The organism is Pseudoduganella sp. GW821-FHT05F09 (genome assembly GCF_059419605.1).
In genome coordinates, this window is the sequence record NZ_JBWKSD010000002.1 from 447,729 (window position 1) to 563,071 (window position 115,343).

Below are 115,343 nucleotides of genomic sequence, written 5' to 3' on the forward strand. Positions count from 1 at the left end.
ACACAAGATCATTAGGACAACACCAACGAAAAACAAAAATGCAAGAGCGATGCCGCAATATTGGGTATTCAGCATGTGTTGGACGCTTGACTGAATTCCCAGCTGCCCTACGTAGTAGTTAATTGAAAATAAAGAGAGGCACTGGAACGAGGCATTACCGGTTTTCTCTATCGACTCGATGTTCCGCGCCACACTAGATTCTTTCTCCTTAACCTTAGCGAGCAAATATGCGCTTTGCTCTCGATCGGCTTTTTCCTTGAGCTTTTCAATATTTACGTAGTTTGGAGCTCCTTCGTCACGATCATATACTACCAATGTTCGAACGAAGAACACGCCGTATGAGATTGCACCTTCAATGACGGGTAGGATGACAGAAACCAGAAATCCCAAGGCAACGGTGGCGAGCAGTAGATTTCCTGTGTCGGCAGCCCAGATTTCGCGCTCCCAGTCAAATGAATAGAAGCTCTCCCCCTTCACCAACATCAATGCAGTCTCCGCAAACAATGCTGCTGCGCAGACTCTTGCGACCCATTTCAGTTCAAATAACTTGTCAAACGCTAGAAAGGCACCACTTTGTTTCGAACCACTGTCTTCTTTGCTACCGGATGATTCCGCCATTGCTCTCCCCTGTTAAGGCTCCCCGGATTGGCGGGGCACAAAAAAAGCTTGTTTGACTGGTTGTTGCCCAGAGCGCGTTGAGTTCCTTGATCCTACGAATTCTGCGCCAAGACGGCTATGCTTGCAGCCTTAGCTGCCGAGCGTTCTCGTTCCTCGTTCGCATCTGTATTCCAGACAGGTCTTGGATCTCGCGTCGGAACGAATGGAGGCTGCAATTGAATTCTATATGGCCCGTGAGCCGGCCTTCGAGCCGGCCGCCATTCAGGTCCTGCTGCCGCGCGATCTGGTTCGCGACGCCGTCAGTGATCGTATCCGACAGGTGAATCGTCTGGATTTGGCCCGGTGCCATGCTTTGTTTTCTCAGCACCGCCGTCTTAAAGGTTGTCCCTCCATACCAGACCACGAACTCAGCCCGGTCCAGCTCGACTTCGAAGGGCGACAGATTAATGAGCTGAAGCCAAATCCCGAACGACGCGGCCTCCCCGAGATCGATCATAGCCGACTCGTTGCGCGGCGTGAGGTCAACATACTGCAGCGCGGCAAGGCGCTCCTTCGGAAAAAACCTCCGCAGGAGAGCCGCTGGCAGCCAGCGGACCGCCGTCCAAACGCTTCCTATCGGGATCCCGTGAAAATCCATCTGCTCGCTCCTGTCGTCAGTTCGATAAAGTCAGTGGCTCAGCTTGGGACGAACCGAATCCCATTGGGATCCGGCACGTCTTGCAACTCAGCAAGGACTCATTTTCACCGCTTACTTGGGCGGAATTCCTCCGGCGAAGGAAATATCTGGCGGCAACGGCCTCTTCCGTTGCGTAAAGATGACCACCAATTGTAACCAAGGCAAATTCGTACTGCCCCTTGGAAAGGGACCAAATGCCCGATGAGGCCGCTTGTCCCCGCGTCCCTCCCCTGCTAAGCCCGGAAAAATCTCTAAGTGTCGGGATAGGTGGCGCATTTCGCGCGGCAGCCCGCTGACTACCTCACGTCGGACTTTCGCTGGCGGCAAGCTCGACGGGAAAGAATTTTGCAGTAACATCAATGTCAATTAGGAAATATCCCATAAGGAACTCCCCATGGCCCTGTTGCACGACATCCTCGGCTGGTCGCAGGCCAGTCTTAAGCCTTGGCAGCAGGACGCGGTCCGCCGCCTGTTCCAGCAGGGCATGACCGCTGACGCCATCGACGACCTGTACGCGATGCTCAAAGCAGGTGCCGGCCTTCCCGATCCGCAGGACCGCAAGCCCGAGCCGCTCGCGGCGGAGCACCTGCCGACAGTCGCGGCCAAAGGCGACGCGGCGATTCTGCTTTCCATGGGCAACGTACAGCACGTGAACCGCCTCGCGCCTCAGCAGTCGCTCACGTTCGCCCCGAAGGGCCTGACCGTCATCTACGGCGTGAACGGGGCAGGCAAATCCGGCTACGCGCGGGTGCTGAAGCGAGCATGCCGCGCCAGGGACGTCAGCGAGGACGTCCGGGCGAACGCCTTCGAAAAACCTGTCGCCGGCCAAGTGCCCCAGGCCGAATTCGAGATACGGATAGGAGGAAATGCCGCATCTGTATCGTGGGCCAAGAACAAGCCGGCGCCGGCCGAGCTCGCGACTATTGCCGTCTTCGACACGCACTGCGCGCGCGCTTACCTGGACCAGAACCAGGAAATCGCCTACCTGCCCGCCGGGCTCGACGTGGTGGAGAACTTGGCGCAGTTCGTAATGCCGAAGCTGGCCGAGAAGCTGACCGCCGAAATCCTCGCGACAGACACATCGGCGGACGTATTCAAGCACCTGCTGGGCGCTACCAAGGTCGGCAAGCTCGTCGGCTCGCTGAGCGAGAAGACCGTGCCTGCCGAAATAGAATCGCTGGGGACAATGACCGGGGACGAGACCGCGAGGACGGAGGCGCTCGGCAAGACGCTTGCGGAAGCCGACCCGAAAGCAAGAGCGACTCAGTGCAGGCTCGCCGCCGGGCGCATGACGGGCCTTAAGAGGAAGATCGACTTGGCGGCAGCATGGGTCAAGGACGAGGCGATTGAAAAGCTGCACAAGCTCGACGCGGAAACCCTCGCCGCGCTCGCTGCGGACACCAAGGCTGCCGGCGAGTTCCGGGCCGACGAGGAACTGCTGCCAGGCACGGGGGACGTCGTATGGAAAGCGCTGTTCGAAGCCGCGAGGGAGTTCTCGACGGCGGCAGCGTATCCGGGCCAAGCGTTCCCGCACGTGCACGGCGGCGCGAAATGCGTCCTATGCCAGCAGGACGTCGGCGAGGACGCGGGAGCGCGCCTGGCACGCTTCGAGAAATACGTGCAGGAAAGCGTCGCGAAGACGGCGGAGGAAAAGCGGACCCTGCGCGACGCAGCGATCGCGAAGATACAAGGCGCCGCCCTCGCCCTGGAACTCGAGGACGCCCTCGTGCAGGAAGTCGCCGGGCTCGCGCCGGAGCTGCCCGCAGAGATCGCCTCCTTCGACATGGCCGTGCGGAACCGGCAGGCATGGCTCCTCCTGGTGCAGGCTGCCCACGCGTGGGACGAGGCCCCGCCGGCGTTCCCGGACGATCCCCGCACGAAGCTCGACGCCATCGCTGCCGGTTTCATCTCACAGGCGGAAGAGTTTGAAAAGGCGACGGACGACAAGCAAAAGGCGCTGCTGAAGGCCGAGCACGACGAACTGAAAGCCCGCGCGGCGCTCGCCCCTTCCAAGCAGGCCATGCTGGACCTGGTGGGGCGCATGCGGCTTAAAGCGCTCCTCGCGAAGTGCAAGGACGACCTGAAGACAAAACCTGTTTCCGACAAGGCGAAAGAGTTCGCGAGCAACGCCGTAACCGCGCCGCTGCGCAAGGCGCTGCAAGAGGAGTTCGAGGCCCTTGGCGTCGCCCACGCCATGCCGTACCTCAACGAAAGCGTCGAGCGCGGCAAGATGAAGCACAAGCTCCAGCTCGACCTCGCGGTTCCCGCGCAGATCCGCGACATCCTCAGCGAGGGCGAACAGCGGGCAATCGCGGTAGGTTCGTTCCTGGCGGAGCTGAGGACGGGCGGCCACGGCGGCGGGATAGTCTTCGACGACCCCGTGTCGTCGCTCGACCATATCAGGCGGCAGCACGTAGCGCGCAGGCTGGTGGAAGAAGCGGCGTCGCGGCAGGTCATCGTCTTCACCCACGACACGACGTTCCTCGGCGAGCTTGGCGACCTGATCGAGCGGCACGGCACCGAGCACGCGATCCACAACCTGTCGTGGGACGGCGCCCACTCCGGCAAGGTCAACTCCGGGCTGCCTTGGCAGCACCAGTCCGTCAAGGACCGCATGGACAAGCTCGAGCAAGCCCAGAAGAAGCTCGAAAAGGGATGGCCCCCATATCCAGACGAAGAGCAATCCGCCGCCATGCGCCGGCAGTACAGCCTGTTGCGCGCGACCATCGAGCGGCTGATCCAGGACGTCGTCTTCAACGGCGTGGTTGTGCGGTACCGCGACTGGATCAAGGTAGGCAACCTCGGCGAAGTGGTCGGCTTCGAAGACGCCGACTGCAAGGAGATAGAACGCCTGCACAAGGCATGCTGCGACGTCACGGAGGCGCACGATCCGTCGTCCGGCAAGAACGCGCCCGTCCCCACGGCGCTGCAGCTCGGCCTGGACCTCGCGGCGCTCGGCACCGTGGCGAAATCGATCAAGACCAAGCGCGACGATAAGAAGAAGGCCGCGAAGGTCGGGACGCTCTAAGTAAATGAAATTGCCCCCAACCGTTGTTTTACACAGGGAGATCCGCCATTCTGTAGGGTGTCAAGCAACTGCGCGGCAATGTGGACGGCAACGACGCTCCGGCAGCCGCCCAGCACAGACACCAGAACGCATTTAACCGAATCGAAGACCGGCCGCCAAGCATCGCTGAGGCAGCATCGTCGCTCGCCGCGGTAGCCGCATTCAAAAAGCCGCCTGTCGGCGGCCTATGACATCATGCCCGAAACAGTGCCTTCAGCCGTTCGACGCTGCGGTTGCCCAACCCGGCACCAACTGCGGTATCCACATCAACCAGGCCGGCACGTGCCAATTCCGCGAACCGCTCCTCGATGCGCATCAAGCGGTTGAGGGCGATATATTCGATCCCTTTGTCCTGATCACCCAGTTGGACCTCGCCCCGGCCTACATAAAGATCCGCTAGGACCGCCACGCCTGCCTTGGTAGGGATGGAAACCACGGCAATAGCCGCAATCAAATAAGGCAGCAAGGACACGGTCTGATAACGATAGCCAGTACAGAGGAACCCAAGATCGTCGGCGCACGTCTCCCAAGTGCAGGCGATAAACAACGAGTCATCGACAAAACGCGGTACGGTGTCGCCGCCGGTGTAGCGCGGATCGATCACGAAACGGCGGTAGCCCTGGGCATACGCGCTTTCGACGGATGGCAGGAAAGGCAGCTGGCGCAATGCAGGAGGCACCCGGTCAAATTTTTCCATTGTGCTGCGATGGCGCGGCATGATACGCGCCGCGGGCCCCAAATGGTCGGTCAGGGCCAGCGCGGCCTCGACCACATCAGCCCCCGGATTCTCCAAGTCCGAACCAGAGCCGACCGCAAGAATCCCCGTGGAGCGTGCAGCCAACGCGGCCTTCAAGTGTTCGACTACCTGGTCCGGTAGCGCCGTCGTACGCGCAATGGCAGGCAGCACAATCGGCGCGGGATACGCGCGCGCCAAGCCAGCCACCAACTCCCCCTGCTCCGACACCATGCCCTTCAGCTGCCCATCCAAACCACTGGCATCACGGTCCACGATCAGCAGTGTCGCGTCCGCCGCAAGCTGGTCCGGCACAGGAGTGTCGACTAGAACAACCAAGCGGTGCCCCGCATTGTAGGCCTGCAAGCAGGCCATCTCAAGACGTGCACCCGCATCCTCCCACGACTGCTGGTCCAGCTCCACCGGTCCCAATACGATCAGCGTCCCGCTGGGCACACGCTCCAGCCCTTTAGACCACAAGCCATTGTCGCCAAGGTCGATAGCCGCGTCGTGGCCGGAAGCGGCGCGTTCGGCAAAGAACACCGCGCCGTCGGTAGCTTCCTGGTAGGCCTCGATCAGCGCTGCTACTGCAGCAGCCGACGTGGCCAGGTAGACACCGGGTGGAGGTCCGCTCGGCCACACCTGCGCGACGTTCGCGTGCGCCAGTTCAGCCGGCGGCAGCAGGAACTGCAGCAGGTCGGGCGCCGCGACTGAATAGCAATGCTTATGTTGGAGCCGGTATGCCAAGCGAGCAGCCGCCTGCAAATCGAGTTCGGCTGCCTGCACCTTCGCTGAAAAAACCTGCACTTCAGGCCAGCTGCGCAGGCCCGCCAGCGCGGCACTCAGATCCAGCGCCTGGCTGTGGCCGACGTTGATGGAAGCGCTTTCAAGAAGCGCGCGAACGCGCCCTGCCAGCTGTTTAAGCTGTTGGATATTCATGGTTTCCCCATGGGCGGCATTACCCGGCGCACGCTTTGCGGACCGCCCAATGGTAAAAACCACATGATGGGAAGGTTCACGGAATTCCCCGTCTTCGTCGTACCCCTTAGGGCGCGTGCGGCAGGCGACGGTAGCCAGCGCCGATTGTACGACTTCCTGATAAGGCCGGCAACAAGCAAAGCGCACTGACGTCAACAGGGCAGCATGCCGCAAAGAACAGCCGCCCTAGCCGCTGTTGCAAGACGGCGCGCAGTTCATTTCGCAATCGCAACTTCACGTGTAAGATCCGACCTTATGATAGACATCACGAACGACGACATCCTGCATCTCGACGACACAAGCCTGCGCGAGTTGGTGGCCATGCTGGCCAAAGCCGAACTCCAGCAGCGGGGCCATTCGGGACTGTACGTGACCTGGGGCGGTGCCCAGACAAGCAAGGACGGAGGGATCGATGTCCGTGTTGACCAGCCTACCGCTTCAATTGGCAGCGGGCCAGGCGTTCCCCGCGCCAAAGTGGGATTCCAGGTCAAGAAGCCGGACATGGCGCGAGCGGAGATCAAGAAAGAGATGCGCCCCGGCGACATACTTCGGCCGTCGATCGCAAAACTCGCTGCAGACGGTGGCGCATACATCATCGTAAGTTCATCGGGTTCAACCTCCTATACCTTCTTGGAGGAGCGCCGCCAAGCCATGCGCGACATGCTGCATGACTGCCCGGATGCGGCAAAACTGCATACCGATTTCTTTGACCGCACCCGGATGGCGGACTGGGTCCGTGAGCATCCAGGTGCGATGCTCTGGCTCCGCGCAAAGGTGGGACGCGCGCTTGACGGCTGGCACCAGTACGGTGCATGGAGCCATCGCAGCGAGGCTGCAACCTCGCCGTATCTGCTCGACGAGCGCGTGCGCATCCGTATCGTTGGCCCAGGCAAGCAAGGCATTGATGCCACCACCGCTATCGGCCAGCTGCGGGAAAAGCTTGGACAACCTGGTAAATCCGTGCGTCTGGTTGGCTTGTCAGGCGTAGGAAAGACCCGTTTTGTGCAAGCGCTGTTCGACCAAGACACAGGCAAAGACCCGCTGCCAGAAGCCCAAGCGATCTACACCGACCTCAATCACGCTCCATCACCTCAGCCGGTAAGCATGGCAACAAACCTGGTGGCGCTGCAGCAGCGCGCCGTGCTGATTGTCGACAATTGCGGCACAGAGCTGCACCAGGAACTGACCAAGGTTTGCACACAAGCCGGCAGTCGTCTGAGCCTGATCACCGTGGAGTACGATGTCCACGAAGATTTGCCGGAACAAACCCAAGTGGTGACCATCGATACCGCCTCCCCCGCATTGATCGCGCAACTGATCATGCGTAGGCATTCTGACGTTTCCCCTGTGGATGCGACGACCATTGCGAATGCAGCAGAAGGCAATGCCAGAATTGCGCTCGCGATCGCGCAGACCGTCGGCGCCACCGACGATCTGGCCAGCATGAGCCAAAAGGAACTGTTCGACCGCTTGTTCTGGCAACGGCAGCAGAAAGATCCCGCCTTGCTGCGCGCAGCGCAAGCATGCGCCCTCGTCTACTCCTTCCATGGAGAGCGATTTGACGGCCCCGACGCTGAGTTGCCAGTACTGGCCGTGCTAGCTGGACAAAGCGCGGACGATGTTTACATGCACGTGCGTGAGCTAATGAGGCGCGACCTAGTGCAAAGCCGCGCGGACTGGCGCGCAGTGCTCCCGCACGCGCTAGCCAACCACCTTGCGGGACAGGCTTTGGACAGCATCGCACCGTACCGGATTCAGGCCAATCTTATCGACGGCAGCAACATCCGGCTGCTTCGCTCATTTGCCCACCGCCTGTCCTACCTGCATGCGAACCCAGCCGCCGTCAAAGTCTGCGCATCATGGCTCGAGCCTGGTGCCAGACTCGCCGATATTGGCGCACTCGACGACGTCGGACACGAAGTGCTGGCACGCGTTGCACCGGTTGTCCCTGACGCCGTCCTCGCCGCTTTCGAACGAATCGCCGACACGCATCCAAAAACGGCTCTGAAACAGTGGCGGCGGCATGCCGCGCTGCTGCGGTCCATCGCTTACGAGCCTGAGCTTTTTGGCCGTTGTGTCAAGCTGCTGCTCAACATCGTCACTGGGGAATCGGCCGAAGCCCCAGCAGGCGACGTGCGAGCCATCCTGGCCTCGTTTTTCCAGATCGTGTATTCGGGTACGCGCGCGCCCGTTGCTAGCAGGATGCAGATGATCGAGGCGTGGTTAAACGATGGATCCTTGGCGGTTCAGTCCATTGGCCGTGCAGCGCTGCAGCGAGCGCTGCAGACGCAACTGAGCTCGAACTACTCATTCGCATTCGGCGCACGGCCTCGCGACTTTGGTCTTGCGCCGGCATCCAACACCGAAGCCGACGATTGGTATCGGAGCGCACTGGCCATCCTTGGCCGGCAAGTAGCCGATGACGGAGCGCATACAGGCTTTGCCAAAACCTTGCTGGCAAAGTCGTTCGAGCATCTGTGGCAATCCCCAGCACTACGCGATGACGTGGCAGCGCTGATGCGGCAATGCGCCAAGGGGGAATTCTGGCAAGACGGATGGGAAGCCATCCGCGCAGCATCACGCCTCCACTCGCTGGATCGTGTTACGGCAAGCGCCATGCAGGACCTGGAGGCGGACTTGGCGCCCGTAGATCTTGTCGGCGAAGTCATCTCTGTCGTTCTAATCAGCAAACAGGTCGCAAACCGCCGTCCCGCCGGTGAAACCTACCAGCAATACACAGCGCGCATGGAAAAGGCAAGCGAACAAGTCGGAGAGCGTGTCGCCGCCAGGATGGACGTGCTTGCGCAACTCGCGCCCAGGCTGCTGCAAGTGCGTGATCGCACAGAGGTGTTCGGGCAAGGCCTCGGGCGAGCGGTCAGCAGCATAGCTGAAGCATGGGCAGTGCTGGTGGCAGCACTAGCGGCAACGCCAGTGGAAAAGCAAAATCCATCGTTACTGCGCGGGTTCCTATCTGAAGGCGCGAAGAAGGACAGGGCGGGAGTGCAGCACATTTTGGATGAATGCCTGGCCGGCAGCGCTGCCGCTCCATCACTGCCAGCACTGCAGCAAGCCCTTGGATGGGATCTGGCCGGGGTTGCACGCCTGCGCGCAGCGCTAAACAAGGGATTGGTACCCATTTCGGAGTATCGCTACCTAGCTGGCGCAGGATCCGCGCCACTGGAAGTGCAAGCGCTGGCCATTGACCTTCTGCTCGAAGTATTGCTGCAGCCAGGCGGCTTCACAGCCGCGCTCGATGTGGTTTCGTTCTGGCCTAGCGTGGTCGATCAAAACCCCATTTCCGATGCGCCCAGCATTCTGCCGCTGTGCAGGGCCATCTTGCAGCATGCCGATTTCGGCGCAGCGGACGAGCATGCCGACTACAATTTGGCGCGGCTGGCGAACGTATCACTGGTCGAGAGCGATGGCGAATCGCTCGCACAAGGCATGGCGCGGGCATTGTGCGCATCGGTAAGCACAGACCCATTCCGAACGCGAGACCTGCCGGAACTGTTAACCACGATGTTCCGTCACCAGACGGCGGGGACATTGTCCGGTCTGTACGGTTCAAGCGAAGACGAAGCGAATGCCGGGAAACGGTTGCTGCGCGAATTGCATGATCATGGCCTTCACCCTGACACATCCTTGGATACCGATCAAATGCTGGCTTGGTGCAGCGGCGAACGGCCGCAACGTGAGGCCTTCGTTCTGGATCTCCTGCCTGTGCTGAGTCAAACCCCGGTTGCCGGCCGCCAGACCCTGACTGACCATGCGCGCGCGTTGCTGGAGACATCGAGCAGCCCCAAGGACACCCTGGACCTCATCGTCGAGCGGCTCTCCCCACGGTCATGGAGCGGATCCCGCGCCGAACTCATGGCGCACAATCTGGCCGTGATCGACGACGTGACTGGCTTGTTCGATGCAGCCTACCAGGCTCACGCACGCGACACCAAGGCGCGTTTGTTGTCGATTGTGGAGGTCGAACGACACCGAGAGGCGACAAGCCATCGCTCCCGAGACGAACGATTTGAGTAGCATGTCACGGCTAGCAAAGCCCAGCAATTGCGAGCGGTCATAGTTATCTCCCCCCCAGTGGGCCGTGCAGGCAACGCTGCGCTACGAGTTCTGATGAGAGAGGGCTGCGGTGTATGCCCCCCGTTCATTCTGATGGGATGTCAGGCGCGCATCATTGCGGTGTCGCAGCCGGTTCCCCTGGCGCCGGATGACTGAGCGATGGCGTACCATGCATCCGGCGCGGGATTTGCCCACGCACGCGGTAAGCTCAAAGTGCGGTCGATATTGCGGCTTTCGTGGCCGCAATGACATCCATCATGAATACCGGGGCCGCTTGCACCGGCGTCCGTTCGTGCGCTGGCCAACTCCGCCTTCAGCAACGTGCTGGAAACGAAGCGCGCCTCGCTCGGGCGTGGCGACCTGGTGACGCTGTCGTTGAGCGAGCCCATCACCAAGGGCCTGGGCTGGTCGGTGTCCTACACCGTCACCAAGGCAACCGACGTGTCGGCCCTGAGCGACGCGATTTCGACGTCGAGCTGGTCGTCGCGCGCCGCGCTCAATCCGAACGAACAGGTCGCGTCGAACTCGAGCTACCTGGTCAAGAATCGGGTCAATGCCCAGTTGAACTGGCAAAAGCGCTTCTTCGGCAATTACAAGATCTGAGCTGTTATTTGTCCAGCGCACCACGTGGCGGGCTTTTGAAATCGCACGCCAGCAGTTCTAAGCTACGGCACTGTTCCACCCGACCGCCGTTTGTACTCGCAAGGCTCGCCTTGTCAGTCGAGTATCCCTGCTGATACTGTGCGCTGTGCGGCGGGGCGGTACCTAGTCCATCACGCCATTGCGCAAACTCCGCCGACCCTAAGTGACATTTCATAGACATGTAAAGGCTGTCGCGGTAGAGGGGCGCCTTTACTGGGAACGCCTCGGCGCACGCCTGGGCGGCGCCTTCTAATGCACCGATATAGCTGGCAGTGGAAAATTCCTGCGTGTTGATATCGCCAAGACAGAAGAACGCAATGCAGCCTGTGGCGGTGAGGATAAGGGTCTTCTATTGCCACTCCAAAAAATCGTCTGTAGAGCAATGTTTCGACTGACGATAGCGGGCAAAAGACGAGGCGGCATTCATAATCCTGGCCAACGTGAGACAGGCCCATTGAACGGCGGTCAGGGACTACGCGCGGTTTTTCTGAGCCAAGCGAATGCGGCCTCGACTTGGGCGGCATACGCCTCGGCCTGCTGCAGCGTTTCCTCGCTGGCGCGCTTGCGGATGTAGCCGACAAGGCCGCGTATCACCGGATCGGCTTTCATTTCGAGGGTGTCGACATTATCGGCGGTTTTCACGTAATTGAAGCAGCACGGCCCGCCGAGGAAGTGGGGATCGTCGAAGTTGCTCTGATACGCCGCCTCGATCAGTACCGCGTCAATGTCATCGGGACCTACTCCCTGGTCGACGTCAATGCCGGCCAGCCGGCCCAGCGCGGCTATGGCCTTGCAGACCTGGCTTTCGGCATCGTCGCGGTTGCGGAACGTAGCGGCCTTAACGGCCTGTGGATCGTCGGTTCTCTTCACTACTCATCCTTTTTTGATAGTTGCATAAACAATACCGTCATTCGTCCTTTGCTCGTTCGCGGTCGATGGGTGTGGTGACACCTCCTACAACTTTCGCGCGCGAAAGTTTCTGAGCGAGCAAATCAGTCTTATCCACATTTTCTGTGCGTCAAGGTGTGGATAACCGGACCGAAGCTAGGCTTTCCCATAGAGGAGCGAACCGGTTGCTGAAATGGCAGGCAGAGCGCTAAGGAAGGACGGTCTCCGAAGAGGGGACGCCCCGCTTTCAAGCGTCGCGCCAGCAACCACCCGCTGGCACGCCGCTTGAGCCGCCGCTTGCGCTGTGAAGCCGGCCGCGGGCCCGTCCCAGAGTCCCCAGGTGCCCGTCAAGGTCAGTGTTAGCACACCCCGCTGTCACGGACCTTGAGCCGCCGCTTCGCTGTAAACCCGGCGCACCTGGCGCCTAACTGCGACGTGGACAGCACGGGCCGCGGACACCCGTTCCTCAAATCCTACCTGTTTCCTCTACCTGTTTGCTAATTGATCCTTCGAGGCTTTGGGGTAGCCAACCTCGAAAGTCCTTTGCCGTCGCTGCGTCTCGCTCAAGAAGTGCTCATTCCAGAAGCTTCGCTCTGCAGCATGAGTGTGATACGTAATGTGGTTCGGAATTTCTAAGCCAAGGATCGCGAGGTTTCCAGTTTTCGGATCAATGACACGAACCGCGCAATCGCCCGCCCGGTGATATCCAAACCCTACGCACTCGACTTGGTACTGACCAAGAAATTTCAACCAGCTTTCCGTTGATGAGAAAGTTTCAAAGAGCCGCACATACGCCCTATTTGTCGCTTTGATTGTTGGCTTCTTAAAACGGTCAGGTTGGCTCATGCCGTTTTCCTTGAATTTGTTTCATCCTATGCTACTGTGTAGCAGCAACAATTCGTTATTAATACTTTAATTTTAGGAGCTACTATCCCTGAGCGAAACGGCCCTGACCCAAACAGCCCGGACCGAGGAGATCACTCCGACCGTGGTCCTGGCCGCGATCCTCGCGATCCACCTGGTGCCGAACGCAATCCCAAGGATGGCGACCATCAAGACCGGGTTGGTCATACTGACAACGGACCTAGTCGTGACCCTCGTCCTCCGGGTTGACCCGTAAGCCGCCGAGTGCGACTCGTCGTTCCCTCGTGCGCATGAGTTTCCTTTAAGCTTTCGGGTGTCCGAGGTAGCCGTACAGAATATCGTTCATGCGGATTTGACACTCTGTGAACTCATCGCTTGCTGCATTCAGGCTTTCGACCGTCCAAGCCACGCCATCCCGAAACAGGCGTTGGCCGCCTCCAGGAGCGGTCCCTGGCTTACCATGCGCAATCGCGTTGCGGGTGCCAACAAGACGCTGAAAATCATTTGCGGCGGCGACAAACGGGTCTGATTGAAGTAGTCCACGCGCGGCGACGAGCTTAACGAGTTCTTTCGCGATGCCGCCAGCTGTGCGGTCAGGCATGGTCGATATCGAACCGAAATTCATCTTTTCAATACACCAGATTGCATCCCATTCCAGGCGCGCGAACGTGAACATGGCGAGGCCGATGGCGGCTACATATTCAGGTTCAAACGAGACACGCAGTCGATCATTTTGCATTACTTTCCCTTGTAAATCGTTTATACGGTTTCCGGCACTATTTTCCTTGATCTCAGTGACCCAGTCCAAGCCTATTGAATGCCTCCATCGCGACGACATCGGCCGCCGAGCGCATGGCATATTCGATACGCGCAACCACCTGCAATCCCGGCTCCGGTGCTCCATGCAAAGCAACCAAGGCTTTGCCGACGTCTGCGGTTCGGACGACGCAGACCTTACCCCCATCGCCGCCATCAATCGTCACAAACGCTACCAAAACGCTTCCCATGATTTTCCTCGGTGTTTGCAGCGCTGCTAACTACCCAATACTCTTCACCTCGTAGCCGCAGGCTTGCAGCTCTTTTGTTACTTCGATTTTCCAACCACCGTATCCATCGAATGATACGTAAACGACGCCGCTGATGTCGTTTGGAGTTTCGATTTCTCCTTTAACAAGCGCGCAGACGTTTTCACGGCCGAGTTTGGCCATCAAATAGCCGTGTTCGAACACGACGTTCTGGCGCGCGCGATTACGTGCAGGGACCTTAGTTTCGTGTACCCCACGCCCGTGGTCACACGGTGTATATAGCACTAGAGCGAAATCTGCATCATTTGCATATCGTTCAATTTTTTCGATGATCGTCATCCCTGCGCTTGCTTGTTCATGCAAGATAATGGGCTCTAACCCCAACCCGGATAGAAAGCGAGCCACTTCCTGCTTGGCCTCGTTGTCGCGGCCATGCACGATAAATACCTTTCGCTTGTTTCGAGCAATAGGCACGCTGACGGCAGCACTACCCACACCAAGCGGTGCTGGCGTACGTGGCATAGCTGGAGGCTTAGGTGACACGTCGCGATCTCGCTGACCGAACTCTAGAAAATCTAACAAAGGAGTGAACTGTGCCGAGATAAAGGTACGCCGCTCCGCGTATGTCTTGAATTTTGGTTGTATGAAGTGCCAGAAAGAGGTGAGGTCTCTGTTTAACCGAACAAACGACGGCACCAACCCTTCGATGTCCGGCATGGACAACAGTTCCTGACGAAGTGCGCTGTACTCGTTATCATCAGCTGATCCACCGCTCGCGTGCGATGACAGTGCCGAAGCTAAATAGTTGGCTTTTTCGAAAGGTGTGCGGAGGAATTCAAGACTCATGATTTTTGATTTTTGGATCTCTTGGGTTATCGTGCAAATTTCGTTACCTACGGCCTGAGATAAGCCATTTTCTTCCAGCGCCTGCCTTCCTGGAGGCGTAAGCTGCAGCTTACCTTTTGGGTCTGGATGGATGAATCCGAATTGCTGCATACGGTACAGCGCCTCATTACTTACAACTTCCCCATCGACCCATTTGGCAAGCGCTAGTATCACTGGTGAAGGTCCATCTTGATCGATAGTCATCATCTAATCCGTCCTTTAGCGGCCTTTCAAAATCCCAGCATCCGGCCGGCCAGGCACCTTTTGGCTCCGGGCTAGTTTACTCGATCAAATCAATCCCGGAGTTTGCGGCCTGCGGCCAACAACTTCCACTTACCTTCATTTGTCACTGAGAGGTCCGCCGCTCCGTTCTTTGCAACCTGGCCTGCCACCGAAACAATTCCAGATTCTATAAATGGTTTTGCGGCCTCAACGACGTTGGAGGGACTGGGAAAGTTGAGCGATGCCGACTTGTGTATCGTCTGAAGCAGGTTGAAGTCTTCGTCAGTAAATTTCATTATTTTCCGATCAGGCCGATTGTCCGGCCACTGCGCAGCGCGAGGCGAGGAAGTGGTTCAGGACGTTCACTGCACGATCATCGACCACGAATCCGCACGCGCCCCACGCATAAACTGACATCGAGAATTTCCTCACTTCGCCAATGCCGACTGGATCGCCGCGTATCCCTCAAATGGATAGCACGGCCAGCCGGAAGGCATACAAAAACCATCGCGTGGGCCTAAGTGCTCAAACTCTGTGTGCCACCCATTTCCTCGCGCAAAAATCCAACCTGACAGTCCAGTACCCTTGAACTGATCGTGGGTGATGTCGATGATGTACTCCCCGACCTCATACCATGCATGTGTTTGGTTAGGGTCCAATCTTGGATGCCCAACCCCGCATACGTACACGCCGTCGAATCCCGCTTCTTCCTTCAAAATCCGTCCGACCAACTCGGCCGCAGGGCCGCACGCACCTACGGGAAAATCGATGAACATCGAGCCGGATTTATTCACCAAGCTCAGAAGCCCTTGGCGACACCTGTCTCCAAGCTGATGAAGCAAGTCAATATCGATCATCGTTTTCCTTAGTCGAGACCGCGCTTGCGCATCTCGATCGCTTCGGTAATCTCTTCATATGACGCCGCATCGCGCCGATCCCGCAATGCGACACGAATGTTCGCGTGGATTTGGTTGTCACGCTCTACGGCGATCGGATCACGTTCCTTTGCCTCCACATCGGTAGCAACACGCGTAGTCGCAACGAGCAATACGTGCTGGCCAGTCAGATCGAAGACGCTAGTTTTCGTAATACGCACGTTGGGTTCGAAAGTTGTATCAATTTCCAGCTTACCAACGGCGTCTGGATTCAAGCAGGTGTTACCAAAAACGCGAACTACCATGGCTATCCTCATAGATTCATCGGCTTCCGGCCGTTGCGGGCGCCGCAGGCGCGATTAATATATAAAGCGTTTATACGGTATTTTTCTAGATCAGCTGGATGTTCAGATCAGGACCTGCGACATGCAGCTCTTCAGACATGTACGCGATGAATTTTGGTCGTTCGAATTGAAGATCGTTCTCCACGATCCAAGAATTTACAGCGGTCTGAAGTCGGTTCATCAGGTCCAGCTGCAATTTAAATTCCTGGCGTTCATTTCCTTCGAGTCCGATCTCGGCAGTAGATAGCAGACCATTCACCACGATTACGGCAATCAGAAATTTATAAATTCGGTTCATGCATTTTCCGGGTTAGGTTGTTGACTTCAATTTCTCATCGGCGCGGCGGCAATCAACCCCTGCCGCCCACGCTGCCCGCGCTGGGCTTCCCGCCAGTCCGCAGCGCGGCGACGTTGGCCTCTCGGCCGGGTTCTCGTACCCGTAGAAAAACGCCTGCCCTGTGGCGTGCTCTTTCTGCGTCGGGCGCGTGGCCATACAACTGTCGTAGGTTTGCTGGACGCGAGGGTCTTTGAAGGTGCGGCGCATGATTCCCTATTCGTCTACATCTCGAAATGGCAGAACGGCACGCAGCGGCCGGCTTGACCAACTTCCCGTGGACAAGCGCAATCAGGGTAGGTGCAATCATCGTGGCACTGGCATCTGGCGTAGCTGTCGGTCATCGCGCAAAATCCCTTTAAGGTTCGTACCCAGGTTGATGGATCGGATCGTCAGGGTGGCCGCCACACACGGAACACCAAAACACTCCATCGGCTGGCCGGTCCATCGGAACCACCTGGTGGCCGATCATCACGCGGTCCTCGTTGTAATGCAACGGGCTCAGCGGCTCCAATGGTGTCGAGGTCGTGCGCTTCTTCATACCCTCGAAATTCCTTGATCAATCAAGGGGAATTGCTGGTGCCAGCCCAAAATTGGCACGGCGGCGATTGGCATCGTCAAGGATTGCTTGGAACTGGTTCGGCTGGTCGGCGCTGACCGATATGCCGCCGTCCACGCGCTTCAACCTAACCGCCTTGCCGCGCGAAAGAAACCCGCGCGCGTCACTCAGAACGCTGACGAGCGGTCCAGTACTCTGCTCTCCGCACAAGCGACTCCACTCCGTCGCGCTCACATAAAGGTTCCCGTCCTCGACGTAGACCGGGGACGTGTTTTCATCTGGAAAATTCTCAAATTGGCTGTCTTGCGAATGGATAGTCATATAATTTTTTCTTTCCGGCCTATGCCGACGGTTCCTAACTGGCCAAGCACTGCGCTAGGTCGTCTCATTCCTTCCCGACCTCAACCGCAGCTAGCGCTTTGCGTAACTGGGGACTATGATAGCGATCATGTCACCTCCCTCCGGGCCGGCACCAAACCGACGCTTTCATTGAACATACCGACTCGTGGTCGGCATGGGTGGTGCATGGGATTTTGTTTGCCTTACAATCGGCCATTAATTTTTACGGGAAATTCATAAATACCACACGTGCCTTTCTGATTGTGCGTCACAGCACGGCACCAATGTGTTTCCGTGTTTTTGTCATAGGAACACATTTGGGGCTTGGGTTCCCCCTTTTTCCCAAAGCACGATTTAATGCATCTGTTTCGCTTCAATGCATCGCCATCAGCATTACTATGAGCTGTCCTGCATGCATCAACGCGATCAATCTTCGAACTTCCCCAGTGAACCTTTCCGGCAAATGCCGGGGAACTAAACAGCATAGCGCCTACGAACAGCATCATCAGATTCATAATGAACTCCCATCCTATCCAGCTGCCGGCTGGGTGCGGGCACCGCCAGGGCGCGTTTCCAACGTAAGCAAGTTCCGAATATCGTGGTTTGGCCATAGGGCGGCAGTGTAGACCGCGTTTTCGTCATCACGCGGCACCGGTACCCAGCCCCGATCCGCGTCGTGCTGGATCGCTGGCATTTCATCACCTCATGGTACACCTGGTCCTGGTGCATCAGAGCGCTCTGCCATGATTTCCTTGAATTAATGGCTGATTGAGGCCAAGTGTGCATCTATGGTCGCGAGCCAAGCTTTAAGAGCTGGCCGAACTTCTGCACCGGTTGCTTGCTCCAGTACCGAGAATGCATGGCGCGCCTTTTCTTTAAGCGCCGCTTGCTCCGGGGTACTGGCTGCTTCCGCTTCCGCGATCTTCCTTTGCAGGTATAAGCCTGCCTTCAGCGAATAGTCGTCCATCTGATTTTTCCGATAAATGGTTTATACCGTTTTTCCTGTTATTTCAAGACAGCTTTCGCGGCCTGGCGGATGCGGCCGGCGGCGCGTGCCGGCGAGTCGTTAAACTGCGCCCACTCGTATTCGGACTTCCACCAGGCGATGATCGCAGCAGCTGCTGTCCTCGTCGGCGCCGCGATCACCGCCTCGATCTCGGCTTGCACTTCGCGCCACCACTCCGGGCCTTCTGCGTCCGTTGCGGCCTGATCGACCGCACTGCGGTAGATCGTCATCACCTGGTTCAAATTCATGGCGACCACTTTCCGCTACAAGGCGGCCTTTCAAGTCGCTGGCTGCCGGCCAGCACGGTGCGCCTGATGGCGCTAAATTTCCTCGATCAGATATTGCTTGCCGCAAGCTGAGCGTAATGTTCGACCTTCAGCCGGTAGCGCTCTTGCGCATCAGGGTAGCGATGGATGCATTTGGCAGCTTCATCCCAAAGGCGAGATTCCGTCGTGGCCTTCACTTCAAACACCTCATGGATACCGTCCAACCACCAGCCCGCACCAGTCGGTGAAGATTTGGCCTGCGCTGTGGGGAAAGTAGCGAGCACCGTGACTTTGCTGTTATTCATGCGAATTTCCTTGCGCCGGCACCGGCCGGTTGTCGGGCGCCCAGGGCGCGGAATATCCCATAACTACTTTAGTGCGAAGAGTTGACAACCGAAGCCGACAGCTATTAGAGCCAGACCCAAGCGAGAAATCCAACTGTACCGCTTCATCCTTGGTGTAACTTCAATCGCAACGTAGCTTCCTTCGTTAAGTGCGCTAACGGAAGGCATACCGAAGAAAAATACAACGACGGTTCCAACGAAGCCTAATACCAGGCCAATTGTGTTCAAGTCGCCCTGCAGAAGCATTTGCGGCCACATATATTTTCCTCTTTCAATCGCGTTTGATGCCTGTTGCTTGCAGCAGACCATCGGCGGCGAAGGATATGTCCAGCACTTTGCCTTCACTATTTGCCCGGACCACCATTTCGCACAAAACAGTTTTGCGTTCTGGCTTGTCTGCGACTTCCCGCGCAGCGCGGTTGGAAATCTCGTAGTCTCCACAAGTCGCGCTGGTACAAGCGACGTAGGTTCGGTTACCGTGGTCGGTTCTGGTCGCATTCGCAGCCTGATCGCAAAGAACGCAGATTGCGCTGGTCGTGTTCATAAGTTCCTCCATCCCTGGCCCGGCACCGCGCCCGACCCTCTCAGCGCACCAGGCCCGTCATGCGGGCCGGGGGTGCTGCTGTGGGCGAACTTCCTACAGTTCATTTGGAGCTGGCCCATACTTGGCGAGCAGTTCTTCAATCAGGGCAGCGTCCGCAGAGCGCCACTGTTCTTGTTGAGAGCCATACACCGGGCCATATCCGTTGCACATCTCTTTGTAGACAACACTCAGCACTCTGTTTTCTGGCGCTGGCTGCCGGATCAGTGGACCAAAGTCCCGTTGCTTATCTCCCTCAACCCATCCTTCCGGTGTGAGGTGATAGGCCGTCCACTCATTACTTGCAGCCACGTGCGTTCCTTGTAAAACGATTTATATGGTTTTCATTACTTCTCAAACAACCCGTTTTCCTTGCCTGGCTAGACGGCGATGATTTGGGCGATTTCCTTGGGTCAGATGTTCCACTTGCCGCGCAGCTGCACGATGCGCTGGCCCTTTCGTGCACGCTCCGCAACGGCGTCCGCGCCGGCAGGGATGGGCGAGCCGGCCAGTGCGGCGGCAGTCATGGTGGCATCATAGTTTTCGACCGCACGCACCAGGTCAATCAATTCGCGCAGGTCTGGTTGCAGTTCATTCAGCATGCTCGGTTTCCTAGTCGTCTTTGCGCGTGCCATTGAGAGCCTGCAAAGCCTGCTCAACCTGTTCGCCATCCAATTTTTCTGACAGTCGTTGTGCAACGACATGTGCGATATTGTTGCCGGCGATATCGGACGGAGAGAGAGATTGCGTCTGGTAAAAAGACTGCACGCATCCCTCGTCCAATGCCTCCTGATTGGCGAGATAGTGATCTGCTAGCTTGCACGCCAGCTCACCGTCCGTCATGTCCAGGGCAGCAGCGATTCCTTTGCGGATCTCGCCAGCATCACCACGATTCAGCTTCGTGCCCGCGCTCGTCGTGGCCGGCAGGCCGCGCAGGAAGTCGCAGGAGTAGGTGTACGGGTAGTTTGTATCAGTGGTGCCCATGTTCGGTTTCCTTGCCGCTGGCTTCAGCGCATGTCCCGTTTAGCGCGGATCTCGTCCAGCGTCATATAGAGCGCAGCGAACTTGATTGCTTCGAGTGCTGACCAAATCGAAACGACGGCCTGGCTGCGTTTGCCATCTGAGTCCACGAAGTACCCGACATAGTGATCTCCGTCGATCCAGACGAAGTCAAAGTCGGCAGCGAAATGCCGGCGATGGCGAACCCGGATAACGGTACATTCATCATTTTCTTCAACCTCAACGTCGTCCATTTCATCGAGCGACATCAAGCGATTTCGGATTTTCCCTTTTTGGCCCATACAATTCCTTTCTGGTCAGGCACCGCGCCCAACCCTCTCAGCGTAAATGCCGGCTCGTGGCCGGCGTGTTTGTCGCTGTAGGCGAATTTCCTATTGTAGTGGTAGTTCGTTTGGTGATCGTGCCAGGGTTGCCGCCCACCGCTTGTTTCGAGCGATCTCCTCGTTCTCCAGCTGCTCGTGGCGTTCTTGAAGCAATTCTTCACGCGGCCGCATACCCGCCGCCGGCACTGGCTGTGGCACAGCGATGAGTTGGCGAAGGCGGCGCGCCAGCCGCGCTGCTCGCAACCCCTGCTCGGCATAGCCCAACTGGCGCGTCTGAAAATATGCGGGAAAATCCGGTGGATCATGGAATCCTGGATCTTCGAGCGTGCGGATCATTTCAGCGGCGCGCGATGGGAGGTCTAGGATGGAGTACATCAAATCTGCCGGTAGCACCGTTAGGTCGACTTGTTGAGCAAGGGGATCGAAAGTAGGCTGCGGGACTGTGGTTTGATGGTAGAGCCCATCCTCGCCAGCGGGGCGTCCCTCGGCGGTACCATCGTCGTATGCCGCATCCAGACAGCACGCAGCATACCGATCAAGCTCGGCCCCGAGGGTCGCCACCGCCACATGGCGAGCCTGGTTCAGACGGTGCTGCTCTTTGGCGCCGTCACGCCGGCGGTTGAGCCAGTTTGTCACCGCGGTGACCACATGCGAGAGTATACCTTCGGCCATCTCTATTCCTTACGCCGGCGGCCGGCCGGTTGCGGGCGCCACCAGGGCGCACTTTCCAACGTTGGAAATTTCCTCGATCAGATATTGCTTGGCGCAAGCTGAGCGTAATGTTCGACCTTCAGCCGGTAGCGCTCTTGCGCATCAGGGTAGCGATGGATGCATTTGGCGGCTTCATCCCAAAGGCGAGATTCCGTCGTGGCCTTCACTTCAAACACCTCATGGATACCGTCCAGCCACCAGCCCGCACCAGTCGGTGAAGACTTGGCCTGCGCTGTGGGGAAAGTAGCGAGCACCGTGGCTTTGCTGTTATTCATGCGAATTTCCTCGGCGGTTAGAGAGTCAACCAGTCTGTCGCCTCGATCTCGGCGCCGGACGGCCCCATCCAACCTGACGTGATCTGCTGGCCATCACGGATCACTGCGATCTGCTCGCCCTGCTTGCGGAGGCACATCCCGGCCGGCCAGCTGGCCCGACGAACATCCTTCCCACTTTCGACCGCTGCCAGCGCTGCGCTGAACTCTGGACTACAGGCCATTTGATTGATAGCGATCATGTTATCTTCCTCCTGGCCCGGCACCGCGCCTGCCCCTCTCAACGCCAAAACCGCGTCTAGCGCGGCTTTGGTAGTGCTGTAGGCTTTTTCCTTTTAAACTGTTTATACCGTTTTAACAGGCACAGTTACAGCCATCGGGTCTACTGCCTGACGTGCCAGTAACGCCCTTGCTTCTTCAACGTACGCCCAAGGCAAATAGTCCTCGCGTTCAACAACCCAGCGTGCGCGCTCAAGTGTCATCGCCTGCTTTCTATTTCGGAGGCAGTGAACACCGCCAATGAAATAATTGCATATCCCCAGCAGGGATATTGAAAGCTGTATTTAGGCCTTCTTCGCTATTTTTTCGACCCTAGCTTTCAGCTTTTCGTGCGCCAGTATCTCGTGAATGAGATTTCGCACGGTTTCCGGCATTGGGCGATAGTCGTTCGACGAGACAGGCAGCAACCATTTATCGAGTGTTCGACGAGCGCAGCCCAAGCGAATCGCAAAGGCGTCACGGGTCATGCCGAGTTCGGTCATCGCGAACTGTAAAATATCATTTTGAGTCATTGATCTTCCAAGCAGTGTATCCCTTGTGGGGATATTACACCATTACAAGACGTCAGCAAACATCTGCTGTAGCTTTACCTGCGAAACGTCCAGATATGACATGACGTAATTCAATTCCGCATGGCCTAGCAGCAGTTGTAATGTCTCAACGCTATGCCCTGCGCCAACAAACGAGAAGCCATGGTCCGCCTGCCGCTGTGGCTGCTGCCACCTCTGATCCCTGCGTCTCGGTGCCACTTGGTAATGTAGGACTGTAGGCTATCGCAGGCCAAGTAGTCGATCCGCTCCCGGGCGAAGAAGAAGAAGAAGAAGAAGAAGAAGAAGAAGAAGAAGAAGAAGAAGAAGAACGTTATTACTAAGCATCAGTCGAAAAGTTCCATATCAAACCATGAGCCAGATCAAGCCACGTATGCATGAAGGGCTTATTCTTATTCTTATCGAACCTGATAGGGGGCGCTATGGAAACCACGTCGACTGCTCGGGAACGGATCTTCGCCGCTGCAGACCTCCTGTATCGGGAGTCCGGCCACCAAACCATGCCCACGGTCGATGCCGTGCGCAAGCTGGCCAAAGTCAACATGAACGACGCGAGCACCGGCATGCGTGAGTGGCGCCGCGCGCAAGCAACACAGGTGCCGCCCATGTCGTCGCAGGCACCGGATACCTTGCAGCGGTCAAATGCAGCAGCCCTCGCAGCGCTTTGGTCGGAAGCGGTAAGCCTAGCCAACGAAACGCTGCGCGCAGCTGAACAATCATGGGCCGCAGAACGCGCCGAAGCCGAAACGCTGAGGGAGCAAATGGCAAAAGCCTACGAAGCCCAATGCTGTGAGCTTGAAGCAGCACAAAGCGAATTGGCCCAGCTCCGTATCGAACAGAAAACTGCCGTCAGCGACGCAGCGAGCCTCGGTGTTCAAATGGAAACCATGAGGCACGATCTGGAGGCCACAACAGCATCCGCCAAGCAGGCCGACGCCAGAGCCACCGAAATCGAACGGCGCGCGAATGACTTGCGCGCCGAACTCGATCATGCGCACCGCTTGCTGGACGAATCGGCTAGTGCATTGTCCCGGCTGCATACGACGCATGCAGACGCGGTCGCCACTTTGCAGGCTGAGCTTGCGCAGCAACGCCAGAACGCTGCGCGCGAGGCGGATGCTATGCGATCAGATCTCGCGCAAGCACGCGAAACGGCAGCAAGCCTGCGCGGCAAGCTGGACGCGCTCGCCGAGCCACTAAGGTTCACCGAGAAAAAAGCGCGCCGAAGCAAGAGCCTTGATGGCGATGCCGCGGAATAGCCCGGCCCGGGATCCGCAGCGCGGCAGACCTTGATTTTTCGCACATTCACCTACCCCAATAAATGCTACCGTTACGCAACAATCAGTAGTCCAAACGCTGAATTGGGAGGACTCTGCCATGGCATTGGAAAAAGTCGCACTGCATCTCGAATGGATGCTGCTCCCCCTGTTCTGCACGTGCACTGGGTATACCCCGAAAGCCGTACAGCGTAAGATCGAGGACGGAAAGTGGATCGAGGGGCGAATGTACAAACGCGCGCCAGACGGGCACATCACCATCAATCTGCAGGAGTACTACCGGTGGGTCAGCGGCACCGGTGGGCACGCAGTGCAGCACGATCGCCGCACGCGCGGCGTGGAGCGGCGCCGCGCTATTTGAGGCCCATCGGGCGGCGGCCACCACAAGCGATGGCATGGCGGGGCAAGACGCGTGTTAAATGAACCGCCGAGATCGGCAGAGGCGATGAGCAGGACACCTGGCGTCGAAATCAGAGAAGGCAGCATCCGCATCGTGTTTCGCTTCCAAGGGAAACAGCGGCACGAGCGCCTGTGCCTGGACAACGAAGCACTCCCACCGACGCCGGCCAATATCAAATACGCTGCGCGGGTCGCCGCCGAAGTAAAGGACAAGGTCCGCCTCGGCACGTTCAAATATGCAGACTACTTCCCCCATTCCCCACACGCAAAGGCGGAACTAGCAGCCGCATCGGCGCCGCTGCTCTTCGACGTTTTCGACAAGTGGCTGCGCGTACACGATCTGAAAACATCAACCCGCAAACAGTACACCATCAGGATGAACGCCTATTGGAAACTCAAGCTCAAAAACGTCCCTGCAGATCAGGTAACCTATTCCGACATCATGGACGCCCTCGCCGCCGGTACTTGGAAGAGCGCTAAGAGCAGGAACAACGAGCTGAGCATGATCCGCGGGCCCTTTGACCTGCTAGTCCGGGACGGCATCTTGACACAGAATCCATGCGACGCCATCGAACCCAGAAAAGTTCAGCGCAGGAAACCCGATCCCTTTGCCCTGCACGAATCGGAGGAAATCATCGCTCACCTGAGGGCTCACCGACCAGCGCAGATCGCCAATTTCGTCCAGTTCATGTTCTTCACTGGCCTGAGGACAAATGAGGGCATCGCACTGCAGTGGAAGGATGTCGATCTCCGTTCGAAAGAGATCCTAATCGAGCGTGGCGCCGTCTACGACGAACACACAGAGTCAACCAAGACATCCGAAGCACGCACAGTTCTGCTGAGCGCACCTGCATATGAGGCGCTTCTGCGCCAAAAGGCACACACTTTTCTCGATGGCGCATATGTGTTTCACGATCCCAAAACAGACAACGCCTGGAAATACCGCACCATTACCGACGTGCGTAGCTTCTGGACAACTACGCTCAAAAGGCTCGGCATTCGATACAGGCGGCCATACAACATGCGCCACACATATGCCACGGTTGGCCTGATGAGCGGAGCCCGGCCAGCGTTCCTGGCCGGCCAGCTTGGCCATAGCCTGCGTATGTTTTTTGAGGTATACGCTAAATGGATTAGCAGCGGGGATGACAAACTTGAGCTAGAAAAAGTTAACGCAGCAGTGCTTAGCATAAGGTCGCAGAAGTATGACATTTAGGGCTAATAACCTCAGCCCGTACGACGCATCCGGCGCCGACTCGCGGTTCAGATCGATGCCAAAAAGGAGCGAAAGGCCTGCCTGTCGATCGCGTCCTCGATACCCTTATCGGGCGAGCCAAAGCATTGCTGGGCCACACAACTTCGCCGCCTGACGCGCTGTCGAGCCAGAGGCAATAATTTTATGATGGATTATGGCGCTGTCGGGCGTGCGGATGGATGCGTACGTTACTGTCTGACGCTCAGGTGGCTGTTGCGGCAGAAGTGGGAAAGCTTAGGAAGACCAGCTACCAACTCGGCAGGCACGGTCGCGGGGAAGAGCAGAAAGCTAGCAACGACGAGGAATATGACCGCGGAAAGCTGGAAGCCCGGTGAATGTTCCTTACCGCAGAATTTTCACTTAGACAGCTCCCGACCAATCTCGTGGCGAAAGTCAACCGTTATGTTTTTGTGCAGATGATGGGCGAGAGGACAAGCCAACTTATTCATCCTTCCCATCTCGCAACCCTCTGATTAATAAAGAAAAGCGAACCAGAAAACGTATTTTTCGCTTTATTTTAAGTGAGGGAAAAACGCGCCATCCACCTGGCGCATAAACTAGCGGTGATATTTGGTGACTATTTATAACACTCTTGACGAAAAATTCCAAACAGATTAAATTCTACTTGCATTATTTTTTAAATAACTTCAACCATGAAAGCAACACCAATGTTTACGCGAGATAAACAAAACTGCGCCACAGGTTGATCGCCAACGAACAGAAATTAATCTCGCAGGCATTCGCTTCATGACGAATGAAGAGAAATTTTACATGCCTTTTCTTCCCTTTTTCTCGAAAGAGGTTTATATGCGTCGTTTAGTATTGCTTTGTACTCTCATTCTCGCCCCCATGCTTTCCCACGGAAAAGATAGACTATATGCAGGGGAAAGTCTTACCTACAATGTTTATCTTATGTCGCCCAATGGCCAGTATTATATGACGCACACTCCCGCCGGACTTCTTGCGATATATCGAGCGGATGGGAGCAAGCGATATCAAATGTCTGTGTATGGTGATATCTCCATCATGCAGCATGACGGGAACTATGTTCAATATTACAGTGGCACAGAAGTTACTGGCCAAGCCGTTTGGGCTACTAACACCGGTGGCCGTTGTCCGTGCGCCAGCCCCCATTACTTGCGACTCTGGGATAATGGGAATTTATCAATCGAGTTTGGTGAAGTCCCTATGGCCCCCCCCTACTATGGCAACATCTGGGTACTTGGCCCCGACCCTACGCCATTAACTACGAAGACTGGCATGGAGGAATACGACAATCCTGGTTCGCGTCCTGCCTCAGTTCCGGATCCTTATCTTCCATCTTCGTATGCTTACTAAGCCATATATGAAAAATTCTCTATCCGCAATACTAATTGCCATCATGGGCGCCAGCGTTATGCAACCAGCCGACGCTTTCGTCGGCAAATTTAGCCGGTCGTGCCGCTTCGACACATTGCCCACTGGATCGAAGACCGTTCTCAACAGCTTTTTCGTAGTACAGGGCGCGCCGGCAGAGTTAAGCAACTTGGCATCAAGGGCAACTTCAGAACAAGCATTATATTGGATACATGAATCCCTTACGACGGATTATTTCCAGGTTAGATATTACCTTTTTGCCAAATCCAATGTTTACGTCAAAGGAAGGCCAGATCTAGGAGATGCAAACAGTTTCAACCTCGTCCAGTCGTTTCGCAGCAACTGGACTGTAGCGCAGGTAAAGCGGGCAATCCGAGAAGAATTTCTTTTCAAACCGTACTACGTAAATCGTGGCCCCACACCGCTGTATAATGCTCGAGCCGGCGATCCGCGCATTCTGATGGGTTGGCATATGTACGGAGCTCCGACGACGACTCCCGTACCGGCTGACTATTTTAAAGTGGTAGGACGTCACTTCTACTACGACCCTCAGGCAGGAATGACCGTCGATTTTGGACAGAGCGAAGCGACAACTTGCAACCCCTCGGTCTTTGGCTTGGGCCTATTTGATTGGTAAAATATATGAAAAATTTCCTCATTGCAATGTCGTTTTACCTCCTCGCCCCTTGGGCCTCGGCGGGGCAGCCGCTGAACGGGAGCGCAACGCCAACCATACCAATAAAATCTGTGCCCGACGGTCCGCGCATTGATCGCATTCTTAAGCCAAGCGAAATGAATGCAGAGCATCGTAAAATGATTTGGCAAGACAAAACCTTAGATAAAGATGGCTACTTACGTGTCAAAAGCTCGATAGAGTATCTGGATTTGCCAAGCGCCTTTTTGAAGCACCCAAAATTCGCCAAAGCATCGGATGCAAGCAGATTGGCCACCGCTCGGGGTGACGTCGAGACTATAGGAAAACTAAATGAAGATCAGAACAGAGTGAGCTGGGCTTTCACTCACGGGAACACAAATTTACTTTTTACCGTCTGGGATTACAAAAATGCCGGCGCAGTATTCAGCGTTCCAGAGGAACTTATAAATCAAAAGGTAAATGGAAGACCGGCAATTCTCAGCCTTTCTTATGCGGACAAAAGTGATAAAGCACTTTGGAAATTGGTTTGGTGGAACAACGGCACGATGTATGAGCTCTATGCAAGTGACTATCTTGATCGTGGCCGCGCACCGCAAAATAAACCGCAGAATATTCTGCACATTGCAGATTTAGCGATAAATCGCATTGGAAAACAATGACATTTAAACATACCCAGACCATTGCTGGAGCCCTCATCGGCATAGGGTTAATGATTTTTGTGACCGCTGCTGCTTTGGCTGGGTACGTGTATGCAACTTCAAGCACAGCAGGAAACTCCGGTGCGCCGATGGTAGCCGTGATGATGTTGCTCGGTGCTTACTATGTTCTTACGTTTTGCAATGTGATTGGCGGCGTAGCGATACTTGTTTCTCAAAAGAGCAATGCTGGACCCGTTCCACCTTGGGCAAGGCTAACCACAATTGCCTCACTTATTGTGCAAATCATTCCTGCCATATACTGGACAGTTACCAACTAGAATTTAATAGTAGGAAAGACATTATCCACACTGGCCGACCCGTAAGCGTCTACAAAATGCAACACAGTCCTAAAGCCAGGCGCGCGAGCGTTGAACTCGCCGCGAAGCTGGATGCACGCGTCTTTAGCCTTTAGCTTTCACGGTAACAATATGGCTTAGCGGCTGTGAGAGCGCATCGCTGAAGTTGGGTCGCGTCGGCTGCAAATTGCGCTGTCTAGAACAGCGATAAACATCGCTTGTCTTTAATTAAATAAAAACAGCTTACGCCGGAACGCATTTATCTTGTGGGTGACGGCAACCGCCGAACTGTGAGGGGTCAGAAGCCATGGGTGTAGGATCCAGTAGCGACAACAAGCCGAAGTCGAGAAGCGCCGTTGAAAAGCAGGCTCGTCAAGAAGTAAAAATAGGTTGGGTTGCCTCGCGTGTCGCCCTCGTAGGGGACAAAGTTTCGGATAAGCCAGGTGCACGAGAAAGAACAAAGGACCGCCCCGCATTCTTTATACACGCTTCAGATCTTTCAGTTGAAATTGCGCTGCATTCGGGTTTAGATCCAGCATACAGTGCCGTAGATCGAATTGAAGCATTTGGCTCTCGAACCGAAGCAATCGAGCGAAAACTCCTATACGCCGTTCGATGTGATCTTTCCGACAAAACCTTCCCAAAGCTCATACACGTTGCGGCGATGAAGCAGGTTGAAGACGGTAAAAAAATGATAGATTATTTGCCCCAACGCGCTTATGTGTTCATCGGAGATGGTAGGGAATTCTTTGCGTCGGGCGCAGCTGCAAACAGCGATCCCAAAGGCGCTAGCGAAATAGCTTTTTTCGCAAAAGTTTATCCCAAAGATTTTGTTACTTTCAGCCGAAAGCAGATCGGAGAAGGAAAGTACGCTCTCGAGCTAGATAATGACATTGCCAATTTAGAGAAATATGACAAAATGCTCGCGGCATCTGCGTCAGTTACCCCTACAGAGTCGACTCTTAAGATTGAAGAGCGTCACAAGCCATACGTTCCGCCTGTTACAAGTGTTCCGCCTGTTCCAAATGCTGCACCTCAGCGGCGTAAGCCTGCAGACGGTCGCAATCCATACGTTGCACCGGTGGCGCCTGACTCGGAGTCTTAACGTAAGTCCGCGATCAACTCGTCCAGCATAGTCTTAGCACGTAACAAAGGCCAGCTACGACAACGAGTAGGATCGCACGGAACTAGACACTTACCTTACACAAAAAGAAATATTACTTCGTGCAAGTGCCACCTTTGACTGGCTGAAACTTAACGCATTCGCACGTACCTCGCATATTAGGGGCTTCGCATGCCACCTTTAGCTTGGCGTTATAAGCTATGCTGTCGGCTTTGAGCTTATTGTATATTGCCTTCATCTTTGCCTCCTCAGCTGCGGTCCGTGCCGCAGAATCTCGCGCGTCCTTTTCTTTCCTACTTGCCAACTGTTCTGGAGTGAGATCAGTCGGCGGTTGCCTCTTAAGTACAATATTCGCTGAATTGCCGCCACCGCTCGATTCAGATTTCCCAATCTCTTTAGCTGCTACAGGCAAAATTGGCTGCGCTTTATCAGAGGGAGGAGCATCCCGCAAAACCGGACCTGGTACCGCAGTGCCAAACCACACGCCGCTGAGTTCATCTACGCGAAAATATCTAGTATCTTTTTCTATTTGATAAGCTCGACATTTTTTTACCGACTCCAAGTCCGTCTCTTCGTACTCGGCGCAGAAATCAGCTCGATCCGGTATGATATACGTCTTAATACGTCCATATGCTGAAAATTCGGGCAACTTATCACGGTTACTATCTATTAGCTTGGCCGCCTCCCACAAATATGTGTAGCGCGTCATATGCGAAGGGAAATCAGTCATCGGCTGAGTCTTCCCAGTGCTATCACGCAACAATGTCCGGTCCAACTCGTGCCTGGCAATCGGAAGTTCATTTGGTAATACAACAATGTCTGTGTAGACGATTGAAAGGTCTTTTTTACCGCCTTCTACGATGATCTTAGCAAAGCCGTATCTCGGCTTATTTGGCGTCTCTGCGCTCACTGCAGGTAACAAACAGTAAAACGCTGCGATGAATGCATATATTCTTTTCATTGCTTGGCCGCCTTTTTGCTACGTCACGTTAATGGTTTTTTGTAAATGTGGCAATGCAATAGACCCTAGCACTCCGAGGAGGTACGCGTCAAGACCTGGCAGATTCTTCACCCGTTCGACGAAGAGTTCCGGGCGACTCCGCCATTTGCCAGTTTTTGTAGCTTTGAACTCTCGCCGACATTGAGGCGGCTATCCTCTCGGACAACGGTACGTCCGCCCTTCTCGGCGGTTCTCCCAAGGCCGTCACGCACGTGTAAGTTCACAAGGAGTTGCAGCACTGGTGGCTCCTTAGGAGCGAGAGATCGGCCGAAGGCGTCGACAATCTCATCGGCAGCAACAAGCACGTGGTACAGTCCCCAATTGCGCCAGATTTGGCCCCCTGATCGGTCGTGTCGCTAACGCCGAGTCAATTCAGTTCTAGCCCGGCTGACACAGCGTCAAGCAGTGTTGACCGTGCTGCACGCCATTGATCGGCCACAGGGTCGAAGCAGCCCACTGGTAAGCGCTGGTCGTCAGCCAATGCCTTAAGCAAGGCGAGTGCCTTATGGCGAGCATCTGGATTGAACCGACCTGCAGCCGCCAAGTAGCGTGCAAAACTACAACTAATATTTGGATCAGTGTCCGGCCCAATCCTGATACTCATCAGGTTTTCCAACTCTGAATCCCTCTGCAGTCGTTCTTCTACCGCCAGATTGATGATCTGCTGTGCATCGAACTGCGAGCGCCGCTTTCGAGTGACCATCGCCTCAAGAAACATGCAAAATCCTGCGCTGTCGGCACGGTGAGCGGCCACTTGAACTGCCACCGCCCAATCCCCCAGTTCAACACCCAATGATTCGGCGTCAACCGGGAATTCAAGTTCAGCGGCGTCTGGCGCGAAGGTCGCCAGCACCAGCGCAGTTGCAGAGCCAGGAGCCAGCATGAAGTGCTCGACGAGTATCTGCCGCACAGTGGCGTTTGCCGGGAAGTGGTCACGCAAAATCAGTCCCACCTCACCGCCAACCATCACATCATTATTAGTTTGTCTACCCTGCGCGAGCGTGTCCATACAACGTGTAAGCAAAAGCTCGCTACTCGGGCGCTCCGCCGCCAGTGAGCGCAACGCGCTCGGTGAGCGCGGCATGTCGCCACGTTCAGCCTGTATCAGGAATGCCCTCCGTGCTGCCGGCGAAGCATTTGGCGCGATTGCGATAATGTCGGCCAGGTGCCTGCGCGACATAATTGAATTGAAACGCTCCGGCAACGTTAGACCAAAGGCCGATTCGAACTCACTGAACCGTTCACACACTAAGCGCTCGACCGAAGCAATGCCTTCCGCGACGCTCATGGTTTCCAAACCGAGGGGCTTCCCACCTTCTTCAAGCGCAGCCAAGGCGCCGAGCTCTCCGATAGTTGCCAACCCAGCGAGCGCAGCGGCGCGCGCCGATTCCAAGTCCGGTCCGACTGCAAGCGCCTGGTCGAGCAGCGTTTGCCGCACTGTAGAAAGTGCTTCCCGAGGCAGCGCGCTGCAATAGGCGATGACCATACGTGCACGAAGGTCTGCGTCCGCTTCGACCATGGCGCATCCCAGAACGGCCTCTAGTGCAGTCCCCGCACCACCGATCGCCGCGACCTCAACAACTTGCGCGCGAAGGTCTACGGGCAATGGCACAGCAGCATCAAACAAAGCAACGCTGAACTCCGGATCTCCGGGATAAGCCTCAGCGATTGCAAAGAGTGGACAGCTTGCCTCTTTAAACCGCTCAGTTGCAAATTGGCGGACTTTCGCATGCGCGCCGAACGCTCGGAACAGAACAGCCGAGCCATGAAAAGTACCACGCAGCTTTTCTGGGAAGGCAAGAATCGCAGTCACGGCGTCGTCGTCGGAAGCATCACAACCGCAACTTGCCAACCCTTCCGCGAGCAAGTCAAGCCGCAGCTGCGCACGCGCGCTCATTCTAAGTAAGCGCTCACGCGCCGCTACCGAATCCTGCATAATCACTGGCAAATACGATGCCAGATCGTCCAAGGCTTCATCGGGGAAATTTGCAAGCGCATCAATAGCCGGCTTCACGTCCGGATGCTCCCGTCCCCACCCATCCAACAGCGCCTTGAGCGCCCAGTAGCGGTCGAAATTGGAAGCCGAGTCATGCAGCACCTCGACCAGTGCTACGGCAACCGGCGCATCCGCAACCCATGCGACGTAATCTGGCAAACGGTGCATGCTGATCAGCCGCCTCTTCGAATCACACCAGTAATGATTCGCTGCCGCACGGATGACGGGGTCTGCCGCAGCAAAGCGTCCCACATGTTTCCAAATGCCGCCGTCGCCGTGCGCGTTAAAGGGAAACGGGCTGTTAAATTCAGCGAGCATCCAAGCCCGCACGCTAGAGCATTCGACAGGCGCCCTTAGGAGAAAGGCTTGTGCACTGCGGTATTCCCAAAGAGAGTGATGGTCATACGCCATGCGTGCCAACGCGCTTTTGATCAGCGCATTGTCACCTGCCCAGTGTTTCAGCAACATCGCCAACGCAAGTTCTCTGTGCTCATATGAAAGATTGGACCAGAAATTCTGCCCAAGTAACAAGACATCCCTGGCCTCCTCAGATACAACACCTGCTTCCGCGAGCCCAAGAATTCCGACGAGGCGCAGCTCGGCACGGTGAGATCGCCAGGCTTGATCGAATAGCGATGCGGCCTCCGGCAAAAGCGGCCAGCCAAGCGCCAAACATTCAAGCAGCGCCGCCGCAGCGAACAGATCTTGCGTATGCGTTAGTCCGTCCAGCAGTCGCTGGCTGGCTTCCTTCGAGTGGGAAAAGGCCGTGCTGTATGCGGCAGCCGCCGCACGCTGAACGCCACGATCTTCATCGAACATTGCGTGGAATAACAAATTTTGCAGTTGAGGAGTCGCCTCCCATGCACCCAACGCTCGGATCAACGCAGCACGACCAAACGCCGTCCTCGCGGGTAACCAGCGAGCAAGCCGTCGCTCCAACTCCGATTTGACCGTGGGGTCAGCTAGCCCTCGTAGCACTGAAGCCAACGCCTCGCGTCGGGCGGGTCTCCATTCCTCCGTCTCAACCCAGTTCATTGTGGCGAGCGCTAAGCGTCGCGCCGTTGCTGCCCACCGCGTGGCGGAACTGAAAGCAATATCACCCAAGAGGAATTGGCGTTGGTATCGCGCGAAACTGTCAGTGCCTGGCTCTTCGATGATGGCAATCAGTTGATCGAATTCATCGCGGCGCTCGATGCGGTTGAGGATATGGACAATCACGTTGCGCCAGCGGCCGCCTCCGGCGTGTTCGCTCACAAAGGCCAAGATTTGGGCGAACGGCCAGCCGCAGATATACTCAGCTCCGAGAAATTCCTCAAAACTTGCGTGAAGAAACCCCACTTCACCTGGCGCCTTTTCGACTAATAACCCTTGGGTCTCTGCGTTAACGGAAAGGATTTCGTTTGCAGCAGCTGCGGCTTCCGCTTTTGGAAGTTCGAATCCATCCGATGATGTGAGATAGGTGCGCAGTACCTCGCACGCGACACTATGCGAGACTCCCGCACCTCCAGATTGTTCACGCACTGCAAACGCCAACCGAGCGATCGCCGCCCGCCGCTGACTAGCGTCGGCTGTATAACTGAAACGTGCCGTCGTTTCCCCAGACGCGGTCGCGCGCCGCTCAGGGTGAACTTCGAGCAGGATACGCACCAGTTGGTCATAGACGTCATTCCTGGTGCGAGGAAGGATCTGACCGCGCAACGCCAGCGTGATCAACCCAACAAGTAACAGCGGTACGACAGCGAGCGCCCCTAAATGGGCATCCCGTGCCAGCTCTGCTATGAAGCGCCCCGTACGCAGACTGGCCTCGGTGGGCATGCCACCGCTTGATACCGTCGTCGCATAGCGGTCAAACCAACGCCCAGCAATTGCTGCCTGCTGCCGAGCCGACAAGGGCGCGACCATCCCGCGTTTCCAGTTGTTAGGCAGCGCGCCAATGTTGCTGAGTCCTCGCGGACGACCGGAGACGATAACCGGAATACGATAGGCCTCGACCGCGGTGACTAGCGCACGCAACGTCGTCCTAGCCGCCTGTATGTTCCCCCACTCGTCGAGGCCATCAACGAGCAATAGGACTCGCTGGTCCATAATCGCGCGGTCAAGCAAATCTAGCATCGACGTTCCATGGAGTAGCTGTTCAACGGAACGCCGGACAATCTCATTGATTCCGATAGCACTGCCCTCGCGCGCGGCATGCGCCGACCAGAGGGCGAATGGGATATAGATAGGAAGGTGCTGGGCCCAGCGCTCGGCAAGCTCGGGCAAGTGTTCCTGATTCTGCAACAAGTCGAGCGCTATTACACGCAACAGGGTGCTTTTCCCGCATCCAGCATCACCAAGCAGCACCAGACGCTGGGCCTCACCGAACCATTCTGCCAATGGCAATCGCCGGGAACGTGTTGTCGCAGGCGCGTCGCTAGTTCGGCCGCCGCGTGACGCCGCGGGATCCAATGCGTCTTGGGTTCCGCCGGCAACTGCCCCACCCACTTCTGCTCCCTCGAGCAGTTGCACCGTTTCGCGCACCAATATGTCGGGTCTCGTAAACCTTTCAAGTAAAGACAGCGCGGGCCGACTCTCATTCTCATTGACAGAACCAAAGCTTCCAGGATCGACATGATGAAAATCTGCCTGATAAACTTGGGCGAGTTGGGCACGTAAACGCGCGAACTCCCCTCCGTCAAGGCGCGCACCCAGATGATCCGCAATTTCCTGTCCAAGGATAGCTGCGACCCAATGGCGGCCGAAAAAATCGTCCACGAGTGTAGGATGCATGCGCACACGCTCGGTCAACGCTTCTCCATCGAGTACTTCAAATACGATGCCACGTTCCGAAAGGACATGAGCCTGAACTTCGATCGCCTCCTGAACGGTGGTTGATCGCAGCGATGCTTGGACCGCGATAGTGAAGCGCGTCGTACGTCCGGCCCAACTTCCCGCAAGGAACAAACCTACTGCAACCGCCAATTTGCTCGCGTCGAACTGACTATGACGTTTGGCCTGGAGGCAATGGTAACGCCCTTCAGCGAGACGCGCGAAGATATCAATCCCTTCCTGTGCTTCACCCGGTTTTCCATATCGCGCGCAATGCTCCACGTTCCCTTCGAGCGAGCACAGACGGTGGCAGAGTCGCTCAAAATTTTCCCAAGTCAGCGCACCAAACGGAAGGACTTGGTCCCTGGTGCTGACCGGCAGATCGCGCGGCACTTCGTCTGGTGGACCAAGTGCACTCAAGAAATCAACGCGAGGCAAGATGGATGTCATCTAAGATATGCTGGCCAGATTGGAAATTCCAATTCTTCTGGATCCAACTGTAGTGGATTCGGATGTTGGTGCCAGACCGTAGTCGCGCCAACCAGTGCCACCTCAACCTCAACGCCGGCGGAGCGCAATACCCTGGCACATGCGCGAAGATGAGAGCCGGTGGTCTTAACGTCATCGACAAGCACGGCTTTACTGCCGGCCACGCAGTCACCAACTACCAGAGCGCTCACCAGGACATCCTCGTTGCGCGTGCCACCTGCGGCTGATGCCGAAGCCATAACCGTCGAGAAACGCAGCCATTTCCCGACAGAGGTCTGTTGCTTCCTCGATAGCGCCTGGAGATACATGCACATTCGGGCGGGAGCAGTGTCCATGTCAAACGTCACGCACACGCTTGATGGAACCGGCACCAGGGCAACAGGACCTAACTCCAAATCCCGGAGGCGCGCTGCTCCCCATTCCGCAAATGAAATTGAGGCATTGATAGGACTCGCTTGCGTAAACTGTCTACGTCCGCCGCCAGCTTTCGGCAGACTACCATGGCCAGCGAAAGGTTTCCGCTTCAACGCCTTGATGAATTTATTGACGTTGTAGTCATCGTTACGCCATGGGATATCGTCCCTGCTATAGCTGGCATACGCACCCAATGCAAGGACGGTCAGTGGCATTATCGCAAATTAATGTGGGTCAACATCATCGAAAGGATTGGCTATGACACGGCGCGCCATAAAAATTCCCACAACGCGCGTAGCAGGATAATGACTCAAAATCACTTCTCGCGCAGCAACAAAATGTGCGCCTGTAGTCAACACGTCGTCCACCAATATCACCGTCTGGCGTGGCGGTGGCGGGAACATCGCATAATTGGCGACCAGTTCGTGGGGTTTCTTGCGCCCGCCGCTGGCCTGTGTGTGCGACGCGGCATAGCTGGTGGTCTGAACTATTAGATCGCGTGCCTCGGCCGCGGTATTCGCGCAAGCCAATGCAATTACCCGATGCATGCGGTCGTCGTACTCCGGGTCGGTGCTCACTTTCGACGGGGGGATCGACGAGACAGTGGCAACAGGCAGGACAGCAGGCGAGGCGAGCAGCACTGGGCGCAGCAGCTGGCTGCCGCGCACGATGGCCTGCTCTTTGTACTGATATTCTTGCTGGTCACGGCGCAACACCGACTTCTTCAAGTTGGAGATGAACTGGTTACCTTGGCTGTAACCGAAACCTTTGCCCGACGTATACTCGTAGAAGAAGAAGCATTCATGCTCATCCTTTAAATAGTAATGGTCGCCGATGTTGCTCGGATCAATTTTGAGTAGGCTGGGCGGCATTCAGGTTATCGATGATGTCACTGAAATCGCGAACCCGAATCGCGCCCTTTTCCTCGTAACGATGCGGCCAGGTCAGGCCCTTGACTCCGAAATTGCTATTCAGTATAAACAGTTTACGTCCTTGCTTGAGCGCCGCCCGCGCCTGGATCAAAGTCCCGGACGTCTCCCCTGCCTCCACGATCACGGTCGCCTGCGTCAACGCGGACATGGTGATGTTTCGCTCCGGGAAAAACAGGCGATTGACCGTCGGCGGACGACGAGCATAGACCAGCACAGGCACTTGGCTGATCAATAGGTGCTCGCGCGCAATATACTGTTGCAGTTCTTGGTTTTGCTTGGGATAAACCTGATCCAGCGGAGTACCTATAACAGCAACGGTTTCGCCGCCGCACTTGATCGCGGTTTCATGCGCAATGGTGTCGATGCCCGCAGCCAAACCGGAGACGATTGTGTAACCTTCGTGCACGAGCGTGGCGACCAGCTTGGCGGCGCGGCGCGCACCTTCCGCCGACGGGTTGCGCGTGCCAACGATGGCAATCCGTTTCGGTGCATAGACCAGATCCCAGTTTCCCTGATAGTACAGAAACTGCAAAGGATGATCGGCGTCCTGAAGGGCAGTCGGGTAATCCCCCGAACCTTGCATCCGCACGCTGAATCGGCCGACTCCACGCTTCTGAAAGCGCTGCAGCACCATTTCAGCGCAAGCGCGGGCATCTGCTTCATTAACTAGCTGGGATGGGCCTTGGCCTGGATTGGCGCGAAACAGCTCTGCCAGTACCTTGAAAGAAGGCTTCTGCGCGCCGCCGTCCTGTTGCCACAGCCATTCATAGGCGCCCATCTCCAGCATCGGCGAGATGGCACCAAATTCTGATCGATTTTGAGTATGAGTAACCATAGCAGTCAAATAATAGCATGGCTAATAACTGGATGAACACACAGTAGTATGAATTCTTCCAGCTGGTTTTGCGCAGCGTCAGCACCGCTGCGAATATTTCTGAATCCAGAGGAGCACGATGCCGCAATCCCAAAACGATCCCAAGCAACCCGAGCAATCGTTCCGCTCCGGAAAAGTGTGCGGAACAGTCGAAAAAAAAGCCCTTGAAAATCAAGGGCTTTTTCTTTACTACGTATCCTGGCGGAGAGAGGGGGATTCGAACCCCCGATAGGCTATGAACCTATACACGCTTTCCAGGCGTGCGACTTCAACCACTCATCCACCTCTCCAGTTCTCTCGCATCGCTGCAAGAGGCGCACATTGTAGCAAAGATTCTTGAAAGTACCAATGTTTTTTGCGCGCCCCCTCCAGCCCGCTTAGGAGGCCTCTTTGAGTTGCTCCAGTATCGCTGGATTTTCCAGCGTGGAGACGTCCTGGGTAATCGTCTCGCCTTTGGCCAGCACGCGCAGCAGGCGGCGCATGATCTTGCCACTGCGCGTCTTGGGCAGGTTGTCGCCGAAGCGGATTTCCTTGGGCTTGGCGATCGGACCAATCTCTTTCGCGACCCAGTTGCGCAGCTCCAGCGCCAGCCGCTTGGCTTCTTCGCCGGTCGGACGCGCTTGCTTGAGCACCACGAAGGCGCAGATCGATTCGCCCGTGGTCTCGTCCGGCTTGCCGACCACCGCCGCTTCGGCCACCAGCGGGTTGGCGACCAGCGCCGATTCGATTTCCATCGTGCCCATGCGGTGGCCCGATACGTTGAGCACATCGTCGATGCGGCCGGTGATGGTGAAGTAGCCGGTGTCCTTGTTGCGGATGGCGCCGTCGCCTGCCAGGTAGTATTTGCCGCCCAGCTCTTCGGGGAAGTAGCTGCTCTTGAAGCGTTCCGGGTTGTTCCAGATGGTGCGTATCATCGACGGCCACGGACGCTTGACCACCAGGATGCCGCCCTGCCCGTTCGGCACGTCGTGGCCCGCTTCGTCTACGATGGCGGTCATGATGCCCGGCAGCGGCAAGGTGCAGGAGCCCGGCACCATGGGCGTGGCGCCCGGCAGCGGCGTGATCATGTGGCCGCCGGTTTCGGTCTGCCAGAAGGTGTCCACGATGGGGCACTTCTCGCCGCCCACGTTTTTGTAGTACCACATCCACGCTTCCGGATTGATCGGCTCGCCCACCGTGCCGAGCAGGCGCAGCGAGCTCAGGTCGTAATTCTTCGGATGCACTTTCGGGTCCACGTCGGCGGCCTTGATCAGCGAGCGGATCGCGGTCGGCGCGGTGTAGAAGATGCTGACCTTGTGCTTGGCCACGGTCTCCCAGAAACGGCCGGCGTTCGGGAAGGTGGGGATGCCTTCGAAGATAATCTGCGTGGCGCCCACCGCCGTCGGGCCGTAGGCGATGTAGCTGTGGCCCGTTACCCAGCCGATGTCGGCGGTGCACCAGTACACGTCGGACGGCTTGATGTCGAAGGTCCATTTCATCGTCAGCGCGGCCCACAGCAGGTAGCCGCCGGACGAGTGCTGCACGCCTTTCGGGGTGCCGGTGGAGCCGGAGGTGTACAGGATGAACAGCGGGTGCTCCGCTTCCACCCATTCCGGTTCGCATTCGGCCGCCTGGCCTTCTACCAGGTCGTGCAGCCAGATGTCGCGGCCGGCCACCTGGGCCACGTCGCCGCCGGTGCGCTTGTAGACGATGACGTCCTTGATGGTGTCGCAGCCGCCCATGGCCAGCGCTTCGTCGACGATGGATTTCAGCGGCAGGCGCTTGCCGCCGCGCTGCTGCTCGTCGGCGGTGATCACGGCCACCGCGCCGGCGTCGATGATGCGCTCCTGCAGCGACTTGGCGGAGAAGCCGCCGAACACCACCGAGTGCGTCGCGCCGATGCGCGCGCAGGCCTGCATGGCGGCCACGCCTTCGACCGACATGCTCATGTAGATGATGACGCGGTCGCCCTTCTTGATGCCGCGCGACTTCAGGCCGTTGGCGAACTTGCACACTTTTTCATGCAGCTCTTTGTAGGTGACGTTGGTGACGGCGCCGTCGTCGGCTTCGAAGATGATGGCGGTCTTGCCGCCGTTGCCGTTTTCAAGGTTGCGGTCCAGGCAGTTGTAGGACACGTTCAGCTTGCCGTCCTCGAACCATTTGTAGAAGGGGGCGTCGTCTTCGTTCAGGGTGCGCGTGAACGGTACTTTCCAGTCCAGGTTCTCGCGCGCCAGGCGCGCCCAGAAACCTTCGTAGTCTTGCGATGCTTCGGTCCACAGGGCCTTGTAGGCGTCCATGCCGGACACGGTGGCCTGGGCTGCAAACGCCGCCGATGGCGCGAATACGCGCGATTCCTGCGGGCCTTGATGTTCTGTGGTCTGGGTGGTCATGCTAGGTCTCCATTGTGGTCATTGTTTGCAAACACCATAAGCGCTGCCGCTTACGGATGCCTTACATTGCCTGTGCAGAGCCAAACTGGGCGGACTGACAACTTGGCTTTTTCACCAATTCTACGGCAGTTCTGACCGTGCCGGTGCCGGCGGCGTTGAGCGAGTGTAAAATGTCGGCAATTCAAACGCAGCCTACCGGAGCAAGCATTAATGTTGAAAGACCCGATGGAACAACCGCGCAATTCGCATTCGGCCAAACTGTCGCCGCTGCCCGCTTTTATTTTCATGTCGCGCTGGCTGCAGCTGCCGCTGTACCTGGGCCTGATCCTGGCGCAGTGCGTCTATGTGTTCCACTTCTGGGTGGAGCTCAAGGACCTGATCGGCGCGGCGCTGGGCAACGAGACCGCGCTGCAGCACATCTTCCAGGCCGTGGCCGTGGGCACCACGGTGCCGACCAAGCTCAATGAAACCACCATCATGCTGGTGGTGCTGGGCCTGATCGACGTGGTGATGATTTCCAACCTGCTGATCATGGTGATCGTGGGCGGCTACGAGACCTTCGTGTCGCGCATGCACCTGGAAGGCCATCCGGACCAGCCAGAGTGGCTGTCGCACGTGAACGCGTCGGTGCTGAAGACCAAGCTGGCCATGGCCATCGTCGGCATCTCGTCCATCCACCTGCTGAAAACCTTTATCAACGCCAAAGAGTATGACGAGAAGGTGCTGGTCGCGCAGACCGTCATCCATATCGTGTTCCTGCTGTCCACCATCGCTATCGCCTACACCGATAACCTGATGACGCGTACCCAGCACCTGACCAAGTCCCACTAAAGTCCCACTCAGTTTTCCATCCTCCCGCGAGAACATCATGACCATCATAAAGCAAGAAGACCTGATCGAATCCGTTGCCGCCGCGCTGCAATACATCAGCTACTACCATCCGGCTGACTACATCCAGCACCTGGCGCGCGCTTATGAAGCCGAGCAAAGCCCGGCCGCGAAAGATGCGATCGCGCAGATCCTGACCAACTCGCGCATGTGCGCCGAAGGCAAGCGCCCGATCTGCCAGGACACCGGCATCGTCAACGTGTTCCTGAAGATCGGCATGGGCGTGCGCTTCGAAGGCTTCTCCGGCACCGTCACCGACGCCGTCAACGAAGGCGTGCGCCGCGCGTACAACTTCGCCGACAACAAACTGCGCGCCTCCATCGTGGCCGACCCGCACTTCGAGCGCAAGAACACCAAGGACAACACGCCGGCCGTGGTGCACATGGAACTGGTCGAAGGCAACACCGTCGACGTGAGCGTTGCTGCCAAAGGCGGCGGCTCCGAGAACAAGACCAAGTTCGTGATGCTGAACCCTTCCGATTCGCTGATCGACTGGGTGCTGAAGACCGTGCCGCTGATGGGCGCCGGCTGGTGCCCTCCGGGCATGCTGGGCATCGGCATCGGCGGCTCCGCCGAGAAGGCGATGCTGATGGCGAAAGAGTCGCTGATGGAAGACATCGACATGTATGAGCTGAAGCAGCGCGGCCCACGCAACAAGACTGAAGAACTGCGCATTGAACTGTGCGACAAGATCAACGCGCTGGGCATCGGTGCGCAGGGCCTGGGCGGCCTGACGACCGTGCTGGACGTGAAGATCAATATGTACCCGACCCACGCCGCATCCAAGCCGGTCGCCATGATCCCGAACTGCGCCGCCACCCGCCACGCGCACTTCGTGCTGGACGGCTCCGGTCCTTCCTACATCGAACCGCCCAAGCTGTCGGACTGGCCGGACGTGAGCTGGAAGCCGGACACCGAGAAGTCCAAGCGCGTGAACCTGAACACGCTGACCAAGGAAGAAGTGGCATCGTGGACGCCGGGCCAGACCCTGCTGCTGAACGGCAAAATGCTGACCGGCCGCGATGCCGCGCACAAGCGTATCCAGGACATGCTGGCCAAGGGCGAGCAGCTGCCGGTGGACTTCAAGAACCGCGTCATCTACTACGTCGGCCCGGTCGATCCGGTGCGCGACGAAGTGGTAGGCCCGGCCGGCCCGACCACCGCCACCCGCATGGACAAGTTCACCGACATGATGCTGGAGCAGACCGGCCTGATCGCCATGATCGGCAAGGCCGAACGCGGTCCGGCCGCCATTGAGTCCATCAAGAAGCACAAGTCGGCTTACCTGATGGCGGTGGGCGGCTCGGCTTACCTGGTGTCGAAAGCCATCAAGTCGGCCAAGGTGCTGGGCTTTGAAGACATGGGCATGGAAGCCATCTACGAGTTCGAAGTGGAAGACATGCCGGTCACCGTGGCCGTGGACGCGGGCGGCACTTCGGTGCACAACACCGGTCCCAAGGAATGGGCAGCCAAGATCGAGGCGCTGAACGTGCCTATCGTGGCCAAGTAATCCCGTGATCCCGGCCCTGCCCTTCCCCACCGAGGCCGACGCGCCTATCGGCATCTTCGATTCCGGCGTGGGCGGGCTGTCGGTGCTGCGCCACGTGCGGGCGCAGCTGCCGGAGGAACACCTGGTCTACATCGCCGACTCCGGCTTTGCGCCTTATGGCGACAAGACGGAGGCGGTGGTGGTGGAGCGTTCGCTCGCCGTGGCCGCCTTCCTGGTGGGGCGCGGCGTGAAGGCGCTGGTGGTGGCCTGCAACACGGCCACCGTGGCCGCCATCAAGGCGATACGCACGCATCATCCAACGTTGCCGGTGGTGGGCGTGGAGCCGGGCTTGAAACCCGGTGCGGCCGCCACCCGCAATGGCAAGGTTGGCGTACTGGCCACACAGCGCACGCTGACGGGCGAAAAATTCCTGCTGCTGCGCGACCAGATCGCCGCCGCCACGCAAGCGCAGTTCCTGCTGCAGCCCTGCGTGGGCCTGGTGGACCTGATCGAACAGGGGCAGCTGGACACGGACGCCACGCGCGCCATGCTGGACCGCTACGTGGCGCCGCTGGTGGCGCAAGGCGCGGACACGCTGGTGCTGGGCTGCACCCACTACCCCTTTGTGCAGGAAGCCATTGCGCGCGCCGTGGCGCAGGCCGGCGGCGCGGATGTGAAGCTGATCGACACCGGCGACGCGGTGGCGCGCCAGCTGGCGCGGCTGCTCGAGAGCGGCGGATTGCAGCGGCCGGGCAGCGCGGGCCATCCGCCGCTGCTGCATGGCTACACCACCGGCGCGCAGGAAGCGCTGTCGTCGGCCTTCATCCGGCTGCTGGGAATGACTGCGGACGTGGAATCGCTTAAAATCTAGGCAGTTTGGCGTTTTTCGAAAAAAAGCGCGACTAGCCTTTGCAAGATGCCGGATGGCCTAGTATAATTCGGCACCTGACGCGCAAACAGTGCTTCAGGCGAAGTAAATCAGTGGTGGCTGTAGCTCAGTTGGTAGAGTCCAGGATTGTGATTCCTGTTGTCGTGGGTTCGAGCCCCATCAGTCACCCCACAGAATTACGGCAAAAGCCCAGTCATCGACTGGGCTTTTTGCTTTTCCGGCCGCGCTTTCACGCATCTCAAGGGTGGGCTTGCTGGTATAGGCGGTAGCCGATGCTGGCGCGGTGTTCTTGCAGGGCTTGCCATATGCGCGCCGAGTAGGCGGGGTGGCGGGCGTGGAATTGGTGCGAGAGCATCAGGTAGAGCGGCGTTTCGTCGAAGGGCTGGCCGGCGCGCTCCAGCAGGCCCGCGTAGCTGCGCGCGATCAGCCGCTCGGCCTCGGCCTCCATGGCGATCACGCCTTCCAGCCGTCCGGCGGCCAGCTTGCCGAAATTCGGATCGAGCGACTTGGCGTTGTCGTCGTAGCGCACTTGCAGGCGCCGCAATTGCTCAATGATGACGGTGAAGCCCGATTCCACGCCGATCCGCCCTTCCCCCTGTCCGCTGAAGCGCTCGCCGTTCCATTGCAGTGGCGCGCCCTTCTTGCGGTAGAGATAGTAGCGTGGCGTGGCGACGGATTTATCCACGTCCGGCTGCATGCCCGCCATCGGAAACACGGCGACGCCGGCGCGCTCGGGCGAGTAGCCGCCTATCATGCCGTCCACCAGGCCGGCTTTCAATTCTTCTATGCAGCGCCGGCGCGGCGCCACGCGAAATTCGAGCGCCACCCCGGTGCTGCGCACCGCCAGCCCCACCAGGTGTTGCAGATGGCCGCTGCCGTCCACCCGGGAATATGGCGGATAGTCGATGTCCAGGCCGCAATAACGGAAGCGCGCGGGCGTTTCCTCGGCTTGCGCCGGGAAGGTGAACAGCACTGCCAATAGCAAGCACATCCGTCGCAGCATGCATAGCTCCGAAATCAATTCTTGCGCTAGCCTACCACGCTAAATGAACAATGTTTGATGCATTCGACATTGTGCATAAACAGCGCGGCCTACCATGGCCCTTCCCCCCACGACTCAAGGAGAACGCCATGAAATGGATATTGCGGATGCTGACGGCAACGCTGCTCGCGCTGGCCGGGCAGGCGGGCGCCGTAAACTGGACCGCCACCGGCCACCTGGCCTTCCACAACCAGGTTACCTTCCTGCCCTTCACGCTGGACCACGCCACCAGCGACCTGAAGATCTGGACCGACTCTTTCCAGGACGGCGTGAACTTCGATCCCATACTGGCGCTGTGGCAGGACGGCCTGCTGCTGCAGGAAAATGACGATTTCCCGTACTTCACGGCGGCCCAGACCGTCTTCGATTCCGGCCTGTACTTCGCCTCGCTGCCGGCCGGGAACTATCAGCTCAGCATTACGCCGTTCAGCAATTTCGCCAACGGGCCGCGCGTGGAGGACGGGTTCTGGCACAGCGCACAGACGCCGGGCCCGGTGTACCGCAACGGCAACTGGCAGCTGCACCTGACCGACGACGCGCTGCCGCCCCTGCCTTCCGTGCCGGAACCGTCCCCCGCCGCCATGCTGCTGGCGGGCGCAGCCTTGCTGGCGTGCTGGCGCAGCGCGCGCAAGCACACGCCAGACTCCTTGCCTAGGGGGTGCGCAGCCTAAATCGCCATAGTTTGATGCATTCGACATCGGCATCGGATTTGCGCCGGACGGCCGCCGCTTTAGCTCTGCAATACGGTACAGTGGAAGCGCTCGGCATGCAGTAGCGCCGGCAAAGTTGAGGGGACTGTTCGCTGCACCAGCCATGCCGGTGCAGCTTTTTTTATGCCGCAATGCGCGCCAGCAGCGCGTTCAGGCGGGCCATGTCCACCGGCTTGACAAAGTGGTAGTCAAAGCCGGCCGCGTAGGCTTCGTTGCGGTCGCGCTCCTGGCCGTAGCCGGTCACGGCGATCAGCACCGCGCCGGCCGTTTCGGGCTGCTGCCGCAAGCGCCGCGCCAGCTCGTTGCCGTCGATGTCGGGCAGGCCGATGTCGAGCAGGCAGATGTCGGGCCGCAGCTCGCGCGCCCGGTCCAGCGCCACCCGCGAGCTGTGCTCCACCGTGACGGTGTGGCCGGCCTCCGCCATCAGCATGCCCAGGGTCTCGGCGGCGTCCACATTGTCGTCCACCACCAGCAGGCGCAGGCTGCGCGCAGCGGGCACAGCAGCGGCGCCCGCCGTGCTGTCGCCGGCGGACGGCTGCGACTCGGCCACCGGCAGGCGCAGGATAAAGGTGCTGCCCTTGCCGATGCCGTCGCTGTGCGCGGCCACGCTGCCCTGGTGCGCTTCGGCCAGGCGCTGCACCAGCGCCAGCCCCAGGCCCATGCCGCCCTGCGAACGGTCCAGCGTGCGCTGGTCCTGCGCAAAGAGCTCGAAGGCGCGCGCCAGCAACTCGGGCAGCATGCCCACGCCGTTGTCGCGCACCGTCACCGTGGCGCTGTCGCCGCGCAGGCTCAGGCGCAGTTCGACGAAGCCGTCTTCCGGGGTGTACTTGGCCGCGTTGTTGAGCAGGTTGGCGATCACCTGCACCAGGCGCTTCTTGTCGCCCAGCACATGGATGGCCTCGGGCGGCAGCAGCACCGAGAAGCGGTGCCGGCGCGCCTCCATCAGCGGGCGCGCCTGCTCGGCGGCGTAGCCCAGCACGTCGCGCAGGTCCAGCGTTTCCTTCTGCAGCGTCACCATGCCGCGCGTGACGCGCGACACGTCCAGCAAATCATCGATCAACCCGGTCATATGCTTCACCTGGCGCGAAATCACCTCGCTGGTGCGCTTGACGGTGGCTTCGTCGAACTGGAAATGGCGCAGCAGCTCGGCCGCCGTGCCGATGGGCGCCAGCGGGTTGCGCAGCTCGTGCGCCAGCATGGCCAGGAACTCGTCCTTGCGGCTGTCGGCGTCGCGCAGCGCGGCCTGGGCGCGCTTGCTGTGCTCGTGCTCGGAACGCAGCGCGGCCACGGCGCGGGCGCGTTCGGCGGCCTCCCAGGTACGCTGCACCACGTCCTGGGTGATGGCGATGTCCTCGCGCGACCAGGCGCGCGGCGCGCCGTGCGACAGGTTCAAGGCGCACATCACCCGCCCGGCCTGCAGCAGCGGCACCACCACGATGGCGCCCATGCCCAGCGCCAAATAGGCGTCCGCATAGGCTGCGGTGCGGGGGTCCGTGCGCACGTCGTCCACCACGAAGGGCTTGCCCTCGTTCAGGGTGCCGATAATCTCGGGGCTGTAGTCGTCCAGGCGGGCGCTGCCGGGCAGCGGCGGCAAGGCCGGCAAGGCGGCGGCGCTCCACGCGCCCTGCACGTAGGCCGTGCGGCTGGCCTCGTTGATCTCGGTGTAGAACACGCGCGCCACATGCAGGTAGTTGCCCAGCAGCTCGGTGGCGGCGGCCGTGATCTCGCCCGCGCCGCCCATGCCGCGCAGGCGGTCGGCCACGTCCAGCTGGAAGGCCTGGCGCCGGTTCAGCGCCACGAAGGCGCGCTCGGCCAGCACTTCGCGGGTGGACTCGGTGAGCACCAGCAGCACGCCTTCGACTTCGTTGCCGTCGTTCCAGATCGGGCTGTGGCAATGGGTGAAATAGGTTTCGCGCTGGCTGTGGCCGCGCTCGGGCGCGTAGCTGGCGTTTTCCACGTAATAGGTCTCGCCCGTCAGCACGTGCTCGACGATGGGCGCCATCTGCTCCCACATCTCGCGCCACCACTCCTTGGCGGGACGGCCCAGGTGGCCCGCGTGCTTGCTGCCGAGCACTTGCGCAAAAGCATCATTGTGAAACGTGAGCAGCTCCGCGCCCCAGTGGATCGCCATGGGGAAGCGCGAGCCGAGCACGGTGCGCAGCACGGTCTGCAGGCTCAGCGGCCATTGTTCAGGCGGGCCCAGCGGCGAGCCGCTCCAGTCCAGGTTGCGCAGGCGCGCGCCGCATTCGCCGCCGCCTTCCAGGAAGGCGGGACTGGGTGCGGCGGACGAGTAGGATACATTGGTCATCATGGTGTTGGGAATTGCAAAAAAAGCATGCACCCCGCATCATACACTTAGTTGACAATTAGCATACCGGTCCAGCCCGGCCCGGCCAGCCGCCTCCCGGCCGGCCGCTGCGGTATAAAAACAACGATGCGCTCAAAAAAACAGCACCGTGCACAGATATTGCTGCCGCCACGGAAGCGGCGGTGCTATGCTGGCTTCATAGCAAAAAGAAACTTAGCTTTCGTTTCACACAACATCATACCGTCACGCGCTGGCGGTATTTTTTTTTGCTGCCTCTTGTCCGATGTCTTTCCCTAAGGCATTGATTTGACGCTACAATGTCATCCTTCCCTGTAACACTTCCAAGCCCACCATGTCCGAAGAAAAAACCCTGTCCGCTGTCTCGACCTACAGCAAGGACACCCCCGTCGGCCATCCCGACATCGACGGCCGCGCCGGTGTATTCGTGCCTACCGAGGAGTTCGACCTGGCCAATACCACCACCATCCGCAAAGGTGCTGGCGTGGTGGGATTCGGTAATCCGGACGGTTCGCTGACGGTGTATTTCGAAGCCAACCGCTTCGACGAAAGCGGCTTGCACAAGTGGGAAAACAAGGTGCGCAAGGCCTACGACCGCATGGTGATGCGGGCGCCTACCGTGTCCAAGACCAAGATCGACGCGCGCATGCTGGAGCAGGTGGGCATTATTGACGGCCTGGGCATCAGCATCAAGCAGCCCGAGCGCCTGCAGCAGTGGCTGGCGCTGTCGAACGCGCTCGACACCGCGCCGGAAAGCCAGATTGTTGAGTGGAAGAAGTAAGACGAGGCATAGTCCTACAAGCGCGTGGACGCTCCGCTGATGCCCAGATGCATTAACAATGCATAAGATGGTGACATAGCAAACATCTAACCGGAGCCCGCCATGTCACGCATCTGCCCCCTTACCGTCGGCACCCTTCTGATGGGTTTGGCCAGCGTATCCACCTGGCTCCTGCTGTCTGCCGACGTGCTGCACGAAGCGTCCTTCTTCTTCGTGCATTGATCTCCGGGGCGTTTAACGCCGGCGGCCGTAGCCATGGCCGCGGTGGCCCCAGTTCCCGAACACAAAGTCCAGTCCTATCGTCACCGGCGGGTAGTAATACGCCGGCGCCGGCGCGTACAGCGGCGCCGCCACATACACGGGCGTTTGCGCATAGACCGGCTCGGTGGTGTACACCACGCGCGGCTGCTGCTGGGCCACGGGCTCGGTCGTATATTCCACTCGGGCATCCCCGGTAGCCGCGCCGCGCTGCACCGGCGTCACGGACACCGTATGCCACTCGTAAGGGTTGGCCGGTTTTGGATAATAAGCGGTGGTAGGCTGCGTGGCGCAGCCGGTCAGGGCCGCGAGGGCGGCCAAGGCGATAACGATTTTCATGGGAGGCTCCTGTTCCAGGCTTCTACTATATGAAAATTCGGCCCGGCTTGCCGCACTTTTACAGCCTGTTACAAGCATTTTCCCAAGCGAAAAAAAACCGGCGCAAGCGCCGGTCCAAATACGCGCCGGCTCAGGCAAGCCGGCGCAGCAACAAATACAGCTTAACTCCCAGCCTTAATCCAGTTTCCAGGCGTAATCAACCTTGGTCCAGGTGGTGTCCGGCTTGCCGTCCTTGGTACCTGGTTTGAACTTGCAGGCGCTCAGCGCCTTGATGGCCGCCTTGTCCAGGTTCTTGAAGCCGCTCGACTTGTCGACCTTGGAGTCGAGCACGTCGCCGCCGGCCGACACCTGGAAGGACATCGACACGGTGCCCTGCTCTTCGTTCATCAGGGATGCCTTCGGATATTCGGCTTTGCAATTCTTGGCGTCGAAACTCGCCGGAACTTCTGCTGCAAACGCGCCGCCCGATACGAGCACTGCCGCGATAACACTTAACCAACGCTGTTTAGTAGACATCTGATTTCCCCAAGTGCTTTTTTATAAATTTGACTGGATAAAGCCGGCTGGAATTACAGTTTCCAGACGTAGTCGACTTTGGTCCAGGTTTGCGCCACGGCGCCATCCTTGGTGCCCGGCTTGAATTTGCAAGCGCTGATCGCTTTCAGGGCCGCCTTGTCCAGGTTCTTGAAGCCGCTCGATTTTTCAACTTTCGAGTCCAGCACTTCACCGCCTGGCGAAACCAGGAAGGCCATCGATACGGCGCCCTGTTCTTCGTTCAGCAGCGAGGCTTTTGGATATTCGGCTTTGCAGTTCTTGGCGTCGAACACGGCGGCCACTTCAGCGGAGAAAGCGGAGGTGCTCAGCAGAGCGGCGGCGATGAAACTGATCGAATGCTTGGTCATGATTTTTGTAATTCCAAAAAGTTTAAAAAACTGTTCAGCGGCCGCTCCAGACGCGGCCACTGTCCTGAGTCTGTACGGCTTAGAATTCTTCCCACTCGTCGTTGCCAGCGGTGGCAGCGGCGATCTTCTTCGGTGCGGAGGCAGGTGCTGCAACGGCCTTCTTGACAGGAGCGCGGGCGGCGGTGCGGGCAACCGGCTTCTTCAGCGCTACCGGAGCGGCGGCGGCGGCAGGGGCGGCGGCCGGAGCGTAATGCTCATGCTCGGACAGCTTGAAGATCGACACCACGCGGGCCAGTTCGCCAGCCTGGTCTTGCAGGCTTTGCGCGGCGGCGGCGGCTTCTTCCACCAGGGCGGCATTCTGCTGGGTCATGCTGTCCATCTCGATGATGGACTGGTTGACCTGTTCAATACCGGCGCTCTGCTCCTGGCTGGCGGAGGCGATTTCGCCCATGATGTCGGTCACGCGGCGCACCGAGTCCACCACTTCGTCCATCGTCACGCCGGCCTGGCCGACCAGTTTCGAACCGCGTTCGACCTTCTCCACGGAGTCGCCGATCAGGGTCTTGATCTCTTTTGCCGCGCCGGCCGAACGCTGGGCCAGGTTGCGCACTTCGGAGGCCACCACGGCGAAGCCGCGGCCCTGTTCGCCTGCACGGGCTGCTTCCACCGCGGCGTTCAGCGCCAGGATGTTGGTCTGGAAAGCGATGCCATCGATCACGCCGATGATGTCGACAATCTTGTTGGCCGATTCGTTGATCGAGCTCATGGTGTCCACCACTTGCGACACCACTTCGCCGCCCTTGCGTGCCACGTCGGACGCATTGGCTGCCAGCTGGTTGGCCTGGCGGGCGTTGTCGGCGTTCTGCTTCACGGTCGAGGTCAGTTCTTCCATGGCCGACGCGGTTTTCTCCAGCGACGAGGCCTGCATTTCGGTACGCGACGACAGGTCGATATTGCCGGCGGCGATTTCACGCGAAGCGGTGCCGATGGTTTCGGTGCCGGTGCGAACCTGGCCCACGATGCCAACCAGGCTGTCGCGCATTTCTTTCATTTCCACCAGCAGGCTGTCCTTGTCGGTCGAGCTGGTGTTGATGGAGACGGACAGGTCGCCGTTGGCGATGCTGCCGGCGATGGAAGCGGTGTAATCCGGCTCGCCGCCCAGCTGCTTGAGCAGGCCACGGGTAATCACGATGGCGGCGCCGACGCTGATCACCACGGCCAGCACGCCCATGAAGATCATGAAGGTGCGGGCGCTGGCGAAGCCTTCAGCCGCGTCCACCTGCACTTGCGCATTCAGTTTGTCTTCCAGCGCGCCCAGCTGATCCAGCGCGTCCATCCACTTCTTCTGCGGCGGACGGATTTCCTTGATCATGACCTTGGTCGCGGCTTCAGCCTGGTTCGACAGCCACAGCTCGGAAGCCTTGGCGATGGCCGGCATGGCGGCGGCTTCGTGCTCCTTGACGGCGGCCATCAGGGCTTTTTCTTCCGGCGTCACTTCCAGCGCGAACTGGGCTTCCAGTTTCTTCTGCGCGGCGGCGTACTTGTCCGACAGTTCCTTGATGCGCTTCATTTCCGGTTCCATATCGGCCGGGTCGCTCATCAGGGTCAGGGTGCGCAGCGAGCTGACGCGCTCGTTGACGTTGTTGCGCATGTCGATCACCAGGCGCGTCACCACATTGTTGAAGCTCACGACGTGGTCCAGGCGGTCCTGGATCTGCGCCATGCGCACAATGCCGACGCCGGTCACGGCGATCAGGAACAGCAGCACCAACGCAAACCCGAGGCCCAGGCGCGTCCCCACTTTCATTTTTGCTAAATTCATTTCGGCTTCTTTGTAAGTGACACTATTGATAAGAAATTACCCAGGTAAGGCATCCGCTGCGCACGAGAATACACCCATAAATCCCTTGCCGCTGCGCAAGTAATGACAGTAGCAAACAATGACTGCGAATGCAAAAGTTGTGCTACGGGTCGTTACAATGTGTGGTTTTTCAGCGCAAATTCGCTGGAGAGGCCTGATGGCCGCTGTGAGTATGTGTGTATTTTATGAAATTATAGGGGAGAGTTTTGCCCTAAGGCAAGCAAAAACTGCCTGCAAAATACGCAACCTAACTTTCTGCGGAGAAATAGGCGAAACGCAGATTTTGCTTTGGACAAACTGTTGCGTTCAGACCGGCAAAGACAGGCGGGCAGCGGCTTCCAGCAGCAGGTTGGCGTCGCCCAGGGCGAGCTTTTTGGAGTCGGACAGGGTCTGGCGGAACAGGCGCGCGCCGGGCAGGCCTTGCATCAGGCCCAGCATGTGGCGCGTGATGCTGTTCAGCTTGAGGCCGCGTCCGCCGCCCTCTTTCGCCAGCTGGGCCTGGATATAGGGCACCATGGCGGCCAGCACCTGCTCGCGGGTCTTGGGCGCGGCGGCGTCGCCGTAGTAGCGCTGGTCGAAGCTAGCCATCAGGAAGGGGTTGTGATAGGCCTCGCGGCCCAGCATCACGCCGTCCACGTGCTGCAGGTGCAGGTCGATCTCGGCCTCGGTCTTGACGCCGCCGTTGATCAGGATCTCGAACTGCGGGAACTCGCGCTTGAGGCGATAGGCGTATTCGTACTTGAGCGGCGGGATTTCGCGGTTTTCCTTGGGCGACAGGCCCTTCAGAATGGCGTTGCGGGCATGCACGATAAAGGTCGAGCAGCCGGCTTCGGCGACGGTGCCGACGAAGTCGCGCACGAACTCATAGCTTTCGCTGTCGTCGATGCCGATGCGGTGCTTGACCGTCACGTCGATGGAGACGGCGTCGCGCATGGCCTTCACGCAGTCGGCCACCAGTTGCGGCTCGGCCATCAGGCAGGCGCCGAAAGCGCCCTTCTGCACGCGCTCGGAGGGGCAGCCGCAATTAAGGTTGATCTCGTCGTAGCCCCACTTTTCGCCCAGCTTGGCGCTGGTGGCCAGGTCGGCCGGATCGCTGCCGCCCAGCTGCAGGGCGACCGGGTGCTCCTCCTCGTTGAAGCGCAGGTGGCGCTCCACGTCGCCGTAGACCAGCGCGCCGGTGGTCACCATTTCCGTGTACAGCCAGGTGTGCTTGGTGATTTCGCGGTGGAACACGCGGCAGTGGCGGTCGGTCCAGTCCATCATCGGCGCAACGGACAGGCGGCGGCTCGGCAGCTTGCGGGCTGCGGTGGTGTCGGCGGTCGGGGCGGTGATGGTGGTCATGTCGGCAACAGTCGGGGAATCGAAAGGGGGCCGTCATTATACAGCGGAACGCCTGCCCCCGCCCCGCCGGCCGCCTCAGGCGATGATGTTCAGGCCGCCGTCCACGTAGACGGTGCTGCCGGTCAGGCGCTTGGCGTAGGGCGAGGCCAGGTAGGCGCAGGTGTTGCCGACGTCGAAGATGTCCACCAGCTCGCCGATCGGCGCGCGCGCCACGGCATCGCTCAGCAACAGGTCGAAGTCTTTCAGGCCGGAGGCGGCGCGGGTTTGCAGCGGGCCGGGCGAGATGGCGTGCACGCGTATGCCTTGCGGCCCCAGCTCGTGCGCCAGGTAGCGGCAGGACGCTTCCAGCGCCGCCTTCACCGGCCCCATCACATTGTAGTTGGGCACCACCTTGTCAGCGCCGTGGTAGCTCATGGCGAACAGCGTGCCGCCTTCGCTCATCAGCGGCGCGGCCAGCCTGGCCATGCGCACGAAGGAGTGGCAGGACACGTTCATCGCTTGCAGGAAGCCGTCCAGCGAGCAGTCCAGCAGGCCGCCCTGCAGGTCGGCCTTGGGCGCGTAGGCGATGGAGTGGACCAGGATGTCCAGGCTGCCCCAGCGCTCGCCGATGGCGGCGAACACCGCTTCCAGCTGGCCGGGCTGGGACACGTCCAGCGGCAGCAGCAGCGCCGCGTCCAGCTCCTCGGCGATGGGGTCGACGTAGGGTTTGGCCTTGTTGTTCAGATAGGTCAGCGCAATGTCCGCGCCCAGTTCGCGGAAGACCTTGGCGCAGCCGTAGGCGATGGAGTGCTCGTTGGCCACGCCGACCACCAGCGCGCGGCGCCCTGCCAGTATGGGATAAACGGTGTCGACGCTCATGCTAAGCCTCCAGGAGGGATTGCGCGTGGCGCGCGATCATCAGTTCTTCGTTGGCGGGAATGACCCAGACCGGCACCGCGCTGCCGGCTGCGCTGATGCGGAAGGCGCCTGCTGTTGCGGGCGCTGCGCCGGCGGAGTTGGCGGAGTTGGCGGAGTTGGCGGCGCTGGCGGCGTTGGCGTCGGCATCCAGCTGCACGCCCAGCCAGGCCGCGTCGCGGCAGACGGCGCTGCGCAGGGATACGCTGTTCTCGCCTATGCCGCCCGAGAACACGATGCCGTCCAGGCCGCCCAGCGCGGCCGCCAGCGAGCCCAGTTCGCGGCCGATGCGGTACACCATCAGGTCGATGGCCAGCCTGGCGCGCGGGTCGCTGCTGCGCTCCAGCGTGCGCATGTCGGACGAGATGCCGGACACGCCCAGCAAACCGGATTGCTGGTACAGCAGGCGCTGGATGTCGCCCTGCCCCATCTTCAGTTCATCCATCAGGTACAGCACCACGCCGGGATCGACGCTGCCGCAGCGCGTGCCCATCGGCAGGCCGTCGATGGCGGTAAAGCCCATGGTGCTGGCCACGCTGCGCCCGCCGCGCATGGCGCACATGCTGGCGCCGTTGCCCAGGTGCGCCGCCACCACGCGCTTGCCGGCCAGCCGGCCGTCCAGCTCCGGCAGCACGCTGGCGATGTATTCATACGAGAGCCCGTGGAAGCCATAGCGCCGCACGCCGCGCGAGGTAATCTCGGGCGGCAGCGCGAAGGCTTGCGCCCGCGGCGGCTGCGCGGTGTGGAAGGCGGTGTCGAAGCAGCCCACCTGCAGCACCTGCGGCGCCAGCGCGAAGATGCTGCGCACCGGCGCCAGGTTGTGCGGCTGGTGCAGCGGCGCCAATGGCGACAGCCGTTCCAGGCGCGCCACCACGTCCGCGTCCAGCTTCACCGGCCCGCTGAAGTCCGTGCCGCCGTGGACGATGCGGTGCCCTATCGCCACCACGTTCAGCCCGTCCAGATGGCCCTGCGCATACTGCACCAGGTAGCGCATGGCTTCGTCGTGCGCCAGCGGCGCGCCCGGCCACTCGTGCGAGGCCGACTCGCCGCCCGCCGCGTCCTGCGCCACGAAGCGGGTCTGCCCCGCGTACAGGTTCTCTATCTTGCCCTTGGCGCGCAACTGCAACTCGGCGCCGGCGTACAGCGAAAACTTGATGCTGGAGGAACCTGCGTTGATGACGATGACCGCGTCGTCCGCGCTCATGGCCGCCAAGGCCTAGCTCCCCAGCAGCCTGGCGCCGGCCAGCTTGCTGTGCGCGATCAGCGCGGCCACCGCGCACGAGGCCAGGCGCGCCTGCACCGAGTCGGCGCGGCTGGTCAATATCACCGGCACGCGCGCGCCCAGCACGATGCCCGCCGCGTCCGCGCCCGCCATGAAGGTCAGGCTCTTGGCCAGCACATTGCCGGTTTCCAGGTCCGGCACCAGCAGCACATTGGCGCGCCCCGCCACCGGCGACTTGAGCTGTTTGACCTCGGCCGCCGCCATGCTCACGGCATTGTCCAGCGCCAGCGGGCCGTCCAGCAGCGCGCCGGTGATCTGGCCACGGTCGGCCATCTTGCACAGCGCCGCCGCCTCGATGGTGGAAGGGATTTTCGGATTCACCGTCTCCACCGCCGACAGGATGGCCACCCGCACCTCGTCGAACGCCAGGATGTGCGCCAGGTCGATGGCGTTCTGCGCGATGTCGACCTTGTCCGCCAGCGTGGGCGCGATGTTGACGGCGGCGTCGGTGACGATCAGCGGCTCGGGAAAGCCCGGCACGTCCATCACAAAGCAGTGGCTCAGGCGGCGCGCGGTGCGCAAGCCGCCTTCGGCCTGCACCACGGCCGCCATCAGTTCGTCGGTATGCAGGCTGCCCTTCATCAGCGCCGCTGCGCGGCCTTCACGCACCAGCTGCACCGCGCGCTGCGCCGAGGCGTGGCTATGCTCCGTGGACTCGATCACCAGCGAGGAGATATCGAGGTCGGCCTCGGCGGCGGCGGCGCGGATGCGCGCCTCCGGCCCGACCAGTATCGGCGTCATCAAGCCCAGCTTCGCGGCGCTCAGCGCCGATTCGATGGCGTTGCGGTCGCAGGCATGCGCCACCGCCACCACCGGCGCCTCCACCGCCTGCGCGGCGGCGATCAGGCGGTCGTAATGCACATGCCGGCGGCCGTCCGCCGCAACAGCGCTCATGCCGGCTCCTTGCCTGCGGCCTTGCCATCGTTCCCGATGCCGGGCGGATTGGCGGCCACCGCCGCCGCCACGTTCAGCGCCGCAGCGGCAGGTGCGCCAAACACCTTGGCCACGCGCTCCATGCGCTCGGCCGCTTCGCCCGTCAGGGCGCCTGCCGCGCTGGCCACCTGGCGCACCACGTTGAGCGCGTCCGCCTTTTCAGCGGCGTCGTCCGGCAGCAGGGCCGGCAGCGCGGCAAAGCCGGCCGCCTCGTCCCAGGACAGGATCTGCGCCTGCTGCTGCACCACTTCCTTGAAGCGCGTCAGCGACAGCATCTGGCCGGCGTGGGAGTGGGCGCGCAGTTCGCGCAGCGTGGCGTAGGCCCGCTCGTCGGCCGCGCGCAGCTCCGGCGCGCGGAACACGTACAGCAGCGCGCGCACGATGGCCTCCACCTTGCCGCCGATGGCGGCGGTTTCCACCAGCTTGGCGCGCGCCGACGCCACCACGGTTTCGCGCGCGATGTCGCGCCCCAGCTGGCGCACGCGCTGGTCGTCCGCGCGCAGGCCCACCAGCGCCTGCAGCACCGGCGAACCGTACAGGTTCAGGAAGTAGCGCTCCACGGCGCTGTCGCGCACGTCGCGGTACTGGTCCAGCGTGGCCGCGATCTGGCGCGAGAAGGCCTCCTGCATCGCGGTGAAGATGTTGTTCGGCGCCGCCGGCTTGCGCTCGGCGCGCACCTTGTCGGCCAGCCCGGCGATGCCGTGCAGGAAGGGGTTCTTGCTGGAGTAGACGCGGTAGCGCAGCCGGTAGGGATGCATCTGGCGCAGCGCTTCGGCGCTCTGGTCGTTGATGGTGGCCGACAGCAGCGGGCGCACGAAGGAGCGGTACAGGCCCACGTTCACGTCCGACACGCGCGCCACGGCGGCGAAGCGGCGCTCGTCCTCGGCGTCGTTGCCGCCCAGCGCGCGCAGGTCGTCCAGGAAGCGGCGCTCGAAGCGCATCACGTAGTTGCCGGTGGCCAGCGCGGCGTTCAGCGTGTCCGGCGTTTTTTCCAGGAACACCGCCTCGTACAGGCCGGGCGGCAGCACGTCGATCAGGTCCATGGCGGAGGTGAATTCCTCGTGCTCCTTGTTGGCCACCGTGGCCGACACGAAGATGCCCAGGTGGCCTATGGTCTCGTGCATGGCGTAGATGATGGTCTGGCCGCTGATGGCCAGCGCCTCGTCGTCCTGGTACATGTCCAGCACCCAGCCCAGCGCCTGGTGCGGCGGCGTGATGTCGTCGCCCCAGGAGCAGAACACCACGATGGGCGACTTCACGTTGCGCAGGTCGATGCGGCGTCCGGTGGAATCGTGGATGGAGCCGGAGCTGAGGCGGTTGCCGACGAACAGGTTGTCGGCGATGTACTGCATCTCGTGCGCGTTCAGCAGCACCGGGTTGCCCCACCATTTTTCGAATTCCAGGAAGCGCTGCGCCTCGGTGTCCACCTGCGAGTAGACCCGGTATTCCTTCTTCCACCAGGTGTTGGCCGGGTTCATGCTCTCGAAGTTGCTGACCAGGTTGGCGCCGTCGAAGATGCCGTTGCCCAGGTCGCCGGACAGCGCGGTCAGCCAGGTGCCGCCCAGCAGGCCGCCCAGGTAGCGCAAGGGGTTCTTGCCGTGCACGCCGTTCCAGTAGGACAGCGGCGCCCCGGCCAGCACGAGCGGCCCCGGCAGGTCCGGGTTGAGGGCGGCGGTCATCATGATCTGCCAGCCGGCCTGGCAGTTGCCGATCAGCGCGGGCTTGCCGTCCGCGTCCGGATGCAGCTCGGCCACCTTGGCGATAAAGCGCGCCTCGGCGCGGCATACGTCCTCTATGGTCTGGCCATGCACCGGCTGCGGCAGGAAGCCGACGAAATAGCAGGGATGGCCGGCGCGCAGCACCACGCCGATTTCGCTGTCGTGCTTCATGCCGCCGATGCCGGGGCCGTGCCCGGCGCGCGGGTCGAACACGATGAAGGGGCGGCGCGCCGCGTCCACCACCACGCCGTCCGGCGGGGTGATGCGCAGCAGGCCGTAGTTGACCGGGCGATCCAGGTCGCGGCCGTCCATCACCACGTCGAATTCAAAGTTCAGCACATGGGGCGCGGCCTGCGCCACGCTCTCGGCATGGTCGTCGCCGCGCTGGCGCAGCACATCCATGAACAGCACCGAGCGCTGCCAGGCGTCGATCCAGTATTCGCCCGCCTGGCGGGCGATCTCGAAGGGACTGCCGGGCCATGCCGGCTGGAATACATTGCTTCTATCGTTCACGCTGGGCTCCCATTACGGTTGTGCACTGCACCTACGACTTCCGGACAGGGATTCAGTATATCAGCAATAGAAAACAGACAAGAATACGGCGGCGCTATGGTGCGCCGCAAAATGAAAAAAGCCGCCGCCCCTTGCGGGTGCGGCGGCTTTCATTCCGGGCTCAGCGATTACGCTTCGCGGGAAGCCTTCTTACGCTCGTGCTCTTTCAGGAAGCGCTTGCGCAGACGGATCGATTTCGGGGTGATTTCCACCAGTTCGTCGTCGTCGATGAATTCAACGGCATATTCCAGCGACATCTGGATAGGCGGCACCAGGCGCACGGCTTCGTCGGTACCCGACGAACGCACGTTGGTCAGCTGCTTGCCCTTGATCGGGTTAACCACCAGATCGTTGTCGCGCGAGTGGATGCCGATGATCATGCCTTCGTACACTGGGTCGTTGTGGACCACGAACATGCGGCCGCGATCCTGCAGTTTCCAGATGGCGTAGGCAACGGCGGCGCCGTCGTCCTGCGAGATCAGCACGCCGTTGCGGCGGCCGCCCAGTTCGCCCTTGCTGTTGTCAACAGGAGCGTAGGCGTCGAACACGTGGCTCATCAGGCCGGTGCCGCGGGTCAGGGTCATGAATTCGCCCTGGAAGCCGATCAGGCCACGCGCAGGAATACGGTATTCCAGGCGCACACGGCCTTTGCCGTCGGATTCCATGTTCTGCAGGTCGCCACGGCGGCGGCCCAGTTCTTCCATCACGCCGCCCTGGTTGGCTTCTTCAACGTCAACCGACAGTTGTTCGAACGGCTCGTGGCGCACGCCATCCACCATCTTGAACACCACGCGTGGACGCGATACGGCCATCTCGAAGCCTTCGCGGCGCATGTTTTCGATCAGGATGGTCAGGTGCAGTTCGCCGCGGCCCGACACTTCGAAGGTGGTGTCGTCTTCGGTTGCTGCAACGCGCAGTGCAACGTTGGCTTTCAGTTCCTTGTCCAGACGGTCGCGCAGCTGGCGCGAGGTCACGAACTTGCCTTCGCGGCCAGCCAGCGGCGAGTTATTGACCATGAAGTTCATGGTCAGGGTCGGCTCGTCGACGGTCAGCATAGGCAGCGGATCAGGGGTGTCGGTTGCGCACAGGGTCGAACCGATGCCGATTTCGTCGATACCGTTGATCAGGCAGATGTCGCCGGCGACGGCTTCGTCAACCAGCACGCGCTCCAGGCCCTTGAAGTTCAGCACCTGGTTGATGCGGCCCTTGATCGGGGTGGCGCCTGGGCCATTGATGACCAGGACGTCCTGGCCGACCTTGACGGTGCCGCGGTTGACGCGGCCAATGCCGATCTTGCCCACGTAGGACGAGTAGTCCAGCGAGGTGATTTGCATCTGCAGCGGGCCTTCCGGATTGTCGTCGCGCACTGGCACGTGTTCCAGGATGGCGTCGAACAGCGGCTTCATGTCGCCCGAGCGCACGTCTTCGGTCAGGCCGGCGTAGCCGTTCAGGCCCGAAGCGTAAACGATAGGGAAGTCCAGCTGCTCATCGGTAGCGCCCAGCTTGTCGAACAGTTCGAAAGTCTGGTTGATCGCCCAGTCGGCGCGCGCGCCCGGACGGTCGACCTTGTTGACCACGACGATAGGCTTCAGGCCCAGGGCCAGTGCCTTGCGGGTCACGAAACGGGTCTGTGGCATTGGGCCTTCCTGGGCATCCACCAGCAGCAGAACCGAGTCCACCATCGACAGCACGCGTTCCACTTCGCCGCCGAAGTCGGCGTGGCCTGGGGTGTCGACGATGTTGATGTGGGTGCCTTCGTACTCAACCGCGCAGTTTTTCGACAGAATCGTGATGCCGCGCTCTTTTTCGAGGTCGTTCGAGTCCATCACGCGGGTGTCGACCGCTTGGTTTTCACGGAAGGTACCGGACTGCTTCAGCAGTTGGTCCACGAGGGTGGTTTTGCCGTGGTCAACGTGAGCGATGATGGCGATATTGCGAATTGCGCGTTTAGTAGTAGACATAGTCGTTGTATTTACAGAAAAACTGCGGAGTGAATGCGAATGCGATCACTGGAACCCACTATTATAGCATGTTGCAGCGCAAGACTAAGCTCAATTGTTGAAGCTGATCAGGCGCTCGGGAGCCAGGATGTCGAACTCGCCCAGCTGGGCGGTGCCGAGCAGCTTGTCGCCGTGGTAGACGCGCACGCGGCCGGGCACTTGCTCCAGCTTGGGTACGGCCACCGCCGGCTCTTTGCCCAGCGGCAGGCGCTGGCCGTTGAGGAAGCGCTTGGCCAGCTCGTCGGTCAGCAGCACCGGCGGGAAGGACGACAGCAGCGCGTCCACCGGCGCCAGCAGGGCCAAAGGCGCCGCATGGGCGGCCACCTCTTCCAGCGTGACGATGTGCTCCATGGTCAGCGCGCCGACCTGGATGCGGCGCAGCGCGTTCAGGTGCGCGCCGCAGCCCAGCGCCGCGCCGATGTCCTCGCCCAGCACGCGGATATACGTGCCCTTGCTGCACGTGACTTCCAGCTTCAGGAACGGCGCGTCGTAGCTGACGAATTCCAGCTTGTGGATGGTGACCGGGCGCGCTTCGCGCTCCAGCGTAATGCCGGCGCGCGCGTATTCGTACAGCGGCTTGCCGTCGCGCTTGAGCGCCGAGTACATCGGCGGCACCTGCTCGATGGGGCCGCGGAACTGCGCCAGCACGGCTTCGATCTGCTCGCGCGTGACGTTCACCTCGCGCGTTTCGATGATCTGGCCTTCGGTGTCGCCGGTGTCCGAGCGCTGGCCCAGGTGCACGGTGGTCAGGTAGGTCTTGTCGGCTTCCAGCAAGTCCTGCGAGAACTTGGTGGCTTCGCCGAAGCACAGCGGCAGCAGGCCGGTGGCGAACGGGTCCAGCGTGCCGGTGTGGCCCGCCTTCTTCGCGTTCAGCATGCGCTTGGTCTTGATCAGCGCGTCGTTGGAGGACAGGCCGACCGGCTTGTCCAGCAGCAGCACGCCATCGACGATGTCGCGCACGCGTTTTACTTTTTGCTGATTCATTCGGCTTGGTCTTCGCCTTCAGCCTTGGGGGCGGCGTCGCCCTCGTCGTCGAGCGAACGGGTCGAATTGGCCTGGTCGATCAGCGCCGACAGCTCCATGCCGCGCGAGGCCGACATGTCGTGGTGGAAATGCAGCGACGGCAGCGTGTGGATGTGCAGGCGCTTGCCCAGCATATTGCGCAGGTAGCCGGAGGCGGCGTTCAGGCCGGCCAGCGTGTTCTTCACGGTTTCCGGATCGTCCTTCAGCATGGTGAAGTAGATCTTGGCGTGCGCGTAGTCCGGCGTGAGCTGGACTTCGGACAGCGTAATCATGCCGACGCGCGGGTCTTTCAGCTCGTAGGCGATCAGCACCGACAGGTCCTTCTGGATCTGGTCGGCGACGCGCAAGCCGCGCGCGGGGATGGTTTTGCTATGTTTTGCCATGATGTGTTACCTAAAAAAAATTGGCGGGCCAATAAAACCGGGGACACGCCCCGGTTTCACTGACCCGCCAGTGCGCCGACCGCTATTACAGCGTACGGGCGATTTCCTGCACTTCGAACACTTCCAGGGTGTCGCCAACCTGGATTTCGTTGTAGTTCTTCAGCGACAAGCCGCATTCCAGACCGGCGCGCACTTCTTTCGCGTCGTCCTTGAAGCGCTTGAGGGAGTCGATCTCGCCGGTCCACAGCACGATGTTGTTGCGCAGCAGGCGGACGGACGAGGAACGCTTGACCACACCGTCGGTAACCAGGCAGCCCGCAATCGCGCCGACCTTGGAAACCAGGATGACCTGGCGTACTTCGACCTGGCCGGTGATCTGCTCGCGGCGCTCTGGCGCCAGCATGCCGGACAGTGCTGCTTTCACCTCTTCGATCGCGTCGTAGATGATGTTGTAGTAGCGGATGTCCACGCCGTTCGACTCGGCCAGCTTGCGCGCCTGTGCATCGGCACGGGCGTTGAAGCCGATGATGACCGCTTTCGAGGCCACCGCCAGGTTGACGTCCGATTCCGTGATGCCGCCCACCGCCGCGTGCACAACCTGAACGCGCACTTCGGAGGTCGACAGCTTCTGCAGCGAGGAAACCAGTGCTTCCTGCGAACCCTGCACGTCGGTCTTGACGATCAGCGGCAGGTTCTTCACTTCGCCTTCGGCCATCTGTTCGAACATGTTCTCCAGCTTGGCCGCTTGCTGCTTGGCCAGCTTCACGTCGCGGAACTTACCTTGACGGAACAGGCCGATCTCACGGGCTTTACGCTCGTCAGCCATGACCATGACTTCTTCACCGGCGGCCGGCACTTCGGTCAGGCCCTGGATTTCGACCGGGATCGAAGGACCGGCTTCCGACACGGCTTTGCCGTTCTCGTCCAGCATGGCGCGCACGCGGCCATACGAGGAACCCGCCAGCACGACGTCGCCGCGCTTCAGGGTGCCGGACTGCACCAGGATGGTGGCCACAGGGCCCTTGCCCTTGTCCAGGCGGGCTTCCACCACCAGGCCGCGCGCTGGCGCGTCGATCGGTGCTTTCAGTTCCAGCACTTCGGCTTGCAGCAGCACTTGCTCCAGCAGGTCGTCGATGCCCTGGCCGGTCTTGGCCGACACCGGCACGAACGGCGAATCGCCGCCGTATTCTTCCGGCACCACTTGTTCGGAGATCAGTTCCTGCGTCACGCGCTCCAGGTTGCCGCCCGGTTTGTCGATCTTGTTGATCGCCACCACCAGCGGTACGCCTGCAGCCTTTGCGTGGGCAATTGCTTCCTTCGTCTGCGGCATCACGCCGTCGTCCGCCGCCACCACCAGGATGACGATGTCGGTTGCCTTGGCGCCGCGGGCACGCATGGCCGTAAAGGCTTCGTGGCCCGGGGTATCCAGGAAGGTGATGGTGCCGCGCGGCGTGTCGACGTGGTAAGCGCCGATGTGCTGCGTAATGCCGCCAGCTTCGCCGGACGCCACTTTGGCGCGGCGGATGTAATCCAGCAGCGAGGTCTTGCCGTGGTCGACGTGACCCATGACGGTCACCACCGGAGCGCGCGAGGTGGACTCGAAGTGAGCGTGCTCACCCTGGTCCGCCAGCAGCGCTTCCGGATCGTCCTCGGCGGCAGGGTGGGCTTTGTGGCCCATCTCTTCCACCAGGATCATCGCGGTTTCCTGGTCCAGCACCTGGTTGATGGTGCACATCTGGCCCAGCTTCATCAGCTGTTTAATGACCTCGGACGCCTTGACGGACATCTTGTGCGCCAGTTCGGCCACGGTGATGGTTTCCGGCACGTGCACATCTTTGACGATGGCTTCGGTCGGAGCCTGGAAATTGGTCTCGCGGTCGTCCGCATGCGAACCGCCACGGCGGCCGCCACGGCCACCGCTGCGCCAGCCGTCGCGGCCGCCGGTCGAACCGGTGTTGCCGCCACGGCCTTTGCCCGCGCCGCCGCCAGGGGCGCCGCGTTTCTTGGCATCGTCCGACCAGGTCGACGACACATTGGCCGACTTGATGGATTTCTTGTCGCCGACGGCAGGCTTTTTATCGCCCGGCTTGTCGGTGGCTGGTTTCTTGTCGGCAGGCTTGTGCAGCGTGCCTTCGGCAGCCTTGGCCTTGACCGGCACCGGAGCCGGGGTAGGCTCGGGCGCTTTGATGGCGCGGCGCGGCGCGTTCATCATGGCTTTGATCTGCGCCACTTCGTCGGCCACGGCCTTGCGTGCGCGCTCGGTGGCGGCAGCGCGCTCGGCGGCTTCCTTGTTGGCCAGTTCGGCGGCTTTCTTCGCTTCTTCAGCGGCAGCGGCCTTCTTCGCTTCGGCGGCGGCATCGACCACCACCGGCGCGGCTGCAGCGGCTGGCTTGTCGGCGGCGGCCTTGGCGGCGGCGGCGGCTTTCTTGGCTTCCGCGTCGGCGGCTTTCTTCGCTTCGGCTTCGGCGGCAGCGGCGGCTTGCGCCTGGGCTTCCTTTTCCGATTCCAGCTTGGCCAGGCGTTCCTGCTTCTCGCGCAGTTCCGCTTCCTGGCGGGCGATCAGCTCGGCCTGCTTGCGGGCGTCTTCCTCGCGGCGCGCCACTTCGGCGGCGTCCACCACCGGCGCGGCCGGTGCGGCAGGCGCTACCGGCTCGTCGCGCTGGACGAAGGTGCGTACTTTCTTGACCGCGACCTGGATGGTGCGCGACTTGCCGGTGGCGTCAGCCTGCTTGATCTCGGTGGTTTCCTTGCGGGTCAGCGTGATCTTTTTCTTTTCGGTGTCCGCAGCTGCGCCGTGGGTGCGGCGCAGATGTTCCAGCAACTTATCCTTATCATCTTTCGACAATGGATCTGACGTCGAACTCTTTTCGACGCCAGCAGAACGCAGCTGCGTCAGCAGCAAATCTGCAGGCATCTTCAGTTCGGTGGCAAATTGGGCTACGTTGTTACTCGCCATTCAGTCCTCTTTTCTATGTGTCGCGGAGATGATAAAGATACTCAAATTATGCCTTTGCGGATTCGGCCGCCGACCAGGCTTTGGCTTGCAGGGCCTTGGCGCGGTCGTCGTACTTCGAGTCAACCAACTTCATCTCATCGTCGGTCACATCTTCAAATTCACTTGCAATCAGTGCACGGGCACGGTCGGCGGACAGGGCCAGAATGGCGCCAAATTCGTCGTAAGCCAGTGCGGCAAAAGCTTCTACGGTCTTGATACCAGCCAGACCCAGCTTGCCGGCGGTGATACGGTCCATGCCTTCCAGACCGACCAATGCCTCGTCCATGCCTTCCAGACCTTCTTCCGAGGCGATCGCCTCGGTCACCAGCGCATCGCGTGCGCGGGTCCGCAATTCATTGACGGTATCTTCGTCAAACGCGTCGATTTCCAGCATTTCGGAGATCGGCACGTAAGCAATTTCTTCCAGGCTGGCAAAGCCCTCTTCCACCAGGATGTCGGCCACTTCCTGGTCGACGTCCAGTTTTTCCATGAACAGCGCGCGGATCGCGGCGGTTTCCTGGGCTGCCTTGTCGGCCGATTCCTCGGCCGTCATGATGTTGATCTTCCAGCCGGTCAGATCGGCGGCCAGGCGCACGTTCTGGCCCGAGCGGCCGATGGCGATGGCCAGGTTTTCTTCGTCGACCACGACGTCCATGGCGTGCTTCTCTTCATCGACCATGATGGACGACACATTGGCCGGGGCCAGCGCGCCGATCACGAACTGGGCCGGATCTTCCGACCACAGCACGATGTCCACGCGCTCGCCGCCCAGCTCGCCGGTCACGGCCTGCACGCGCGAACCGCGCATGCCGACGCAGGTACCGATAGGGTCGATGCGCTTGTCGGCCGTGTAGACGGCGATCTTGGCGCGCACGCCGGCGTCGCGGGCTGCGGATTTAATTTCCAGCATGCCTTGTTCGATTTCCGGCACTTCCAGTTCGAACAGCTTCATGATGAAGTCCGGCGCGGTGCGCGACAGGATCACCTGCGGGCCGCGCATGTTGCGGTCCACGCGCAGGATGAAGGCACGCACGCGGTCGCCGATACGCAGATTTTCCTTAGGGATCATCTGGTCGCGCGGCAGGCGCGCTTCGATCTTGCCGGACTCGACGATTGCATCGCCGCGTTCCATGCGCTTGATGGTGCCGGTCACGAGCGAGTCGCCGCGTTCCAGGAAGTCGGCCAGGATCTGTTCGCGCTCGGCATCGCGCACGCGCTGCAGGACCACCTGTTTGGTGTCCTGGGCGAAACGGCGGCCAAATTCCACGGATTCGATCGGTTCTTCGATGTGGTCGTCCACTTCGATGTCGGCGATTTGTTCTTTTGCTTCAAACAGCAGCACTTCCTGGTCAGGCAGCTGCAGGCCCGCTTCGTCGGGCACCACGTGCCAGCGGCGGAAGGATTCGAACTCGCCCGAATCGCGGTCGATCGAAACGCGGATGTCGACCTCGCCTTCGTAGCGCTTCTTCGTGGCTTGCGCCAGCGCAAATTCCAGCGCGCCAAAGACTACGTCCTTGTCGACGTTCTTTTCGCGCGCCAGCGCGTCCACCAATAACAAAACTTCGCGACTCATGCTTTGCGTCCCTTAAAATCCACCTGCGGCACCAAGCGTGCCTTATCCATATCGGCGAGCGTAAACTCCAACAGCGCCGGACCATCTTTACCTTCAAATTCCAATGCCAGCTGATCGCCCTGCGGCTCCTGCAGCACGCCCTCGAAGGACTTGCGGTTGGAGGTGCCCGGCATGGCGACTTTCAGCTTGACGATGGCTTCGCAACCAGCGAAGCGGGTGAAATCTTCCAGTTTGCGCAGCGGCCTGTCCAGGCCGGGCGAGGAGATTTCCAGCCGCTCGTAGTTGACGTTTTCGACCGTCAGCACATGGCTCAGCTGATGGCTGACCGTGGCGCAGTCCTCAACCGTGATCGGGCCTTTTTCGGCCGCATCCGCCGCGCTGAAATCGATATAGACGCGCAGCAGTCCGCGCTCGGCCCGTTCGACATCAACCAGCTCATAGCCCAGACCGGCGACGGTCTTTTCAATTAATTCCGGCAGTTGCAAAAAATTTCTCCGCTAAAAACGGTTCACCAAAAAAAAAATGGGCAATTGCCCATCTTCTTGTACTACCCAGCCAGATGAAAGCACTCTCGGCGTTAAAACCAGCGAATCACTTTTCCTAGGCTGGTCATTATAACCGCCAATTGACTTCGCTGCAATGCCACATACCACAGTGGGCACGCAAACAACAATCAAAACTGGTGAAAAACCCGGCCGGCAAGGCCGGGTTGTCGTACATCAGCCCTTGCGGCGGCGCGGCATGCCGTGGTCGGACGCGCCGCCACGCGGCTGCTGGTTGCCGCGGCGCGGGCCGCCGGCGTTACCGAAGCCGAACGTGGTTTGCAGCGGGTCCGGCTGGCGCGGGCCTTTCGGCGCCTTGCCTGCGCCACCGGCGCCGGCAGCGCCCTGGCCACGGCCGAGACCGCCCTGCCCGCCAGCGCCGCCCGGACGGCCGGAGCCGCCGGGACGGCCCGAACCGCCACCCGGACGGCCGTAGCCGCCACCCTGGCCGCCGCCCTGGCCTGCACCGAAGTAGGCGCCCTGGCCACGGCCCTGGCCGCGCGGTGCTTGCGGGAATGGGTCGGCGTTTTTATTGCTCACGTCCATGCGGTTGCCGTTCGGCTCGCCGTCATCGTGCTCGTCGCGGTCGCGGCGCGGTTTCTGGCTGCCGCGCTGGCCGCCCTGGCCTTGGCCTTGGGCCTGGCCACGGCCGCCTTGCGGACCACGGTTCTGCGGGCCAGCCTCGGCGCGCTTGTGGCCGCCCTGGGCGCCTTGCTCGCCGGGCTGCTTTTTCTCCACGCCATACGCGGCCATCAGGTCGCGCACGGTGTTTTCTTCCATTTCGTCCCAGCGGCCGCGTTTCAGGTCGCTAGGCAAGGTCATGGCGCCGTAGCGGGTACGGATCAGGCGCGACACGGTCAGGCCGATGGCCTCGAACATGCGGCGCACCTCGCGGTTGCGGCCTTCGCTGATGACCACGCGGTACCAGCGGTTGATGCCTTCGCCGCCGCCGTCCACGATCTTGGAGAAGTTGGCCAGGCCGTCTTCCAGCTCCACGCCGGCCAGCAGCTTCTGGCGCATGCCTTCCTCCAGCGTGCCCAGCGTGCGCACCGCGTATTCACGGTCGATGTTGTAGCGCGGGTGCATCAGGCGGTTAGCCAGATCGCCGGAGGTGGTGAACAGCAGCAGGCCTTCGGTGTTAAAGTCCAGGCGGCCGATGGCCAGCCATTTGCCGGCCTTCATGGTCGGCAGGCGGTCGAACACCGATGGACGGCCGTCCGGATCGTCGTGCGACACGATTTCGCCGGCAGGCTTGTGGTACACCAGCACGCGCGGGGGCTTCTTGCTGACCTTGCGATGGATCAGCTTGCCGTTGATGCGCACGGCGTCGGTCGGCAGGATGCGCTGGCCAATGTGGGCAGGCTCGCCGTTCACCGACACGCGGCCGGCAACGATCAGGTCTTCCATGTCGCGGCGCGAACCCAGGCCGGCTTCGGCCAATACCTTGTGCAGCTTGGGCGCGTCGTCTTCGGCGGTCAGGTCGCGGCGCACGGCCTTGGCCGGCTGGCGGCCCTTGCCCGATTCTTCGCTGTCGAAGGCGTCGGAGGTGGCGTAGGCGAATGCGGCGTCCGCATCGCTCAGCTTGCCGCCTGCGTGGCTGCCCTGGCCCTGGGCGCCCGGACGCGGCTTGCCCTTCTTCTTGTTCTTGTTGCGGCCTTCGTTGCGCGGACCGCGCTCATGGCGCGGACCGGCCGGGGCTGCGCCCTCGCCTTCGGCGCCAGCGGCTGCGGCCGGCGCGCCTTCCGCGCCCTCGGCCGCCGGAGCGGCAACAGGCGCCGGACGGGTGAGTTCGCGCACGGCGCGCAGTTCACGCATCTGGCGCGGGCCGCGCGGGCGGCGTTCGGATTTGTCTTGCTTGTCGCCTTGGGCGGCGTCTGCGGCTGGCGCATCGCCTGCTTCGGCGGCGGGAGCGGCTGCATCGGCCTTCGGCTTTTTGGCGCGCGGCGCCTTGGCCGGCGCGCTGTCGGCGGCGGATTCGCCGGCGGCAGGGGCAGCAGCAGGGGCGGCGTCGGCAGCCTGGGCCGACTTGGCGCGCGGCTTCTTCACAGGCGCGGCGGCAGCGTCGCCGGCAGGTGCGGCATCGGCGGCAGCGGGGGCGGCATCGGCCTTGGTCTTGCGCTTAGGCTTGGGCGCTTCGCCTGCGGCCAGGGCGCTCGGCGCATGCGCCTCGCCGTTGTCGGCTTCAATCTGCGCCTTGGTACGGCGCTTCGGCTTGGCAGCCAGGTCGGCGGCGGGTGCGCCGGCAGTCTCTTGGGTATCAGTGTTATTCATTGTTCATTTCTTGGTTGTGCTCAGCGTCAACCGTCGTTTCTGGCGCAAGGGCGTGAGCCGGTGCCTCATTGATGGGCGACGCGGCGTGTTGCGCCGCTTTGTCAAAGTTCTCCTGCAGGGCTGCTTCCAGCGCTTCCATGTCGGGCGCGCCACCTCGCATATCGCTGATTTGCTGCAACGGTGGCAGCTGGGACAGCGAACTGAGTCCCAAATCATCCAAAAAGTGCTTGGTGGTGCCCAGCAGGGCGGGCCGTCCCAGCACGTCGCGGTAGCCGAGCACGTCCACCCAGCCACGGTCTTCCAGCATCTTGATCGTCTGCGAATTCACGGCCACGCCGCGAATCTCCTCGATGTCGCCGCGCGTCACCGGCTGGCGGTAGGCGATGATGGCCAGTGTTTCCAGCGTTGCGCGCGAGTATTTCTGCGGCTTTTCCGGGCTTAGCCGGTCCAGGTACAGCTTCATTTCCGGCCGGCTCTGGAAACGCCAGCCGCTGGCCAGGTTCACCACCTCGACGCCGCGGCCGTCCCAGTCCAGCTTTAGTTCTTCCAGTATTTCCTTGATCGTATCGGCGCCCAGGCCCTCGTTGCGCGGCCTGCCCTGCTCATCGAGCTCCACAAACAGCTTCTTGAGGCTGTGCATGGACAAAGGCTCATGCGCGCATAGCAAAGCGGTTTCGAGGACTCTTTTCGCCTCAACTGTATTCATAGCTATCTTGTGTTTGCAATAAATGCAAGATGTGCCCGGGCCTTTGCGCGCTGGGCAGGGGCAGTACCGATGGGGATGGAGGTGTCAGGTCCAACTGCGGCAATTGTACCTGATAAAACTACGAAAGGGATAAATTGTCCAGACAGCCGTAACAAGAATTACGCGGAAGCAAGTCGATCGCTCAAGATTGCAGAAACGCCAACAAAAGCCGGGTATTCAGCGGTGATGACGAAAGTCGGGATACGGCCCAGGTACTGCGCGAAGCGGCCTTTCTGCTCGTAGCGGGCGCGGAAGCCGGAACGGTCGAAGCGCGCGCCCAGGCGCGGCACAATGCCGCCGCCTATATAGATGCCGCCCTGCGCGCCCAGCGTCACGCCCAGGTTGCCGGCCACCGTGCCCAGCATGCAGCAGAAGGTTTCCACCACTTCGTCGCACAACGCGCTTTCGCCACCCAGGGCGCGGCGCACGATTTCCGGCACGGCGATGTCCTCCCGCGCCACGCCGCGATGGGCGCACAGCGCGCGGTAGATCAGCTCGATGCCCACGCCGGACATGAAGCGCTCGGCCGACACGTGCTCGAATTCCGTCCATGCGTATTGCAGGATGGCGACCTCGGTCTGGTTCGCGGGCGAGAAGCTCACATGGCCGCCTTCGCTCAGCAGCGCGGTCCAGCCGCCGTCCTTGCCGGCGCATTTGCTCGGTATCAAGCCGGAAACGCCCAGGCCGGTGCCCGCGCCGATCAGGCCCAGCGGCGCGCCGGCTTGCGCCGTGCCGCCGCCCACCTGGCGCTTTTGTTCGTCCGACAGGAAAGGCAGCGAGCTGGCCAGGGCCGTGAAGTCGTTCACCACCACCAGTACTTCGAAGCCGCACGCGGCGCGCAGCGCCGCGATGGAGAACTCCCAGTGGTGGTTGGTCATGCGCACAAAGTCGCCCGTCACCGGATTGGCGATGGCGATGGCGCCGTGCACGATGCCCGCCCCTGCAACCGCCTTCACGCCGGGCAGCGCCAGGTAGGCGCGCAGCGCGTCCGCCAGCGAGGGATAGTCCGCGCAGGCCAGCACATTGATCTGCTCGATGCTGCCGGGCGCCACTTCCAGCGCAAAGCGCGCATTGGTGCCGCCAACGTCCGCCAGCAAACGCGGGCCGCCTGGGAAGCCGGAATTTTGAGGGGAGGCAGGTTGGGCAGTCATGGTGGCAATAAGAATCGTTGAGGCCTTAGCTTAATGGAAATCCCGCCGCAGGCGCAAGCATTCTTTGTAGTTTTAGTACATTCTCAAATTCAATGAGGTAAAAAACTGACGTCCTGCCATATTTTCAACGTAGTATGACTACCCCGCAAAAGCAAAAAACCCCGGCCGCAGCCGGGGTTTTCGATGGGCGGCGGGCGCGCCGGCCTAGCCGTGGGAGGCGGTCACCGCCGTCCCCTCCCCCTCTTCGTCGCGTGGACGGCGCAGCTCGTGGGCGAACGCCGAGTTCCAGGCGTCCAGGCCGCCGTGCAGCGGCCGCGCATAGCTGTAGCCGCGCGCATGCATCAGCTTGGCCATATGGGCGGCCGTCACGTCGTTGGGGCAGCTGCAATACACAATGATGTGGCGGTCTTTCGGCAGCGCCGCGATAACGGCCAGCGGATCGCCGTTGGCCAGCAGCGCGCCCGGCACGGCCGGCTCCAGCATCTGCGCCGTTACGCTGCGCGCGTCCACCATGACGGGCGCGTGACCGTCCACCAGCAGCTGGCGCAACTCGTCCACGGTGATGCGCTCCATCTGCACGGCCTGCTGGAAGCGCTTGCGCTCGATATATTTGTACAGGATGAACAGCACCAGCAGCACGCCCAGCACGCTCAGCGCGGTGCCGCCCATGGTGGACAGGATGTCCAGCACGTCGTCTATGCTCTGGTGGAAATAGGCGCCGATGGCAATGCCGGTGCCGGACCAGATCAGCCCGCCCGGCACGCTGAAGCCGAGGAAACGCGGATACGAGGTGCCCATGGCGCCCGACATAGGCGGCGCAATGGTGTTAAAACCGGGAATGAATTTGGCCACCAGCAGCGACTTCGGCCCCCAGCGGCGGAAATTGTCCTCGGTCTGGCTGACGCAGTAGTCCGGCGACAGCGAGATGCGGCACAGCAGCTTCAAAATGCGCTTGCCATAGCGGCGCCCGGCGCGGAACCAGAAGAAGTCGCTCACCGAGCAGGCCAGCAAGGCGGCCGCCAGCACACTGCCCCAATGCAGTTCGCCGTTGGCGGCGAGCGCGCCCGCCACGATCAGCAGCGGGAAAGCAGGTATGGGCAGGCCCATCTGTTCGATAAGGACCACCGCGAACACGATGAAGACACCGTATTCCTGCAGCAATGAGAGTAAGTTGGCCATGGTGACGCTATCTTATCCGAATTAGCCGAAATCGTGACGCGGTATCGCGCCAAGCAGCGCTTTGGTATAGGGATGGCGCGGATTACGGTACAGCTCGTCCGAATCGGCCAGCTCCACCACCTCGCCCTGGTTCATCACCATCACCTGGTCCGAAATGTATTTCACCACCGACAAGTCGTGCGAAATGAAGATGTAGGACAGGCCGAACTCGTCCTGCAAATCCTGCAGCAGATTGAGCACCTGCGCCTGCACCGACACGTCCAGCGCCGAGACCGACTCGTCGCAGACCAGGATTTCCGGCTTCATGGTCAGGCAGCGCGCGATGGCGATGCGCTGCCGCTGGCCGCCGGAAAATTCGTGCGGATAGCGATGGAAGGCAAGTGCGGGCAATCCCACTTTTTCCAAGAGCTGGTACGCGTTTTCCACACGCTCGCGCTCGTTGGCGCCGATCTGGTGCAGCCGCATGGGCTCCAGCAGGATCTGGCCCACGGTGAAGCGCGGGTTCAGAGAGGCGTAGGGATTCTGGAAAATAATCTGGATGCGGCGCTTGTAGGCCATGTACTCGCGGGCCGGCATCGAGATCAGGTCCTTGCCCTCGAACATGGCGGTGCCGCCGGTGGCCTGGTGCAGGCGCAGCAGGGTCAGGCCGACCGTGGTCTTGCCGGAGCCGGATTCGCCCACCACGCCCAGGGTCTTGCCGCGCGCCAGCTTGAACGACACGTCCTTGACCGCCTTGAACTCGCGCTTGCCGAACAGGCCCTCGCGCAGGAAGAAGCTCTTGCTGAGCTTGTCCACCACCAGCACGTGCTCGTCGTCCGGCGCGGTGCCGCGCGCGCGCTGGCGCAGTTCGATGCCGGCGCCGGCCTTGCCCTCGATATAGTCGTTGATGACGGGCAAGCGCCACGGGCGCGCGTCCAGCGACGGGCGGCAGTGCAGCAGCGCGCGCGTGTAGCTGTCCTGCGGGTCGCCGAAGATCTGGCGCGTGGGGCCGGTTTCGCGCACCTCGCCATGGCGCATGACGATCACATGGTCGGCGATTTCGCCCACTAGGCCCAGGTCGTGCGTAATGAACAGCACCGACATCTGGCGCTTCTTCTGCAGGCTGGCGATCAGCTCCATGATCTGCTTCTGGATGGTGACGTCCAGCGCCGTAGTGGGCTCGTCGGCGATCAGCAGCTGCGGCTCGCAGGCGATCGCCATGGCGATCATCACGCGCTGCTGCTGGCCGCCGGACATCTGGCTCGGGTAGGCGTCGATCTTGCGCGCCGGGTCGGGAATGCCGACCTCGTCGAGCAGCGCCAGCGTGCGCGTCCGCGCCTCCTTCTTGCTCATGCCCATGTGCTGGCGCAGCACTTCGCCGATCTGGTAGCCCACCGTGAACACCGGGTTCAGCGAGGACATGGGCTCTTGGAAGATCATGGAGATGTCCTTGCCGCACATGCGGCGCCGCTCGGCGGTGCTCAGCCGCAGCACATCCCGGCCCTGGAACAGGATGCTGCTGGCCGGGTCGATGAGGGTGGTGTCGGCCGGCAGCAGGCCCATCACCGCCAGCGAACTGACCGATTTGCCGCTGCCCGATTCGCCCACCAGCGCCACCGTGCTGTTGCGCGGCACGGCGAAGCTGATGCCTTTCACGGCCTCGAAGGTGTTTTTCTTGTCGATGCGGAAGCGCACGCGCAGGTCGCGCACTTCGAGCAGATTGGCCTTGGGGTCGAGACTGTCCATTTACTTCACTTTCGGGTCGAGGGCGTCGCGCAGCGCGTCGGTGAACAGGGAGAAGGCGGTGACCAGCAGCGCCATCGCGGTGGCGGCCGCCGTCAGCTGCCACCATTTGCCGAGGATGAGTTCGTTCTGCGCCTCGTTCAGCATGGAGCCCCAGCTGACCACGCCCACCGGCACGCCGAAGCCGAGGAAGCTGAGGATGACTTCGGCCTTGATGAAGCCCACCACCAGGATGGACATCTGCACCAGCGCCACGTGGCTCACATTGGGGAAGATGTGGGAGAACATCTTGCGCCAGCTGGAGGCGCCGATGGCGTCGGCCGCCATCACGTACTCGCGCGCCTTGTGCTTGATGTATTCGGCGCGGATCAAGCGGTAGGGGCCGGTCCAGCCGGTCAGGCCGAGGATGAGGACGATGGTCATCACGCCCTTCTGCTGCAGCACGGCGGCCACCGTCAATATCATCAGGATGGACGGAATGGAGGTGAAGATGCTGTAGAACCAGTTGAAGAAGTCGTCCACCAGGCCGCCGTAGAAGCCGGACACGGCGCCGAACAAGGTGCCCAGGCCGACCGCCACCAGGGCCGCCACCAGGCCGACCACGATGGAGGTTTCCGCGCCTTTGATGGTTTTCTTGATGACGTCGTGGCCCCATTTGTCGCCGCCGAACGGCAGGCTGGGGAGGCGCTCGGCGGCCGGGCCGGCGGCGCCGGGAAGCTGGGCGCGCAGGGCTTTCAGGTCGTCGGCCAGGGGGTCGGCGACGCCGTGCATGTCGACTTCGGGGGCGGGGGCGCCTTGCAGGGCCTGCAGGTCTTCGGCGAGGGGGTCGAATTCGTTGGCCGGCGGCGGAGCCTGGCGGGTTACGCCCGGGGGGCTAACCCGCCCTACCCGCCCGGCATCTGACGGACCGGCAACAAAGCTGGGCGGGGCGTAGTTGATGCCGACTTCTTCTTCCCAGTCAGAGACGATCAGGCCGCTGGCCGACAGCACCAGCAGCAGCATGAAGGCGCCGACGATGGCCAGGGCCGCCATGGCCACGCGGTCGGCGCGCAAACGGCGCCAGGCGAGCGCCCACAATCCGGGCGCGGCGTGTGTGTTGTGCATCTGTACTTCCTTATTTCAACTGTACGCGGGGGTCGACCGCCTGGTACAGCAGGTCGGTGAGCAGGTTGAACACCATGGTGGCGATGGCCACGTACACGGTGATGGCTTTGATCACGGGAAAATCGCTGCGCTCCACCGCCAGGATCACTTCGCGCCCGATGCCGGGGATGCCGAAGAAGCGCTCCAGCAGGAAGGCGCCGATCAGCAGCGCCGGCAGGTTGGCCATGACGTGCGTGATGATGGGGATGGCGGCGTTGCGCAGCACGTGCACCCACATCACGCGCGCCTCCCCCAGGCCCTTGGCGCGCGCGGTGCGCACATAGTCCTGGTTGGCTTCGTCCAACACAAAGCTGCGGTACAGCCGCAAGGTGGGCGCGATCGAGACCGCCAGGCCGATCAGGATGGGCAAGGTGGAATAGCGCAGCAGGTTGTCCCAGAAATTCTCGCCCCAGCCCTGCACCGGGAACAGGCCCATCTGGTAGGCGAAGCCGTACTGGAACACGATGATGTAGACCAGGATGGAAATCGACATGCCCACGGTGCAGGCGATCATCACGGCGCGGTCCAGCACGGAGCCGCGCACGAAGGCGACGATCAGCGCCAGCGCGATGCCGATCAGCGTTTCCAGCAGGGTGAGCGGCACCAGCACCGTCAGCGACGGCCCCAGGCGCGTGGTGATGATGTTGGACACGGACTCGCCCGTGGCCCAGCTCTGGCCGAAGTCGAAGGTGGCGATCTGTTTCAGGAAGATGCCGAGCTGGACGTAGTACGGCTGGTCCACGCCCAGCTGGCGCCGGATGTTGGCGATGCTTTCGGCATTGGACATCTTGCCCGCCAGGATATAGGCCGGATCGCCGCCCACCCAGTTGAACAGCACGAACACCAGCAGCACCACGCCCAGCATGGTCGGCAGCATCTGCCACAGGCGGCGCAGAATATAGGCAAGCATCACTTCCTCTCAATATCGATATACGCCCATTCCTGGTGCAGGATGGGATGTTTCTTATAGCCCAGCACGCTGCGCTGGGCCAGCATATTACGGTAGCGCGCGTAGCCCATCATGGCGCCGCCGGTCGCTTCCAGGCGGCGCGCCATCTTGTGGTACAGCGCGTCGCGCCCGGCGCCGGCCGGCAGCCGCTTGCTGGCGGCGTACCAGGCGTCGTACTGCGCGTCCTGGTAGCAGCCGTTGTTGTTCTGGCCGATGTTGGGGCCGTAGAACAGCTGCATGAAATTATCGCCGTCCGGGTAGTCGGCTATCCACTGGTAATTGCGGGTCTGCAGCTTGCACAGCACTTCGGCCTTCAGGATGTCGGTGAAGATCATGCGCTCGTTCTCCATGCGGATGCCGAGCGCATTGTAGGTCTTGCGCCAGACCTCCGCCTGCAGCACGCCGTTGGCCTCGTTGCGCGAGGTGTAGCGCACCGTCAGCGGCTTGCCGTCCGGCAGGGTGCGCCAGCCGTCCGCGCCCTTCTTGTAGCCGTAGCGGTCCAGCAGCTTGTTGGCCAGCGCCGGATCATACTGCAGCAGGCTGCGGTATGCCGGGTCGTGGCCCACCACGCCAGGCGGCACCGGGTATTGCAGGCGCTCGGCCTGGCCGTTCCACACCAGGCGGATTTCCTCGTCCACGTTGTGCGCCATGGCGATGGCGCGCCGCAGCGCCACTTTTTCCTTGCCGAAGCCGCCCAGCACCGGGTCGCGCATATTCCAGTAGTAATAGGTGATTTCGGGGTCGATCAGGCGCGACAGCTGCACGCCACGTTGCGCCAGCTCCGGTTTGAGCACGCCGCCGTCCAGCGCCTTGGGCGCCAGCGGGCCGTCCAGCCAGAACAGGTCCGCGCCGCCGCTCTGGAAGGACAGCCAGCGCGACTGGTCCTCCAGCAGCACGCTGATCTCGATGCGGCCTATCTGCGGAATCTTCTTGCCGCGCATCTGGCGCGCAATGCGCTGGTCGTCCGGGTCGCTGCCAGGCTCGAAATTCCAGGTTTCCGGCGGGCGCAGGGTGTTCTCCTCCAGCACGATGCGGCTGCCGCGCACCCACTGGCCCAGCTTGTAGTAGCCGGTGCCGACCGGGTTGGACGCCACCTCGCCCTTGCTGTCGCCGTAGGCCTGCACCACTTCGCGCGCCAGCGCCGCCGTCGGTTCGTAGGCCAGTATCATGCCCAGGTTGAAATCGGTATGGGTCAGGCGGATGCGCAGGGTGTAAGGGTCGAGCAGCTCCAGGCCCGCCACCGGCTTGTCGTAGTCGAACACGCCGCTGGCCTTGGCCTCCTGCGCCAGCGCATCCAGGCCGGCGATCTTGCCTTCCAACATCCAGCTGTGCGGCGAGGCCAGCCTGGGGTCGAACAGGCGCTTCCATGAATAGACGTAGTCCGCCATGGTCAGTTCGCGCTGACGGCCCTTGAAGGCCGGGTCCGGCGTGAACAGCAGGCCGCGCTTGAGCCGTATCGTGTACGTCATGCCGTCGGCCGACACTTCCGGCAGCGCGGCGGCCGCAGCGGGCGCCAGCTTGACCGGGCGGGCCAGGTAGTCGTAGGTGAACAGCGTGTCGAAGATGGCCTGGGTGATGTGGCCGGTGTACAGGTCGCGCCCCACGGCGGGGTCGAAACTGGTTTCCGCAGCCGGCAGGATGTAGCGCAGCACTTTCACCGGTTCGGCCGATGCGGCTGCTGCCGAGCTGAGCACCAGGCTCAACAGCAAAGCGGCCCGCCGGCGATGGACTGGTTTCATGCAGGTATACCCCAAGGTTATAGGAGCACCCGCTCCCCCACCATCATCCTTACCCCAGAAAACCGCGCAAGAAAAAAATATGCTGCAACGCAATATCTAATGCGCAAAAATTTCCAATTTTTATAGCTGAATGCAACGCAACATAGCCGTATTAACACTGCCGCAGACTGTTGTTTTTACGCACGCAAAAATGCGCTTTTCATTGACAATTCCCGGTAGCCGGTGCTCTGATGCGAACCCTCTCCGAAAACAATATGTGATTTTTGGAGAGAATTGTTGGTGTGCAACTAATTCATCTAGCGAGCTGAGCCGCATTCGGGGTCTGACCCCGAATGCGGCTCAGCTTGGCTACGCCTTGGATGCCGCTATACGATACTTTTCTTGGGAGTTGTTTGTAATGATGATGGAAACGGTTTTATCCCGCTCGGTGCGCCTGATCTTCTCGGGCAGCGTAGTGGCGGCGGGCCTGATGGCCCAACAGGCTTATGCACAAGACGCTAACGTCCAGCGCGTGGAAATCACGGGCTCGAGCATCAAACGCGCGACCGCGGAAACCGCGTCGCCTATCCAGGTCCTGACCAGCGACGACATGATGAAGTCGGGCAAGGCCACCGTGGCCGAGTACCTGCAGACCCTGTCGGCCGACGGCGCCGGCTCCCTGCCTACCGGCTTCGGTTCCGGCTTCGCCGCTGGCGCTACCGGCATCTCCCTGCGCGGCCTGGGCGCGACCTCCACCCTGGTACTGCTGAACGGCCGCCGCATGGCGCCTTTCGCGCGTGCCGACGACGGCCAAAAGAGCTTCACCGACCTGTCCACCATCCCGATGCAGATCGTTGAGCGCATCGAAGTGCTGAAGGACGGCGCTTCCTCGCTGTACGGCGCCGACGCGATCGCCGGCGTGGTCAACATCATCCTGAAGAAGGACTTCGAAGGCCTGCAGATCAAGGGCGACACCGGCGCTTCGCGCTACTCGGACGCCAAGCAGAACAAGATCTCCGTCACCGCCGGCAAGGGCAACCTGGACGACGACAAGTACAACATCGTCTTCAACGCCGAATACAGCAAGACCGACGGCCTGCAGGCTTCCGACCGCGGCAGCCGCGCCTGGATCGGCCACGGCGACATCCGCCCTTGGGGCTATGGCGTGGGCACCCAGTACGCTGGCGGCTACATCACCAACGGCGCTTCCTCGCCGTCGCCTACCGGCGCCCTGCTGAACCCGAAGACCGGCCAGTACGTCTCGCTGCCGGGCTGCGACCAGTTCTCCAACGTCACCCCGCAAGACCCGAACGGCGGCTGCCTGTGGCACCAGGACAAGTTCCGCTCGATGAATCCAGAGATCGAATCGATCAATCTGTACTCGCGCGGCACCTTCCAGATCAACGCCGACCACCAGGCCTTCTTTGAAGCCGGCTACTCGGAGCGCGACACTGCCTTCACCCTGACCCCGCCGTCGACCTCGTCGACCGTGGTGTTCCCGGGCCAGAACGGCGGCGCCAACCAGCTGATCAACTACGGCAACACCATCCTGATGGCTGCCAACCACCCGCAGAACCCGTACGGCGTGCCGGTGCGCGTGCGCTACTCGGCCTTCGACGTGGGCGCCAGCACCCGCAAGAACACCAACGAGTTCACCCGCTTCGTGGCCGGCCTGAAAGGCACCGTCAAGGGCTGGGACTATGAAACCGGCTTCACCTTCTCGCAGTCCAAGCTGAACCTGGACTGGAGCAATATGCTCAATATGAAGGCGCTGCAGTCCGCCCTGGGCGACCCGAGCTCCAAGCTGTTCCCGTACTACATCGGCGCGCAGGCGAACAAGAACCCGGCCTCGCTGTACGCGGCCCTGGTGACCAACGCCACCTCCGATTCCAGCACCAAGCTGGTGATCGCCGACTTCAAGGCGAGCCGCGAACTGTGGGCACTGCCAGGCGGCAAGATGGGTCTGGCCATCGGCGGCGAACACCGCCGCGAAACGCTGAACAACCCATCGCTGTCCGGCACCTCGGACGGCACCATCAACTCCAGCTACACCGCTGCGTTCGGCAAGAACAATGTGTCGGCCGTGTACGCCGAGGTGCTGGCGCCGGTGCTGAAGACCGTGGAACTGACCGCTGCCCTGCGTTACGACCACTACGACCAGTTCAATTCGACCACCCCGAAACTGGGCGCGAAATGGACCCCGGCCAAGAACTTCGCAGTCCGCGGCACTTACACCGAAGGCTTCCGCGCACCTAGCGCGGCCGAGTCCAACGTGCTGAGCCAGGCAGTCGGCAGCGCCCCAGTGCGCGATCCTATCCGTTGCCCGGGCGGCACTCCTGCGGCCGGCGCCAGCGCGACCGACTGCTCGATCACCGTCAGCTCGATCAAGGTCGGCAACGCCAACCTGCAGCCTGAAGAATCCAAGGGCTACACCCTGGGTATGGTGTGGGATGCGTTCGAAGGCAACAGCATTGCCGTGGACGCGTTCAAGATCAAGCGCAGCAACGAGATCAACCCGGTCTCCTACGCTGAAGCAGCGCAGTCGCCAACCGCCGTGCGCAACGACAACAACCTGAAGAACGCCGCCGGCCAGGTGATCCCGAACACCGGCACCCTGCTGGTGGTATCGGGCGCCTACCGCAACTCGAGCTACACCGAAGTGACCGGTGTGGATCTGGACGTGAAACAGCGCCTGCGCCTGGGTGCCTGGGGCAAAGCCGTCATCGGCCTGAACCTGACCCACATCTCGTCCTGGCTGCGCGCCGAGTCCGACACCGTGCAGTACCAGTTCGCTGGCACCCACGGCAACTGCGACACCTCGAACTGCGCCGGCACGCCGAAGAACAAGGCCACCCTGTCCGCTTCGTGGGACATCGGCGCCTGGAACTTCGCGTCCAACGTGAACTACCGCGACAGCATGAAGAACATCAAGTTTGAAGGCGACGTGTGCGCTTCCAAGTTTGCCGACGGCACCGTGGCCCCTAACGGCTGCAAACTGGCGTCCTTCACCACCATGGACCTGTCGACCCGCTGGAACTTCAGCAAGAACCTGCAGCTGACCGCATCGGTAGCCAACGTGTTCGACAAGATCGCACCGCTGGACCCGCTGACCTACGGCGGCATGAGCTTCAACCCGATGGACGCTTCCGGCGCCATCGGCCGCTACTTCAAAGTCGGCGCGAGCTACAGCTTCAAATAATTCATCATTTGACGGTTTAGCCTGAAAAGGGCGGTGAGCGATCACCGCCCTTTTTGCATTCAAGTGTGGCCAAAAACTAACGCAATACCACGCAAGCGTTAAACACGGCGCAGTCCGGCGCAACAAAGCCGCTACATCAAGTTACATGCCGTAGTCCGAATTTAGTGGATGTTAGGTCCTGCGGCGGCATTTTTTCCTGCCTGAAAAACAACTGTTGGTCCACAACTAGGGGAAACACTTACATTGACAGCCGAACCCGGCAGATGATTTCATCGAACAATTGAGCAAATGCCTAGCCCTTTGCTCAACTGGAAACGGGAAAGTTGCGCACAAGCTTGCCATCCGCAGGAACCCGCGCACATCCGTTCGAACATCTCAACAGTTGGAGGCTTTTAGTATGATGATGGAAACAGTTATGGCACGTTCCGTGCGCCTGATATTCTCGGGCAGCGTGGTTGCAGCAGGTCTGCTGGCAACGCCGGCGATGGCGCAAGACGCCAGCGCGAATGTCCAGCGCGTGGAAATTACCGGTTCGAGCATCAAGCGCGCTACCGCTGAGACGGCCTCGCCGATCCAGCTGATCGGCCGCGAAGAGCTGCTGAAATCGGGCAAGGCGACCGTCGCCGAATACCTGCAGACCCTGACCGTGGACGGCGCCGGTTCGCTGCCTACCGGCTTCGGCAACGGTTTCGCCGCCGGCTCCACCGCCATCTCGCTGCGCGGCCTGGGCGCGACCTCCACCCTGGTACTGCTGAACGGCCGCCGCATGGCCCCGTTCGCGCGTGCCGACGACGGCCAGAAAAGCTTCACCGACCTGTCCACCGTGCCGATGCAGATCGTTGAGCGCATCGAGATCCTGAAGGACGGCGCCTCGTCGACCTACGGCGCGGACGCGATTGCCGGCGTGGTCAACATCATCCTGCGCAAAGACTTCGAAGGCCTGCAAGTCAAGGGCGACACCGGCACCTCGCGCTACAGCGACGCCAAGCAGAACAAGGCTTCCCTGTCGTTCGGCAAGGGCAACCTGGACAACGACAAGTACAACTTCGTATTCAATGCTGAATACCAGCAGTCGGACAAGCTGAAAAACAGCGACCGCGCCGACCGCGGCCATATCGGCCACGGCGACCTGCGTCCTTACGGCTTCCCGATCGGCACCCAGTTTGCCAGCGGCTACATCAACGGCACCAACAACGCCACCGCCTCCCCGGTCGGCCTGCTGCGCGATCCGAAGACCACCAACTACGTCGCCCTGCCAGGCTGCGCCTCGCTGACCAGCGCCAGCCAGACCGGCGCCAACGGCGGCTGCGTATGGTACGCCGACCAGTTCCGCGACATGCAGCCGGAGATCGAATCGATCAACCTGTACTCGCGCGGCACTTTCCAGATCAACGAAAACACCCAGGCTTACGTGGAAGCGGGCTACTCCAAGCGCGACACCTCGTTCACCCTGGTGCCGCCGTCGGTCACCCCGACCGTGGCCTTCCCGCCGAACGCCGCCAATCCGCTGGGCTTCATCAACTACGGCAACCTGAACATCATGTCGGCCGCGCACCCGCAGAATCCCTACGGCGCGCCTATCCGCATCCGCTACACCGCGTTTGACGTCGGCCCAAGCACCCGTTCGGCCAACAACGAATTCAACCGCCTGGTGATCGGCGTCAAGGGTTCGGCCATGGGCTGGGACTACGACACCGGCTTCACCCACTCCGAGTCCAAGCTGCACCTGGACTACAGCAATATGCTGAACATGAAGGTGGTGGCGGCCGCCCTGGGCGATCCAACCTCGAAGTACTTCCCGTACTACATCGGCGCGCAGGCCAACAAGAACCCGGCTTCGCTGTACGCAGCCATGGTGACCAACGCCACCTCCGATTCGACCACCAAGCTGAACGTGATCGACTTCAAGGCATCGCGCGAGCTGTGGGCTCTGCCGGGCGGCAATATGGGTCTGGCGGTTGGCGCCGAACACCGCCAGGAAAAACTGTCGAATCCTTCGCTGAAGGGCTCCGAAGACGGCTCGATCAACTCCAGCTACGTGGCCGCTTTCGGCGACACCAAAGTGTCGGCGATCTACGCCGAGGTGCTGGCGCCGGTGATCAAGAACGTCGAACTGAGCGCAGCCTTCCGCTACGACAAATACGACAACTTCAACTCCACCACGCCGAAAGTCGGCGCCAAGTGGACCCCGATCAAGTCCTTCGCACTGCGCGGCACTTACACCGAAGGCTTCCGTGCACCAGGCGCGGCTGAAGGCTCGTCGGCGTCGCAGTCGACCGGCACCTCGACCGTGGCCGATCCGATCCGCTGCCCGGGCGGCAAGACCCCGGCCCCTGGCGGCGCCACTTCGACCGACTGCGGCATCCCTGTCGCGGCCGTGAAAGTGGGCGATCCCAACCTGCAGCCGGAAACCTCCAAGGGCTACACCCTGGGTATCGTTTGGGACGTGCTGGCCGACACCGGCATCACCCTGGACGGCTGGAAGATCAAGCGTTCCAACGAGATCAACCCGCTGCCGTACAACGAAGCGGCCGCCCTGCCGACCGCGATCCGCAACGACAACAACCTGGTCGTGAACGGCGTGGTGATCCCGAACTCGGGCACGCTGGTGCTGACCCAGGCTCCATACCGCAATTCGAGCTTCACCGAAATCAGCGGCGTGGACCTGGACATCAAGCAGCGCCTGCGCCTGGGCGCCTACGGCAAAGCCCAGCTGGGCCTGACCTGGACCCACGTGGCATCCTGGAAGCGTCACGAGTCCGCCACCACCGTGTACCAGTTCGCTGGCACCCACGGCAACTGCGACACCTCGAACTGCGCCGGTACGCCTAAGGACAAGATCAACCTGACCGGCACCTGGGATATCGGCGACTGGAACTTCAACGGCATCGTGAACTACCGCGCCAAGATGAAGAACATCCTGTTCGAAGGCAATCCTTGCGCCTCCACCCTGGCCAACGGCCAGCCAGGCACCACCGACTGCCAGATCGCCTCGTTCACCACGCTGGACCTGTCGACCCGCTACAACTTCAGCAAACAGCTGACCTTGTTCGCGTCGATGAACAACGTGCTCGACAAGATCGCACCGCTGGATCCGCTGACCTACGGCGGCATGAGCTACAACCCGATGGACGCGACCGGCGCCATCGGCCGCTACGTCAAAGTGGGCCTGAACTACAAATTCTTCTAATCGCCTGATTAGCTGAATCTGCCTGAGGGGCGGTGCGCAAGCACCGCCCCTTTTTCTTTTGATAAGCCTATACAACTCACTTGCCAAAACCGTATCGAGTTGGCAGAAATACGTCGATTTTTCGCGAAAACCCGAACAAAAATTGACAAGCCAGCGCAATCGGTGGTTTCATATCGCCCCTGTGATTTTTCGTGAGAATTACAGGGACCTGCAAAAACAGCAAGTTGACGTTACCCCTATCGCATCAAGAGAAAGCTACAAAGCAATGATCAAAGAAACAGTATTGTCGCGCTCGCTGCGCGTCATGTTCGCCGGCGGCCTGGCACTGGGCATGCACGCGGCCAGCGCCCAGGACGCGGCGCCGGACGCCTCCATGCAGCGCGTGGAAATCACCGGCTCCAGCATCAAGCGCATCGCGGCCGAATCGTCGCTGCCGGTGCAGTCGTTCAGCCAGAAAGACATCAAGAAGTCCGGCGTGACCACGGTCACCGACTTCATCCAGCAATTGCCGGCCATGCAGGGCTTCTCCGTGGCGGCCGACTCGGTCGGCGGCGGCGGCGGCGGCGTGACCACCGCCTCCATCCACGACATCGGCGCGGCCTACACCCTGGTGCTGCTGAACGGCCGCCGCGTGGCGCCGTCCAACTCCGGCACCACCATCGACCTGAACTCGATCCCGCTGTCGGCCATCGAGCGCGTGGAAGTGCTGACCGACGGCGCCTCGGCCCTGTACGGCGCCGACGCGATTGCCGGCGTGGTCAACTTCATCCTGAAAAAAGGCGCCTCCCCATGGGAAGTGAACGCCAAGTACAACAGCCCTGAGAAATCCGGCGGCAAGAGCAACTCCATCAGCATCAGCAAGGGCTTCGGCGACTACGAGGACGACGGCTACAGCGTGTTCGTCTCGGCCAGCCACGACCAGCAGAAGCAGCTGAAAGCCTCGCAGCGCGACTTCGCGCGCACCGGCATCGTCAACTTCACCGACCCGAAAACCGGCAAGGCGCTGCAGTTCATCAACGGCTCCTCGCGTTCCCTGCCGGCCAACGCCGCCGTCAGCTACGACGCCATCGATCCGAAGACCGGCAAGACCGTCGAAAAGAACGTCAACCTGAACCCGTATGCGCTGTCGCACGGCGGCAAGTGCGCGCCAGGCAACCTGGACTTCTACGGCGACGGCCAGTGCTACTACGATTCGCCGTCCACCATCGAGATCAACCCGGAATCGCAGCGCGACTCCATCTTCAGCTCCGGCAGCCTAAAGCTGGGCAACACCGGCTTCAAGGGCTTCTTCGACTTCGCCTACACCGAAGCGAAAATCGTGGCCAGCATCGCGCCCTACCCGGCCGACTTCAGCATCGCCAAGGGCTCGGCGCTGTACAACAAGTACATCCAGCCTTACCTGACGCCGGAACAGAAAGCCGGCGCCACCTCGGTGGTGGCCAAGTACCGCCTGTATGAAATGGGCAACCGCACCTACGACTACGGCACCAAGGCCACCCACCTGGTGGCGGGCGTGGACGGCCAGGCATTCGGCTGGGACATCAACTCGGCGGTGACCTACTCGAAGAACAAGCAGACCCAGAAATACGTGGGCGGCTTCCCGCTGGCCGACAAGTTCCAGGCCGCGCTGGACGCCGGCACCATCGATCCGTTCGGCTACGCCCAGGGCGAGATGCCTGCGTCCATGCGCAGCGCGCTGCTGGACACCGGCTTCAGCGGCACCTACAACACGCAGACCGTGGAAATGAAGGGCATCGACGCACGCGCCTCGCGCGAAGTGTTCAAGCTGGCCGGCGGCAGCGCCCAGCTGGGCGTGGGCGCGGACTTCCGCAACACCGCCTTCCGCATCGACCAGGCCGACGTGGCCAAGCAGGCGCAGATCCTGTTCGACAACGCCCAGGTGGACAGCAACTACGAGCGCAACAACGCCGGCGCCTACGCCGAGCTGATGATGCCGATCACCAGGAAGCTGGAAGCGACCGCCTCGGTGCGCTACGACCAGATCGGCGCCATCGACAACAACCTGACCGGCAAGGAAGTGGGCAGCAAGGAAAACGCCGCCACCTGGAAAGTGAGCACCAAGTACGCGGCCGCCAAGAACCTGATGCTGCGCGCAGCGGCAGGCACCGGCTTCCGCGCCGCCAGCATGACCGAGATCGCCGGTCCGCTGGAAGACTGGGGCGTCACCGGCGGCAACTACCAGTGCCCGCTGACCGCCGCCACCGGCATGGGCGGCCACCCGCTGGCGTCCTACTGCAACGGCGTGCAGCGCCAGCAGTTTGAAGCCTTCCAGGGCGGCAATCCGGAGCTGAAGCCGGAGAAGTCCAAGCAGTGGAGCGTGGGCTTCGTGTTCGAGCCTGTCGACAGCCTGTCGATGGCGATCGACCTGTGGAACGTGGAAATCCGCGACCAGGTGACCGCCGTGTCCGAAGGCCTGATCTTCGCCAACCCGGCCAAGTACGCCTCGCTGTTCACCACCAAGCACATCAGCTCGACCGGCAAGGACGTGCTGGCCATCAAGCTGCTGCCGATCAACATCGGCAAGGTGGAAAACCAGGGCGTCGACTACGACTTCACCCACAAGATGAAGCTGTTCGACGGCAAGCTGACCAGCCGCCTGGCCGGCACCTGGCTGCTCAAGTCGCGCTACACCACCCCGGGCACCGATGACCAGTGGGAAACCAGCCTGAACCGCTACGGCTCGAACGACAAGGTCAGCTTCCGCCACGTGGTGCGCGCCACCACCTCGCTGGAAACGGCCAAGTTCACCCACACGCTGGCGGCCAACTACCGCAACGGCTACATCGACAAGCCGCAGTCGGAAGACGACTGCGCCGTCATCGTGGCCGGTTCGCCGGGCGCCTGCTACGGCATCACGCTGGACGTGCCGAGCTACACCACCTTCGACCTGCAGTCGGCCTACCGCCCGCTGAAGAACGTGGAGCTGACCGCCGGCATCATCAACCTGTTCGACCGCAATCCGCCGTTCACGCTGCGCAACACCGGTTCGCACCAGGTTGGCTACAACCCGTCCTACTCGAGCGCCCTGGGCCGCCAGTTCTACCTCAGCGGCTCGTACAAGTTCTGATCGGATCTGACGCCACGGCGTTGATGTAAGCACAAAAAGGCGCTGAGCAATCAGCGCCTTTTTTGATTTTACTCAACAGATTCATTGCGGCAACCGCGCACACTGCCCTTTCCATAACAGAGGGAGCGCAGTCCATGATGAAGAAAACAGCAATCGCCCACGCGGCCCGTTTGGCGTGCATGCTGGGCCTGGGGACGGTATCCGCCTGGTCCCATGCGCAGGAGGCAGTGCAGCCGGCGGCGCAGCCCATGCCGCGCGTGGAAGTGACCGGCTCGTCGATCAAGCGCCTGGTGTCGGAAACGGCCAATCCGCTGACCGTGTTCAAGGCCGAGGACTTCGTCAAGCAAGGCCTGACCACGGCCCAGGAAGTGCTGGACCGCATCCCCTCCAACAGCTCCAGCTTCAGTTCCGGCAACGTGGTGGGCGGCAACAGCTCGGGCCTGCCCACCGGCGGCCAGTCCAGCGCCGACCTGCGCGGCCTGGGCAGCGACAAGACCCTGGTGCTGCTGAACGGCCGCCGCATCGCCAACCATCCCTACGACGGCGCCAGCGTCGACCTCAACATCATCCCGGTCAGCGCGCTGGAGCGGGTGGAAGTGCTGCGCGACGGCGCCTCCGCCATCTACGGCACCGACGCCATCGGCGGCGTGATCAACTTCATCACCCGGCGCTCGGTGCAGACCACCACCATCAGCGCCGAGGCCCTGCTGCCGCGCGCCGCCGGCGCCGACGAGAAGCGCGTCAACCTCTCCTCCGGCTTCGGCAACCTGGACCAGGACGGCTACAATGTGTTCGGCGTGTTCGACTGGCACCAGCTCGACATCCTGACCTCGCAGCAGCGCGCCTTCTCGCAGACCGGCGTGATCCCCTCGCGCGGCCTGAACCTGACCTCGGGCACCACCTTCCCCGGCAACTTCTTCGACCCGGGCTCCAGCGTCACCGGCAACCCGGGCCGCGCGGCCGGCTGCGACCAGCCCTATTCCCTGCCCATCGGCGGCGGCGGCACCTGCCGCCAGGACTACACCCGCCTGATCGACGACCTGCCGGCGCAGAAGCAGACCGCCTTCTTCGGCAAGGCCAGCTTCAAGCTCAATAACGACCACCAGGCCAGCATCGAATACCTGCACGCCGAGAACGACGTGCTGTCGCACACCGCGCCGCCGCCGCAGACCGGGCTGATACTGCCCAGGACCAGCAAATACTATCCGGGCAACCCGGGCGGCGGCGTACCCGCCATGCCGGGCCTGTCCGGCCAGCCGCTGAACGTCAGCTGGCGCCCCACCGAGGCCGGCCAGCGCGCGATCAATTCCCTGGGCGCGGCGGACCGCCTCAGCATAGGCGCCGAGGGCCTGCTGCGCGGCTGGGAATACAAGACCGGCTTCACGCTGTCCGAGAGCCGATCGGCCGAATGGTTCACCGGCGGCTATGTGCGCGACGAATCCTTCGCGGCCGGTGTGTTCAACGGCATCCTCAACCCCTTCGGCCTGCAGGACACGGCCGGCAAGGCCTACCTGGCCAGCACCGCGCTGCGCGGCAAGGTGCAGGACGGCAAAACCCGCAACACCGGCATCGACTTCAAGGCCAGCCGCGAGCTGTGGGAGCTGGCCGGCGGCAAGGCCGCCGTCGCCTTCGGCGGCGAGCTGCGGCGCGAGGAGGCGGACTTCTTCGTCAACCGCGACATCGCCGGCCAGGCCGCCAGTTCCGGCCTGTCCGGTTCGCAGTCCACGGCCGGATCGCGCACCATCAAGGCCGTGTTCGGCGAGCTCAGTTTGCCGCTGATCAAGGACCTGGAAGTGCAGTTCGCCACCCGCTTCGACGACTACAGCGACGCCGGCAACACCACCAACCCCAAGCTGGGCCTGCGCTACCAGCCCGGCAAGCAGGTGCTGCTGCGCGGCTCGGCCTCGACCGGCTTCCGCGCCCCCACCCTGTTCGAGAAGAACGCGCCGCGCTCCAAGAACGACACCAACAACACCTACAACGATCCGGTGCTGTGCCCGGGCGGCGTGCCGTCCTCCAATCCCATCACCAACCCGCTGCGCGACTGCGACCTGCAGCAGTTCAAGCTACAGGGCGGCAATCCGGACCTGGACCCGGAGAAGTCGCGCACCTTCGCGGCCGGCATCGTGCTCGAGCCCGTGCCGCAAGCCACACTGGCGCTGGACTATTGGACCATCAAGCTCAAGGACAAGATCAACGCCCTGCCGGAGGAAGTCATCTACGGCAACTACGCCAAGTACAAGGAACGCTTCCTGCGCAACCCGGACGGTTCGCCGCTGGCCATCCTGGATTTGAAGGAGAACCTGGGCCGCGTCAACACCGACGGCGTGGACGTGTCGCTGACGCTGCGCTCGGGCGCCACCGCCTACGGCAACCTCACCTTCACGCTGGACGGCACCTACGTCCATCAATATGAATACCAGGATGAACGCGACGGCCCCTACACGCAGAACGTGGGCCGCTACGCCGCCAACAACCCGGTGTTCCGCTGGAAGCACAACGCGGCGCTGAACTGGCGCCTGGGCGTGTGGAGCGCCACGCTGGCGCAGTCCTTCAAGAGCGGCTACCAGGACCAGAACCTGAACATCGCGCCGCAGTTCCTCAACCATGTGCCGTCCTACAGCCTGTGGAACCTGACCGCCAGCTACAGCGGCATCGCCGGCCTGACGCTGACGGCGGGAGTGAAGAACCTGCTGGACAAGGAGCCGCCCTTCTCCAACCAGGGCACGCTGTTTCAGAAAGGCTACGACCCGCGCTACACCGACGCCGTCGGCCGCGCCCTCTATCTGCGCGGCAGCTACGCCTTCTGAGGCCACGCCGCCGGTTCCGCCCGGCGGTATCGTTCTGTAGCATTAAGTATCACTCTGTACCAAAAATGTAACATTGCACTTCGCTTGGCACATACCGACTATTTGTCAAATTTGATAATACGCCGCATTTCCGGATAGTCGGCTGTTTTTCCCGGATCCCCCATCTTGGCCCCAATTACGCGATGTTGCGCGGAATTTCCGCGTGACTGCTCCCATCTGCCCGCAATCCGCCGCCGCCGGCCACCTCGCACAAAGCCGGGGTTTCGAGGAAAACCACAAATTTCCGCATTGACAGCAAGTTGTCTAGATGATTACATGAGCCCGCTGGCTGGCTCATCCGTCGCATAGCCGGAATGTCCATATTGCCAATAAATATCAAAATAGTACCGGCCCACGACGCCGATTCACCTAGTAGACCTTTTGGGAGTAGATTGATGATGAAGGAAACCGTTTTGTCCCGCTCCGTGCGCATGATCTGCGCAGCCGGCGCCGCCTTCGGGATGCATGCCGCCATCGCTCAGGAAGCCGCGCCGGACGCGATCCAGCGCGTCGAAATCACCGGCTCGAGCATCAAGCGCATCGCCGCCGAAGCTTCGCTGCCAGTGCAGTCGTTCAGCCAGAAAGACATCCAGCGCGCAGGCGTGACCTCGGTCACCGACTTCGTCCAGCAACTGCCTGTGATGCAGGGCTTCACCGTGGCGGCCGACTCGGTCGGCGGCGGCGGCGGCGGCATCACCACCGCGTCCATCCACGGCGTGGGCGAGTCCTACACCCTGGTGCTGGTCAACGGCCGCCGCATCGCGCCGGCCACCTCCGGCACCACCATCGACATCAACTCCATCCCGCTGGCCGCGGTCGAGCGCATTGAAGTGCTGACCGACGGCGCCTCCGCGCTGTACGGCGCCGACGCCATCGCCGGCGTGCTGAACTTCATCCTGAAAAAAGGCGCCCAGCCGCTGACCATCGACGCCAAGTACAGCAAGCCGCAGCATCCCGGCGCCAAGGACAAGTCCGTCAGCATCGCCAAGGGCTGGGGCGACGTGGAGACCGACGGCTGGTCGCTGTTCCTGTCGGGCAGCCACCAGGAGCAGGACCGCCTGAAAGCGGCCCAGCGCGACTTCGCCAAGACCGGCATCATCAACTTCACCGATCCAAAAACCGGCAAGCCGCTGCAGTTCTTCAACGGCTCCTCGCGCTCGATTCCGCCCAACGTCACCATCGGCTACAAGGATGCCGCCGGCGCCAGCAAGTCGGTCAACGTCAACCCTTACCTGAAGATCAACGGCAAGTGCCCGCCGGCCCACGTCGACCTGGGCGACGGCCAGTGCTACATCGACTACACCGCCTCGGTGGAAATCTCGCCTGAAGTCAAGCGCGACAGCTTCTACGCCTCGGGCAAGCTGAAACTGGGCGAAACCGGCTTCACCGCCTTCAGCGAAGTGACCGTCAACGACGCGCACATCTACGCCACCATCGCGCCCTACCCGGCCGAATTCTCGCTGCCGAAGACCTCGCCGCTGTTCGCCAAGTACGTGCAGCCCTACCTGACCGCGCAGCAGCTGTCCGGCATGACCTCCGCCACCGTGAAATACCGCCTGCAGGACATGGGCGGCCGCGCTTACGACTACGGCAGCAAGACCTCCGACGTGGTGGTGGGCGTGGAAGGCGCGGCGGCCGGCTGGGACATCAACTCGGCCCTGACCTACTCGCGCAACAAGGCGCCGACCGACTACGTGGGCGGCTTCCCGCTGGCCGACAAGTTCAACGCGGCCCTGGCCAGCGGTTCCATCGACCCCTTCCCTTACGCGCTGGGCACCATGCCGGAAGCGATGAAGACCGCGCTGAACGCCACCGGCTACGTGGGCAACTACAGCAACACCGAAATCGAAATGAAGGGCTTCGACGTGCGCGGTTCGCGCGAACTGTTCGCCGTACCGGCCGGCAAGGCTTCGCTGGGCGTGGGCGCGGACTTCCGCAAGACCAGCTACAGCCAGTCGGGCAACCCTGCGGTGAGCCATTCGGAAATCCTGTTCGACGACGACCAGCCATCGTTCGACCTGTCGCGCAAGAACGGCGGCGCCTTCGCCGAGTTGCTGGTGCCGGTGATCAAGGACCTGGAAGTGACCGGTTCGCTGCGCTATGACCGCGTCACCAAGATCAACGACGGCATCAACGGCAAGTCGATCGGCGAAGACCAGTCGGCCACCACCTACAAGCTGAGCACCCGCTACCAGCCGACCAAGGAACTGATGGTGCGCGCCGCCTACGGCACCGGCTTCAAGGCCGCGTCGATGAAGGACATCGCCCAGCCGCAGACCGACTTCGGCGTGACCGGCGGCACCTATAACTGCCCGCTGAGCGCAGCCAACGGCCTGGCCAACCACCCGCTGGCCCAGTACTGCGACGGCCGCAACCAGCTGGAAGTGTTCCAGGGCGGCAATCCGGCCCTGGTGCCGGAGAAGTCCAAGCAATGGTCGGCCGGCTTCGTGTTCGAGCCCAACGCGTCCTTCAGCGCCAAGTTCGACTACTGGAACGTGGAAATCCGCAACGCGGTCACCAGCGTCAGCGAAGCGCTGATCGCCTCCGATCCGAACAAGTACATCAACCTGTACACCACCAAGTTCAAGGCATCGACCAACAAGCGCACGCTGGCCATCATCCTGGCGCCTATCAATATCGGCCGCCAGGAAAACCAGGGCATCGACTACGACCTGCTGTTCCGCCAGCGCGTCTGGGACGGCAAGCTGACCGCCCGCCTGGCCGGCACCCACATGCTCAAGTCGCGCTACACCACCCCGGGTACCGACGACAAGTGGGAAACCAGCCTGGACCAGTTCGGCAGCGACGACAAAGTCCAATTCCGCAACGTGCTGAAGGCTTCGGCGACCTATGAACTGGGCCGCTGGACCAACACCCTGACCGCGAACTACCGCAACGGCTACAAGGACAAGCACCACGACATCGACAACTGCGCCGTGAACACCAACGACGCAGCGCAGGATTGCGTGGACGTGCAGCTGGACGTGCCCAGCTACACCACCCTGGACTTCCAGACCCAGTTCCGTCTGCTGAAGAACCTGGAGCTGACCGCCGGCGTCACCAACCTGGCCGACCGCAATCCGCCGTTCACGCTGCGCAACACCGGTTCGCACCAGCTGGGCTACGATCCACGCTACGCCAGCGCCGTGGGCCGCACCTTCTACCTGAGCGCCAACTACAAGTACTAATCCTGTAGCGCAAACAAAAACCCCCGCCGTAGCGATACGGCGGGGGTTTTTTCATGCTGCCTTTATTCAGTCCACATTGTGCAGGCGGCGCTGGCGCACGGCGGCGGCCAGGCCTTCCAGCACCTGCACGCTGCTGTCCCAGTCTATGCAGCCGTCGGTGATGGACTGGCCATAGGCCAGCTCCTTGCCCGGCACCAAGTCCTGGCGGCCCGCCACCAGGTGCGACTCCACCATCACGCCGACGATGCGCGCGTCGCCGCCGGCGATCTGGCCGGCGATGTCGGCGCACACGGGGATCTGGTTCTCCGGCTTTTTCGAGCTGTTGGCGTGCGAGGCGTCTATCATCAGGCGCGCCGCCAGGCCTTGCGCGGCGATCGCCTTGCAGGCCTCGTCCACGCTGGCCGCGTCGTAGTTCGGCGCCTTGCCGCCGCGCAGGATGATGTGGCAGTCCTCATTGCCGTTGGTGGACACGATGGCCGAGTGGCCGCCCTTGGTCACCGACAGGAAGTGGTGCGGCTGCGAGGCGGCCTTGATCGCCTCCACGGCGATCTTGACGTTGCCGTCGGTGCCGTTCTTGAAGCCCACCGGGCACGACAGGCCGGAGGCCAGCTCGCGGTGCACCTGCGACTCGGTGGTGCGGGCGCCGATCGCGCCCCAGCTGATCAGGTCGGCGATGTACTGCGGGCTGATCACGTCCAGGTATTCGGTGCCGGCCGGCAGGCCCAACTCGTTGATGTCGCGCAGCAGTTCGCGCGCCATGCGCAGGCCGTCGTTGATGCGGAAGCTGTTGTCCATATACGGGTCGTTGATCATGCCCTTCCAGCCCACGGTGGTGCGCGGCTTCTCGAAGTACACCCGCATCACGATCTCCAGGTCCGCGCCCAGCTGCTCGCGCAGCGGCGCCAGGCGGCGCGCGTATTCCATGGCCGCTTTCGGGTCATGGATGGAGCAGGGGCCGATCACCACCATCAGGCGGTCGTCCTGGCCGTGCAGGATGCGGTGCAGCGCCACGCGCGCATTGGCGGCGGTGGCGCTGGCGGCCTCGGTGCAGGCGAACTCGCGTATCAGGTGCGAGGGCGGGACCAGTTCCTTCATTTCGCGGATGCGCAGGTCGTCGGTGCGTTGCATGGTATCTCCTGAAGTCTAAGGCTGAAAATCGTGGGCTAAAAAAAAACCGCCATCGCTGGCGGTTTGTCTGGGTCTGCTGGGATCTCGTTTTTGCTGCTACGTGAACCGGCCGCTACTCCACCGCCTTTGGGTTGGAATTGCTAAAGTAAAAGTGGCCGGTAAAGAAAACGCAGGAATGCATGGATCAGATCCTAAAAGGTTGCAACGACTATAGCAACAATCCGCGCGCTTTGGCAAGCAGTTTGTCAAGCGCGGCCATCATCCGTGCGCGTGGCGCATGCACCACAATCGTGCAGCTTCCGCGCCGCACCTTGACGCAGATCAGTATCCCTTCATGCAAAGGCGGCAAGACTGCACCTTTCTGCTTACCCAAATGGAGTGAATGATGAAGAAACTGATCTTGCCCGGCCTGCTCAGCTTGCTCGGCCAGGCCTACGCGCAGGAAGCCGCCCAGCAGCCCATGCAGCGGGTGGAAATCACCGGCTCCAACATCCGCCGCGCCCAGGCCGAAACCGCCTCGCCGGTGCAGACCCTGAGCCGGGCCGACATCGAAAAATCCGGCAAGACCACGGTGGCCGAACTGATGCAGACGCTGGCGGTGGACAACCAGGGCTCGGTGCCAATGACTTTCGGCGGCGGCTTCGCCTCGGGCGCGTCCGGCATCTCGCTGCGCGGCCTGGGCGCGGCCTCCACCCTGGTGCTGATCAACGGCCGCCGCGTGGCACCCTACGGCCTGGCCGACGACGGCCAGAAAGTGTTCGCCGACCTGAACGTGATCCCGTCCGAAGCCATTGAACGGGTGGAAATCCTGAAGGACGGCGCCTCCGCCATCTACGGCTCGGACGCCATCGCCGGCGTGGTCAACGTGATACTGCGGCGCGACTTCCAGGGCACCACCGTGCGCGCCAGCCAGGGCATTTCCCGGGAGCGCGACGGCCACGACACGCGCCTGGCCATCACCCACGGCATCGGCAGCCTGGAAAGCGACCGCTACAACTTCATGGCCAGCCTGGAGTACGGCCGCAAGGGCGCCATCGCCAACAGTTCGCGCAGCGGCCGCCGCTACGTGGGCCGCAGCGACCTGCGCGACTACGGCTTCTCGGCCCAGGAAAGCCTGAGCGGCGCCGGCGCCATCATCAGCAACAACAACGCCGGCAGCGCGGTCAACGGCAATGTGCGCAACCCGGACACGCTGGACTACTACAACCGCGGCAATCCGGCCGGCGCCGGCTTCACGCGCTTCTTCCTGGGCGCGGCCTGCGCCAACTTCACCAGCCACCCGCAGGGCGACCCCGGCGGCGGCTGCCTGACCGACGCGCAGCAGCAATACAGCGAAATCCAGCCGGAACAGGAAACCGGCAACGTCTTCGCGCGCCTGAGCTACCAGCTCAGCCCGGCATGGCTGGCGTACAGCGAGCTGAACTTCTATCACAGCAATTCCACCGCCACCACCACGCCGTCCACCGTCAGCGCCTCGGTCGGCTATCCGGGCGGCCCGGTCAGCAACGCCGCCGTGCAGCTGGGCGCGGGCCACCCGGACAACCCCTATTTCGGGCGCGCCGCGCGGCTGCGCTACCTGGCGGCCGACGCCGGCCCGCGCGTGAGCCACGTCGGTTCGGACTTCACCCGCTTCGTGGCCGGCGCCAAGGGCAGCTGGCTGCAGTGGGACATCGACGCGGCCTGGCTGTTCTCGAAAAACGAAGTGAGCAACACCCGCACCGGCTACCTGCAGCGCGACGTGGCCTTCGCCCTGCTCGACCCCAGCCCGGCCAATGTGGCGGCGGCGCGCGCGCGCAGCGCCGCCTACGCCGCGCTGCCGGCCGGCAGCTACTGGCGCATCGGCGAGAACGCCGGCCTGAACTCGGCCGCGCTGTACGGCGCGCTCTCGCCCACCATCGCCAACGACGCGGCCACCCGCATCAACCAGATCGACGTGAAAGCCAGCCGCGAATTCGGCCAGCTGCCCGGTGGCGCGCTGGGCGTGGCGCTGGGCGCGGAATACCGGCGCGAGTCGACCGCGCTGGAGCCCACCCAGGGCACCGAGCTCGGCAACATCATCGGCCTGGGCTACTCGGCCTACCAGGGCAAGCGCAAGGCCGGCGCGCTGTACGCCGAGCTGCTGGCGCCGCTGCACAAGACGCTGGAAGCCTCGGCCGCGCTGCGCTACGACCACTTCTCCGACGTCGGCAATTCCTACACGCCGAAAGCGGGCCTGAAATGGACGCCGGTCAAGGAACTGGCGCTGCGCGGCACCTTCGCGCGCGGCTTCCGCGCCCCCAGCGCGGCCGAGAACGGCGTGGGCGGCCTGGCCGCCTTCTCCACCGCCGAGGACCCGGCGCGCTGCGCGCTGGGCGTGACGGTGGCCTGCAACCCGGCCTCCATCGCCATCATCACCTCGCCCAACCCGGCGCTGGCGCCGGAACGCTCGAAGAGCTACAGCGCCGGCGTGGTGTGGGACCCGCTGCCGCGCACCAGCGTGTCGCTGGACTTCTGGCAGATCAAGCGCAAGAACGAGATCAACCAGGAACAGACCGACGCCGCCATCGCGGCCGGGCATATCGCGCGCGACCCGTCCACCGCCACCCGGCCGGGCGATCCGGGCGCCATCACGGCGGTGCTGGCGCGCTACGTCAACTCCAGCAACACCAAGGTGCGCGGCGCCGACCTGGACTTGCGCAAGAGCTTAGGCATGGGCAGCTGGGGAACCTTGTCGGCGGACGCCAAGTGGACGCATTTGTTCAAGTGGCTGCGCACGGAAACCGACGGCTCGCAGCGCGACTTCGCCGGCACGCACGGCAATTGCGACGTGACCAACTGCATCGGCACGCCGGACGACAGGGTCAACCTGAGCGCGACCTGGGAGCGCGAAGCCTTCCGCGTGACGGCCAGCGCCAACTACCGGGGCAAGATGGACAATACGCTGTTCAAGAACGATACGGACGGCTGCGCCACCCACTTCGCCGACGGCAGCGATGCGCCGCGCGGCTGCAAGCTGGCCTCGTTCACCACGGTGGATCTGACGGCGCGCTGGAAGGTCAGCGCGAAGATGGAAGTGACGGCCTCGGTGCAGAATCTGTTCGACAAGATTCCGCCGCTGGACCCGCTCACCTATGGCGCGGTGTCGTACAACCCGCTTGACTACAGCGGCGCGCTGGGGCGCTACTTCAATGTGGGGATGCGGTATCAGTTCTAAGGAGATGGCGGGTCAGGCGGCACGCCGTAACCCGCCGCACGCGGCTCAGGCCGTGCCGCCGACCGTGACGCCGTCGAGGCGCAAGGTCGGCTGGCCCACGCCCACCGGCACGCTCTGGCCTTCCTTGCCGCACACGCCCACGCCCGAATCGAGCTTCATGTCGTTGCCTATCATGGACACGCGGTTGAGCACGTCCGGACCGTTGCCGATCAGGGTGGCGCCCTTGACCGGATAGGTGATCTTGCCGTCCTCGATCATATAGGCTTCGCTGGCCGAGAACACGAACTTGCCGTTGGTGATGTCGACCTGGCCGCCGCCGAAATTGACCGCGTACAGGCCGTTCTTGACCGAGGCCAGGATCTCGCCGGGGTCCTTGTCGCCGCCCAGCATATAGGTGTTGGTCATGCGCGGCATCGGCAGGTGGGCGAACGATTCGCGGCGCGCGTTGCCGGTCACCGGCATCTTCATCAGGCGCGCGTTCATGGTGTCCTGGATGTAGCCTTTCAGGATGCCGTCCTCGATCAGCGTGGTGCACTGGCTCGGGTTGCCTTCATCGTCGATGTTGAGCGAACCGCGGCGGTCTTTCAAGGTGCCATCATCCACCACGGTCACGCCCTTGGCCGCCACGCGCTCGCCGATGCGGCCCGAGAAGGTGGACGAGCCCTTGCGGTTGAAGTCGCCCTCCAGGCCGTGGCCGATGGCTTCGTGCAGCAGGATGCCGGGCCAGCCCGGTCCCAGCACCACGGTCATCGGACCGGCCGGCGCCGGGCGCGCGTCCAGGTTCACGATGGCCGATTTCACCGCGTCTTCCGCGTACTGCTCCAGCAGCTCGTCGCTGAAGTAGCCGTAGTCGTAGCGGCCGCCGCCGCCGGACGAGCCCACCTCGCGGCGGCCGTTCTGTTCGGCGATCACGGTCAGCGACACGCGCACCAGCGGGCGGATGTCGGCCGCCAGCACGCCGTCGCTGCGCACCACCAGCACCACGTCGTATTCACCGGCCAGGCCGGCCATCACCTGCACCACGCGCGGGTCCTTGGCGCGGGCTATTTTTTCCAGGCGCTCGAGCAGCTTGACCTTGGCGGTCGCGTCCAGCGAGGTCAGCGGGTCGTGCGGCAGGTACAGCGAGCGGCCGCCCACCTGGGTCATGCCGCTGGCCACCTTGATCTTGCCGGCGCCGGCGCGGCCTATGGTGCGGGTTGCCGCCGCCGCTTCCATCAGCGCGCGCTCGGAAATGTCGTCCGAGTAGGCGAAGGCGGTCTTGTCGCCGGAAATGGCGCGCACGCCCACGCCCTGGTCGATCGAGAAGCTGCCGGTCTTGACGATGCCTTCCTCCAGGCTCCAGCCCTCGTTCTTGGTGAACTGGAAATACAGGTCGGCGTAGTCGACCTTGTGGGTGAACATGCTGCCCAGCGTTTTCAGCAGCTTGCCTTCGTCCAGGCCGAACGGCGTCAGCAGCAAATCGCGCGCGACGGCCAGGGTGGACAGATTGGGTTCGAATGGGATCATGATATTGCCTTGGTTATATGTGCTGCCATTGTAGTGGATCGCGGCCTGCTTCACATGGTGCGGTGTTTCAGCGCCGGCAAGCTCTCGCGCACGCTGTCCATGAACAGCGCGTCCACCTCGCCGTGCACCACGCCCTCGCCTTCGGCCAGCACGGTTTTCACCGCGCCCCAGGGGTCGACCAGCATGCTGTGGCCCCAGGTGCGGCGGCCGTTCTGGTGGGTGCCGCCCTGCGCCGCCGCCAGCACATAGCACTGGTTCTCGATGGCGCGCGCGCGCAGCAGGATTTCCCAGTGCGCCTGGCCGGTGGTGTAGGTGAACGCGGCCGGCACCACGATCAGCGACACCGGCCCCATGGCGCGGAACAGCTCGGGGAAGCGCAGGTCGTAGCAGACCGACATGCCGACCTTGCCCACCGGCGTGTCCACCGTGCCGACATTGCGCCCCGGCACGATGGTGCGCGCCTCGTCATACGATTCGGTGCCCTTGGAAAAGCCGAACAGATGGATCTTGTCGTAGCGCCCCACGTGGCGGCCTTCGTCGTCGTACACCAGCGTGGTGTTGACCACGCGGCTTGGATCGTCCGAGGCCAGCGGCAAGGTGCCGCCCAGCAGCCAGATGCTGTGCTGGCGCGCCATCTCGCTCATGAAGTCCTGGATGGGCCCCTGGCCCAGCGGCTCGGCCACGGCCACCTTGTCGGCGTCGCTCAGGCCCATGATGGCCCAGTATTCGGGCAGCAGCACCAGTTTGGCGCCGGTGGCGGCCGCCTGCGCGATCAGGCGCCGCGCGGTGGCCAGGTTTTCGCCCACGGAAGGCGAGGAAATCATCTGTATCGCTGCGACGGTGTTCATGGGCATGTCCTTCTCGATGTCCTTATGGTTGGGCTTTCTGCGCGGCCGGCTTGTCCGGCCGTGCCGTTTCCAGCTTGGTGATGACCGGCGCCTTCCACGGCCCCGTCACCTGCATTTCATAGGTCAGCGCGCGCATCATGGGCTGGGCCAGGAAGAGCTGGGCCAGATAGCTGCCCAGGCCGATCACCGGGTTGACCGCCAGCGCGTACACCAGCGGCGCCGTGCCCAGATTGACCTCGGGCATCACCACCACGTGCAGATTGGCCGATTCGTTGGCGATGTCGGCGCTGCCGTCCATCAGCACAGTAGCGGCCACGCCGTGCATTTTCAAGTTGTCGGTCTTGACGATGCCGCGGTTGATGACGGCGTTGGCGCTGATGCCGTCGAACGCCAGGCCCTCCGAGAACACGTCGTGGAAGTCCAGCTTGAGCATGCGCGGCAGCGCCTGCAGGCTGAGCACGCCCAGCAGCTTGGCCGCGCCCGGGTCCTGCTTGAGGAACTGGCCCTTCTCCACATTCATGCTGATCTGGCCGGACAGGCTGGGGATGTCCAGCGCATACGGCAGGCCCTTCCAGGAAATGTCGCCGCTCAGCTTGCCCTTGCCGTTGCGCAAGGTATCGGCGAAGCCGAAGCGGTCCAGCAGCTTGCCGGCGTTGGCGATGGCCAGCTCGAAATTGAGATTGGTGAGCGGCTGGCCGTCCCTGACCACCCAGCGCCCCGTGCCGTTCAGCTCGCCGTCCGCATTGACCAGCGACAGCTTGGACACGCGCCACTCGCGCGCCGACGTGATCAGCGCATTATGCGCCTGCAGCTCCAGGTGGCCGAGCGGTTTGTTGAACAGTTCGAAGCGCTCCACCACCACGTCCAGCGCGGGGATGGTGGGCTGGGTCGCCTTGTTCTCCAGCAAATCCTTGACCTCGTTGGCCTGCGACTCGGGGATCACCAGCGAGGACAGGCGCGCCGTCACCTTGCCCACGCCCTGCCCGGTCGGCGATTCGTTCCAGGTCACATAGCCGTTCGCATGGCGCGAATCGATATTCGCCTGCCACACGTTTTTCTGGTGGCTCACGCCCACCACCACGTTCTCCAGCTTGCGTTCGCCGATCACCAGTTCGCCAGCGCGCGCGGCCATGGTGTCGGCCACCACATACTGCGCCACGTCGGCGCCGCCGCTGCCGGCTGGCGCGGGCTCCTTGCCGGCGATGGCCTCGCCCAGCTCCAGCCAGTGGTCCACATTGAGCGATTTCACATTGGCCTGCATCATCATGCCGCTGTCCGGCTCCGGCGCCGGCACGTTGATGCCTATGCCGCCGCGCACCAGCTTCCACGCCTCCTTGCCCTGGCGCTGACGCTGGTAGGCGGCCGACAGGCCGGAACCCAGCGCCACGCGGATCTCGTCGCGCATCAGCCCGGCCTCGTTGGCGCCGGCGCCGTTCAGCACGAAATGCAGCGGCAGCGTGTCGGCGGCGCCCTTGGCCAGCGGCGCCGGGAAGTCCAGGCCCAGGCCGGCCAGCGTGGAGTCGACGGTGACGGAATAATGGTGGTCGCGCGCCACCACCAGGCCGGTGTAGCGCGCGCCGCCGCTGATATGGCTGGCCACGCGCTGCATCTGCGGCGACGGCCAGGTCTTGCGCAGGCCCTCGGCGGTGACGGCGCCGCCCAGGCGCACCTGGATGCTGCCGTCGCGCTGGCTGCCGCCGGTGATGGAGACCGGGCCGCCGATAAAGGTGCCGGCCAGCGCGTTCAGGTTCACGCCTTTTTCGTTGAACTCTATCCTGCCGCTGGAGCCCGCCACCACCGGCATGTCGTGCCACAGCACGATGTCGTTGCCGGCCAGCTGCAGCGCACCCTGCACTTTGGAATCGTGCATATGGTTCAGCGGCAGCTGCAGCTTGAGCGCCAGCTTGGCGCTGCCGCTGGCCTGCGTTTCATCGGTGAAATGGCCTATCCATTCCAGCACCGGGCTGGCCGCCATGTAATTGAGGAATTCCTGCATGGCCCCGGCCGCGTTGCCGTCGATTTCCAGCACGCTGTCGTGCGAGGACAGGTCGGCGATCACGGCCTTCACGCCGCTCAGCGCCACGCCGCCGGTGGTGGCGGTGTCGCCCCGGATTTCCATGCGCGTGCCTTCGAAGGTGAAGCTTCCCTTGATATGCTCGGCCTGCGGCCACAGCGGCGACTTGCCGTCCTTGGCGTAGAAGCCGGGGTCGTAGTTGAGCTTGCCGTTCGTCAACCGGCCGCTGACGCGGAACTCGCCCTTGGCGCGCTCGGCGGCGGTGGCGTTCTTGAACGGGAAATGCGCCAGGTCGCCGCGCAGGCGCAGCACCACGTCGTCCGCGCGGCCGTCCTCCAGCGCGCCGGTCAGCCAGTGCTGCAGGTGGGGCGGGGTTTGCAGCGGCAGGTAGCGGCCTATCTTCTTCACGTCGAAGCCGTTCAGCTTGCCGGTGAAGTCGGCCAGGCCGGCGCTCTTGCCGTCCAGCGGCAGCACATGGCTGCCCGACAGCGTGCCGTTCAGGCCGTCCTGCGAGAATTCCAGGTTTTCCAGCTCCACCTTGAGCTGTTCGTTGCCTTCGAAGGACCAGTGCATGCGGCCGCGCAGCTTGTCGAACTGCATGGCGGCTTCGGCGAAATAATCCGGCATCTGCAGCAGCAGCTGGTCGGCGTCCAGCGTGAAGCTGCCGCCTTTTTCGCTGGCCTCCAGCGTGCCGCTCAGGTGCTCGAAGCCGGGCAGCGCCGGCATGCCGCGCACGGCGGGGGTCTTGCCGTTCTTCGGCTGCGGCAGGCGCGCCGGGCGCGGACGCAGGCCCAGGCCGTCGAGCTGGGCCTTCACATGGTAGGACTGCAGCGCCGGATAGCTGCCGTACCAGGTGGCGGCCACGCCGCGCAGGCGGCCGGTGGGCGCCACGTCTTCCAGCGCGCTGCGCTGGCCGGCCGTCAGCGGCAGCCGCCCGGCCAGCGCGGCCAGGGTTTGCAGGTCCAGCACGCTGGCGTTGAGTTCCATGCGCGCGGGCGCCTTGGCGGTCGCCGCCACGTAGCGCTCGGACAATTCGGTGGGCGGCAGCTCGAGGCCGTCGCGGGTGCGCAGCGAGAAATTGTTCAGGGTGACGCTGTGGCCCAGCACGCCGAACGCGGGCTGGCCGCTTTGCATCGCGGCGGGAATCTCTTCGCGCGCGGACACGCGGCCGCGCACCTCCACCAGGTCCAGCGGCTCCAGGTCCGGCCCCAGTTTGGCGGTGACGCCGGCCAGGCTGACGTCGGCGGTGAAGCCAGCCAGCTTGGCATGGTCCAGCTTGATCCAGGCGCGCACCGAGCCCATGCCGGAACTCAGGTCCAGCGGGTAGTCGATATGCTGCTTCCATGCGGCCAGGTCGGCCTGGCGCACGTCGGCGTACAGTTCGCCCTGCCACAGCCGCACGTCGGACTTGCGCACCGCAAAGGCGGGATGGATGAAATCGGCGCGCACGTCCAGCGGGCCGCCCAGCGCGGCCGGCGGCGTGGCGCGCAGCGAAAACTGGTGGCGGCGCCATTTATTGCGCAGCACCAGGCTCATGTCCTGCAGGCTCACGCGCGGCGTGCCGCGCAGCTGGTCGGTCCAGTCCAGCTGGCCTTCGCGCACCACGATTTCGCGCTGCGCCAGCAGCCAGTCGCCGCCCTTGCCGTCGCCCTTCTGGTTCAGGTCGATGTATGCGCCGGCCACGTAGAGCTTGCCGTCCGGCGTGCGCAGCACGTCCAGCTTGGGGCGTATCAACTCCAGCGACTCGAAGCGCACGTCGGCCGCCGCCACGCTCCACCACGACAGCGTGGCCGACACGCTGGGCAGGGCCAGCACTTCGCGGCCCTGCTGGTCGCGCAGCACCACGTCGCCTAGGAACAGGGTGGGGCTCAGGCCGGACCAGGAGGCGTAGATGCGTTCTATGGTGACGGGGTTGCCCAGCGCGCGGCTGGCCTGGCGCTCGATATCGCCTTTGTAGTGGTCGATATTGGGCAGCACCAGGTAGCGCAGCGCCAGCAGCAGAATGGCGAATGCAAAGTACAGCAGCAGGGCTAACTTGAGAGTAAAGCCCAGTACATGGTGGGTGGCCAGATTGCAGACGCGATAGGCGGAACGCAGCCGCTGCCAGCGCACGGCCAAGGGTACGCTGTCTGTCACGGTCTCCTCTGGATTTTGCATCAATAAGCTAATAATTCAGGCCCGGCGTCTAATAAATCGCTAAAATCGTCTCGTCTTAGCCTGCGCGTCCATTTTACCGCATAGGCTGGCGTCCCCACGCTCTGTTTATTACGTTGCAACACTAAGTTACTTTGCCGCCAATGACCTCAACCGCTCCCGCCCTCACCTCCGCCTCCCGTTACTACCAGCGCTGGATCAGCGCCGATCCGGGGCGGGCGGCCAAGGTGGATGCATTGGCGCAATTATCGCTTGCCGGCATGGACTTTGCCGATTATCTGGCGCGCGAAGCGGCAGTCGGGCTGGACCAGCCGGCCGGCCAGCCGCTGCCCCTGCCGCGCGCCATGCGCCGCCTGCGCAATCTGCTGGTCTGCACCCTGATACGGCGCGACCTGGACGGCCAGGCCGACCTGCATGAAGTGGTGACCGCCATGACGCGCTTCGCCGACTTCGCCATCCAGCAGCACACGGCGGCGCTGCACGCGGAAATGGTGGCCCTGCACGGCCAGCCGGTCGGCCACGACAGCGGCGAGCCGCAGCAGCTGATGGTGCTGGCCATGGGCAAGCAGGGCGGCGGCGAACTCAACGTCTCGTCCGACATCGACCTGATCTTCGTCTACCCGGAAGACGGCGACACCGTGGCCGGCCCCGGCCAGCGCTCGCTGTCCAACCATGAATTCTTCGTCCGCCTGGGCAAGAAGCTGATCGCCGCCCTGGCCGAGATCACCGAGGACGGCTACACCTTCCGCGTCGACATGGCGCTGCGCCCGAACGGCGGCTCCGGCCCGCTGGCCGCCAGCCTGAGCATGGTGGAGCAGTATCTGATCGTGCAGGGCCGCGAGTGGGAGCGCTACGCCTGGGTCAAGGCGCGCGCCGTCACCGGCGCCCCGGCCGACATCGCCGCGCTGGACGCCATCGTGCGCCCCTTCGTGTTCCGCCGCTACCTGGACTTCGGCGTGATCGACGCCATCCGCAATATGCACGCCCAGATCCGCGCCGAAGTGAACCGCCAGGAGCGGCTGCACCCGGACCGCAGCAACAACGTCAAGCTGGGGCGCGGCGGCATCCGCGAAATCGAGTTCCTGGCCCAGGTGTTCCAGCTGATACGCGGCGGCCGCGACGCCGCCCTGCGGGACCGCTCCACCCGCGCCACCTTGCGCATACTGCCGGAAAAAGGCCTGCTTACCACCGACATCGTGCTGCAACTGCTGGCTTCCTACACCTTCCTGCGCAACCTGGAGCACCGCCTGCAATACCTGGACGACGCCCAGACCCACACCCTGCCGCCCAACGAGGCCGACCAGCTGGTGGTGGCGCAGATGATGGGCCTGTCAGACGTGCCCGCCCTGCTGGCGCAAATCGAGGCGCACCGCAAATTCGTGGCCGAGCAGTTCGACGCCATGTTCGCCGAAAAAGCCTCGCATGGACAGCAAAACGGCCAGCAAGACGGCGACATCAACCCAGCCACCAGCAACGAATGCGCGGATCCGGACAACCTGGAGGCGATCCAGTCCCGTTTCGCCGCCCTGGGCTACGACGATCCGGCCGGCGCGGCCCAGCGCCTGGTGGCGACCTGGCAGGCGCCGCGCCTGCAGTCGCTGCCGGAAGCGAGCCGCAACCGCCTGGTGTCGCTGGTGAACGCGGCGCTGCCGCTGATCGCCCGCACCGCCGAGCAGTCCAGCGTGGGCAGCCAGCTCGTGACACTGGGCAGCCTGCTCGACTTCCTGGAGGCCATCGCGCGCCGCTCGGCCTATCTGTCGCTGCTGACCGAGTACCCGCACACGCTGGAACGCGTGATCCGCATGATGCACGCCAGCGGCTGGGCCGCCAAATTCCTCACCAAGCACCCCATCCTGCTGGACGAGCTGCTGGACGACCGCATCCGCAACGCCGTGTTCGACGCGGCCCAGCTGGCCGAAGAGCTGGACGGCCAGCTGGCCGCCGCCGCCGGCGACACCGAGCGCCAGATGGACATCCTGCGCGAAGTCCACCACGCCCAGCTGTTCCACCTGCTGGCGCAGGACCTGGCCGGCGACCTCACGGTGGAAAAGCTGGCCGACCACCTGTCCGCGCTGGCCGACGTGATCGTGGCAGCCACCGTGCAGGCGGTGTGGAAGACGGTGGCCACCCGCCACCGCGAGGTGCCGCAGTTCGCGGTGATCGCTTACGGCAAGCTGGGCGGCAAGGAGCTCGGCTATATCTCCGACCTGGACGTGATCTTCCTGTTCGACGACGAGGACCAGGACGCGCCCGCCCAGTACGCCAAGCTGGCGCAGCGCTTCATCACCTGGATGACCTCGCACACCTCGGCCGGCCAGCTGTTCGACGTCGACATTGCGCTGCGGCCGGACGGCGCCAGCGGCATGCTGGTGTCCAGCGTGCAGGCCTTCGAGCGCTACCAGGACAATTCGGCCTGGATCTGGGAGCACCAGGCGCTCACGCGCGCCCGCTTCTGCGCCGGCGACGCCGCCATCGGCCGGCGCTTCGAGCAGATCCGCTGCCAGGTGCTGCGGCGCGAACGGCCGCTGGACGGCCCGCTGAAAACCGAGGTGCGCGCCATGCGCAAGAAAATGGCCGACGCCCGTCCCAACCGCTCCGAGCTGTTCGATTTAAAGCAGGACGCGGGCGGCATGATAGACATCGAATTCATCGTCCAGTATCTGGTGTTACAGCACGCATCGACCTATTCACAATTGACGGGGAATGTGGGTAATATTGCGTTACTGAAAATGTGTGGCGAATTGGGCTTGATTGATACTGCCCTTGCCGCCAGCGTGGCCGACGCTTACCGCTTGTTCCGCAAATTGCAGCACCAGATGCGCTTGCAGGGCCAGGAACAAGCCCGCGTCGATCCCGCGCGCGTCGCCAGCCAGGCCGGGCATGTTATCGAGCTGTGGAACGCCATATTGGAATAGGAAATAACAGGAGTAGTAACCAGGCAGTCCAATTCAAAGGAGACAGCGATGAAAATGTTCTTAAGCGGTATGGCAATCAGCCTCGGCTTACTTGCAGCTCCGGCATATTCCGCAGAAAAAGGCACGGCCAGCGAAGCCATGGCCATGGTAAAAAAAGCGGTCGCCCTGATTAAATCGGACGGCAAGGAGAAAGCCTTTGCCGCGATTTCCGACCCAAACAACAAGGATTTCCACGACCGCGATTTGTATATTTATGTTTATGATTTAAACGGTGTGGCCGTGGCCCATGGCGTGAATCAAAAACTGGTGGGCAAAAACCTGCTGGACATGAAGGACAACGAAGGCAAAGCCATGATCCAGGAAATGGTGAAGGTCGCCAAGGAAAAAGGCAGCGGCTGGGTTGATTTCAAATGGCCGAATCCGGTCAGCAAGGTGGTCGAATCGAAATCCGGCTACGTGGAAAAGGCGGGAGACGTCCTGGTCGGCTCCGGCATCTACAAATAAGCGTTTCCCTGAATCAACCGGCGCCGCCTCCTGCGGCGCTTTTTTTCGCCCATACTGCGGCCACGGCGCGCCGCAAGCGCCGGATGTTGGCTTGATCACGCCAGGATCTGGCACAGCATCGGGGCAACTTGCCCATCTGCATACTGTCGCAAGCCCACAACATTGCCATCCCGCCTATGGCGCTTGATACAAATTGTCATACCTGTGTAATCCGCCATCCGCCCAGCTAAGTGAAACACTTACGCACATCCCGCAGGAAGAAACACCGCTGTCAAGGGCTGCTTTGTTTCAATTGCGTTACATAAGTACATTTGACACCCTAATCCACGCAGTGTCTGATAGACCGATTGGCAATCCCAGAAGGGCTGCTAATGCATCAGACACTCTTAAGGAAAAAATCTATGTTGATCGAAAAAACTCTGGCGCGCTCGTTGCGCGTCGTATTTTCCGGAGGCGCAGCGATAGTAGGCCTCGGCATGCTGGCCCAACCGGCCATCGCGCAAGACGCGCCTATCCAGCGCGTGGAAATCACCGGCTCGGCCATTAAACGCATCGACGCGGAAACCGCAGTGCCGGTGACCGTGGTTAAAATGGATGACCTGAAAAAACAGGGTATCACCACGATTGAACAGGTTATGTCGAACCTGAGCTCGGTTCAAACCAACCAGGGCACCAGCCAGGTAGTGGGCCTGAGCACCGGCGGCGCATCGTTTGCCGACCTGCGTGGCATAGGCGCAAATAAAACCCTGGTGCTGCTGAATGGCCGCCGCCTGGCGAATAACGCCTTCGACAGCTCGGCCCCCGACCTGAATATGATTCCATTCGCCGCGCTGGAGCGCGTCGAAGTATTGCGCGATGGCGCATCCTCGCTGTACGGTTCCGACGCGGTGGGCGGCGTGATTAACTTTATCACCCGTAAAGATTACACCGGCGTCACCGTTACCGGCGGTATTGATTCCCCGAATAAAAAAGGCGGCGGCTCCAATAGCGCCAATATCGGCGTAGGCTACGGCAATCTGGACAGCGACGGCTTTAATATCTTCGCCATGGGCGACCACCAGGTGCAGCGCCGCATCAACGGCCTGCAGCGCGATTTCAACAAGCGCTATCCAGGCGGCCTGTCGCCAACCACCAGCCCGGCCAACTATTACCAGGATGGCAATAGCGGCAACGTTGCCGCGCCTAACTGCACCAGCTCGCCGAACCTGATTCCGGACGCCACCGGCAGCGGCTGCCAGATGACCACCTCGTCCTTCGTGGACTACATTCCCAAGAGCGAGCGCAACACCGGCCTGCTGAAGGGCACGCTGAAACTGAACGCCGACCACGAACTGGGCCTGGAATACCTGATCTCCAAGAACACCGTGGGCAGCCAGATCGCTCCCGTGCCATACGGCGGCCTGTTCCAGAACCGCGTGCGTCCGGACGGCTCGCTCAATCCTTATTATCCAGGCAACCCTGGCGCGATCACCCCGAACGTGCCGCTGAGCCCGACCTACACCGAAGAAAACACCCCTGCCGGCGTGCTGCCGGGCTTCGTGCACGTGAAATGGCGCGACCTGCCGAACGGCTCGCGCGCCGGCGACGACGTGAACACCCAGCAGCGCTTCATCGCGTCGCTGAAGGGCACCGTGGCGGGCTGGGACTACGAAGCAGCCTTCACCTACAATGAAAACAAGGTGAAAAGCAATCTGATCGGCTACAGCGACGGCGGCATCATCACCAAAGGCGTGCGCGAAGGCGTGATCAATCCTTACGGCGAGCAAAGCGCCGCCGGCATGGCGCTGATCGAAAGCGCTGCCCTGAACGGCAACATCCAGAACGCCAAGGGCACGATGAAGGGCATCGACGCCCACGCCAGCCGCGAACTGGGCGACTGGTTCGGCGCCGGCCGTCCGGCCGCCCTGGCCCTCGGCGGCCAGTTCGACAAGCAGGACTTCCACAGCGCGGCCAACACCGAGTACGCTGAAAAAGTCGTGGCCTCCACCGGTATCGACCCGAACACGCTGAACGAAGGTTCGCGCAAGGTCAGCGCCGTGTACGCCGAGCTGAACATGGCCCTGCTGAAGGACCTGGACGTGACCGCCGCCGTGCGTTACGACAAATACAACGACTTCGGCAACACCACCAATCCGAAGTTCGGCTTCCGCTACCAGCCGAACAAGACCGTGCTGCTGCGCGGCTCCTACTCGACCGGCTTCCGCGCCCCGTCGCTGTACGAGATCAACTCGGCCCAGACCTACACCAACACCAACCAGTATGACGATCCGGTCAACTGCCCGGGCGGCAACCCGATTCCGGGCAAGCCGGCGGCGGCCAACTGCCAGCAGCAGTTCCAGTCCCTGACGGGCGGCAACAAGGCGCTGGCGCCTGAGGAGTCGACCAACTACGCGCTGGGCATCGTGCTCGAGCCGGTCAACAACCTGTCGCTGAGCCTGGACCTGTGGAAGCTGAAACTGGAACACCAGATCGGCCAGCTGAACCAGGACGACGTGTTCGGCGACCCGGTCAAGTACGCCGCGCTGTTCCACCGCACCGCCTCCGGCAACCTGGCGACCGACGGTTCGCAGTGCCCGAACCCGCTGACCTGCGGCTATGTCGACCTGCGCACCCAGAACCTGGGCGGCGTGAACACCGACGGCCTGGACATCAGCGTGAACTACAAGTGGCGCAGCGCCGACTACGGCAACACCACCCTGGCTCTGAACAGCACCTATGTGCACAAGTATGAGTACCAGAACAACGACGGCGGCGAATGGCACCAGAACGTGGGCGTGTTCTCCGGCACCGGCCCGATCTTCCGCTGGCAGAACAACGCCAGTGTGAACTGGACCAAGGGCATCTGGGGCGCCGGCCTGTCCGCGCACTCGAAGACCGGCTATATCGACCAGGATCCTGAATTCCGCGTCGCTTCCTACACCACCTGGGACGGCTATGCGACCGCGAACTTCATGAAAAACCTGTCGCTGACGCTGGGCGTGCGCAACCTGTTCGACCGCACGCCGCCGCTGTCCTACCAGACCGAGACCTTCCAGGCTGGCTACGATCCGCGCTTCACCGATCCTAAGGGCCGCACCTTCTACGCCCGCGCCACCTACAACTTCTGATGTAGACAGGCGAAAAAAAACCTCCCGGACGCGAGTCCGGGAGGTTTTTTTACGTCTGAAGCAAATTACTTGGCGGTCATCAATGCCACGGTGGTGTCCAGCATGCGGTTGCTGAAGCCCCACTCATTGTCGTACCACGACGATACCTTGACCAGGCGGCCCGACACTTTGGTCAGGGTCGAGTCGAAGTTCGACGAGGCCGGGTTGTGGTTGAAGTCGATCGACACCAGCGGTTCGGTCTGGTAGGTCAGCACTTCTTTCAGCGCGCCTTCGGAAGCGGCTTTCATCAGCGCGTTGACTTCGTCCACGGTGGTGTCGCGCGCAGCGATGAAGGACAGGTCGACCAGCGACACGTTGATGGTCGGCACGCGGATCGCGAAACCGTCCAGCTTGCCGTTCAGCTCAGGCAGCACCAGGCCGACCGCGGCGGCGGCGCCGGTCTTGGTCGGGATCATGGACATGGTGGCCGAACGGGCGCGGCGCAGGTCTTCATGCATCACGTCGGACAGCACCTGGTCGTTGGTGTAGGCGTGCACGGTGGTCATCAGGCCGGTTTCCAGGCCGATGGCGTCGTGCAGCGGCTTGACCAGCGGGGCCAGGCAGTTGGTGGTGCAGGAAGCGTTCGAGATCACGGTGTCGGTGGACTTCAGCACGTGCTGGTTCACGCCGTACACGATGGTCGCGTCCACGTCCTTGCCGCCCGGCGCCGAGATGATGACTTTCTTGGCGCCGCCCTTCAGGTGGGCCGAAGCCTTTTCCTTGGTGGTGAAGAAGCCGGTGCACTCCAGCACCACGTCCACGCCCAGGTCGCCCCATGGGATTTCAGCCGGGTTGCGCTGCGCGAAGACGCGGATCACGTCGCCGTTGACGATCATATTGTCGCCGTCCACCGTCACGGTGCCGGGGAACTTGCCGTGCGCGGTGTCGTAGCGGGTCAGGTGCGCGTTCGACTTGGCGTCGCCCAGGTCGTTAATGGCAACGATCTGGATGTCTTGCTTTTTGCCGCCTTCGTAGAAAGCGCGCAGTACATTACGGCCGATGCGGCCATAGCCATTGATTGCTACTTTGATCGTCATACTAAGCTCCTGATGAAATAAAAAGGGTCAATACAGTATTAGGCAACCAGAACGGATTTAACTTTGGCCACGACGTTCTCCACCGTGAAGCCGAAATGCTTGAACAGCACAGGCGCGGGAGCCGATTCGCCGAAGGTGTCGATGCCGACCACGGCGCCTTCCAGGCCCACGTATTTGTACCAGAAATCGGTCACGCCGGCTTCGATGGCGACGCGTGGCGTGCCTTTGGTCAAGACGCTGGCCTTGTAGGCGGCGTCCTGGCGGTCGAACACATTGGTCGACGGCATGGACACCACGCGCGCGGCGATGCCTTCGGCGGCCAGCGCGCTGGCGGCGTTGACGGCCAGTTCCACTTCGGAACCGGTGGCGATCAGGATCACTTGCGCGTCGGCCACGTCGTTCAGCACATAGCCGCCCTTGGCGATATTGGCCACCACGGCGGCGCTGCGCTCCAGGTACGGCAGGTTCTGGCGCGAGAAGATCAGGGTCGACGGGCCGTTCTTGCGCTTGACCGCTTCGCCCCACGCCACCATCGATTCGACGGTGTCGGCAGGACGCCAGTTGTCCAGGCCTGGAATCAGGCGCAGCGACGAGACGTGCTCGACGGACTGGTGGGTCGGGCCGTCTTCGCCCAGGCCGATGGAGTCGTGGGTGAACACGAACAGCGAGCGCTGCTTCATCAGGGCGGCCATGCGCAGGGCATTGCGGCTGTAGTCCGAGAAGGTCAGGAAGGTGGCGCCGAACGGGATGTAGCCGCCGTGCAGGGCGACGCCGTTCATGATGGCGCTCATGCCGAACTCGCGCACGCCGTAGTTGATGTGGTTGCCGGTCTTGCCGGAACGCAGGTTGACGGACTCTTTCCAGTTGGTCAGGTTGGAGCCGGTCAGGTCGGCCGAGCCGCCCAGGAATTCAGGCAGCACCGGGGCCAGGGCCTGGATGGCGTTCTGGCTGGCCTTGCGGGTGGCGATGGTTTCCTTCTTGTCCACGCAGGCGGCCACGGCGGCGGCCAGGGTGGCGTCGAAATTGGCCGGCAGATCGCCCGCCATGCGGCGCGCCAGTTCGGCGGCTTCTGCAGGGAACTTGGCGCTATATTCGGCGAATTTCGCGTTCCAGTCGGCTTCGTGCTGCGCGCCGGCGGCTTTCGCGTCCCACGCGGAGTACACGTCGGCAGGAATTTCGAACGGGGCCGGGGTCCAGCCGATGTATTCGCGCACGGCGGCGATTTCCTTGTCGCCCAGTGCGGCGCCGTGCACCTTGTCGCCGCCCTGCAGATTCGGCGAGCCCTTGCCGATGATGGTCTTGCAGCAGATCAGGGTAGGCTTGTCGGATTGCTTGGCGGCGGCGATGGCGGCATCGACCGCGGCAACGTCGTGGCCGTCCACGGCGCGGATCACGTTCCAGCCGTAGGACTCGAAGCGTTTCGGGGTGTCGTCGGTGAACCAGCCTTCGACCTTGCCGTCGATGGAGATGCCGTTGTCGTCGTACAGGGCGATCAGTTTTTTCAGGCCCAGGGTGCCGGCCAGCGAGCACACTTCATGCGAAATGCCTTCCATCAGGCAGCCATCGCCCACGAACGCGTAGGTATAGTGGTCCACCACGTCCAGGCCAGGCTTGTTGAACTCGGCCGCCAGCAGGTATTCGGCCAGCGCCATGCCGACCGCGTTGGCGATGCCCTGGCCCAGCGGGCCGGTGGTGGTTTCCACGCCGGGCGTGATGTCCACTTCCGGGTGGCCCGGGGTTTTCGAGTGCATCTGGCGGAAGGCGCGGATGTCGTCCATGGTCACGGCGTAGCCGGCCAGGTGCAGCAGCGCGTAGTGCAGCATGGAGCCGTGGCCGTTCGACAGCAGGAAGCGGTCGCGGTTCAGCCATTTCGGATTGGCCGGGTTGTGGCGGTGATGACCGCTCCACAGCGCAACAGCGATCTCGGCCATGCCCATAGGCATGCCTGGGTGGCCGGAATTGGCCTTTTGCACAGCGTCCATTGCCAGCGCGCGGATCGCATTGGCCATTTGAGTGGTAGGGAGCGTAGTAGTCATCGTGATGATTGCTAAGGTTTGGAATGAGGTGGGGCCTTGGGGGCCTTGAATGCGGGCAGCTTGCTATAACCAAGTATTTTACCAGACCGGGGGGCGGCCAATTAAAATTGCACTGATATAGCGCTCTCAAGGACACCCGCATGCCCCGTTTCTACTGCCCCCAGCCGCTGGCCATCGGCCTCACGATCGACCTGCCGGAGGCGGTCGCCCACCACGTGCACGTGGTGCGGCTGGCGCCGGGCGAGGCCGTCACGCTGTTCAACGGCGACGGCGGCGAGTACACGGCGGTGCTGCAAACGGTGGAAAAGCGCCGCGCCAGCGCCGAAATCAAGGCCCATACCGCGCGCGACGCGGAACTGCCCTACGCGGTCACGGTGGCGCAGGCGCTGCCGGAGGCGTCCAAAATGGACTGGATAATCGAAAAAGCCGTGGAACTGGGCGCGGCCGCCTTCCAGCCGCTGGCGGCGCGGCGCTGCGTGGTGCGCCTGTCGGGCGAGCGCGCCGAGAAAAAACTGGCGCACTGGCAGGGCGTGATCGTATCGGCCAGCGAGCAAAGCGGCCGCAACCGCCTGGCCCACCTGGCCCCGGTGGACGACTTCAAGGACTGGATCGCCCAGCAGGACATGCACCGCCGCGTGATCCTCACGCCGCGCGCCACCCAGTCGCTGGCCGACTGGGCGCGCCACCAGCCGCCGCAGGCGCTGACCGTCATGGTCGGCCCGGAAGGCGGCTTCTCGGACGAGGAGGAGGACCTGGCCATCGCCCAGGGCGCCCTGCCCCTGTCCATGGGGCCGCGCATCCTGCGCACCGAGACCGCCGCGCTGGCCGCGCTGGCCGCCCTGAACGCCTGCTGGGGCGGCATGTAGCGCCCTGCGCCGGCGCGAAGCCGCCATACTGGTAAAATAATAGGTCGTGCGCGGACCACGCGCGCTTATTTCCCATCAACCCTGCTTGATAACTACAAGCACAGGAACCAGACATGCTGCGACTGAACGAAGTAAAACTCCCGCTCGACCATACCCCGGAACAACTGACCGCCGCCATCCTGGCCCGCCTGCACATCGAGCCGGCCCAGCTGGCCGGCTACACGGTCTACAAGCGCAGCTACGACGCGCGCAAGAAGTCCGCCATCGTGCTGATCTACTCGCTGGACGTGGAAACCACCGCCGACGCGGCCATCCTCAAGGCCAACGCGCGCGACAGCCACCTGATGCCCTCGCCCGACACCAGCTATAAATATGTGGCGCACAACGTCAACGCCGGCGGCGCGCAGCCGCGCCCGGTGGTCATCGGCATGGGGCCGTGCGGCCTGTTCGCCGCGCTGATCCTGGCGCAGATG

Annotated in this window: 88 protein-coding genes, 2 tRNA genes and 1 pseudogene (2 of these 91 cut by a window edge); 28 read left to right on the top strand and 63 right to left on the bottom strand. The window is 61.8% G+C overall.

The window, feature by feature from the left end:
- Both AC07S4_RS07315 and AC07S4_RS07320 read right to left on the bottom strand, forming a co-directional pair.
- Positions 1-618: the 5' portion of a hypothetical protein gene (locus AC07S4_RS07315; protein WP_494986011.1), read on the bottom strand. It extends 147 nt beyond the left edge of the window; the window shows 618 of its 765 coding nt (coding positions 1-618); it begins with the start codon at positions 616-618; the stop codon falls past the left edge of the window.
- A gap of 115 nt (positions 619-733) precedes the next feature.
- Complete coding sequence (locus tag AC07S4_RS07320) at positions 734-1,255, bottom strand: hypothetical protein (RefSeq protein ID WP_494986012.1); 522 nt, start codon at positions 1,253-1,255, stop codon at positions 734-736.
- 433 nt (positions 1,256-1,688) lie between these two features.
- Between AC07S4_RS07320 and AC07S4_RS07325 the strand changes: the two genes are divergently transcribed.
- On the top strand, positions 1,689-4,322 hold the full coding sequence (locus tag AC07S4_RS07325; protein WP_494986013.1) for an AAA family ATPase: 2,634 nt from the start codon (positions 1,689-1,691) through the stop codon (positions 4,320-4,322).
- A 232-nt stretch (positions 4,323-4,554) separates the two neighbouring features.
- Here the strand turns inward: AC07S4_RS07325 and AC07S4_RS07330 are convergent, their stop codons facing one another.
- Positions 4,555-6,033, bottom strand: coding sequence for a hypothetical protein (locus AC07S4_RS07330; protein WP_494986014.1), 1,479 nt, complete (start codon positions 6,031-6,033; stop codon positions 4,555-4,557).
- A gap of 294 nt (positions 6,034-6,327) precedes the next feature.
- Between AC07S4_RS07330 and AC07S4_RS07335 the strand changes: the two genes are divergently transcribed.
- Both AC07S4_RS07335 and AC07S4_RS07340 read left to right on the top strand, forming a co-directional pair.
- Positions 6,328-10,104 carry a hypothetical protein gene (locus AC07S4_RS07335; RefSeq protein WP_494986015.1) on the top strand — a complete coding sequence of 1,259 codons (3,777 nt, stop codon included), beginning with the start codon at positions 6,328-6,330 and terminating at the stop codon, positions 10,102-10,104.
- A 360-nt stretch (positions 10,105-10,464) separates the two neighbouring features.
- Positions 10,465-10,746: a hypothetical protein gene (locus AC07S4_RS07340; protein WP_494986016.1), complete on the top strand. Its 282-nt coding sequence runs from the start codon at positions 10,465-10,467 to the stop codon at positions 10,744-10,746.
- A 504-nt stretch (positions 10,747-11,250) separates the two neighbouring features.
- On the opposite strand, the gene AC07S4_RS07345 is transcribed toward AC07S4_RS07340, so the two are convergent.
- The 21 genes from AC07S4_RS07345 to AC07S4_RS07445 form a co-directional block, all read right to left on the bottom strand.
- Positions 11,251-11,655, bottom strand: a complete 405-nt coding sequence (locus AC07S4_RS07345; protein ID WP_494986017.1) for a hypothetical protein — start codon at positions 11,653-11,655, stop codon at positions 11,251-11,253.
- A gap of 504 nt (positions 11,656-12,159) precedes the next feature.
- A complete protein-coding gene (locus AC07S4_RS07350) occupies positions 12,160-12,519 on the bottom strand; it encodes a hypothetical protein (protein ID WP_494986018.1) in 360 nt (119 codons plus the stop codon).
- A gap of 319 nt (positions 12,520-12,838) precedes the next feature.
- Positions 12,839-13,345, bottom strand: a complete 507-nt coding sequence (locus AC07S4_RS07355; RefSeq protein WP_494986019.1) for a hypothetical protein — start codon at positions 13,343-13,345, stop codon at positions 12,839-12,841.
- Positions 13,329-13,544: a hypothetical protein gene (locus AC07S4_RS07360; protein ID WP_494986020.1), complete on the bottom strand. Its 216-nt coding sequence runs from the start codon at positions 13,542-13,544 to the stop codon at positions 13,329-13,331. Before AC07S4_RS07360 ends, AC07S4_RS07355 begins: the two co-directional genes overlap by 17 nt.
- Positions 13,545-13,574: 30 nt before the next feature.
- Entirely contained in the window at positions 13,575-14,654 is a 1,080-nt protein-coding gene (locus AC07S4_RS07365; protein ID WP_494986021.1) for a TIR domain-containing protein, read from the bottom strand.
- 86 nt (positions 14,655-14,740) lie between these two features.
- Positions 14,741-14,965 carry a hypothetical protein gene (locus AC07S4_RS07370; protein ID WP_494986022.1) on the bottom strand — a complete coding sequence of 75 codons (225 nt, stop codon included), beginning with the start codon at positions 14,963-14,965 and terminating at the stop codon, positions 14,741-14,743.
- Between the two features lie 132 nt (positions 14,966-15,097).
- Positions 15,098-15,526: a hypothetical protein gene (locus tag AC07S4_RS07375; protein ID WP_494986023.1), complete on the bottom strand. Its 429-nt coding sequence runs from the start codon at positions 15,524-15,526 to the stop codon at positions 15,098-15,100.
- Positions 15,527-15,534: 8 nt separating this feature from the next.
- Positions 15,535-15,849: a hypothetical protein gene (locus tag AC07S4_RS07380; RefSeq protein ID WP_494986024.1), complete on the bottom strand. Its 315-nt coding sequence runs from the start codon at positions 15,847-15,849 to the stop codon at positions 15,535-15,537.
- An 85-nt stretch (positions 15,850-15,934) separates the two neighbouring features.
- The gene (locus tag AC07S4_RS07385) at positions 15,935-16,186 is read right to left on the bottom strand and encodes a hypothetical protein (protein ID WP_494986025.1); all 252 of its coding nucleotides are present in this window, start codon (positions 16,184-16,186) and stop codon (positions 15,935-15,937) included.
- A 595-nt stretch (positions 16,187-16,781) separates the two neighbouring features.
- Positions 16,782-17,102, bottom strand: coding sequence for a hypothetical protein (locus AC07S4_RS07390; RefSeq protein ID WP_494986026.1), 321 nt, complete (start codon positions 17,100-17,102; stop codon positions 16,782-16,784).
- A gap of 775 nt (positions 17,103-17,877) precedes the next feature.
- The gene (locus tag AC07S4_RS07395) at positions 17,878-18,087 is read right to left on the bottom strand and encodes a hypothetical protein (protein WP_494986027.1); all 210 of its coding nucleotides are present in this window, start codon (positions 18,085-18,087) and stop codon (positions 17,878-17,880) included.
- Between the two features lie 38 nt (positions 18,088-18,125).
- Positions 18,126-18,374: a hypothetical protein gene (locus tag AC07S4_RS07400; protein ID WP_494986028.1), complete on the bottom strand. Its 249-nt coding sequence runs from the start codon at positions 18,372-18,374 to the stop codon at positions 18,126-18,128.
- An 86-nt stretch (positions 18,375-18,460) separates the two neighbouring features.
- On the bottom strand, positions 18,461-18,697 hold the full coding sequence (locus tag AC07S4_RS07405) for a hypothetical protein (RefSeq protein WP_494986029.1): 237 nt from the start codon (positions 18,695-18,697) through the stop codon (positions 18,461-18,463).
- A gap of 310 nt (positions 18,698-19,007) precedes the next feature.
- Entirely contained in the window at positions 19,008-19,280 is a 273-nt protein-coding gene (locus AC07S4_RS07410; RefSeq protein WP_494986030.1) for a hypothetical protein, read from the bottom strand.
- 449 nt (positions 19,281-19,729) lie between these two features.
- Positions 19,730-19,918: a hypothetical protein gene (locus AC07S4_RS07415; RefSeq protein WP_494986031.1), complete on the bottom strand. Its 189-nt coding sequence runs from the start codon at positions 19,916-19,918 to the stop codon at positions 19,730-19,732.
- Between the two features lie 10 nt (positions 19,919-19,928).
- Positions 19,929-20,300: a hypothetical protein gene (locus tag AC07S4_RS07420; protein ID WP_494986032.1), complete on the bottom strand. Its 372-nt coding sequence runs from the start codon at positions 20,298-20,300 to the stop codon at positions 19,929-19,931.
- A gap of 23 nt (positions 20,301-20,323) precedes the next feature.
- A complete protein-coding gene (locus AC07S4_RS07425; RefSeq protein ID WP_494986033.1) occupies positions 20,324-20,617 on the bottom strand; it encodes a hypothetical protein in 294 nt (97 codons plus the stop codon).
- A 90-nt stretch (positions 20,618-20,707) separates the two neighbouring features.
- Positions 20,708-21,331, bottom strand: coding sequence for a hypothetical protein (locus AC07S4_RS07430; protein WP_494986034.1), 624 nt, complete (start codon positions 21,329-21,331; stop codon positions 20,708-20,710).
- 77 nt (positions 21,332-21,408) lie between these two features.
- Complete coding sequence (locus tag AC07S4_RS07435; protein ID WP_494986035.1) at positions 21,409-21,645, bottom strand: hypothetical protein; 237 nt, start codon at positions 21,643-21,645, stop codon at positions 21,409-21,411.
- Between the two features lie 17 nt (positions 21,646-21,662).
- Positions 21,663-21,884, bottom strand: coding sequence for a Thoeris anti-defense Tad2 family protein (locus AC07S4_RS07440; RefSeq protein WP_494986036.1), 222 nt, complete (start codon positions 21,882-21,884; stop codon positions 21,663-21,665).
- Positions 21,885-22,205: 321 nt separating this feature from the next.
- Entirely contained in the window at positions 22,206-22,433 is a 228-nt protein-coding gene (locus AC07S4_RS07445; RefSeq protein WP_494986037.1) for a hypothetical protein, read from the bottom strand.
- A gap of 458 nt (positions 22,434-22,891) precedes the next feature.
- Between AC07S4_RS07445 and AC07S4_RS07450 the strand changes: the two genes are divergently transcribed.
- The 3 genes from AC07S4_RS07450 to AC07S4_RS07460 all read left to right on the top strand — a co-directional run bounded on the left by AC07S4_RS07450 (position 22,892) and on the right by AC07S4_RS07460 (position 25,361).
- Positions 22,892-23,728 carry a DNA-binding protein gene (locus AC07S4_RS07450; RefSeq protein WP_494986038.1) on the top strand — a complete coding sequence of 279 codons (837 nt, stop codon included), beginning with the start codon at positions 22,892-22,894 and terminating at the stop codon, positions 23,726-23,728.
- 118 nt (positions 23,729-23,846) lie between these two features.
- Positions 23,847-24,107 carry an excisionase family protein gene (gene xisR, locus AC07S4_RS07455; protein ID WP_494986039.1) on the top strand — a complete coding sequence of 87 codons (261 nt, stop codon included), beginning with the start codon at positions 23,847-23,849 and terminating at the stop codon, positions 24,105-24,107.
- A gap of 84 nt (positions 24,108-24,191) precedes the next feature.
- Positions 24,192-25,361: a site-specific integrase gene (locus AC07S4_RS07460; RefSeq protein WP_494986040.1), complete on the top strand. Its 1,170-nt coding sequence runs from the start codon at positions 24,192-24,194 to the stop codon at positions 25,359-25,361.
- 21 nt (positions 25,362-25,382) lie between these two features.
- Here the strand turns inward: AC07S4_RS07460 and AC07S4_RS07465 are convergent.
- Positions 25,383-25,507 (bottom strand): annotated as a pseudogene (locus tag AC07S4_RS07465) (IS5/IS1182 family transposase); the annotation flags it as partial.
- 640 nt (positions 25,508-26,147) lie between these two features.
- Between AC07S4_RS07465 and AC07S4_RS07470 the strand changes: the two are divergent.
- The 5 genes from AC07S4_RS07470 to AC07S4_RS07490 all read left to right on the top strand — a co-directional run bounded on the left by AC07S4_RS07470 (position 26,148) and on the right by AC07S4_RS07490 (position 29,510).
- A complete protein-coding gene (locus tag AC07S4_RS07470) occupies positions 26,148-26,738 on the top strand; it encodes a hypothetical protein (protein ID WP_494986041.1) in 591 nt (196 codons plus the stop codon).
- Between the two features lie 7 nt (positions 26,739-26,745).
- Entirely contained in the window at positions 26,746-27,393 is a 648-nt protein-coding gene (locus AC07S4_RS07475; protein WP_494986042.1) for a hypothetical protein, read from the top strand.
- Between the two features lie 5 nt (positions 27,394-27,398).
- The gene (locus tag AC07S4_RS07480) at positions 27,399-28,070 is read left to right on the top strand and encodes a hypothetical protein (protein ID WP_494986043.1); all 672 of its coding nucleotides are present in this window, start codon (positions 27,399-27,401) and stop codon (positions 28,068-28,070) included.
- Positions 28,067-28,387 (top strand): hypothetical protein, encoded by a 321-nt coding sequence (locus AC07S4_RS07485; protein WP_494986044.1) that lies wholly within the window; start codon positions 28,067-28,069, stop codon positions 28,385-28,387. The genes AC07S4_RS07480 and AC07S4_RS07485 overlap by 4 nt, the downstream gene beginning before the upstream one ends.
- A 325-nt stretch (positions 28,388-28,712) precedes the next feature.
- Positions 28,713-29,510 carry a hypothetical protein gene (locus tag AC07S4_RS07490; RefSeq protein WP_494986045.1) on the top strand — a complete coding sequence of 266 codons (798 nt, stop codon included), beginning with the start codon at positions 28,713-28,715 and terminating at the stop codon, positions 29,508-29,510.
- Positions 29,511-29,622: 112 nt separating this feature from the next.
- Here AC07S4_RS07490 and AC07S4_RS07495 read toward each other — a convergent pair whose 3' ends face one another.
- The 7 genes from AC07S4_RS07495 to acs all read right to left on the bottom strand — a co-directional run bounded on the left by AC07S4_RS07495 (position 29,623) and on the right by acs (position 40,410).
- Positions 29,623-30,489, bottom strand: a complete 867-nt coding sequence (locus AC07S4_RS07495) for a hypothetical protein (RefSeq protein WP_494986046.1) — start codon at positions 30,487-30,489, stop codon at positions 29,623-29,625.
- Between the two features lie 406 nt (positions 30,490-30,895).
- Positions 30,896-35,782: an NACHT domain-containing protein gene (locus tag AC07S4_RS07500; protein WP_494986047.1), complete on the bottom strand. Its 4,887-nt coding sequence runs from the start codon at positions 35,780-35,782 to the stop codon at positions 30,896-30,898.
- Positions 35,779-36,450, bottom strand: coding sequence for a ComF family protein (locus tag AC07S4_RS07505; protein ID WP_494986048.1), 672 nt, complete (start codon positions 36,448-36,450; stop codon positions 35,779-35,781). The genes AC07S4_RS07500 and AC07S4_RS07505 overlap by 4 nt, the downstream gene beginning before the upstream one ends.
- A 9-nt stretch (positions 36,451-36,459) precedes the next feature.
- On the bottom strand, positions 36,460-37,107 hold the full coding sequence (locus tag AC07S4_RS07510; RefSeq protein WP_494986049.1) for a hypothetical protein: 648 nt from the start codon (positions 37,105-37,107) through the stop codon (positions 36,460-36,462).
- Entirely contained in the window at positions 37,082-38,002 is a 921-nt protein-coding gene (locus tag AC07S4_RS07515) for a DNA-processing protein DprA (protein WP_494986050.1), read from the bottom strand. The genes AC07S4_RS07510 and AC07S4_RS07515 overlap by 26 nt, the downstream gene beginning before the upstream one ends.
- 238 nt (positions 38,003-38,240) lie before the next feature.
- Positions 38,241-38,331, bottom strand: a tRNA-Ser gene (locus AC07S4_RS07520).
- An 87-nt stretch (positions 38,332-38,418) separates the two neighbouring features.
- The gene (gene acs / locus AC07S4_RS07525; protein ID WP_494986051.1) at positions 38,419-40,410 is read right to left on the bottom strand and encodes an acetate--CoA ligase; all 1,992 of its coding nucleotides are present in this window, start codon (positions 40,408-40,410) and stop codon (positions 38,419-38,421) included.
- A 225-nt stretch (positions 40,411-40,635) separates the two neighbouring features.
- Between acs and AC07S4_RS07530 the strand changes: the two genes are divergently transcribed.
- From AC07S4_RS07530 to AC07S4_RS07545, 4 genes are all read left to right on the top strand, one after another.
- A complete protein-coding gene (locus tag AC07S4_RS07530; protein WP_494986052.1) occupies positions 40,636-41,241 on the top strand; it encodes a TIGR00645 family protein in 606 nt (201 codons plus the stop codon).
- Between the two features lie 37 nt (positions 41,242-41,278).
- A complete protein-coding gene (locus AC07S4_RS07535; protein WP_494986053.1) occupies positions 41,279-42,808 on the top strand; it encodes a fumarate hydratase in 1,530 nt (509 codons plus the stop codon).
- A 7-nt stretch (positions 42,809-42,815) separates the two neighbouring features.
- On the top strand, positions 42,816-43,658 hold the full coding sequence (gene murI, locus AC07S4_RS07540) for a glutamate racemase (protein WP_494986446.1): 843 nt from the start codon (positions 42,816-42,818) through the stop codon (positions 43,656-43,658).
- A gap of 113 nt (positions 43,659-43,771) precedes the next feature.
- Positions 43,772-43,847 (top strand) — tRNA-His (locus tag AC07S4_RS07545).
- A gap of 67 nt (positions 43,848-43,914) precedes the next feature.
- Here AC07S4_RS07545 and AC07S4_RS07550 read toward each other — a convergent pair.
- Positions 43,915-44,679 carry a substrate-binding periplasmic protein gene (locus AC07S4_RS07550; protein ID WP_494986054.1) on the bottom strand — a complete coding sequence of 255 codons (765 nt, stop codon included), beginning with the start codon at positions 44,677-44,679 and terminating at the stop codon, positions 43,915-43,917.
- 128 nt (positions 44,680-44,807) lie between these two features.
- Between AC07S4_RS07550 and AC07S4_RS07555 the strand changes: the two genes are divergently transcribed.
- Positions 44,808-45,389, top strand: coding sequence for a DVUA0089 family protein (locus AC07S4_RS07555; RefSeq protein ID WP_494986055.1), 582 nt, complete (start codon positions 44,808-44,810; stop codon positions 45,387-45,389).
- A gap of 160 nt (positions 45,390-45,549) precedes the next feature.
- Here the strand turns inward: AC07S4_RS07555 and AC07S4_RS07560 are convergent, their stop codons facing one another.
- Positions 45,550-47,739: a hybrid sensor histidine kinase/response regulator gene (locus AC07S4_RS07560; protein ID WP_494986056.1), complete on the bottom strand. Its 2,190-nt coding sequence runs from the start codon at positions 47,737-47,739 to the stop codon at positions 45,550-45,552.
- A 349-nt stretch (positions 47,740-48,088) separates the two neighbouring features.
- Between AC07S4_RS07560 and AC07S4_RS07565 the strand changes: the two genes are divergently transcribed.
- Positions 48,089-48,535: a hypothetical protein gene (locus AC07S4_RS07565; RefSeq protein WP_494986057.1), complete on the top strand. Its 447-nt coding sequence runs from the start codon at positions 48,089-48,091 to the stop codon at positions 48,533-48,535.
- A 234-nt stretch (positions 48,536-48,769) separates the two neighbouring features.
- Here the strand turns inward: AC07S4_RS07565 and AC07S4_RS07570 are convergent, their stop codons facing one another.
- From AC07S4_RS07570 to AC07S4_RS07680, 23 genes are all read right to left on the bottom strand, one after another.
- The gene (locus tag AC07S4_RS07570; protein ID WP_494986058.1) at positions 48,770-49,132 is read right to left on the bottom strand and encodes a hypothetical protein; all 363 of its coding nucleotides are present in this window, start codon (positions 49,130-49,132) and stop codon (positions 48,770-48,772) included.
- 174 nt (positions 49,133-49,306) lie between these two features.
- Complete coding sequence (locus AC07S4_RS07575) at positions 49,307-49,648, bottom strand: energy transducer TonB (RefSeq protein WP_494986059.1); 342 nt, start codon at positions 49,646-49,648, stop codon at positions 49,307-49,309.
- Positions 49,649-49,701: 53 nt separating this feature from the next.
- On the bottom strand, positions 49,702-50,034 hold the full coding sequence (locus AC07S4_RS07580) for an energy transducer TonB (protein WP_494986060.1): 333 nt from the start codon (positions 50,032-50,034) through the stop codon (positions 49,702-49,704).
- A gap of 79 nt (positions 50,035-50,113) precedes the next feature.
- Positions 50,114-51,856 (bottom strand): methyl-accepting chemotaxis protein, encoded by a 1,743-nt coding sequence (locus AC07S4_RS07585; RefSeq protein WP_494986061.1) that lies wholly within the window; start codon positions 51,854-51,856, stop codon positions 50,114-50,116.
- A 345-nt stretch (positions 51,857-52,201) separates the two neighbouring features.
- Entirely contained in the window at positions 52,202-53,236 is a 1,035-nt protein-coding gene (dusA, locus tag AC07S4_RS07590) for a tRNA dihydrouridine(20/20a) synthase DusA (RefSeq protein ID WP_494986062.1), read from the bottom strand.
- A 75-nt stretch (positions 53,237-53,311) separates the two neighbouring features.
- Positions 53,312-54,094 (bottom strand): enoyl-ACP reductase FabI, encoded by a 783-nt coding sequence (gene fabI / locus AC07S4_RS07595; protein WP_494986063.1) that lies wholly within the window; start codon positions 54,092-54,094, stop codon positions 53,312-53,314.
- 1 nt (position 54,095) lies between these two features.
- Positions 54,096-55,334, bottom strand: a complete 1,239-nt coding sequence (locus tag AC07S4_RS07600) for an acetate/propionate family kinase (protein ID WP_494986447.1) — start codon at positions 55,332-55,334, stop codon at positions 54,096-54,098.
- 12 nt (positions 55,335-55,346) lie between these two features.
- Entirely contained in the window at positions 55,347-56,306 is a 960-nt protein-coding gene (locus AC07S4_RS07605) for a phosphate acetyltransferase (RefSeq protein WP_494986064.1), read from the bottom strand.
- Positions 56,303-58,576 carry a DUF3141 domain-containing protein gene (locus tag AC07S4_RS07610; RefSeq protein ID WP_494986065.1) on the bottom strand — a complete coding sequence of 758 codons (2,274 nt, stop codon included), beginning with the start codon at positions 58,574-58,576 and terminating at the stop codon, positions 56,303-56,305. The genes AC07S4_RS07605 and AC07S4_RS07610 overlap by 4 nt, the downstream gene beginning before the upstream one ends.
- A 167-nt stretch (positions 58,577-58,743) precedes the next feature.
- Positions 58,744-60,576, bottom strand: a complete 1,833-nt coding sequence (gene typA / locus AC07S4_RS07615) for a translational GTPase TypA (protein ID WP_494986066.1) — start codon at positions 60,574-60,576, stop codon at positions 58,744-58,746.
- Positions 60,577-60,666: 90 nt separating this feature from the next.
- Positions 60,667-61,599, bottom strand: coding sequence for a tRNA pseudouridine(55) synthase TruB (gene truB / locus AC07S4_RS07620; protein WP_494986067.1), 933 nt, complete (start codon positions 61,597-61,599; stop codon positions 60,667-60,669).
- A complete protein-coding gene (gene rbfA, locus AC07S4_RS07625) occupies positions 61,596-62,021 on the bottom strand; it encodes a 30S ribosome-binding factor RbfA (RefSeq protein ID WP_161073284.1) in 426 nt (141 codons plus the stop codon). Before rbfA ends, truB begins: the two co-directional genes overlap by 4 nt.
- Positions 62,022-62,106: 85 nt before the next feature.
- Complete coding sequence (gene infB, locus AC07S4_RS07630; protein ID WP_494986068.1) at positions 62,107-64,977, bottom strand: translation initiation factor IF-2; 2,871 nt, start codon at positions 64,975-64,977, stop codon at positions 62,107-62,109.
- Positions 64,978-65,023: 46 nt separating this feature from the next.
- Positions 65,024-66,589 carry a transcription termination factor NusA gene (gene nusA, locus AC07S4_RS07635; RefSeq protein WP_161073286.1) on the bottom strand — a complete coding sequence of 522 codons (1,566 nt, stop codon included), beginning with the start codon at positions 66,587-66,589 and terminating at the stop codon, positions 65,024-65,026.
- A complete protein-coding gene (gene rimP, locus AC07S4_RS07640; RefSeq protein WP_056399542.1) occupies positions 66,586-67,074 on the bottom strand; it encodes a ribosome maturation factor RimP in 489 nt (162 codons plus the stop codon). Before rimP ends, nusA begins: the two co-directional genes overlap by 4 nt.
- A 234-nt stretch (positions 67,075-67,308) precedes the next feature.
- Positions 67,309-69,402, bottom strand: coding sequence for a pseudouridine synthase (locus AC07S4_RS07645; RefSeq protein ID WP_494986069.1), 2,094 nt, complete (start codon positions 69,400-69,402; stop codon positions 67,309-67,311).
- The gene (scpB, locus tag AC07S4_RS07650; protein ID WP_494986070.1) at positions 69,395-70,108 is read right to left on the bottom strand and encodes an SMC-Scp complex subunit ScpB; all 714 of its coding nucleotides are present in this window, start codon (positions 70,106-70,108) and stop codon (positions 69,395-69,397) included. The genes AC07S4_RS07645 and scpB overlap by 8 nt, the downstream gene beginning before the upstream one ends.
- 158 nt (positions 70,109-70,266) lie before the next feature.
- A complete protein-coding gene (locus AC07S4_RS07655; RefSeq protein ID WP_494986071.1) occupies positions 70,267-71,298 on the bottom strand; it encodes a glucokinase in 1,032 nt (343 codons plus the stop codon).
- Between the two features lie 204 nt (positions 71,299-71,502).
- Entirely contained in the window at positions 71,503-72,477 is a 975-nt protein-coding gene (locus tag AC07S4_RS07660; protein ID WP_494986072.1) for a VTT domain-containing protein, read from the bottom strand.
- Between the two features lie 21 nt (positions 72,478-72,498).
- Positions 72,499-74,202, bottom strand: coding sequence for an ABC transporter ATP-binding protein (locus tag AC07S4_RS07665; protein ID WP_494986073.1), 1,704 nt, complete (start codon positions 74,200-74,202; stop codon positions 72,499-72,501).
- Positions 74,203-75,303, bottom strand: a complete 1,101-nt coding sequence (locus AC07S4_RS07670; RefSeq protein ID WP_494986074.1) for an ABC transporter permease — start codon at positions 75,301-75,303, stop codon at positions 74,203-74,205.
- A gap of 10 nt (positions 75,304-75,313) precedes the next feature.
- Positions 75,314-76,252, bottom strand: a complete 939-nt coding sequence (locus AC07S4_RS07675) for an ABC transporter permease (RefSeq protein WP_494986075.1) — start codon at positions 76,250-76,252, stop codon at positions 75,314-75,316.
- Positions 76,252-78,030, bottom strand: a complete 1,779-nt coding sequence (locus AC07S4_RS07680) for an ABC transporter substrate-binding protein (protein ID WP_494986076.1) — start codon at positions 78,028-78,030, stop codon at positions 76,252-76,254. The genes AC07S4_RS07675 and AC07S4_RS07680 overlap by 1 nt, the downstream gene beginning before the upstream one ends.
- A gap of 397 nt (positions 78,031-78,427) precedes the next feature.
- Between AC07S4_RS07680 and AC07S4_RS07685 the strand changes: the two genes are divergently transcribed.
- The 5 genes from AC07S4_RS07685 (at position 78,428) to AC07S4_RS07705 (ending at position 93,523) form a co-directional block, all read left to right on the top strand.
- The gene (locus AC07S4_RS07685; protein WP_494986077.1) at positions 78,428-81,208 is read left to right on the top strand and encodes a TonB-dependent receptor; all 2,781 of its coding nucleotides are present in this window, start codon (positions 78,428-78,430) and stop codon (positions 81,206-81,208) included.
- A 415-nt stretch (positions 81,209-81,623) separates the two neighbouring features.
- On the top strand, positions 81,624-84,398 hold the full coding sequence (locus AC07S4_RS07690; RefSeq protein WP_494986078.1) for a TonB-dependent receptor: 2,775 nt from the start codon (positions 81,624-81,626) through the stop codon (positions 84,396-84,398).
- Positions 84,399-84,663: 265 nt separating this feature from the next.
- Positions 84,664-87,486 carry a TonB-dependent receptor gene (locus AC07S4_RS07695; RefSeq protein WP_494986079.1) on the top strand — a complete coding sequence of 941 codons (2,823 nt, stop codon included), beginning with the start codon at positions 84,664-84,666 and terminating at the stop codon, positions 87,484-87,486.
- 134 nt (positions 87,487-87,620) lie between these two features.
- Positions 87,621-90,296, top strand: a complete 2,676-nt coding sequence (locus AC07S4_RS07700; RefSeq protein ID WP_494986080.1) for a TonB-dependent receptor — start codon at positions 87,621-87,623, stop codon at positions 90,294-90,296.
- 434 nt (positions 90,297-90,730) lie between these two features.
- Entirely contained in the window at positions 90,731-93,523 is a 2,793-nt protein-coding gene (locus tag AC07S4_RS07705; RefSeq protein ID WP_494986081.1) for a TonB-dependent receptor plug domain-containing protein, read from the top strand.
- 66 nt (positions 93,524-93,589) lie between these two features.
- Here AC07S4_RS07705 and aroG read toward each other — a convergent pair whose 3' ends face one another.
- Complete coding sequence (aroG, locus tag AC07S4_RS07710; RefSeq protein WP_494986082.1) at positions 93,590-94,651, bottom strand: 3-deoxy-7-phosphoheptulonate synthase AroG; 1,062 nt, start codon at positions 94,649-94,651, stop codon at positions 93,590-93,592.
- A gap of 382 nt (positions 94,652-95,033) precedes the next feature.
- On the opposite strand from aroG, the gene AC07S4_RS07715 reads away from it, so the two are divergent.
- A complete protein-coding gene (locus AC07S4_RS07715) occupies positions 95,034-97,844 on the top strand; it encodes a TonB-dependent receptor (RefSeq protein ID WP_494986083.1) in 2,811 nt (936 codons plus the stop codon).
- A 45-nt stretch (positions 97,845-97,889) separates the two neighbouring features.
- On the opposite strand, the gene tldD is transcribed toward AC07S4_RS07715, so the two are convergent.
- The 3 genes from tldD to AC07S4_RS07730 are packed head-to-tail and all read right to left on the bottom strand — an operon-like array spanning position 97,890 to position 104,348.
- Complete coding sequence (gene tldD, locus AC07S4_RS07720) at positions 97,890-99,350, bottom strand: metalloprotease TldD (protein WP_494986084.1); 1,461 nt, start codon at positions 99,348-99,350, stop codon at positions 97,890-97,892.
- A 50-nt stretch (positions 99,351-99,400) separates the two neighbouring features.
- Positions 99,401-100,198 (bottom strand): carbon-nitrogen hydrolase family protein, encoded by a 798-nt coding sequence (locus AC07S4_RS07725; RefSeq protein ID WP_494986085.1) that lies wholly within the window; start codon positions 100,196-100,198, stop codon positions 99,401-99,403.
- A gap of 22 nt (positions 100,199-100,220) precedes the next feature.
- On the bottom strand, positions 100,221-104,348 hold the full coding sequence (locus tag AC07S4_RS07730; RefSeq protein WP_494986086.1) for a YhdP family protein: 4,128 nt from the start codon (positions 104,346-104,348) through the stop codon (positions 100,221-100,223).
- A gap of 161 nt (positions 104,349-104,509) precedes the next feature.
- Between AC07S4_RS07730 and glnE the strand changes: the two genes are divergently transcribed.
- The 3 genes from glnE (at position 104,510) to AC07S4_RS07745 (ending at position 110,892) form a co-directional block, all read left to right on the top strand.
- Entirely contained in the window at positions 104,510-107,281 is a 2,772-nt protein-coding gene (gene glnE, locus AC07S4_RS07735; RefSeq protein ID WP_494986087.1) for a bifunctional [glutamate--ammonia ligase]-adenylyl-L-tyrosine phosphorylase/[glutamate--ammonia-ligase] adenylyltransferase, read from the top strand.
- A 54-nt stretch (positions 107,282-107,335) separates the two neighbouring features.
- Positions 107,336-107,785 (top strand): cache domain-containing protein, encoded by a 450-nt coding sequence (locus AC07S4_RS07740; RefSeq protein ID WP_494986448.1) that lies wholly within the window; start codon positions 107,336-107,338, stop codon positions 107,783-107,785.
- A gap of 476 nt (positions 107,786-108,261) precedes the next feature.
- Complete coding sequence (locus tag AC07S4_RS07745; RefSeq protein ID WP_494986088.1) at positions 108,262-110,892, top strand: TonB-dependent receptor; 2,631 nt, start codon at positions 108,262-108,264, stop codon at positions 110,890-110,892.
- 65 nt (positions 110,893-110,957) lie between these two features.
- Here AC07S4_RS07745 and gap read toward each other — a convergent pair whose 3' ends face one another.
- Positions 110,958-111,968 (bottom strand): type I glyceraldehyde-3-phosphate dehydrogenase, encoded by a 1,011-nt coding sequence (gene gap / locus AC07S4_RS07750; RefSeq protein WP_494986089.1) that lies wholly within the window; start codon positions 111,966-111,968, stop codon positions 110,958-110,960.
- 38 nt (positions 111,969-112,006) lie between these two features.
- Positions 112,007-114,004: a transketolase gene (tkt, locus tag AC07S4_RS07755; protein ID WP_494986090.1), complete on the bottom strand. Its 1,998-nt coding sequence runs from the start codon at positions 114,002-114,004 to the stop codon at positions 112,007-112,009.
- Between the two features lie 140 nt (positions 114,005-114,144).
- Between tkt and AC07S4_RS07760 the strand changes: the two genes are divergently transcribed.
- Together AC07S4_RS07760 and AC07S4_RS07765 are read left to right on the top strand one after the other, a co-directional pair.
- Complete coding sequence (locus tag AC07S4_RS07760; RefSeq protein WP_494986091.1) at positions 114,145-114,870, top strand: 16S rRNA (uracil(1498)-N(3))-methyltransferase; 726 nt, start codon at positions 114,145-114,147, stop codon at positions 114,868-114,870.
- Between the two features lie 113 nt (positions 114,871-114,983).
- A protein-coding gene (locus tag AC07S4_RS07765; RefSeq protein ID WP_494986092.1) for an NAD(P)/FAD-dependent oxidoreductase crosses the window boundary here: on the top strand, positions 114,984-115,343 show its start. The gene runs 1,266 nt beyond the window's last position; 360 of the gene's 1,626 nt are visible here — the first part of the coding sequence; the start codon lies at positions 114,984-114,986; its stop codon lies beyond the right edge, outside the window.

What these genes read in the sequence shown, in the direction of transcription:
- AC07S4_RS07320 (WP_494986012.1), bottom strand. Translation starts at nt 1,255, where the DNA reads ATGGATTTTCACGGGATCCCGATAGGAAGCGTTTGGACGGCGGTCCGC.
- AC07S4_RS07325 (WP_494986013.1), top strand. Translation starts at nt 1,689, where the DNA reads ATGGCCCTGTTGCACGACATCCTCGGCTGGTCGCAGGCCAGTCTTAAG.
- AC07S4_RS07330 (WP_494986014.1), bottom strand. Translation starts at nt 6,033, where the DNA reads ATGAATATCCAACAGCTTAAACAGCTGGCAGGGCGCGTTCGCGCGCTT.
- AC07S4_RS07335 (WP_494986015.1), top strand. Translation starts at nt 6,328, where the DNA reads ATGATAGACATCACGAACGACGACATCCTGCATCTCGACGACACAAGC.
- AC07S4_RS07350 (WP_494986018.1), bottom strand. Translation starts at nt 12,519, where the DNA reads ATGAGCCAACCTGACCGTTTTAAGAAGCCAACAATCAAAGCGACAAAT.
- AC07S4_RS07360 (WP_494986020.1), bottom strand. Translation starts at nt 13,544, where the DNA reads ATGGGAAGCGTTTTGGTAGCGTTTGTGACGATTGATGGCGGCGATGGG.
- AC07S4_RS07365 (WP_494986021.1), bottom strand. Translation starts at nt 14,654, where the DNA reads ATGATGACTATCGATCAAGATGGACCTTCACCAGTGATACTAGCGCTT.
- AC07S4_RS07370 (WP_494986022.1), bottom strand. Translation starts at nt 14,965, where the DNA reads ATGAAATTTACTGACGAAGACTTCAACCTGCTTCAGACGATACACAAG.
- AC07S4_RS07375 (WP_494986023.1), bottom strand. Translation starts at nt 15,526, where the DNA reads ATGATCGATATTGACTTGCTTCATCAGCTTGGAGACAGGTGTCGCCAA.
- AC07S4_RS07380 (WP_494986024.1), bottom strand. Translation starts at nt 15,849, where the DNA reads ATGGTAGTTCGCGTTTTTGGTAACACCTGCTTGAATCCAGACGCCGTT.
- AC07S4_RS07385 (WP_494986025.1), bottom strand. Translation starts at nt 16,186, where the DNA reads ATGAACCGAATTTATAAATTTCTGATTGCCGTAATCGTGGTGAATGGT.
- AC07S4_RS07390 (WP_494986026.1), bottom strand. Translation starts at nt 17,102, where the DNA reads ATGACTATCCATTCGCAAGACAGCCAATTTGAGAATTTTCCAGATGAA.
- AC07S4_RS07395 (WP_494986027.1), bottom strand. Translation starts at nt 18,087, where the DNA reads ATGGACGACTATTCGCTGAAGGCAGGCTTATACCTGCAAAGGAAGATC.
- AC07S4_RS07400 (WP_494986028.1), bottom strand. Translation starts at nt 18,374, where the DNA reads ATGAATTTGAACCAGGTGATGACGATCTACCGCAGTGCGGTCGATCAG.
- AC07S4_RS07405 (WP_494986029.1), bottom strand. Translation starts at nt 18,697, where the DNA reads ATGAATAACAGCAAAGTCACGGTGCTCGCTACTTTCCCCACAGCGCAG.
- AC07S4_RS07410 (WP_494986030.1), bottom strand. Translation starts at nt 19,280, where the DNA reads ATGAACACGACCAGCGCAATCTGCGTTCTTTGCGATCAGGCTGCGAAT.
- AC07S4_RS07415 (WP_494986031.1), bottom strand. Translation starts at nt 19,918, where the DNA reads ATGCTGAATGAACTGCAACCAGACCTGCGCGAATTGATTGACCTGGTG.
- AC07S4_RS07420 (WP_494986032.1), bottom strand. Translation starts at nt 20,300, where the DNA reads ATGGGCACCACTGATACAAACTACCCGTACACCTACTCCTGCGACTTC.
- AC07S4_RS07425 (WP_494986033.1), bottom strand. Translation starts at nt 20,617, where the DNA reads ATGGGCCAAAAAGGGAAAATCCGAAATCGCTTGATGTCGCTCGATGAA.
- AC07S4_RS07430 (WP_494986034.1), bottom strand. Translation starts at nt 21,331, where the DNA reads ATGGCCGAAGGTATACTCTCGCATGTGGTCACCGCGGTGACAAACTGG.
- AC07S4_RS07435 (WP_494986035.1), bottom strand. Translation starts at nt 21,645, where the DNA reads ATGAATAACAGCAAAGCCACGGTGCTCGCTACTTTCCCCACAGCGCAG.
- AC07S4_RS07440 (WP_494986036.1), bottom strand. Translation starts at nt 21,884, where the DNA reads ATGATCGCTATCAATCAAATGGCCTGTAGTCCAGAGTTCAGCGCAGCG.
- AC07S4_RS07445 (WP_494986037.1), bottom strand. Translation starts at nt 22,433, where the DNA reads ATGACTCAAAATGATATTTTACAGTTCGCGATGACCGAACTCGGCATG.
- AC07S4_RS07450 (WP_494986038.1), top strand. Translation starts at nt 22,892, where the DNA reads ATGGAAACCACGTCGACTGCTCGGGAACGGATCTTCGCCGCTGCAGAC.
- xisR (WP_494986039.1), top strand. Translation starts at nt 23,847, where the DNA reads ATGGCATTGGAAAAAGTCGCACTGCATCTCGAATGGATGCTGCTCCCC.
- AC07S4_RS07460 (WP_494986040.1), top strand. Translation starts at nt 24,192, where the DNA reads ATGAGCAGGACACCTGGCGTCGAAATCAGAGAAGGCAGCATCCGCATC.
- AC07S4_RS07470 (WP_494986041.1), top strand. Translation starts at nt 26,148, where the DNA reads ATGACGAATGAAGAGAAATTTTACATGCCTTTTCTTCCCTTTTTCTCG.
- AC07S4_RS07475 (WP_494986042.1), top strand. Translation starts at nt 26,746, where the DNA reads ATGAAAAATTCTCTATCCGCAATACTAATTGCCATCATGGGCGCCAGC.
- AC07S4_RS07480 (WP_494986043.1), top strand. Translation starts at nt 27,399, where the DNA reads ATGAAAAATTTCCTCATTGCAATGTCGTTTTACCTCCTCGCCCCTTGG.
- AC07S4_RS07485 (WP_494986044.1), top strand. Translation starts at nt 28,067, where the DNA reads ATGACATTTAAACATACCCAGACCATTGCTGGAGCCCTCATCGGCATA.
- AC07S4_RS07490 (WP_494986045.1), top strand. Translation starts at nt 28,713, where the DNA reads ATGGGTGTAGGATCCAGTAGCGACAACAAGCCGAAGTCGAGAAGCGCC.
- AC07S4_RS07495 (WP_494986046.1), bottom strand. Translation starts at nt 30,489, where the DNA reads ATGAAAAGAATATATGCATTCATCGCAGCGTTTTACTGTTTGTTACCT.
- AC07S4_RS07500 (WP_494986047.1), bottom strand. Translation starts at nt 35,782, where the DNA reads ATGACATCCATCTTGCCTCGCGTTGATTTCTTGAGTGCACTTGGTCCA.
- AC07S4_RS07505 (WP_494986048.1), bottom strand. Translation starts at nt 36,450, where the DNA reads ATGCCACTGACCGTCCTTGCATTGGGTGCGTATGCCAGCTATAGCAGG.
- AC07S4_RS07510 (WP_494986049.1), bottom strand. Translation starts at nt 37,107, where the DNA reads ATGCCGCCCAGCCTACTCAAAATTGATCCGAGCAACATCGGCGACCAT.
- AC07S4_RS07515 (WP_494986050.1), bottom strand. Translation starts at nt 38,002, where the DNA reads ATGGTTACTCATACTCAAAATCGATCAGAATTTGGTGCCATCTCGCCG.
- acs (WP_494986051.1), bottom strand. Translation starts at nt 40,410, where the DNA reads ATGACCACCCAGACCACAGAACATCAAGGCCCGCAGGAATCGCGCGTA.
- AC07S4_RS07530 (WP_494986052.1), top strand. Translation starts at nt 40,636, where the DNA reads ATGGAACAACCGCGCAATTCGCATTCGGCCAAACTGTCGCCGCTGCCC.
- AC07S4_RS07535 (WP_494986053.1), top strand. Translation starts at nt 41,279, where the DNA reads ATGACCATCATAAAGCAAGAAGACCTGATCGAATCCGTTGCCGCCGCG.
- AC07S4_RS07550 (WP_494986054.1), bottom strand. Translation starts at nt 44,679, where the DNA reads ATGCTGCGACGGATGTGCTTGCTATTGGCAGTGCTGTTCACCTTCCCG.
- AC07S4_RS07555 (WP_494986055.1), top strand. Translation starts at nt 44,808, where the DNA reads ATGAAATGGATATTGCGGATGCTGACGGCAACGCTGCTCGCGCTGGCC.
- AC07S4_RS07560 (WP_494986056.1), bottom strand. Translation starts at nt 47,739, where the DNA reads ATGATGACCAATGTATCCTACTCGTCCGCCGCACCCAGTCCCGCCTTC.
- AC07S4_RS07565 (WP_494986057.1), top strand. Translation starts at nt 48,089, where the DNA reads ATGTCCGAAGAAAAAACCCTGTCCGCTGTCTCGACCTACAGCAAGGAC.
- AC07S4_RS07570 (WP_494986058.1), bottom strand. Translation starts at nt 49,132, where the DNA reads ATGAAAATCGTTATCGCCTTGGCCGCCCTCGCGGCCCTGACCGGCTGC.
- AC07S4_RS07575 (WP_494986059.1), bottom strand. Translation starts at nt 49,648, where the DNA reads ATGTCTACTAAACAGCGTTGGTTAAGTGTTATCGCGGCAGTGCTCGTA.
- AC07S4_RS07580 (WP_494986060.1), bottom strand. Translation starts at nt 50,034, where the DNA reads ATGACCAAGCATTCGATCAGTTTCATCGCCGCCGCTCTGCTGAGCACC.
- AC07S4_RS07585 (WP_494986061.1), bottom strand. Translation starts at nt 51,856, where the DNA reads ATGAATTTAGCAAAAATGAAAGTGGGGACGCGCCTGGGCCTCGGGTTT.
- dusA (WP_494986062.1), bottom strand. Translation starts at nt 53,236, where the DNA reads ATGACCACCATCACCGCCCCGACCGCCGACACCACCGCAGCCCGCAAG.
- fabI (WP_494986063.1), bottom strand. Translation starts at nt 54,094, where the DNA reads ATGAGCGTCGACACCGTTTATCCCATACTGGCAGGGCGCCGCGCGCTG.
- AC07S4_RS07600 (WP_494986447.1), bottom strand. Translation starts at nt 55,334, where the DNA reads ATGAGCGCGGACGACGCGGTCATCGTCATCAACGCAGGTTCCTCCAGC.
- AC07S4_RS07605 (WP_494986064.1), bottom strand. Translation starts at nt 56,306, where the DNA reads ATGAGCGCTGTTGCGGCGGACGGCCGCCGGCATGTGCATTACGACCGC.
- typA (WP_494986066.1), bottom strand. Translation starts at nt 60,576, where the DNA reads ATGTCTACTACTAAACGCGCAATTCGCAATATCGCCATCATCGCTCAC.
- truB (WP_494986067.1), bottom strand. Translation starts at nt 61,599, where the DNA reads ATGAATCAGCAAAAAGTAAAACGCGTGCGCGACATCGTCGATGGCGTG.
- rbfA (WP_161073284.1), bottom strand. Translation starts at nt 62,021, where the DNA reads ATGGCAAAACATAGCAAAACCATCCCCGCGCGCGGCTTGCGCGTCGCC.
- infB (WP_494986068.1), bottom strand. Translation starts at nt 64,977, where the DNA reads ATGGCGAGTAACAACGTAGCCCAATTTGCCACCGAACTGAAGATGCCT.
- nusA (WP_161073286.1), bottom strand. Translation starts at nt 66,589, where the DNA reads ATGAGTCGCGAAGTTTTGTTATTGGTGGACGCGCTGGCGCGCGAAAAG.
- AC07S4_RS07645 (WP_494986069.1), bottom strand. Translation starts at nt 69,402, where the DNA reads ATGAATAACACTGATACCCAAGAGACTGCCGGCGCACCCGCCGCCGAC.
- scpB (WP_494986070.1), bottom strand. Translation starts at nt 70,108, where the DNA reads ATGAATACAGTTGAGGCGAAAAGAGTCCTCGAAACCGCTTTGCTATGC.
- AC07S4_RS07655 (WP_494986071.1), bottom strand. Translation starts at nt 71,298, where the DNA reads ATGACTGCCCAACCTGCCTCCCCTCAAAATTCCGGCTTCCCAGGCGGC.
- AC07S4_RS07660 (WP_494986072.1), bottom strand. Translation starts at nt 72,477, where the DNA reads ATGGCCAACTTACTCTCATTGCTGCAGGAATACGGTGTCTTCATCGTG.
- AC07S4_RS07665 (WP_494986073.1), bottom strand. Translation starts at nt 74,202, where the DNA reads ATGGACAGTCTCGACCCCAAGGCCAATCTGCTCGAAGTGCGCGACCTG.
- AC07S4_RS07670 (WP_494986074.1), bottom strand. Translation starts at nt 75,303, where the DNA reads ATGCACAACACACACGCCGCGCCCGGATTGTGGGCGCTCGCCTGGCGC.
- AC07S4_RS07675 (WP_494986075.1), bottom strand. Translation starts at nt 76,252, where the DNA reads ATGCTTGCCTATATTCTGCGCCGCCTGTGGCAGATGCTGCCGACCATG.
- AC07S4_RS07680 (WP_494986076.1), bottom strand. Translation starts at nt 78,030, where the DNA reads ATGAAACCAGTCCATCGCCGGCGGGCCGCTTTGCTGTTGAGCCTGGTG.
- AC07S4_RS07685 (WP_494986077.1), top strand. Translation starts at nt 78,428, where the DNA reads ATGATGATGGAAACGGTTTTATCCCGCTCGGTGCGCCTGATCTTCTCG.
- AC07S4_RS07690 (WP_494986078.1), top strand. Translation starts at nt 81,624, where the DNA reads ATGGCACGTTCCGTGCGCCTGATATTCTCGGGCAGCGTGGTTGCAGCA.
- AC07S4_RS07695 (WP_494986079.1), top strand. Translation starts at nt 84,664, where the DNA reads ATGATCAAAGAAACAGTATTGTCGCGCTCGCTGCGCGTCATGTTCGCC.
- AC07S4_RS07700 (WP_494986080.1), top strand. Translation starts at nt 87,621, where the DNA reads ATGATGAAGAAAACAGCAATCGCCCACGCGGCCCGTTTGGCGTGCATG.
- AC07S4_RS07705 (WP_494986081.1), top strand. Translation starts at nt 90,731, where the DNA reads ATGATGAAGGAAACCGTTTTGTCCCGCTCCGTGCGCATGATCTGCGCA.
- aroG (WP_494986082.1), bottom strand. Translation starts at nt 94,651, where the DNA reads ATGCAACGCACCGACGACCTGCGCATCCGCGAAATGAAGGAACTGGTC.
- AC07S4_RS07715 (WP_494986083.1), top strand. Translation starts at nt 95,034, where the DNA reads ATGATGAAGAAACTGATCTTGCCCGGCCTGCTCAGCTTGCTCGGCCAG.
- tldD (WP_494986084.1), bottom strand. Translation starts at nt 99,350, where the DNA reads ATGATCCCATTCGAACCCAATCTGTCCACCCTGGCCGTCGCGCGCGAT.
- AC07S4_RS07725 (WP_494986085.1), bottom strand. Translation starts at nt 100,198, where the DNA reads ATGAACACCGTCGCAGCGATACAGATGATTTCCTCGCCTTCCGTGGGC.
- glnE (WP_494986087.1), top strand. Translation starts at nt 104,510, where the DNA reads ATGACCTCAACCGCTCCCGCCCTCACCTCCGCCTCCCGTTACTACCAG.
- AC07S4_RS07740 (WP_494986448.1), top strand. Translation starts at nt 107,336, where the DNA reads ATGTTCTTAAGCGGTATGGCAATCAGCCTCGGCTTACTTGCAGCTCCG.
- AC07S4_RS07745 (WP_494986088.1), top strand. Translation starts at nt 108,262, where the DNA reads ATGCTGGCCCAACCGGCCATCGCGCAAGACGCGCCTATCCAGCGCGTG.
- gap (WP_494986089.1), bottom strand. Translation starts at nt 111,968, where the DNA reads ATGACGATCAAAGTAGCAATCAATGGCTATGGCCGCATCGGCCGTAAT.
- tkt (WP_494986090.1), bottom strand. Translation starts at nt 114,004, where the DNA reads ATGACTACTACGCTCCCTACCACTCAAATGGCCAATGCGATCCGCGCG.
- AC07S4_RS07760 (WP_494986091.1), top strand. Translation starts at nt 114,145, where the DNA reads ATGCCCCGTTTCTACTGCCCCCAGCCGCTGGCCATCGGCCTCACGATC.